The 111,999-nt window shown below is 70.0% G+C and carries 110 protein-coding genes and 2 pseudogenes (1 of these 112 only partly in view); 37 read left to right on the top strand and 75 right to left on the bottom strand.

Translation table 11 applies throughout. The features are described 5' to 3' along the window. Both AC6CCG_RS31915 and AC6CCG_RS31910 read right to left on the bottom strand, forming a co-directional pair. Positions 1-273, bottom strand: partial view of an ABC transporter permease gene (locus AC6CCG_RS31915; protein WP_496658888.1) — the beginning only. 528 nt of this gene lie to the left of the window's left edge; the window shows 273 of its 801 coding nt (coding positions 1-273); its start codon is at positions 271-273; its stop codon lies beyond the left edge, outside the window. After that, on the bottom strand, positions 270-3,017 hold the full coding sequence (locus AC6CCG_RS31910) for an ATP-binding cassette domain-containing protein (protein ID WP_496658887.1): 2,748 nt from the start codon (positions 3,015-3,017) through the stop codon (positions 270-272). The genes AC6CCG_RS31915 and AC6CCG_RS31910 overlap by 4 nt, the downstream gene beginning before the upstream one ends. Before the next feature lie 595 nt (positions 3,018-3,612). On the opposite strand from AC6CCG_RS31910, the gene AC6CCG_RS31905 reads away from it, so the two are divergent. Together AC6CCG_RS31905 and AC6CCG_RS31900 are read left to right on the top strand one after the other, a co-directional pair. Beyond that, a complete protein-coding gene (locus AC6CCG_RS31905) occupies positions 3,613-3,807 on the top strand; it encodes a PspC domain-containing protein (protein WP_496658886.1) in 195 nt (64 codons plus the stop codon). A 115-nt stretch (positions 3,808-3,922) separates the two neighbouring features. Then, complete coding sequence (locus AC6CCG_RS31900) at positions 3,923-4,165, top strand: helix-turn-helix transcriptional regulator (protein WP_496658885.1); 243 nt, start codon at positions 3,923-3,925, stop codon at positions 4,163-4,165. A gap of 7 nt (positions 4,166-4,172) precedes the next feature. Here AC6CCG_RS31900 and AC6CCG_RS31895 read toward each other — a convergent pair whose 3' ends face one another. From AC6CCG_RS31895 to purD, 6 genes are all read right to left on the bottom strand, one after another. Further along, entirely contained in the window at positions 4,173-5,147 is a 975-nt protein-coding gene (locus AC6CCG_RS31895) for an ABC transporter ATP-binding protein (RefSeq protein ID WP_496658884.1), read from the bottom strand. A 4-nt stretch (positions 5,148-5,151) separates the two neighbouring features. After that, positions 5,152-5,961, bottom strand: a complete 810-nt coding sequence (locus tag AC6CCG_RS31890; protein WP_496658883.1) for an ABC transporter permease — start codon at positions 5,959-5,961, stop codon at positions 5,152-5,154. Next, on the bottom strand, positions 5,954-6,748 hold the full coding sequence (locus AC6CCG_RS31885) for an ABC transporter permease (RefSeq protein WP_496658882.1): 795 nt from the start codon (positions 6,746-6,748) through the stop codon (positions 5,954-5,956). Before AC6CCG_RS31885 ends, AC6CCG_RS31890 begins: the two co-directional genes overlap by 8 nt. 113 nt (positions 6,749-6,861) lie before the next feature. Continuing rightward, a complete protein-coding gene (locus AC6CCG_RS31880; protein ID WP_496658881.1) occupies positions 6,862-7,410 on the bottom strand; it encodes an SRPBCC domain-containing protein in 549 nt (182 codons plus the stop codon). 306 nt (positions 7,411-7,716) lie between these two features. After that, positions 7,717-9,150 carry an adenylosuccinate lyase gene (purB, locus tag AC6CCG_RS31875; RefSeq protein ID WP_496658958.1) on the bottom strand — a complete coding sequence of 478 codons (1,434 nt, stop codon included), beginning with the start codon at positions 9,148-9,150 and terminating at the stop codon, positions 7,717-7,719. Between the two features lie 2 nt (positions 9,151-9,152). Continuing rightward, a complete protein-coding gene (purD, locus tag AC6CCG_RS31870) occupies positions 9,153-10,403 on the bottom strand; it encodes a phosphoribosylamine--glycine ligase (protein WP_496658880.1) in 1,251 nt (416 codons plus the stop codon). A gap of 134 nt (positions 10,404-10,537) precedes the next feature. Between purD and AC6CCG_RS31865 the strand changes: the two genes are divergently transcribed. Next, positions 10,538-10,963: a PPOX class F420-dependent oxidoreductase gene (locus AC6CCG_RS31865; protein WP_496658879.1), complete on the top strand. Its 426-nt coding sequence runs from the start codon at positions 10,538-10,540 to the stop codon at positions 10,961-10,963. On the opposite strand, the gene AC6CCG_RS31860 is transcribed toward AC6CCG_RS31865, so the two are convergent. The 7 genes from AC6CCG_RS31860 to AC6CCG_RS31830 are packed head-to-tail and all read right to left on the bottom strand — an operon-like array spanning position 10,964 to position 18,846. Beyond that, the gene (locus AC6CCG_RS31860; RefSeq protein WP_496658878.1) at positions 10,964-12,061 is read right to left on the bottom strand and encodes an Lrp/AsnC family transcriptional regulator; all 1,098 of its coding nucleotides are present in this window, start codon (positions 12,059-12,061) and stop codon (positions 10,964-10,966) included. It lies immediately after the preceding gene. After that, positions 11,992-12,903, bottom strand: a complete 912-nt coding sequence (locus AC6CCG_RS31855) for an alpha/beta fold hydrolase (protein ID WP_496658877.1) — start codon at positions 12,901-12,903, stop codon at positions 11,992-11,994. Before AC6CCG_RS31855 ends, AC6CCG_RS31860 begins: the two co-directional genes overlap by 70 nt. A 16-nt stretch (positions 12,904-12,919) precedes the next feature. After that, positions 12,920-14,164, bottom strand: coding sequence for a M24 family metallopeptidase (locus tag AC6CCG_RS31850; RefSeq protein ID WP_496658876.1), 1,245 nt, complete (start codon positions 14,162-14,164; stop codon positions 12,920-12,922). A 9-nt stretch (positions 14,165-14,173) separates the two neighbouring features. After that, complete coding sequence (locus AC6CCG_RS31845; protein ID WP_496658875.1) at positions 14,174-15,037, bottom strand: ABC transporter permease; 864 nt, start codon at positions 15,035-15,037, stop codon at positions 14,174-14,176. After that, a complete protein-coding gene (locus AC6CCG_RS31840) occupies positions 15,034-15,987 on the bottom strand; it encodes an ABC transporter permease (protein ID WP_496658874.1) in 954 nt (317 codons plus the stop codon). Before AC6CCG_RS31840 ends, AC6CCG_RS31845 begins: the two co-directional genes overlap by 4 nt. 4 nt (positions 15,988-15,991) lie before the next feature. Beyond that, positions 15,992-17,638 (bottom strand): ABC transporter substrate-binding protein, encoded by a 1,647-nt coding sequence (locus tag AC6CCG_RS31835; protein ID WP_496658873.1) that lies wholly within the window; start codon positions 17,636-17,638, stop codon positions 15,992-15,994. Then, entirely contained in the window at positions 17,638-18,846 is a 1,209-nt protein-coding gene (locus AC6CCG_RS31830) for a dipeptidase (RefSeq protein ID WP_496658871.1), read from the bottom strand. Before AC6CCG_RS31830 ends, AC6CCG_RS31835 begins: the two co-directional genes overlap by 1 nt. Before the next feature lie 138 nt (positions 18,847-18,984). Between AC6CCG_RS31830 and AC6CCG_RS31825 the strand changes: the two genes are divergently transcribed. Continuing rightward, positions 18,985-20,022, top strand: coding sequence for an ABC transporter ATP-binding protein (locus AC6CCG_RS31825; RefSeq protein WP_496658957.1), 1,038 nt, complete (start codon positions 18,985-18,987; stop codon positions 20,020-20,022). Continuing rightward, positions 20,009-21,013: an ABC transporter ATP-binding protein gene (locus tag AC6CCG_RS31820; RefSeq protein WP_496658870.1), complete on the top strand. Its 1,005-nt coding sequence runs from the start codon at positions 20,009-20,011 to the stop codon at positions 21,011-21,013. Before AC6CCG_RS31825 ends, AC6CCG_RS31820 begins: the two co-directional genes overlap by 14 nt. Here the strand turns inward: AC6CCG_RS31820 and AC6CCG_RS31815 are convergent, their stop codons facing one another. The 5 genes from AC6CCG_RS31815 to AC6CCG_RS31795 form a co-directional block, all read right to left on the bottom strand. After that, the gene (locus AC6CCG_RS31815; RefSeq protein WP_496658868.1) at positions 21,014-21,928 is read right to left on the bottom strand and encodes a phosphotransferase family protein; all 915 of its coding nucleotides are present in this window, start codon (positions 21,926-21,928) and stop codon (positions 21,014-21,016) included. It abuts the gene before it with no gap. Between the two features lie 153 nt (positions 21,929-22,081). Next, a complete protein-coding gene (locus tag AC6CCG_RS31810) occupies positions 22,082-23,407 on the bottom strand; it encodes an ABC transporter substrate-binding protein (protein WP_496658866.1) in 1,326 nt (441 codons plus the stop codon). Between the two features lie 29 nt (positions 23,408-23,436). Then, entirely contained in the window at positions 23,437-24,261 is an 825-nt protein-coding gene (locus tag AC6CCG_RS31805) for a carbohydrate ABC transporter permease (protein WP_496658864.1), read from the bottom strand. Between the two features lie 10 nt (positions 24,262-24,271). Next, positions 24,272-25,240 carry a carbohydrate ABC transporter permease gene (locus AC6CCG_RS31800; RefSeq protein ID WP_496658863.1) on the bottom strand — a complete coding sequence of 323 codons (969 nt, stop codon included), beginning with the start codon at positions 25,238-25,240 and terminating at the stop codon, positions 24,272-24,274. Next, positions 25,227-26,564 carry a glycoside hydrolase family 36 protein gene (locus AC6CCG_RS31795; RefSeq protein ID WP_496658862.1) on the bottom strand — a complete coding sequence of 446 codons (1,338 nt, stop codon included), beginning with the start codon at positions 26,562-26,564 and terminating at the stop codon, positions 25,227-25,229. Before AC6CCG_RS31795 ends, AC6CCG_RS31800 begins: the two co-directional genes overlap by 14 nt. A gap of 65 nt (positions 26,565-26,629) precedes the next feature. On the opposite strand from AC6CCG_RS31795, the gene AC6CCG_RS31790 reads away from it, so the two are divergent. The 6 genes from AC6CCG_RS31790 (at position 26,630) to AC6CCG_RS31765 (ending at position 31,315) form a co-directional block, all read left to right on the top strand. Continuing rightward, on the top strand, positions 26,630-27,529 hold the full coding sequence (locus tag AC6CCG_RS31790; RefSeq protein WP_496658861.1) for a helix-turn-helix domain-containing protein: 900 nt from the start codon (positions 26,630-26,632) through the stop codon (positions 27,527-27,529). Positions 27,530-27,610: 81 nt separating this feature from the next. Then, positions 27,611-27,754: a hypothetical protein gene (locus AC6CCG_RS31785; protein WP_496658860.1), complete on the top strand. Its 144-nt coding sequence runs from the start codon at positions 27,611-27,613 to the stop codon at positions 27,752-27,754. Between the two features lie 233 nt (positions 27,755-27,987). Further along, a complete protein-coding gene (locus tag AC6CCG_RS31780; RefSeq protein ID WP_496658858.1) occupies positions 27,988-28,581 on the top strand; it encodes a PadR family transcriptional regulator in 594 nt (197 codons plus the stop codon). Positions 28,582-28,682: 101 nt separating this feature from the next. Then, entirely contained in the window at positions 28,683-29,648 is a 966-nt protein-coding gene (locus AC6CCG_RS31775; protein WP_496658856.1) for an ATP-binding cassette domain-containing protein, read from the top strand. Then, the gene (locus AC6CCG_RS31770) at positions 29,645-30,490 is read left to right on the top strand and encodes an ABC transporter permease (protein ID WP_496658854.1); all 846 of its coding nucleotides are present in this window, start codon (positions 29,645-29,647) and stop codon (positions 30,488-30,490) included. Before AC6CCG_RS31775 ends, AC6CCG_RS31770 begins: the two co-directional genes overlap by 4 nt. Positions 30,491-30,550: 60 nt before the next feature. Next, positions 30,551-31,315, top strand: a complete 765-nt coding sequence (locus AC6CCG_RS31765) for a VOC family protein (protein WP_496658853.1) — start codon at positions 30,551-30,553, stop codon at positions 31,313-31,315. A gap of 117 nt (positions 31,316-31,432) precedes the next feature. Here the strand turns inward: AC6CCG_RS31765 and AC6CCG_RS31760 are convergent, their stop codons facing one another. The 4 genes and pseudogenes from AC6CCG_RS31760 to AC6CCG_RS31745 all read right to left on the bottom strand — a co-directional run bounded on the left by AC6CCG_RS31760 (position 31,433) and on the right by AC6CCG_RS31745 (position 38,022). Continuing rightward, a complete protein-coding gene (locus tag AC6CCG_RS31760) occupies positions 31,433-31,747 on the bottom strand; it encodes a VOC family protein (RefSeq protein WP_496658956.1) in 315 nt (104 codons plus the stop codon). Positions 31,748-31,846: 99 nt separating this feature from the next. After that, positions 31,847-32,056, bottom strand: a pseudogene (locus tag AC6CCG_RS31755) (hypothetical protein); the annotation flags it as partial. Positions 32,057-32,317: 261 nt separating this feature from the next. After that, on the bottom strand, positions 32,318-34,528 hold the full coding sequence (locus tag AC6CCG_RS31750; RefSeq protein ID WP_496658852.1) for a discoidin domain-containing protein: 2,211 nt from the start codon (positions 34,526-34,528) through the stop codon (positions 32,318-32,320). 95 nt (positions 34,529-34,623) lie between these two features. Then, a complete protein-coding gene (locus AC6CCG_RS31745; protein WP_496658851.1) occupies positions 34,624-38,022 on the bottom strand; it encodes a glycoside hydrolase domain-containing protein in 3,399 nt (1,132 codons plus the stop codon). A gap of 119 nt (positions 38,023-38,141) precedes the next feature. Between AC6CCG_RS31745 and AC6CCG_RS31740 the strand changes: the two genes are divergently transcribed. Further along, positions 38,142-39,302 (top strand): MFS transporter, encoded by a 1,161-nt coding sequence (locus AC6CCG_RS31740; RefSeq protein ID WP_496658955.1) that lies wholly within the window; start codon positions 38,142-38,144, stop codon positions 39,300-39,302. 73 nt (positions 39,303-39,375) lie between these two features. Continuing rightward, entirely contained in the window at positions 39,376-40,632 is a 1,257-nt protein-coding gene (locus tag AC6CCG_RS31735) for a glycoside hydrolase family 32 protein (protein ID WP_496658850.1), read from the top strand. Here the strand turns inward: AC6CCG_RS31735 and AC6CCG_RS31730 are convergent. Next, positions 40,595-41,296 (bottom strand): alpha/beta fold hydrolase, encoded by a 702-nt coding sequence (locus AC6CCG_RS31730; protein ID WP_496658849.1) that lies wholly within the window; start codon positions 41,294-41,296, stop codon positions 40,595-40,597. The genes AC6CCG_RS31735 and AC6CCG_RS31730 overlap by 38 nt on opposite strands. Next, complete coding sequence (locus AC6CCG_RS31725) at positions 41,293-42,579, bottom strand: adenylosuccinate synthase (RefSeq protein WP_496658848.1); 1,287 nt, start codon at positions 42,577-42,579, stop codon at positions 41,293-41,295. The genes AC6CCG_RS31730 and AC6CCG_RS31725 overlap by 4 nt, the downstream gene beginning before the upstream one ends. A gap of 135 nt (positions 42,580-42,714) precedes the next feature. On the opposite strand from AC6CCG_RS31725, the gene AC6CCG_RS31720 reads away from it, so the two are divergent. The 5 genes from AC6CCG_RS31720 (at position 42,715) to AC6CCG_RS31700 (ending at position 46,616) form a co-directional block, all read left to right on the top strand. After that, positions 42,715-43,320 (top strand): hypothetical protein, encoded by a 606-nt coding sequence (locus AC6CCG_RS31720; protein ID WP_496658847.1) that lies wholly within the window; start codon positions 42,715-42,717, stop codon positions 43,318-43,320. Continuing rightward, on the top strand, positions 43,320-44,039 hold the full coding sequence (locus AC6CCG_RS31715) for a class I SAM-dependent methyltransferase (RefSeq protein ID WP_496658846.1): 720 nt from the start codon (positions 43,320-43,322) through the stop codon (positions 44,037-44,039). Before AC6CCG_RS31720 ends, AC6CCG_RS31715 begins: the two co-directional genes overlap by 1 nt. Positions 44,040-44,075: 36 nt before the next feature. Beyond that, positions 44,076-44,435 (top strand): HNH endonuclease, encoded by a 360-nt coding sequence (locus AC6CCG_RS31710; RefSeq protein ID WP_496658845.1) that lies wholly within the window; start codon positions 44,076-44,078, stop codon positions 44,433-44,435. 3 nt (positions 44,436-44,438) lie between these two features. Continuing rightward, complete coding sequence (locus AC6CCG_RS31705; protein WP_496658844.1) at positions 44,439-45,341, top strand: NUDIX hydrolase; 903 nt, start codon at positions 44,439-44,441, stop codon at positions 45,339-45,341. A gap of 69 nt (positions 45,342-45,410) precedes the next feature. Further along, positions 45,411-46,616: a Fic family protein gene (locus tag AC6CCG_RS31700; RefSeq protein ID WP_496658843.1), complete on the top strand. Its 1,206-nt coding sequence runs from the start codon at positions 45,411-45,413 to the stop codon at positions 46,614-46,616. Positions 46,617-46,629: 13 nt separating this feature from the next. On the opposite strand, the gene AC6CCG_RS31695 is transcribed toward AC6CCG_RS31700, so the two are convergent. Further along, a complete protein-coding gene (locus AC6CCG_RS31695) occupies positions 46,630-46,761 on the bottom strand; it encodes a hypothetical protein (protein WP_496658842.1) in 132 nt (43 codons plus the stop codon). 156 nt (positions 46,762-46,917) lie between these two features. Here AC6CCG_RS31695 and AC6CCG_RS31690 point away from each other — a divergent pair, with 156 nt between their 5' ends. The 3 genes and pseudogenes from AC6CCG_RS31690 to AC6CCG_RS31680 all read left to right on the top strand — a co-directional run. After that, positions 46,918-47,280 carry an MmcQ/YjbR family DNA-binding protein gene (locus AC6CCG_RS31690; RefSeq protein ID WP_496658841.1) on the top strand — a complete coding sequence of 121 codons (363 nt, stop codon included), beginning with the start codon at positions 46,918-46,920 and terminating at the stop codon, positions 47,278-47,280. A gap of 46 nt (positions 47,281-47,326) precedes the next feature. Next, positions 47,327-48,235 carry an MmyB family transcriptional regulator gene (locus tag AC6CCG_RS31685; protein ID WP_496658840.1) on the top strand — a complete coding sequence of 303 codons (909 nt, stop codon included), beginning with the start codon at positions 47,327-47,329 and terminating at the stop codon, positions 48,233-48,235. 33 nt (positions 48,236-48,268) lie between these two features. Next, positions 48,269-49,486: pseudogene (locus AC6CCG_RS31680) on the top strand (MFS transporter); the annotation flags it as partial. A gap of 17 nt (positions 49,487-49,503) precedes the next feature. Here the strand turns inward: AC6CCG_RS31680 and AC6CCG_RS31675 are convergent. The 8 genes from AC6CCG_RS31675 to AC6CCG_RS31640 all read right to left on the bottom strand — a co-directional run bounded on the left by AC6CCG_RS31675 (position 49,504) and on the right by AC6CCG_RS31640 (position 58,359). Then, positions 49,504-50,106, bottom strand: a complete 603-nt coding sequence (locus AC6CCG_RS31675; RefSeq protein ID WP_496658839.1) for a DUF3151 domain-containing protein — start codon at positions 50,104-50,106, stop codon at positions 49,504-49,506. A 42-nt stretch (positions 50,107-50,148) separates the two neighbouring features. Beyond that, complete coding sequence (locus AC6CCG_RS31670; protein WP_496658838.1) at positions 50,149-51,159, bottom strand: magnesium transporter CorA family protein; 1,011 nt, start codon at positions 51,157-51,159, stop codon at positions 50,149-50,151. Between the two features lie 31 nt (positions 51,160-51,190). Beyond that, complete coding sequence (locus AC6CCG_RS31665; protein ID WP_496658954.1) at positions 51,191-52,003, bottom strand: galactose-binding domain-containing protein; 813 nt, start codon at positions 52,001-52,003, stop codon at positions 51,191-51,193. A 126-nt stretch (positions 52,004-52,129) separates the two neighbouring features. Further along, entirely contained in the window at positions 52,130-53,746 is a 1,617-nt protein-coding gene (locus AC6CCG_RS31660) for an alkaline phosphatase D family protein (protein WP_496658837.1), read from the bottom strand. Between the two features lie 31 nt (positions 53,747-53,777). Next, positions 53,778-55,445: an extracellular solute-binding protein gene (locus tag AC6CCG_RS31655; protein WP_496658836.1), complete on the bottom strand. Its 1,668-nt coding sequence runs from the start codon at positions 55,443-55,445 to the stop codon at positions 53,778-53,780. Positions 55,446-55,456: 11 nt separating this feature from the next. After that, positions 55,457-56,395, bottom strand: coding sequence for a carbohydrate ABC transporter permease (locus AC6CCG_RS31650; RefSeq protein ID WP_496658835.1), 939 nt, complete (start codon positions 56,393-56,395; stop codon positions 55,457-55,459). Next, on the bottom strand, positions 56,395-57,381 hold the full coding sequence (locus AC6CCG_RS31645) for an ABC transporter permease (protein WP_496658834.1): 987 nt from the start codon (positions 57,379-57,381) through the stop codon (positions 56,395-56,397). Before AC6CCG_RS31645 ends, AC6CCG_RS31650 begins: the two co-directional genes overlap by 1 nt. A gap of 180 nt (positions 57,382-57,561) precedes the next feature. Further along, the gene (locus AC6CCG_RS31640) at positions 57,562-58,359 is read right to left on the bottom strand and encodes a DeoR/GlpR family DNA-binding transcription regulator (RefSeq protein ID WP_496658833.1); all 798 of its coding nucleotides are present in this window, start codon (positions 58,357-58,359) and stop codon (positions 57,562-57,564) included. 165 nt (positions 58,360-58,524) lie between these two features. Here AC6CCG_RS31640 and AC6CCG_RS31635 point away from each other — a divergent pair, with 165 nt between their 5' ends. After that, complete coding sequence (locus tag AC6CCG_RS31635; RefSeq protein WP_496658832.1) at positions 58,525-59,226, top strand: glycerophosphodiester phosphodiesterase; 702 nt, start codon at positions 58,525-58,527, stop codon at positions 59,224-59,226. 7 nt (positions 59,227-59,233) lie between these two features. Here AC6CCG_RS31635 and AC6CCG_RS31630 read toward each other — a convergent pair whose 3' ends face one another. The 3 genes from AC6CCG_RS31630 to AC6CCG_RS31620 are packed head-to-tail and all read right to left on the bottom strand — an operon-like array spanning position 59,234 to position 61,103. Then, positions 59,234-60,031 (bottom strand): ABC transporter permease, encoded by a 798-nt coding sequence (locus tag AC6CCG_RS31630; RefSeq protein ID WP_496658831.1) that lies wholly within the window; start codon positions 60,029-60,031, stop codon positions 59,234-59,236. Continuing rightward, entirely contained in the window at positions 60,028-60,747 is a 720-nt protein-coding gene (locus tag AC6CCG_RS31625; protein WP_496658830.1) for an ABC transporter ATP-binding protein, read from the bottom strand. The genes AC6CCG_RS31630 and AC6CCG_RS31625 overlap by 4 nt, the downstream gene beginning before the upstream one ends. Continuing rightward, positions 60,744-61,103, bottom strand: coding sequence for a hypothetical protein (locus tag AC6CCG_RS31620; RefSeq protein ID WP_496658829.1), 360 nt, complete (start codon positions 61,101-61,103; stop codon positions 60,744-60,746). Before AC6CCG_RS31620 ends, AC6CCG_RS31625 begins: the two co-directional genes overlap by 4 nt. A gap of 76 nt (positions 61,104-61,179) precedes the next feature. Between AC6CCG_RS31620 and AC6CCG_RS31615 the strand changes: the two genes are divergently transcribed. Continuing rightward, positions 61,180-61,710 carry a helix-turn-helix domain-containing protein gene (locus AC6CCG_RS31615; protein ID WP_496658828.1) on the top strand — a complete coding sequence of 177 codons (531 nt, stop codon included), beginning with the start codon at positions 61,180-61,182 and terminating at the stop codon, positions 61,708-61,710. Between the two features lie 45 nt (positions 61,711-61,755). On the opposite strand, the gene AC6CCG_RS31610 is transcribed toward AC6CCG_RS31615, so the two are convergent. From AC6CCG_RS31610 to fbaA, 3 genes are all read right to left on the bottom strand, one after another. Beyond that, positions 61,756-62,649 (bottom strand): phosphotransferase, encoded by an 894-nt coding sequence (locus AC6CCG_RS31610; protein ID WP_496658827.1) that lies wholly within the window; start codon positions 62,647-62,649, stop codon positions 61,756-61,758. A gap of 193 nt (positions 62,650-62,842) precedes the next feature. Continuing rightward, positions 62,843-63,379 (bottom strand): hypothetical protein, encoded by a 537-nt coding sequence (locus AC6CCG_RS31605; protein WP_496658826.1) that lies wholly within the window; start codon positions 63,377-63,379, stop codon positions 62,843-62,845. A 111-nt stretch (positions 63,380-63,490) separates the two neighbouring features. Next, positions 63,491-64,516, bottom strand: a complete 1,026-nt coding sequence (gene fbaA / locus AC6CCG_RS31600; RefSeq protein WP_496658825.1) for a class II fructose-bisphosphate aldolase — start codon at positions 64,514-64,516, stop codon at positions 63,491-63,493. Positions 64,517-64,664: 148 nt separating this feature from the next. On the opposite strand from fbaA, the gene AC6CCG_RS31595 reads away from it, so the two are divergent. Continuing rightward, entirely contained in the window at positions 64,665-65,063 is a 399-nt protein-coding gene (locus tag AC6CCG_RS31595) for a VOC family protein (RefSeq protein WP_496658824.1), read from the top strand. Here the strand turns inward: AC6CCG_RS31595 and AC6CCG_RS31590 are convergent, their stop codons facing one another. The 7 genes from AC6CCG_RS31590 to AC6CCG_RS31560 all read right to left on the bottom strand — a co-directional run bounded on the left by AC6CCG_RS31590 (position 65,064) and on the right by AC6CCG_RS31560 (position 71,407). Next, the gene (locus AC6CCG_RS31590; RefSeq protein ID WP_496658823.1) at positions 65,064-65,597 is read right to left on the bottom strand and encodes a hypothetical protein; all 534 of its coding nucleotides are present in this window, start codon (positions 65,595-65,597) and stop codon (positions 65,064-65,066) included. Positions 65,598-65,631: 34 nt separating this feature from the next. Then, positions 65,632-66,792 (bottom strand): sialidase family protein, encoded by a 1,161-nt coding sequence (locus AC6CCG_RS31585; protein ID WP_496658822.1) that lies wholly within the window; start codon positions 66,790-66,792, stop codon positions 65,632-65,634. A 135-nt stretch (positions 66,793-66,927) separates the two neighbouring features. Continuing rightward, entirely contained in the window at positions 66,928-67,749 is an 822-nt protein-coding gene (locus AC6CCG_RS31580; RefSeq protein ID WP_496658821.1) for a GntR family transcriptional regulator, read from the bottom strand. Between the two features lie 168 nt (positions 67,750-67,917). Continuing rightward, positions 67,918-69,147, bottom strand: coding sequence for an RNA polymerase sigma factor (locus tag AC6CCG_RS31575; RefSeq protein ID WP_496658820.1), 1,230 nt, complete (start codon positions 69,145-69,147; stop codon positions 67,918-67,920). Continuing rightward, entirely contained in the window at positions 69,144-69,509 is a 366-nt protein-coding gene (locus AC6CCG_RS31570; RefSeq protein WP_496658819.1) for a YciI family protein, read from the bottom strand. Before AC6CCG_RS31570 ends, AC6CCG_RS31575 begins: the two co-directional genes overlap by 4 nt. Positions 69,510-69,593: 84 nt before the next feature. Continuing rightward, positions 69,594-70,220, bottom strand: coding sequence for a TrmH family RNA methyltransferase (locus tag AC6CCG_RS31565; protein ID WP_496658818.1), 627 nt, complete (start codon positions 70,218-70,220; stop codon positions 69,594-69,596). 14 nt (positions 70,221-70,234) lie between these two features. Continuing rightward, positions 70,235-71,407, bottom strand: coding sequence for a hypothetical protein (locus AC6CCG_RS31560; RefSeq protein WP_496658817.1), 1,173 nt, complete (start codon positions 71,405-71,407; stop codon positions 70,235-70,237). A 244-nt stretch (positions 71,408-71,651) separates the two neighbouring features. Here AC6CCG_RS31560 and AC6CCG_RS31555 point away from each other — a divergent pair, with 244 nt between their 5' ends. Continuing rightward, positions 71,652-72,749 (top strand): family 43 glycosylhydrolase, encoded by a 1,098-nt coding sequence (locus tag AC6CCG_RS31555; protein WP_496658816.1) that lies wholly within the window; start codon positions 71,652-71,654, stop codon positions 72,747-72,749. Positions 72,750-72,812: 63 nt separating this feature from the next. Here AC6CCG_RS31555 and AC6CCG_RS31550 read toward each other — a convergent pair whose 3' ends face one another. From AC6CCG_RS31550 to AC6CCG_RS31525, 6 genes are all read right to left on the bottom strand, one after another. Further along, a complete protein-coding gene (locus AC6CCG_RS31550; protein ID WP_496658814.1) occupies positions 72,813-73,304 on the bottom strand; it encodes a hypothetical protein in 492 nt (163 codons plus the stop codon). A 125-nt stretch (positions 73,305-73,429) separates the two neighbouring features. Continuing rightward, entirely contained in the window at positions 73,430-74,308 is an 879-nt protein-coding gene (locus AC6CCG_RS31545) for a DUF2510 domain-containing protein (protein WP_496658813.1), read from the bottom strand. Between the two features lie 52 nt (positions 74,309-74,360). Beyond that, positions 74,361-75,296 carry an aldo/keto reductase gene (locus tag AC6CCG_RS31540; RefSeq protein WP_496658953.1) on the bottom strand — a complete coding sequence of 312 codons (936 nt, stop codon included), beginning with the start codon at positions 75,294-75,296 and terminating at the stop codon, positions 74,361-74,363. A 40-nt stretch (positions 75,297-75,336) separates the two neighbouring features. Further along, positions 75,337-76,158 (bottom strand): LemA family protein, encoded by an 822-nt coding sequence (locus AC6CCG_RS31535; RefSeq protein ID WP_496658812.1) that lies wholly within the window; start codon positions 76,156-76,158, stop codon positions 75,337-75,339. A 72-nt stretch (positions 76,159-76,230) separates the two neighbouring features. After that, the gene (gene pyrE / locus AC6CCG_RS31530) at positions 76,231-76,773 is read right to left on the bottom strand and encodes an orotate phosphoribosyltransferase (RefSeq protein WP_496658811.1); all 543 of its coding nucleotides are present in this window, start codon (positions 76,771-76,773) and stop codon (positions 76,231-76,233) included. Positions 76,774-76,808: 35 nt separating this feature from the next. Beyond that, a complete protein-coding gene (locus AC6CCG_RS31525; protein WP_496658810.1) occupies positions 76,809-77,582 on the bottom strand; it encodes a class E sortase in 774 nt (257 codons plus the stop codon). Positions 77,583-77,659: 77 nt separating this feature from the next. On the opposite strand from AC6CCG_RS31525, the gene AC6CCG_RS31520 reads away from it, so the two are divergent. After that, the gene (locus AC6CCG_RS31520; protein ID WP_496658809.1) at positions 77,660-78,826 is read left to right on the top strand and encodes a pyridoxal phosphate-dependent aminotransferase; all 1,167 of its coding nucleotides are present in this window, start codon (positions 77,660-77,662) and stop codon (positions 78,824-78,826) included. Here the strand turns inward: AC6CCG_RS31520 and lgt are convergent. Together lgt and AC6CCG_RS31510 are read right to left on the bottom strand one after the other, a co-directional pair. Next, the gene (lgt, locus tag AC6CCG_RS31515; RefSeq protein WP_496658808.1) at positions 78,808-79,704 is read right to left on the bottom strand and encodes a prolipoprotein diacylglyceryl transferase; all 897 of its coding nucleotides are present in this window, start codon (positions 79,702-79,704) and stop codon (positions 78,808-78,810) included. The two genes, AC6CCG_RS31520 and lgt, sit on opposite strands and share 19 nt — an antisense overlap. 84 nt (positions 79,705-79,788) lie before the next feature. Beyond that, the gene (locus AC6CCG_RS31510; protein WP_496658807.1) at positions 79,789-80,421 is read right to left on the bottom strand and encodes a hypothetical protein; all 633 of its coding nucleotides are present in this window, start codon (positions 80,419-80,421) and stop codon (positions 79,789-79,791) included. A 100-nt stretch (positions 80,422-80,521) separates the two neighbouring features. On the opposite strand from AC6CCG_RS31510, the gene AC6CCG_RS31505 reads away from it, so the two are divergent. Beyond that, positions 80,522-81,520, top strand: coding sequence for an ATP-binding cassette domain-containing protein (locus tag AC6CCG_RS31505; RefSeq protein ID WP_496658806.1), 999 nt, complete (start codon positions 80,522-80,524; stop codon positions 81,518-81,520). Beyond that, positions 81,517-82,332 carry an ABC transporter permease gene (locus AC6CCG_RS31500; protein ID WP_496658805.1) on the top strand — a complete coding sequence of 272 codons (816 nt, stop codon included), beginning with the start codon at positions 81,517-81,519 and terminating at the stop codon, positions 82,330-82,332. Before AC6CCG_RS31505 ends, AC6CCG_RS31500 begins: the two co-directional genes overlap by 4 nt. Positions 82,333-82,348: 16 nt before the next feature. Here AC6CCG_RS31500 and AC6CCG_RS31495 read toward each other — a convergent pair whose 3' ends face one another. Further along, positions 82,349-83,221: an NmrA family NAD(P)-binding protein gene (locus AC6CCG_RS31495; RefSeq protein ID WP_496658803.1), complete on the bottom strand. Its 873-nt coding sequence runs from the start codon at positions 83,219-83,221 to the stop codon at positions 82,349-82,351. 82 nt (positions 83,222-83,303) lie between these two features. Here AC6CCG_RS31495 and AC6CCG_RS31490 point away from each other — a divergent pair, with 82 nt between their 5' ends. Continuing rightward, positions 83,304-83,753 (top strand): MarR family winged helix-turn-helix transcriptional regulator, encoded by a 450-nt coding sequence (locus tag AC6CCG_RS31490; RefSeq protein ID WP_496658802.1) that lies wholly within the window; start codon positions 83,304-83,306, stop codon positions 83,751-83,753. A gap of 22 nt (positions 83,754-83,775) precedes the next feature. Here the strand turns inward: AC6CCG_RS31490 and AC6CCG_RS31485 are convergent, their stop codons facing one another. Together AC6CCG_RS31485 and AC6CCG_RS31480 are read right to left on the bottom strand one after the other, a co-directional pair. After that, positions 83,776-85,077 (bottom strand): glycosyl hydrolase family 28-related protein, encoded by a 1,302-nt coding sequence (locus AC6CCG_RS31485; protein WP_496658801.1) that lies wholly within the window; start codon positions 85,075-85,077, stop codon positions 83,776-83,778. A 111-nt stretch (positions 85,078-85,188) separates the two neighbouring features. Then, a complete protein-coding gene (locus tag AC6CCG_RS31480; protein WP_496658800.1) occupies positions 85,189-88,314 on the bottom strand; it encodes an AfsR/SARP family transcriptional regulator in 3,126 nt (1,041 codons plus the stop codon). A 205-nt stretch (positions 88,315-88,519) separates the two neighbouring features. On the opposite strand from AC6CCG_RS31480, the gene AC6CCG_RS31475 reads away from it, so the two are divergent. After that, positions 88,520-88,882 (top strand): hypothetical protein, encoded by a 363-nt coding sequence (locus AC6CCG_RS31475; protein ID WP_496658799.1) that lies wholly within the window; start codon positions 88,520-88,522, stop codon positions 88,880-88,882. 6 nt (positions 88,883-88,888) lie between these two features. On the opposite strand, the gene AC6CCG_RS31470 is transcribed toward AC6CCG_RS31475, so the two are convergent. Both AC6CCG_RS31470 and AC6CCG_RS31465 read right to left on the bottom strand, forming a co-directional pair. Then, the gene (locus AC6CCG_RS31470) at positions 88,889-89,641 is read right to left on the bottom strand and encodes a spermidine synthase (protein WP_496658952.1); all 753 of its coding nucleotides are present in this window, start codon (positions 89,639-89,641) and stop codon (positions 88,889-88,891) included. 80 nt (positions 89,642-89,721) lie between these two features. Then, the gene (locus AC6CCG_RS31465; RefSeq protein ID WP_496658798.1) at positions 89,722-90,714 is read right to left on the bottom strand and encodes a sugar-binding transcriptional regulator; all 993 of its coding nucleotides are present in this window, start codon (positions 90,712-90,714) and stop codon (positions 89,722-89,724) included. A gap of 64 nt (positions 90,715-90,778) precedes the next feature. Here AC6CCG_RS31465 and AC6CCG_RS31460 point away from each other — a divergent pair, with 64 nt between their 5' ends. Beyond that, positions 90,779-91,027, top strand: a complete 249-nt coding sequence (locus AC6CCG_RS31460) for a DUF2630 family protein (RefSeq protein WP_496658797.1) — start codon at positions 90,779-90,781, stop codon at positions 91,025-91,027. On the opposite strand, the gene AC6CCG_RS31455 is transcribed toward AC6CCG_RS31460, so the two are convergent. From AC6CCG_RS31455 to AC6CCG_RS31440, 4 genes are all read right to left on the bottom strand, one after another. Beyond that, a complete protein-coding gene (locus AC6CCG_RS31455; protein ID WP_496658795.1) occupies positions 91,015-91,581 on the bottom strand; it encodes an anthrone oxygenase family protein in 567 nt (188 codons plus the stop codon). The two genes, AC6CCG_RS31460 and AC6CCG_RS31455, sit on opposite strands and share 13 nt — an antisense overlap. A 397-nt stretch (positions 91,582-91,978) precedes the next feature. After that, on the bottom strand, positions 91,979-92,779 hold the full coding sequence (locus AC6CCG_RS31450; RefSeq protein WP_496658794.1) for an SDR family NAD(P)-dependent oxidoreductase: 801 nt from the start codon (positions 92,777-92,779) through the stop codon (positions 91,979-91,981). Beyond that, a complete protein-coding gene (locus AC6CCG_RS31445) occupies positions 92,772-93,725 on the bottom strand; it encodes a transketolase family protein (RefSeq protein WP_496658792.1) in 954 nt (317 codons plus the stop codon). Before AC6CCG_RS31445 ends, AC6CCG_RS31450 begins: the two co-directional genes overlap by 8 nt. Then, positions 93,722-94,642, bottom strand: a complete 921-nt coding sequence (locus AC6CCG_RS31440) for a transketolase (protein ID WP_496658790.1) — start codon at positions 94,640-94,642, stop codon at positions 93,722-93,724. The genes AC6CCG_RS31445 and AC6CCG_RS31440 overlap by 4 nt, the downstream gene beginning before the upstream one ends. 181 nt (positions 94,643-94,823) lie before the next feature. On the opposite strand from AC6CCG_RS31440, the gene AC6CCG_RS31435 reads away from it, so the two are divergent. Genes AC6CCG_RS31435 through AC6CCG_RS31425 form a run of 3 tightly spaced genes read left to right on the top strand, consistent with a single transcriptional unit; the run spans position 94,824 to position 98,948 of the window. After that, entirely contained in the window at positions 94,824-96,458 is a 1,635-nt protein-coding gene (locus AC6CCG_RS31435; RefSeq protein ID WP_496658788.1) for an extracellular solute-binding protein, read from the top strand. Positions 96,459-96,468: 10 nt separating this feature from the next. Next, positions 96,469-97,731, top strand: coding sequence for a sulfatase family protein (locus AC6CCG_RS31430; protein ID WP_496658787.1), 1,263 nt, complete (start codon positions 96,469-96,471; stop codon positions 97,729-97,731). Between the two features lie 20 nt (positions 97,732-97,751). Beyond that, positions 97,752-98,948 (top strand): ROK family protein, encoded by a 1,197-nt coding sequence (locus tag AC6CCG_RS31425; RefSeq protein WP_496658786.1) that lies wholly within the window; start codon positions 97,752-97,754, stop codon positions 98,946-98,948. Positions 98,949-99,005: 57 nt separating this feature from the next. Here AC6CCG_RS31425 and clpB read toward each other — a convergent pair whose 3' ends face one another. Then, positions 99,006-101,609 carry an ATP-dependent chaperone ClpB gene (gene clpB / locus AC6CCG_RS31420; RefSeq protein WP_496658785.1) on the bottom strand — a complete coding sequence of 868 codons (2,604 nt, stop codon included), beginning with the start codon at positions 101,607-101,609 and terminating at the stop codon, positions 99,006-99,008. 109 nt (positions 101,610-101,718) lie between these two features. Further along, entirely contained in the window at positions 101,719-101,877 is a 159-nt protein-coding gene (locus tag AC6CCG_RS31415; RefSeq protein ID WP_496658784.1) for a hypothetical protein, read from the bottom strand. Between the two features lie 92 nt (positions 101,878-101,969). On the opposite strand from AC6CCG_RS31415, the gene AC6CCG_RS31410 reads away from it, so the two are divergent. Next, positions 101,970-102,602: an SGNH/GDSL hydrolase family protein gene (locus tag AC6CCG_RS31410; RefSeq protein ID WP_496658783.1), complete on the top strand. Its 633-nt coding sequence runs from the start codon at positions 101,970-101,972 to the stop codon at positions 102,600-102,602. 149 nt (positions 102,603-102,751) lie between these two features. Further along, positions 102,752-103,327: a phage tail tip lysozyme gene (locus AC6CCG_RS31405; protein ID WP_496658782.1), complete on the top strand. Its 576-nt coding sequence runs from the start codon at positions 102,752-102,754 to the stop codon at positions 103,325-103,327. Between the two features lie 10 nt (positions 103,328-103,337). Here AC6CCG_RS31405 and AC6CCG_RS31400 read toward each other — a convergent pair whose 3' ends face one another. Further along, the gene (locus AC6CCG_RS31400) at positions 103,338-104,330 is read right to left on the bottom strand and encodes a helix-turn-helix domain-containing protein (RefSeq protein ID WP_496658781.1); all 993 of its coding nucleotides are present in this window, start codon (positions 104,328-104,330) and stop codon (positions 103,338-103,340) included. 70 nt (positions 104,331-104,400) lie between these two features. On the opposite strand from AC6CCG_RS31400, the gene AC6CCG_RS31395 reads away from it, so the two are divergent. Beyond that, positions 104,401-105,222 (top strand): isocitrate lyase/PEP mutase family protein, encoded by an 822-nt coding sequence (locus AC6CCG_RS31395; RefSeq protein ID WP_496658780.1) that lies wholly within the window; start codon positions 104,401-104,403, stop codon positions 105,220-105,222. A gap of 4 nt (positions 105,223-105,226) precedes the next feature. Here AC6CCG_RS31395 and AC6CCG_RS31390 read toward each other — a convergent pair whose 3' ends face one another. The 7 genes from AC6CCG_RS31390 to dnaK are packed head-to-tail and all read right to left on the bottom strand — an operon-like array spanning position 105,227 to position 111,714. Further along, the gene (locus AC6CCG_RS31390; protein ID WP_496658779.1) at positions 105,227-105,886 is read right to left on the bottom strand and encodes a Fic/DOC family protein; all 660 of its coding nucleotides are present in this window, start codon (positions 105,884-105,886) and stop codon (positions 105,227-105,229) included. After that, entirely contained in the window at positions 105,858-106,043 is a 186-nt protein-coding gene (locus tag AC6CCG_RS31385; protein WP_496658778.1) for an antitoxin VbhA family protein, read from the bottom strand. The genes AC6CCG_RS31390 and AC6CCG_RS31385 overlap by 29 nt, the downstream gene beginning before the upstream one ends. 46 nt (positions 106,044-106,089) lie before the next feature. Beyond that, entirely contained in the window at positions 106,090-107,466 is a 1,377-nt protein-coding gene (locus AC6CCG_RS31380; protein WP_496658777.1) for an FAD-binding oxidoreductase, read from the bottom strand. A gap of 37 nt (positions 107,467-107,503) precedes the next feature. Then, complete coding sequence (locus AC6CCG_RS31375) at positions 107,504-107,923, bottom strand: heat shock protein transcriptional repressor HspR (protein ID WP_377493295.1); 420 nt, start codon at positions 107,921-107,923, stop codon at positions 107,504-107,506. Between the two features lie 6 nt (positions 107,924-107,929). After that, the gene (gene dnaJ, locus AC6CCG_RS31370) at positions 107,930-109,096 is read right to left on the bottom strand and encodes a molecular chaperone DnaJ (protein ID WP_496658776.1); all 1,167 of its coding nucleotides are present in this window, start codon (positions 109,094-109,096) and stop codon (positions 107,930-107,932) included. A gap of 57 nt (positions 109,097-109,153) precedes the next feature. Continuing rightward, positions 109,154-109,834, bottom strand: coding sequence for a nucleotide exchange factor GrpE (grpE, locus tag AC6CCG_RS31365; protein ID WP_496658775.1), 681 nt, complete (start codon positions 109,832-109,834; stop codon positions 109,154-109,156). After that, positions 109,831-111,714 carry a molecular chaperone DnaK gene (dnaK, locus tag AC6CCG_RS31360; protein WP_496658773.1) on the bottom strand — a complete coding sequence of 628 codons (1,884 nt, stop codon included), beginning with the start codon at positions 111,712-111,714 and terminating at the stop codon, positions 109,831-109,833. The genes grpE and dnaK overlap by 4 nt, the downstream gene beginning before the upstream one ends. Positions 111,715-111,999 lie beyond the last annotated feature (285 nt).

Genomic DNA, 111,999 nt, shown 5'->3' with positions numbered 1-111,999 from the left:
CTTGTGGCTGTACTCCCGGCACATCGCCATCACGCCGGAGACGACGGCAAGGATCCGGGTCATCGGGACGGCCCCGTTGAGGATCGCGATCACCGCTCCGGGATCCCGGCTGAGCACCGCCACGGGCTGGCCGGCCGCCAGTTCGGGCCGGATCACCAGCAGCCCGGTCAGGACCGCCGATCCCAGGCCGAGCAGCAGTCCGAGCAGCACCAGCACCCGGCTCGGCCGGTCGGCCCGGACCTTGAGGAGTTCGGCTCGGAGGACACCGATCATGCAGCGCCCTCGAGCGCGCTGAAGAACAGCTGCTCCAGGTCCAGTTCCTCGCGGACGAGTTCGTACACGATGAGGTCGGAGCGGTAGAGCCGGAACCCGATCTCGTTCACGTCCTGGCTTCGTACGCGGAGGAAGCGGCCCTCCTCGTCACCGCAGACGATCGTCTCGGCCAGGTCGGCCAGCGCGGACCGGGCCGCGCTCAGGTCGTCCACCCGGACCCGGGTGGTGCCGCCGGCCGCGGCCAGTCCGGCCATGTCGATCGTGTCGAGCAGCCGGCCGTCCCGGATCACCACCACGTCGTCGACGATCTGCTGGGCGTCCTTGAGCAGGTGGGACGAGATCAGCACCACCCGACCGGTCGCCGCGAACGAGCGCAGGAACCCGCGCAGCCAGCGGATCCCCTCCGGGTCGAGGCCGATCGCCGGCTCGTCCAGGATCAGGTAGTCCGGCTCGCCGAGCAGGGCGCCGGCGATCGCCAGCCGTTGCTGCATCCCGAGCGAGTACGTCTCCGCGGGCCGGGCCGCCGCGTCGGCCAGGCCGACCAGGTAGAGCAGATCGTCCACCTGCTCGTCGCTGACCCCCGCGGTCGCGGCCGCCACCCGGAGGTGATCCCGGCCGCTGTGCCGCGGATGGAAGTTCCGGCCGAGCACCGTACCGACCCGGCGCTGCGGGTGCCGGAGGCTGGCGTACGCGTAGTCGCCGAAGGTTGCCGTACCGGAGGCCGGCCGGGTCAGCCCGACCAGCATCCGCAGCGTCGTCGTCTTGCCGGCGCCGGTCGGCCCGAGCAGGCCGGTGACCCGGCCCGGCTGGGCCGTGAAGGACAGGTCGCGGACCGCCCAGCGCTCGTCGAACTGCTTGCTCAGCCCGTCGATCAGGATCGGCTCGACGTCGACCGCCGGCATCAGGTTCGCGTCGACCTGCAGCGCGCCGCTGCGGGCGCCGGAGCGCCGGCCCCGGCCGCGGGCCTCCGGTTCCGGGCGGGGGCGGGGTTGCGGCCTCGGCTCCGGGCGGGCGGCCGGTTCGGGCCGCTCCCGTCGTTCCGGACGGTCGGTACGGGTCCGTGGGTCGGGCTTGCCGCGCGTCTCGGGGGCGAGCCAGGAGCTGGGATCGATCCGGCGTTCCGCACCGGGCGGCGGCTCCGACCGGTCCCGCCGCTCCGGTCGCGGCGGCGCGTCGGCGGCGAAGCGGGAGATCCGCGGCTCGGCCTCCGTCGGGCTCGGGACCGGGGATTCCACCCGGCGGCTGGGCCGCGAGGTCGTGGCCGGGGCGGCACCGGAGATCAGGGCCTCGAAGGAGCGCTCGCTCAGGTACGCGTTCTCGGACTGCTCGCGTACGGACTCCGAGCTCGACTCGCGGCGCGACGCCTCGCGGCGCGAAGGCTCGGGGCGCGACGGCTCGGGCTCAGGGCGGGGCGGCTCGGGCGCCCGCGGCGGGGTCGGTTCGGACCGGGCCGCGGCGGCGGTGGACTCCCGCGCCGACACCTCGCGAGCGGCCGGGGACACCTCGACCGGACGGGACGCGGCCCGCGAGGGTGCCCGCTCGGTCTCGGCCGCCCGGCTCCGCGGCTCCGCCGTGCGGTTCGATGGCGGCGACCGGAACAGGTCGGCGGGCGACGACGCCTCCGACCAGTACGAACTGTCGACCGTCAGCGGCGACGGCAGCGACTGCGACGCCGACCCGGCGGAGCGCGCCGGCGCCGGATCGGCCGACCGCGGCGTCGGGATCGGGGCAGCGGACCGCGGCGACGGGACCGGATCGACCGAGCGAGACGGGGGCGTCGGCTCGGCCCTACGAGACGACGGGACCGGATCGACGGCACGAGACGACGGACCCGGATCGGCCGCGCGAGAGGACAGGGCCGGATCGGCGGAACGCGTCGGTTGGACCGGCTCGGAGGAGCGAGCGGGCCCGGCGGCCCGCGACGCCGGCGGCAACGGGTCCGCGGACCGAGATGACGGAGTCTCGGGCCGGCCGGGGTGATCGGAGCGAGTCGGCCGGTCGTACCGCTCCCGAATCGACGCCTCCGCACGCGACGGGCGAACGGGTTCGGGGGCGGGCAACCGCTCCCGCGCGGCCGGCCGGTCCGCGACCTGGTGGCGCTCCGGCGTCGCCTGCCGCTCGGCTGCCCCTGGCCGCTCGGCCACCGATGGCCGCTCGGGCACGATCGAGCGTTCCGGTGCGATCGAGCGTTCCGGTGCGATCGAGCGTTCCGGCACAGCCGAACGCTCGGGTGCCGCCGAACGCTCCGGGTCTGCCGGGCGCTGCGAGGACCGATAGGGCTCTGGGGCCACCGACCGCGCGGGACGCCAGGACTCCGGCGACGGCCGGCCTGGTTCGGGTGCGGCGCTGCGGCCTGGCTCCGGGTAGGCCCGCGACGGTCGTTCCCCGCGGCTGCCGGCCGGGGCCGGGTCGGCCGCCCGGCGGCTGGCCGACGCGGGAGCGGACGGCTCGACGGTTCGGGACCGGGCACCTGCGACGGGCTCGGGCGGAGCGGCCCGCCGGCTCGGGATCCCCTCGGCATGCTCGTGCCGCGACGGCGTGGCCGCCGACCGGGCCGGGGCGGATCGGGCCGACCGCGGCGGCTCGCCGTAGCGGCCGGGCTCCGCGGCCCGGCCGGGCTGGACCGGACGAGAGGGATCGGCGCCGACCGACCGCCCCGGGGCCGCCGGTCGCCCCGGCTCGGCCGTCCGGCTCGGCGAGGCGGACCGTCCCGCCTGCTCGCCGTACCCACGGTTGGTCGGCATCGCGGCACGACTCGGGTCGGGACGACGGTTCCCGGCACCCGGGTCGGCGGGGCCGGACCGTCGCGGAGCGGGCACCGGGTCGGCCGGAACCGCCGGATGCTCATCGGTGTCGTCGGCCTGCCGCGGCGGCCGTGCCCGTTGCTGGGGGGATGGTGTCCGGGGTACCGCCGCCCGTCCCGCCGACGCTCCGCGCGCCGGCTCGGTCACCGGGGCCGATTCCCGTACCGGAAGCGTTGTCGGCGCAGCGTCAGCCGCGTCGTCAACAACCGCTCGGCGCGGATGAACCACGTTCGCCTACCTCGTCCGGAGAAAGGTACATCGCAGCAACCCCCGAAGCCGCCCAGGTTCAGGCCACGGGTTAGCGGAGAAGGTGAGTAACCACGGCCTTGAGGGCTAACCTACAGCGCTCAGCAGCGAGGGGCGGACAGGGTTGCCGAACGTGTCCACATCCGGGGACACCCGACGTCTCGGGGTGTCACCCATCGGGTCCCTGAGCGACTCCCGGAGGATGCCTGCACAACGGCCTTCAGGCGGGTACGGATACGGCAGAGTGGGGAACATCGAACGCAACACCGATCCAGTCCGGGAGGACACCATGGCTACCCTCGCCCGACCGCGCAACGACCGGATGATCGCGGGGGTGTGCTCGGCCATCGGTCGCCGGTTCGGCATCTCCGCCAACGTGGTCCGCGTCATCTTCGTCCTGTCGATGCTGCTCCCCGGCCCGCAGATCCTCATCTACATCGGCGGCTGGCTGTTGATCCCGGAAGAGGGTTCGTCCCGGCTGTGAACCGGGTCACCCTGCGGAACCCGGCCCGGTCGTCGAGACGTTGCTCCGGTACCGGCCGGCACTGTCAGACGTCAGGTGTTCAGTAGCGGCCAGAGTCGTGAAGGAGACATGAATCATGAAGGAGATCACTCTTCCCAAACCCACCGCGGCCGATTACCTGGCCGAGGAAATTCAGGCTCGCGGCTGGGGGGTCGCCGGGTTTGCCGCCCGATCGGGGATCGCGCTCGAACTGTTGAAGGACATTCTGGCCGGCGCCAGTTCGATCAATCTGCAGACTGCACGTCGGCTCGCCATCGCGACCGGCACCACCATCTGGACCTGGCTCCGGGTCGGCGACGAGGACTTCGCCTTCGCCTGATCGACCGTCAGGACGCGACCTGACCGTGGTAGAGAGTCCGGACGATCTCCTCGATCGCCGGCTCCTCCAGGGTCAGGTCGACCACCTCGGCCTGGGCCGAGACCTCCGCCAGCACCCGCGCCGCCGTGGTCTGTTCCGGTGAGAACGCGAGCCGCTGCCGCTGACCATCCAGTTCGGTGCCGATGTTCTCGGCGCCGGCGACCTGCAGCGGCGCGTGCGCCTCGGTCAGGTCGACCACCAGGACCCGCTGCAGCGCGACCCGTTCGGCCAGCCCGTTCAGGGTTCCGTCGTACGCGAGCCGTCCGTGGTCGACCACCAGCACCCGTTCGCACAGCCGCTCGATGTCGCCCATGTCGTGGGTGGTCAGCAGCAGCGTGGTGCCCTGCTGGGCCCGCTCGGCCTGAAGGAAGTTGCGCAGCCGCTCCTTGCTGATCATGTCCAGGCCGATCGTCGGCTCGTCCAGCACCAGCAGCCGCGGCCGGTGCACCAGCGCGGCCGCCACCTCGCCCCGCATCCGTTCGCCGAGCGACAGCTGGCGTACGGGGGTGTCGAGGAGGTCCCCGAGCGCCAGGTCGGCGATCAGCTGGTCGATCCGCGGCCGGGCGTCCTCGGCCCGGATCCGGTGGATCGCGGCCAGGATCCGGAACGACTCCCGCAGCGGCAGGTCCCACCAGAGCTGGCTGCGCTGGCCGAACACGACACCGATCTCGCGGGCCAGCCGGCGCCGATTGGCCACCGGCTCCATGCCACAGGTCCGCACCGTTCCGGCCGACGGGACCAGGATCCCGGTGATCATCTTGATCGTGGTGGACTTGCCGGCCCCGTTGGCACCGATGTAGCCGCACGCCTCGCCCGGCTGGATCGTCACGCTGATCCCGTCGACGGCGTGCACCTCACGCTTGGCCCGGCGCAGCAGGCCGGCCTTGGACCGGACCACGAAGGTCCGGCGCAGGTCGGTGAACTGGATGATGGGTTCGGACATCGGCTTACCCTCCGGCTCCGGTGAACTTGCGGACTCCCGACCGCCAGGCGAATCCCGCCAGCAGCCAGGCCCAGATCGCGAACAGCGGGGCGAACCAGCCGAGCCAGCTCGGCAGCAGCGCCGGCCCGGGCTCCCCCATGATCAACAACGCCGGCAGGTACGCGGTCACGGTGGCCGGGATGACGAACGTGAACAGCACCCGGACCGGCAGCAGCAACACGCTGCCCGGCAGCTGGCCGGCGTAGCCGCCGCCGTACACGAACGCGTTGGTGAACTCGGCGCCGTCGATCACGTGGAACTGGATCCCGCCGGCCAGGGTGAACATGGCACCGTAGATCGCGGCGCCGGTGATCGGCGTGATGATCAGCAGGTAGAGCGTGCCCGGTGTCATCGGCAGGCCGAGCGCGGCCCAGGCGACGATCAGGATGATCAAGCCGACCAGGGCCCGGCCGAGCCGGCGCAGCTGGATGTCGGCGGTGATCATCTGGGTCATCAGCGGCATCGGCCGGACCAGGAAGGACTCCAGCTTGCCCATCCGCAGGTACTGCGGGATCGAGTCCAGCTGGCCGAAGATCATGTCGGCGATCGAGAAGCCGAGGTTGGCCAGCGCGAACACCAGCGCCGCCTGGGCCAGGGTGAGCCCGCCCAGCTGCGGCACATTGGCCAGCAGCACGTAGATCTCGGCGAACTCGACGATCCCGACCAAGATCGAATTGAAGGTCTCGACGGTGAAGCTCAGCCGGTACGAGGCCTGCGCCCGGATCCGTGAGCCGAGCACAGTCCGGTACGACTCGAGCACGGACAGTTCAGCCACCCTGCACCACCAATCGTCGGGACGCGCGGTGCTGCACCAGCCGGGCCAGGGCGAACGTCCCGGCCAGCCAGGCAGCCTGGATGCCGATCACCTGCAGCGCCGCCAGGCCGGAGGCCCGGCCGGAGAACACATCGATCGGGAACTGCAGGATGGACGGGAACGGCGTCGCGTACGCGATCGTCCGGAGCCAGTCCGGGAACAGGTGTACCGGGACGAACAGGCCGCAGAAGAAGCTGCTGACCACCACCGAGACGCCGACCAGGCCGCGGATGTCGATCACCCAGAACGCGGCCAGGTTGATCAAGAACTTCAGCGTGAAGCTGATCGACACGGCCAGCACCATGCTGACCACCCCGATCAGGTACGACAGCGGAGTCGGCGGCAGCGCGACGCCCATGACGAGCGCACCGATCAGGAACGGCGGCAGCCCGCGTGCCGGCAGCGTGAACGCGGCCCGGCCGAGATCCCTGGCCCACCAGGAGAAGTAGAGGTCCACCGGACGCGCCAGGTCCACGGCGATGTCGCCGTTCTTGACCCGGTCGGCGATCTCCGACCAGCCCCAGATGGCCACCGAGGCCAGCAGCGCCTGACCCAGCCAGACATAGCTGGACGCCTGCTCCCTGGTGTAGCCACCAAGATCACCGCCGGCACTGTCCACCGCACCCAACAGCACACTGGCCCGGATGAATCCGAAGACCGAGTTGGTGAACACACCGGCGACGACCGCCATCCGGTAGCTGCTGAACCTCCGGAACTCCGCTCGGGCGAGTTCTGCGAAGGTATGCACAATCGCGGGACTCTAGGAACCCCGGGCTTGCGGGTCAACGCAGAAAGGTGTGTCGCGAATCGACTGCGGCGTGTCGGGCGGGTCGCCAGTCGGGAGTCCCGGCCGGTCCATGATCACGACGGAGCCGGCCGGGCGCGCTCGGCGTCGGCCTTGAGCGCGGCGGCGAAGGCGCGGCCGGGGGCCGGGTCGACGCCGAAGGCGGCGGCGTACCGCTCGTGGGTCTCCGCCCAGTCCTGGTGGGCGACCTCCTCCGAGATCGGGCGGCCGGCCAGCAGCGGTTCCAGCCGGGACAGGTAGGCGTGCCAGCCGGCGGCGGTCTGGGCGACCGGCTGGCCGTCGCCGACCACGTGGATGAAGACGAGCCGGCAGCCGTCGTCGCCCTCCGGACTCAGGTCGAAGCTGTGCCGCTGGTCGCCGTAGGTCCAGGCCAGCCGGCGCGGCGGATCGACCTCGGTCACTTCGCCGGTCGCTCCGCCCGCCTCGAAGGTCTCGCCGACCGCCGGGGTCCAGTCGGCGGCGGCCGGGAACCAGCGTTCCAGCCGTTCCGGCACGCTGACCGCCTGCCAGACCTCGTCCACCGAGTACGGCAGCACACGCTCGAAGCGCAGTGCCCGCCGCCCGTCGATCATCTCCAGGGTCCCGTCAGGTGACTTGCTGGCCATGGGCCCATAGTGTCAGGACCGGAACCGGCGCGGCTGCTGCCGTACCTCGAAGGTCCGGCCGAGTCGGTCGGCGCCTTCGCCGCCCGAGCGGAAGGCAAGTGGCACGATCTTGCACTCTGCGGCATCGGGGTACCGATTTCTCGAGCGTTGAGCGGCAGCAAACCGCAATCCTGTGCCACAACCTCACGAGAACAGGACCTGGCTCGCCTCGATGGCTCACCACTGTGGCGATCCGGGCGGCGACGGCGCGCCGCCGTTCCAGTCTGTGGGGGTGACTTCCGACCGGGTCCGCCTCACTTCCTGCTGTCAGAGGGTCGGACCAGGCTGGTAGGCGGCGGCTTCGGGGTGGGTGTCGGTGAGGTCGGCGATGCGGGCGGCCAGGGCCTGGACCTGCTGCGGGGCGACGCCGGCCAAGTCGAGCGGGTCGGCGACCAGGGCGTCCAGGTCGGCCCGGGTCAGGCCGAGGCGGCCGTCGGCGGCGAGCCGGTCGTAGAGGTCGTTGTCGGGCCGGCCGGACTGGCGTTGATCAAGTGCGACGGCCACCGCGTGTTCCTTGATCGCCTCGTGCGCGGCCTCCCGGCCGACGCCGCGCCGGACCGCGGCCATCAAGATCTTGGTCGTCGTCAGGTACGGCAGGTAGCGGCGCAGCTCGGCGTCGATCACGGCCGGGTAGGCGCCGAAGTCGTCCAGCACCGTGAGGAACGTCTCGAACAGCCCGTCCAGGGCGTAGAAGGCGTCGGGCAGCGCGACCCGGCGGACCACCGAGCAGGACACGTCGCCCTCGTTCCACTGGTCGCCGGCCAGCTCGCCGATCATGGAGACGTAGCCGCGGATGATCACCGACAGACCGTTGACCCGTTCGCAGGACCGGGTGTTCATCTTGTGCGGCATGGCGCTGGAGCCGACCTGGCCGGGCCGGAAGCCTTCGGTGACCAGTTCGTGCCCGGCCATCAGCCGGATGCTGGTGGCCACGTTGGACGGCGCGGCGGCGGCCTGGGCCAGCGCGGTGACCACCTCGTAGTCCAGTGAGCGCGGGTAGACCTGGCCGGTGCTGGTCAGCACGGCGTCGAAGCCGAGGTGTTCGGCGACCCGCTGCTCCAGCCGGGCCAGCTTGCCGGCGTCGCCGCCGAGCAGGTCGAGCATGTCCTGGCCGGTGCCGACCGGACCCTTGATCCCGCGCAGCGGATAGCGGTTGATCAACTCCTCGATCCGCCGGTACGCGATGATCAACTCATCGGCAGCGGTGGCGAAGCGCTTGCCCAGCGTGGTGATCTGAGCCGCGACGTTGTGCGACCGGCCGGCCATCGCCAGCTCCCCGTACTCGACGGCGAGACGGCCCAGCCGGGCCAGCACGGCGACGATCCGGTCCCGGACCAGCCGCAGCGAATCCAGCTGCTGCAGCTGTTCCACGTTCTCGGTGAGGTCCCGGCTGGTCATGCCCTTGTGGACGTGCTCGAAGCCGGCCAGGTCGCTGAACTCCTCGATCCGGGCCTTGACGTCGTGCCGGGTGACCCGTTCCCGCTCCGCGATCGAGGCGAGATCGACCTGCTCGACGACCTTCGTGTACGCGTCGATGACGGTCGCCGGGTCGTCGCCGCCGAAGTCGACGCCAAGATCACGCTGGGCCGCCAGCACGGCCAGCCAGAGTCGCCGTTCGGCGATGATCTTCTGCTCCGGCGACCAGATCGCCCGCATCGCCTCCGAGGCATACCGCGAGGCCAGCACGTTCGGCACGACCATGATCAACTCCCAACCGTGGCGGCGGCAGCCGCTGCACCGATGTCACGTCGATAGAAGGACCCGTCCAGCCCGATCCGCTCGATCCCCCGGTACGCCAGCTCCCGTGCGGCACCGAGATCGACACCGGTGCCGACCACCGCGAGCACCCGGCCGCCGGAGCTGACCAGTCGACCTTGATCATCGAGCGCGGTCCCGGCGTGGACGGCGTGCACGCCGTCCGGCAGCTCGGGAATCGACAACGGATCGAGGCTGCGCGGCGCCTCCGGGTAGCCCTGGCTGGCCAGCACCACCGTCACGGCGGCGCCGTCGGCCCACTCCAGCTCCGGTTGACCGGCCAGCTCGCCGGCGGCAGCGGCGGCCAGCAGGGTGGCCAGTGGTGTCCGCAGCAGGGGCAGCAGGGCCTGGGTCTCCGGGTCGCCGAACCGGGCGTTGAACTCGACCACCCGGGTGCCGCGAGCGGTCAGTGCCAGGCCGGCGTAGAGCAGCCCCACGAACGGGGTGCCGCGCCGGCGCAGTTCGTCCACGGTCGGTTGCAGCACGGTCGCCAGCACCTCGGCGACAAGATCATCGGGCGCCCACGGCAGTGGCGTGTAGGCGCCCATCCCGCCGGTGTTGGGACCCGCGTCGTCGTCGTACGCCCGCTTGAAGTCCTGCGCCGGCCGCAGCGGCCTCACCTCGGTGCCGTCGCAGATCGCGAACAGGCTCACCTCGGGCCCGTCCAGGAACTCCTCGATCACCACCGGCGCGCAGCGCAGCGCGTGCTCGAGCGCGAGCCCGCGATCATCGGTGACGACGACGCCCTTGCCCGCGGCCAGCCCGTCGTCCTTGACCACATAGGTCGGCCCGAACTCGTCCAGCGCGGCCTCGATCTCGGCCTGGGTGGTGCAGTTGCGCGACTGCGCGGTCGGCACGCCGGCCGCGGCCATGATCTCCTTCGCGAAGGCCTTGCTGCCCTCGATCCGGGCGGCCGCACCGGACGGCCCGAAGACGGCGATGCCGGCCTCCCGTACCGCGTCGGCGACACCGGCCACCAGTGGCGCCTCGGGCCCCACCACGACCAGGTCGGCCGCCAGCCGGCCGGCCAGTGCGGCGACCGCGGCGCCGTCCAGCTGATCGACCGGATGCAGGGTCGCGATCTCGGCGATCCCCGGGTTGCCGGGGGCGACGTGGACCTCGTCCACCGCCGGGTCTGCTGCGATCGCGAGGGCGAGCGCGTGCTCGCGCCCGCCGGAACCGATGATCAGGACGCGCATGCCGGCCAGCCTAACCAACCGGGGCCCCCGCGACGTTGTTCGGGGGAGCGCAGCGGAGGAGAAGAACGTCGTGGGGTGGTCCAGCCGGGTGCGGCGCGGGAATAACCGGCGGCGGAGCGGGCTTGCAGCCTGACGTGACCGATTTCGAGCCTCGCGACCTGCTCGCGGCGAGCAGCCTCGGTGTCCTGGCGACGATCAAGGCCAACGGCCTGCCGCAGCTGTCGCCGGTGACGCCCTTCTACGACAGGGAGAACGAGACGATCCTGGTCTCGATCACCGAGGGCCGGGCCAAGACGGCGAACCTGCGCCGGGATCCGCGGGCCGCTCTGGAGGTGACCAGCGCCGATGGCGGCTCCTGGGCCACCGCCGAGGGCCGGGCGACGCTGATCGGCCCGGGCACCGACCCGGCCGGCCCCGAGGTCGAGGCGCTGGTCGACTACTACCGCAAGGCGGGTGGCGAGCATCCGGACTGGGACGAGTACCGCTCCGTGATGGTCTCCGACCGCCGGGTGCTGCTGGTCCTCGACGTGCAGCATGTGTACGGAGCCAAGATCCGCTGATCAACCCGGCAGGTCGCGGGCCCGGACCTGGGTCCGCCACCACGGCGTCTCGACGAAGCCGCGTTTCGGGTTGAGCAGTTCCATGCTGGCCTCCCAGCCGTCGACTCCCTCGAGGTGGGACAACGTCTCGGTGATGAACCGGTAGAGCTCCTCGTTACTGTCCGCGATCACCTCGCAGAACAAGGAGTTCTGGTCCAGCGTCGCGGCCAGGTAGCGCACCGACGAATGCGGTACGAGTCCGTCCACGACACCGTCCAGGTAGCCCGGCCGCACCTTGACGATGATCAAGGTCTCCGCGCCCATCCCCAGGGCAGCCGCGGGCACCAGCGTGATCACGTCCACGCAGCGGTTCTGCCGCATCCGCTCGAACCGGCGGCGGACGCTGCTCTCGTTCATCCCCAGCTCGGCGCCGATCGCCTTGAAGGTGGTCCGGCCGTCCTGCTTCAACGCGGCCAGGATCTGCCAGTCCACGTCGTCGAAATGGTCCGGCGCGCACTCGGCCGGCGTACTGGCCGGTGCCTCGTCGGGCTCCGAGGCCAGCCGCTCCGTGAGCAGCTGCCGGCTCCAGTCGTGGCCGACCTTGTAGACGTGCAGCAGCAGATCACTGCGCCACCGCTCGATGCCGTCGATCGACTGCAGCGGCGAGATCAGGTCCGGGTAGTGCGAGGCGCCGCCGCGGACCATGATCTCGGCGACGATGTCGTACTTGCCGGTGACCAGGGACAGGAATCGGACGTCCGGCCGGGAGACCAGCGCGCGGGCGACCTCGAGCTGGGTGCCGGGCGTGCAGTTGATCCGCACCACGAACATGTCGACCTGGCCGAAGCTGCTCGGCGTCGGCAGCACGGTGATCTTGACGACACCGTCGGCGATCAACTGCTGGCCGCGCCGGGTCACGGTGGCCACCGAGGAGCCGATGATCTCCGCGATCGAGGTCCAGCTGGCCCGCCCGTTCTGCTGCAGGGCAACGATGATCCGCCGGTCGAGCTCGGTGAGATCGTCGATGACACGAAGATCCACGGGTGCGGTCAGCGCGTCGTAGACGTGGAGATCCCCGGATAGACCTCGGCCAGGAAGTCCCGCACCGTCGTCGTCCATGCTGAAGCCTCCTCGATCTGTGGCGAGTGCCCCGACCGTTCGAAGATCACCAGCCGCGAGTCGGGGATCAGGCCGGCGATGGTCTCGCTGCAGGATACGGGGGTGATCCAGTCGGTGCGGCCGACCGTGATCAACGTCGGCGCGGTCACGCCGGGCAACTGCGGCTTCAGATCGTAGTTCGGGAGGTTGGTCGAGAAGGCGTAGTTGTGCGCCTGGTAGCGATACGGCGTCGCGGCGACCTTGCGCTCCACCGACGCCGGGTCGTAGTTGAAGTCGTACAGCGGAAGGATCTCCCGCCAGCAGTCCCGAAGATCATCGTCGTCGGCGACCTGGCCCGCGTCGATCCGGTCGAACTTGGCCATGTCCACGGTGACCCGGTCGGAGGCGAGGGCGTTGCGCCGGGCCAGTTCCGAGTGTGAGTTGTCGGCGGCGGTGTCGCGGAGCACCAGCGCGGCCACCCGGTCCGGGTAGCGGATCGCGTATTCCATGGCCATGAACCCGCCGTACGAGCCGCCGGCCATGCAGATCCGCTCGGCTCCGATCCACTCCCGCAGCGCGTCGAGGTCCGCGGCCCACTGCTCGTGGCTGAACGTGCCGTGGCCCTCGCTCTGGCCGGAGCCGCGGGCGTCGAAGACGACCACCCGGTACGAGTCCGCGAGCCGGCCGAAGCTGGCCTTCGGTTCCGCCCGGGAGCCGAGCCCGGGCGCGCCGTGATGGGTGATGATCACCGGCGCGTCCTCGGGACCGAGCACCTCGACGGCGAGCCGGTTGCCGTTGATCATGATCAGCTCGGCGTCGCCCTCGGCGCGGGCAAACTCGGCGGTGGTGTCGGTTCCGGACACGGGCAACTCCTTGCGGTCAGACGGGAACGGTGCAGGACTCGAGGTCCCTGGGGAAGGCGGTCAGCGGGCGGGACCCGTCGGCCGTGACCAGCATGCTGTCGCTGATCCGGTAGCCGGCGTGCCCGGGCAGGTAGATCCCCGGTTCGTTGGAGACGATCATGCCCGGTGCGAGCACGGTCGGGTCGCCGTCCTCGAGCCACGGCGGTTCGTGCATGCCGAGGCCGATCCCGTGACCCTGCCGATGCCGGAGGAACTCGCCCAGGCCGGCGTCACGGATCGCGTCGAGGCAGATCCGGTTGGTCTGCCGGCATTCGGCGCCGGGCCGGATCGCCTCGCCGCCGATCCGTTGCGCCCGTTCGATCGTGCCGTGGTAACGGCGTTGATCATCGGTGGGTACGCCGAGCACGAAGGTCCGCTCGCCCTCGACGTAACGGCCGCCGACCGCGCATCCGAGCGAGAGCATGAACGTGTCACCGGGCCGGAGCCGATAGCCGCTGGGCAAACCGTGCGGGTACGCGCTGTTGGCACCCGCGTAGACCAGGCCGCCGGCCAGCATCGGCACCACGACGACATCGCTGTGTTCGGCGTACATGGTGGCGGTGCCGATCTTGGTGATGTGCGCGGCCAGCTCCGCCTCGCTCGGCAACTCGGCACCGGAGCCGATCGCCTCCGTGATCAGGGCGACGCCGCCGGTGATCATCAGGTCGGTGATCCGGGCCGCCTCGGCGTGCAGCGCGATCTCCTCGTCGAACTTGCGGTACCGGGCCTCCGTGATCAGCGAACTGGGCTGCCAGTCGGCCACGCCGAGGGCCTGCTGGGCCGCGGCCAGCCGGGCGTGACTGATCGCCGTACCGAAGCCGATCCTGGTCGCCGCCGGCAGCGGACCGACCAGGTCGGCCAGCGCGGCGAACGGCGGGCGGATGCCGGGGAACTCGTCGAAGACCGCGAACTCGGCCCGCGCCCGCTGAGCCTCGGCATGCTCGCGTTCCAGCTCCGGCAGCAGCAGCGCGCACCGGCCGTCGGCCTGCAACCAGACCGCGACCGGCCGCTCGCACGGATGATGGAAGAAGCCGGTCAGGTAGGCGACATCCTCCGGGTCGTCGGTGAGGATCGCCGCCAGGCCGTCCGCGGTCAGCCGATCGATCACCCGTCCCTGTACGCGGTCGAAGAACTCCGGGGCCAGTCGCTGGGCGAAGCCGGCCCGCCCTTCGACAGGCTCAGGGATCGTCGGTCGGGTCGGCTCGGTGGTCGTCGCGTTCATGATCACTCCTCACCGCTTCCGGGAGCGCGGGTTGCGGGCGTCGTTGTACGCGATCGAGAGGCAGGTGGCCGAGAGCACCAGCAGCAGGATCGCCGCCGACGGGAACAGGGTGAGCCACCAGGAGCTGGACATCGCGCCGGACTGCTGGGCCTCGTAGAGGATCCGGCCCCAGGACCAGGTGTTCGGGTCGCCGAGGCCGAGGAAGGCCAGGCCCGCCGCGGACAGCACGGCCCGGGAGGCGGTCACGACGACCGACACGACGATCACCGGCGTCACCGCGGGCAGCACGTGCCGCCCGATGATCCAGACCGGCGACGTGGTCATCAGCCGCGCCGCGTCCACGTACGGCAGCCCGACCACGGTCAGCGCCTGGGACCGGACGATCCGGGTCACCTCCGGCCAGGAGAACGCGGCCACCACGGCGATGATCGTGCCGGTGCTCGGCCCGACCAGGGCCGCGGTCAAGATCATCAACGGCAGCACCGGCAGCGACAGCACCAGGTCGACCAGCACGCTGATGATCTTGTCCAGCCAGCGGAAGTAGGCGCCCACCACGGCCAGCAGGGTGCCGATGACGATCGCGATCGCCGAGGCCGCGAAGGCGACCAGCAGGCTCTGCCGGCTGCCCCAGACGACCGATGCATAGACGTCCCGGCCCAGCGCGTCGGTGCCGAACCAGTAGCCGGCCCCGGGCGGCCGCAACACGTCGATACCGTAGCTCGCCGGGTACGGAGCGAGCAGCGGAGCAGCGGCGGCGACCAGGATCAGCAAGATCAGGACGGCGCCGGCGAAGACCCCGAGCGGTTCCCGCCGGAACGCCCGCCAGGTGGCTGACCGCGGGCTCTCCACGGCGGTCGTGACGGCGGCACTCATACCTTCACCCTCGGGTCCAGGAAGCCGTAGACGAGATCGGTGATCATGTTGGCCGCGACGACCGTCAGGGCCAGCAGCAGGAACGCGCCCTGCAGCACGGCGTAGTCGAGCTGGGTCACCGCCTCGTAGATCGCGCGTCCGATCCCCGGGTAGGCGAACACGGTCTCGGTCAGCACCGCGCCGCCGACCAGGAAGCCGAGCTGCAGGCCGATCAGCGTGGTCGCCGGCAGCAGGGCGTTGCGCAGCGCGTGCTTCCAGAGCACCCGGGCCGGCGACAGCCCGTTGGCCCGGGCCAGCGTGACGTAGTCCTCACCGAGGGCGTCGATCAGCGTCGACCGCATCGTGAGCACGTACGAGCCGAGCTGGATCAACATCAGCGACACGGCCGGCAGGATCAGGTGGCGCAGCACGTTGCCGTACCACTCGGCGCCGTAGACGCCGGTGTCGTAGGCGCCGCCGATCGGCAGCCAGCCGAGCCGGAGCCCGAACAGGAACAGCAGCAGCACGGCCAGGCTCGGCACGAAGATCGACTGGCCGGTGACGCCGAAGATCTGCACCGCACGGTCCAGCAGCCCGCCGCGCCGGGACGCGGCGAGCACCCCGAGCGGGATGCCGATCAGCACCGTCAGCACCAGTGCGGTGCCGGCCAGCAGCAACGTCCACGGCAGCCGGGCCAGCAAGACGTCGGCGACCGGGATCTGTTGGGTGAAAGAGATCCCGAGATTGCCCTGGAGCAACTGGCCGAGGTAGAGGCCGTACTGGATCGGCAGCGGCTGGTCCAGCCCGTAGGAGGCCAGGATCGCCGCCCGGGTCTCCGGCGTCATGTTCGTGCTGGCCAGGGCCAGGGCCGGGTCGCCGGGCAGCAACCGCAACATCAGGAACGTCACGGTCACGGCGAACCAGACCGTGAGCACGCCCCGCCCGAGCCGGGCCAGCACGAACCTCAGCACCGGGTCACTTCACCTTGGCGGCGCCGGCCACCGACTCGGGGTTGACGATCGACAACAGCTCGGACGGCTTGGCCTGGAACCCGTCCCACTCGTCGGAGTAGGCGAAGTAGAGGTTCTGCGTGTACATGATGTTGTCGTACATCTGGTCCCGGACAATCTTGGCCGCCTGACGCATCAGGGCGATCTTCTGCTGCTTGTCCTGGGTCACCGCCGCGTCGTTGATCAACTTGCTCAGGGCCGGGTCGTCGACGTAGCTGTAGTTGATCACACCGCCGGGCAAGTAGGTCAGCGTCATGTTGGTGACCGGGTCGTCCATGATCGCGAAGTTGCCGGCGTAGATGTCGAAGTCACCCTTGTCGGTCTTGGCCAGGTAGGTGTTCCGCTCCATCCCCTGCAGTTCGATCTTGATCCCGGCCTTCGCCGCGGAGTCCTTGATCATCGTCACCCACTGCGAGGTGACGCTGTCCTGCAGCGAGTAGATCAGCCGGAAGCTCGGCTCGAACATGCCGTCCGCGCCCGGCTGGTAGCCGGCCTGCTCCATCAGCTGGCGGGCCTTCGCGGTGTCGAACGCGTACTCGGTGATCGACGGGTCGTGATAGTCCGCCAGCACCGGCATCAGCGGGCTGTTCCCGGTCGAGACGGCCTGCCCCTGCAGCACCACGGTGCGGATCGCGTTGTAGTCGACCGCGTGCGCCAGCGCCTGCCGTACCTCGACCTTGGCCAGATCCGGCTTCGTCATGTTGTACGTCAGGTGGGCATAGCCGAGGCCCTTGGACTCGGCGATCTTGATCCCGGCCGTGCTGCGCAGCTTCTCCACCTGGGCCGGCGGCAGCGCGTTCGCGATCACGTCCACCTCGCCGCTCTGCAGGGCGAGGATCTCGGTGTTCACGTCCGGGTAGACCCGGTAGACGACCTGCTTCGGCCCGGGCTTACCGCCCTCGACCAGCGGATAGTCGTCCACACGGTCCAGGGTGTAGCTCTGGCCGACCTGAACGCTCTTCAGCTGGTACGGGCCGGCGCTGACCCAGCCGCCGTCGGACCCGTCGTTGGCGAACGAGGCGACCGACTTCGCCTTGCCGAACACGTGTTTCGGCACGATGTTGCCCCAGAAGCCGATCTCTTCGATGATCGACGTGTCCGGCTTGGCCAGCTTCAGTTCGACCCTGGTCGCCGACACCGCCTCGGCCGAGGTGAAGTTGGCCAGCTGGCCGTAGAAGGTGCCGGAAGGCTTATCCTTCTTCACCGTGTTCAGGGTCCAGGCGACGTCCTCGGCGGTCAGCTTGGTGCCGTCGCTCCAGGTGAAGTCGTCCCTGATCTCGTAGAACCCGGTGGTCGGGTCGACGTAGCCCCACTCGGTGGCCAGATGGGCCGTCTTACTGCCGTTGTCGGCGATGCCGAGCAGGTGCGGGTACATCAGGTTGGTGATCCAGTAGTCACTGCGGCTGTTGCCGATCAACGGGTTGTAGTTGACCACGTCGGTGGTCGTCGCGATCGTCAGCGTCGGATCGGCGACGGCACCGCTGCTCGATGCCGCCGGATCTCCGGCGGGGCCGGTCGGGGCGGTCGGCGCGCAGGCGGCGGCCATGATCATGATCACCACCCCGGCCAGCAGGCCCAGGGCGTTGGCGCGTGCGCGCGGACGCGGGTTCATCAGATCCATACCTCCTCAAGAACCCGCAGCGTGTTGCCACCGACGACGGCCCGGATCTCGTCGTCCGAGTAGTCGTGCTTGACCAGCCAGCCGATGATGTTGAAGAACTCCTCGGCCGGGTTCTCCAGACCGTCGACGTACTCGACCTCGTCGAACTCCACGCCGGCGTGCGCCTGACCGATCGACAGGTTGCCGGCGAACGCGTGGTGCAGGCCGACATGATCACCGAACAGGGTGTCCGGACCGAAGCTCACGTGCTCCAGGCCGACCAGGTCGACGCAGTAGACGAAGTGGTCCATCACCGATTCGATCGAGTGCCGCGGGTGCTGCGGCGACAGGGTCGTGTGCGGGGCCGCCTCGAGCCCGATCACGCCGCCGCGCTTGGCGCACTCGACGATCGTCTCGTCGGTCTTCATCCGGTTGGTCGGCCAGACGGACCGGGCCCCGGCGTGCGTGATGAAGACCGGCTTCTTGGACGCCTTGATCACGTCGACACAGGTCTGGTCGCCGGAGTGCGAGATGTCGATCGCGATGCCGAGCTTGTTCATCCGCTCGACCGCACGTTCGCCGAAGTACGTCAGCCCGCCGTCGCGGCGTTCCTTGAGGCCGCTGCCCAGCGTGTTGGCCTCCGAGTAGGCGATGCCCATCTGCCGGACGCCGAACCCGTACAGGACGTCGAGCCGGTCGACCTCGTTCTCGATCATGGTCGAGGCCTCGAGCGCGAAGACGTGCGCGATCCGGCCGGTCTGGTGCGCGTACTCGATGTCGGCCAGCGTCTCGCCCTTGATCACGAAGTCCTGGTGGGCCAGGTCGGCCATCCGGACGCCGAGGTCGAACAGGACGTCGGTGTACTTCCAGCCGGCGTCGCTGCTGATGCAGCAGGTGCCGTCCATGCCGTTGTCGAAGACGGCGGTCAGGCCGGAGCGGGACAGGCCCTCGTAGCCGGTGGGTTCGCGGCCCTGGCGGATGTGATCACGCAGCTGCCCCATGTCCTCGGGGAACACCTGGACGTGATCATGGAGCGAGATCACCTTCTCGTCCGCCAGCAGCCGGCGGGTCCGCTCGCGCTGGGCGTCGTTGAGGTCGAGTCCCGTGTATTCGGGCACTCGGTTGATCTGCTTGGCGTAGCGGAACTCCCGGAAGTCCTTGCCGGCCTCCAGGTAGTCGTACGCCGTGTAGCCGGTGTAGCGCTTCGCGGGCTCCAGCACAGTCTGCTCTCCTTCATCGAGCGTCGGCACAACAATCGCTAGGTTGACCGATCGTCGGCACGAATGTCAATCGTGATGATGAATCTCGGCACAGATCGGGCAAAGCTGATACATATCGGTAACAATGGACGTGTCATGATGAATCCCGTGGACAGTTCTCCGCCCGAACCCGTGCTGCGCGTGCGCAACCTCGGCGTACGGTTCGCGACGCGCACCGGCGACCTGCCGGTGGTGCGCGAGGTCGACCTCGACGTGGGCCGCGGCGAGGTGGTCGCCCTGCTCGGCGAGTCCGGCTCCGGCAAGTCGGTCACCGCCCGCGCGATCATGGGCCTGCTCGAGGACACCGCGACCGCGACCGCCGACGAGCTGTGGCTGGCCGGGCGCGACCTGACCGCGCTCGACGAACGGGGCCGCCGGGAGCTGCGCGGCACCGAGATCAGCCTGGTCATGCAGGACGCCCTGTCGGCACTCAACCCGGTGCTCAGCATCGGTGATCAACTCGGTGAGCTGTTCCGGGTCCGGCGCGGACTGAACCGGTCGGCGGCGCGCGCCAAGGCCGTCGAGTTGCTCGGGCTGGTCGGCATCCCGGCACCGCGGCAGCGGGTTTCCGATCACCCGCACCAGTTCTCCGGCGGCATGCGGCAGCGGATCCTGATCGCGATGGCCATCGCGCTGGAGCCGAAGGTGCTGATCGCCGACGAGCCGACCACGGCGCTCGACGTGACCGTCCAGGCACAGATCCTCGACCTGCTGGACCGGCTCCGCGAGCAGCTCGGGATGGGCATCCTGTTGATCACCCACGATCTCGGTGTCGTGCTGGAGGTCGCCGACCGGCTGGCCGTCATGTATGCGGGGCGGGTGGTCGAGGCGGGTGCGGCCGACCCGGTGCTGGACCGGCCGGCGCATCCGTACACGCAGGCTCTGCTGCGGTCCATGCCCCAGGCCGCCGGCCGCGGTTCACCACTGATCGCGATCCCCGGATCGCCTCCGAACCCGGCCCGGACGCCGGACGGCTGCGCGTTCCATCCCCGTTGCCCGGCCCGGTTGCCGGTGTGCGTGGAGGTCCGCCCGGAGCCGACCGAGCCGAGCCCGGGCCGAGTCGCCGCGTGTCACCGGAGCCGGGAGTTGATCACCGGCACCATGATCAGTGAGGAGCCGGTCCGTGGCGGAGTCTGAGGTGATCCTGGCGGCGGCCGACCTGGTCCGCAGCTTTTCCACCGGATCGGCGCTGAGCCGGTCCCGGGTGTCGGCCGTGGACGGGGTCAGCCTCGAGCTGCACGCCGGTCAGACGCTCGGCGTGGTCGGCGAGTCGGGCTGCGGCAAGTCCACCCTGGCCCGACTGCTGGTCGGCCTGGAACGCCCGGATTCCGGAACGTTGCGCTACCGGGGCACCGACGTCACGGCCGGCCGGGCTCGGGACCGGAAGCTGCTCCGGCAGGGCGTCCAGTTGATCTTCCAGGACCCGTACACGTCACTGGATCCGCGGATGACCGTGCTCGACCTGGTCGCCGAGCCGCTCGCCGCCAGCCGGACCGGCCGTCCGGCCCAGCGCCGGGACCGGGTCGCCGAACTGCTCGATCTGGTCGGGCTGGACGCGGACATGATGGCCCGGTTCCCGCACCAGTTCTCCGGCGGCCAGCGGCAGCGGATCGGGATCGCCCGGGCCCTCGCGCTCGATCCCGATGTGCTGGTCTGCGACGAGCCGGTGTCCGCGCTGGACGTCTCGGTGCAGGCCCAGGTGATCAACCTGCTCGGCGATCTGCAGCGCCGGCTGGGCGTGGCGATCTTGTTCATCGCTCATGATCTTGCTGTCGTGCGGCACATCGCGGACCGGGTGGCGGTGATGTATCTCGGCCGGGTGGCGGAGCTCGGGCCGACCGAGGAGATCTACGCGCGGCCCCGGCATCCGTACACCCAGGCCTTGCTGTCCGCGACCCCGCCGGCGACGAGGGCCGAACGCGGCAAGCTCTCCCGGCGGCGTGCGCTGGCCGGCGAGCCGCCGTCGCCGGTCGACCCGCCGGCCGGGTGTCGCTTCCATCCGCGTTGCTGGCTGGCCACCGACGAGTGCCGTACGGTGGTGCCGGCGCTGCGGGTGCCGGAGGGCGACCATGATCATCGCCGCAGCGCCTGCCACCACGCGGAGCAGCTGGACCCGCTGCCGGCTTGATCAGAGTCGCCGACCGGCGGCACCGACGAACGCGTCGAGTGCCGGATCCGGTTCGTCGTCGCTGCCGGTCCAGGAGATCACGTCCGTCAGATCCCAGTACGGGTGGTAGTCGGCCGTCCCGGAAGCCGACTGCCAGAGCGCCAGGAAACGATCGGCCACCTCGATGCCGAACTGGCGACCGAGATTGGCCCGGCAGTGTGCGACGTCCGCCTCGGCGGCGCCGATGCAGGCACTCGGCCAGTCCACGATGCCGCTGACGTGATCTTGTGACCACAACACGTTGCCGGGATGGTAGTCGCGGTGCAGGAAGACCTGCGGCACCTCCGGCTGCGGCCCCTCGAACAACTCGACCGCGCGAGCCCACGCCTCCGGATGCCTGGACCAGGACGGGGGAAGGGGCTGCTCCGGCGGGTAGGGAGCGAAGCTGCGCAGCCGGCCGTCGACCGGCGTGGCATGGATGGCCGGGAGCGCCTCGGCCAGCCGCCGGAGCCAGCCCTCGAGGTCGCGCGGGCGCCAGTCGACCCGCCCGGGCAGCCAGGACATCACGATGGTCGGCGTCCCGGTGGCGGCGCCGTCCAGATCGGCGGCGAGCAGGCGCGGGGCCGCGACCGGGCTGCCGGCCAGCAGGCCGAGGACGTGGGCCTCGTTGCCCGGGGTCCACGGCTCCTCGGCGAGCCAGTCCAGGACGTACCGGCGCAGGATGACGGTGAGGGTGCTGCCGTTGCGGCTACTGAGCAGCACCTTGTGCACGGCCGAGGACGTACCGCCGGGGAGTGCTTCGACGTCGAGGACCCGGGCGGCTCCGACCTGGTCACAGAGCCAGGTCAGGGTTCCGGCAGGCGGTCGGCTGCGCAGGGCTTGGTGCAGTTCGGGTTCGAGCTCGTAGCCGTGCGGGGTCGGCTGTTCGATGGACACGTTCTGACTCCTGAACTTGATCGAGGACAAGGGAAACGGACGCGCGGACTCCGGTGGTCCGCGCGCCGCGCCCTGCCCTCGACCGAGCTGGTCAGCCCGGGATGATCAAAAGATCGACATCATGTGCCCATTCTGGCAGACGGCCCTGGACGACTAACTCTCGTTGGCGATCTCGTCCATCTTCGCGGCGATCTCGGCGACCGGGGTCTTGTTCAGGAACAGGTCGGAGGCGGCCTTGTTGATCTCCGGATCCTTGGCGACCCAGTCCTCGCCGACCGGCATGTTGAAGGTGGTGCCGGCGGCCGATTCCAGGTACGGGGTGACGTCGATCCCCTTACCCTTCCAGTACGCAACGTAGCCGTCGCTCGCGCCGTTCAGGGCCGGGATGACGTAGCCGGCGTCGCCCATGAGCTTCTGGGCCTTCTCGGAGCCGAGGAACATGATCAGCTTCATGGTCTGCTCCGGGTGCTTCGAGGCCGCGTAGGCGACCTCGCCGAGGCCGTTGATCATGACCGTGCGGCCGGCCGGGCCGCGGGGGATCGCGGCGACGCCGATCTCGAACTTCACCTCCGGCAGGGCGAACGGCAGCAGCGCGTTGTTGGCGTCGAACATGGCCACCTCGCCGCGGTAGAACATCTCGGTGGCCTGGCCGGTCGGCGGGTTGGTCCGGGTGCCGTCCGGGGACAGGTGCCACGTGAAGATCAGGTCCCGGGCCCATTGCAGCGCCTCGACGGACTTCGGCGACGCGTACCCGAACGCGCCGGTCGCCGGATCCTTCACCTGCCCGCCGTTGGAGGCGATCCAGTTCAGCCAGGTGGTCTGGCCGTGGTTCCAGGACAGGAAGCCCCATTGCTTGATCGCGGACGGGTCGAAGCCCGACTCCCCCGCCGTCCTGCCCGCCTTGTCGACGGTCAGCTTGCGGGCCAGCTCCTCGAACGAACCCGAGCCGTCCGGCTTCCATTCCAGGTCACCAGGCTCGTCCACGCCGGCCTTCTCGAACAGGTCCTTGTTGTAGAGCATGCCGACGACACCGAGGTCCTTCGGCATTCCGTACTGCTGATCTTCGTACTTGTACGAGTTCGCGACGTTCGGGTGGTAGTCGGCCAGGTCGATCCCGGCCTGGGCCAGTTGATCCTGGATCGGGGCCAGGACACCCTTCGAGGCCAGGTCCGGGAACCGGTCGACGGTCAGCCAGAACACGTCCGGGCCGTTGCCGGAGGCCAGCTCGGCGGTGAGCTTGGTCCAGTACTGGTCCCAGGGCAGCAGTTCCATCCGGACCGTGATGTCCGGGTTCTCGGCGGTGAAGGCCTGGAACACCTTCTTGTAACCGACCTCCTGCTGTTCGTCCCAGAGCCGGTAGACCAGCTCGACCTTCTCCCCTGGCGCGCTGGGCGTGGGCTCCTGGTTGCCGCAGGCCGACAGGGCCACCGTCCCGGCGGCGCTGATCAACAACGTGCGACGTGGAAAGGTGCGTGACATGGTGGTTGTGCCTCCTGATTGTTGCCGGCCTACTTGAGGCCGGTGACCGCGACGGAGCGGACGATGAATCGTTGGAAGAAGACGAACAGGATGAGCAGCGGCGCCAGCGCGATCAGGCTGCCCGCCATCACCGCGTTGTAGTCGACGCCGACTTCGCCCTTGAACAAGGCGATTCCGACCGAGAGCAGCCGCTTCTCCCGGCTGCTGGTGATGATCAACGGCCAGAGGAAGCTGTTCCAGCTGCCGACCACGGCGAGCGTGGTCACGGTGACCAGGATCGGCTTGGACAGCGGCAGGATGATCGACACCAGGGTCCGGACCGTGCCGGCGCCGTCGATCCGGGCGGCGTCCTCGAGGTCGGCCGGGATGGTCCGGAAGAACTGGCGGAGCAGGAAGATCGCGTACGGCGTGCCGAACATCGTCGGCAGCACCAGCCCGGCCCAGCTGTCGATCAGTCCGAGCCGCTGCATCATCAGATAGAGCGGGATCATGGTGACAACGGCCGGCACCATCATGGTCGACAGGTAGACCCAGAACAGGACGTCCCGGCCGGGGAAGGTCATCCGGGCGAAGGCGTACGCCGCCAAGGTGCCGAAGATCAACTGGCCGACGACGATGATCACCGTGACGACGACCGTGTTGACCAGGTAGCCGCCGAAGCCGGAGTCGAACAGGCGCCCGAAGGCGGCCAGGCTCGGTGGCCAGGACGGCTGCCAGGGCAGGGTGGCGAACAGCTCGCCCGGTCCCTTGAACGCGGTCAGCACCGTGATCAGGTACGGGAACACGGCGAACACGGCGCCGATCACCAGGATCGCGTACGCGGCGATGCTGGCCGGAATCGATGAGCGTGACATGCCGGACTCCTCAGGAGACGTCGTACGTCGTGCGACGCTCGAAGTAGGCGAACTGGGCCAGGCTGACCACGAGGATGATCACGAACAGCGCGACCGAGATCGTCGAGCTGTAGCCGAAGTCGAACTTCTCGAAGGCCTGGTGGTAGATGTGGTACGTGATCACCTCGGTGCTGTCGCCGGGCCCGCCCTCGGTCATCACGTAGATCGTGTCGAACGCCTGGAACGAGCCGATCACGTTGGTGATCAACACGAACAGCAGCGTGGGCCGGAGCAGCGGCAGCGTGATCGTGAAGAAGTGTCGCACCGGAGACGCGCCATCCAGCGCGGATGCCTCGCGCAGGCTCTCCGGGATGTTCTGCAGCCCGGCCAGGAAGAACAGCATGTTGTAGCCGGCGAACTGCCAGACGTGCACCGCCGCCACCGACGGCAGCGCCAGCTCCGGCGTCGACAGCCAGGCCGGGCCGGCGATGCCGAACAGGGCGAGGAACGAGTTGATCGCGCCCCGGGCCGGGTCGAAGATCCAGCCCCAGACCAGGCCGAGCGCGACCGGTGCGGCCATCCACGGGATCACCAGTAGCGCCCGGAAGTACTTCATCCCTTTGAGTTTCCGGTTGACCAGGGTGGCCAGCAGCAGCGAGAGGATCGTGGTGCCGGGCACGCAGATGAGCACGTACCCGATCGTGACCAGCAGGGAGTGGCCGACGCCCTCGTCGCCGAACAGCTTGACGTAGTTCTTCAGCCCGACGAACCGCGGGGTGCCGAGCAGCTTCCAGTCGAACAGGCTGACGATGATCACGATCAGCACCGGCGCGAGCAGGAAGCCGAGGATGCCGATCATGCTCGGCGCGAGCATCGCGTAGCCGGTCACGGCGCGCCGGGCGACCTGACCGCGCGGTCGCCGGATGGCCCCGCGCGCTCCAGGACTGCCCTTCGACGGGCTCAGGGAGCGTTCCGGCGGACGCGTGTCAGTGATCGACATCGACGGGTTCCGATGAGCTGGCGATCAGCAGGTCCCGGGTCCGGGCCAGGCCCCAGTCGTCGAGCGCGGCGATCGGGTCGCTGGCCAGGCGCAGGCCCGGCGAGCGATCGATGTGGTCGGCCCACGCCTCACGGGCCTGCACCTCCGGTCGAACGATCAGGCAGTCCGGGTCATTGGCCCAGAACCGGCCGTGCAGGAAGTCGCGGGCCTGGGAGGTGACCCGGGCGCCGTGCTGGCCGGGTTGGCTGATGTCGCCGCTCGGCGGCTCGACCAGCGGATCGGTGTCCGGCGACACCCGCATCAGGTCGACCAGGCCGACGCTGGGCAGGATCGGTGCGCCGCAGCCGTGCAGGATCCGGTTCTCGCCGACCGCGTTCCTGATCAAGGTCATCCCGGCCCGATAGGCCTCGATGCCGTCGACCTGTTCGTGGCGACGGCCCTCGATCGCCCCGGCATAGATGAAGTCGAGCTTGAAGTGGTCGTAGCCCTGCCGGCACAACTCGGTGAACACGTCGGTGAGGTGCTGTGCGGCGCCCGGGTGGGTCACGTCCAAGATCAACTGTTGCTGCTCCCAGTTGTGACCGGCGTCCGCCGCACCGACCAGCCACTCGGGATGGTTGCGCGCCACCTCGCTCTTCGCGCCGACCAGGAACGGCGCCACCCAGATGCCGGCCCGCCGCCCGGAGGACCGGATGTCGCTGGCCAGCCGTACCGTCGAACCGAAGTCGTCCCGGGTGGTCAGCCAGTCGCCGATCTCGGACTGGTAGCCCTCGTCGAGCAGGATCAGGTCGACGCTCAGTTCATGATCGTCGATGGCCCGGACGTCGGTCATCACGTCCCGCTCGGTGACCTTGCCCCAGTAGGCGTACCAACTGCACCAGCCCGGACCGTAGACCTGGGTCTCGACGGCGCCGTGCCGGACCCCGAAGTCGGCGGCCCAGTCGGCCAGCGCCCGATTGCGGTCCCGGTACGCGCCGGTCCGCCGCTCCACGTCGCCGTCCGCCGTGATCACCACCGAGCCCGAACGCACCTCGCACCGCAGCGTCGGCACCCGGTCCGGCGTCGGGGCGGCGAAGACCGTCACCTGGCCGCCATCGGCCACGGCGAGCAGACCCTCGCCCTGGAAGGTGCCCGGCGGCAGCGGCTCGACCGGGCGGTTCGCCTCCGGCCGGTACGCCATCACGAGATGGTTCGGCGCGGTCGGCCGGGGCGGCTGGTCGCCCGGCCGGTACCAGCCGCTCGGGCTCCAGGACTGCCAGCCGTGCTCGAAGATCTGCACCGTACGGGGATCGCAACTGAGCTCGGCGACTGGCTCGAAGGGCATGGACGAAAAGGCCTTCCACTAGCAGGATGTTGCTCGACACTAGGGTGCGAACCAGGGGGATGACCATGAACGAGGCTGCTGAGATCGAGCACGATCTTGCTACGCAGCTCCTGATCGAGCTCTACAGTGAGACGCCGCCGCCGAGCCGGCTGGTGACCGGCCACTTCCACAGCGGGCCGGACTACCGGGTGGTCCGCCCGGACGGTGTCGGCAGCTGGTACCTCGTCTACACCGTGGCCGGCGCCGGGCGGTTCCGGATCGGCGACAACACCGTCGCGCTGCGGCACGGCGACCTGGCCCTGGTCCGGCCAGGCACCGAGCACGACTACGCGACGGTCGGGGCCCACTGGGACAACTGGTGGGCCCACTTCCAGCCGCGCCGCGACTGGCATTCCTGGTTCGCGCTGCCGGAGGCGCTGCCCGGCGTGCATCACGTACGGCTGCAGCGGCCGTCCGAGACCGACCGGGTGCTCTCCGCCTTCGCCCGGCTGCACCTCGACGCGCAGCGGGCGGGCCTGTCACCGACCGGCGACACCTACCTGCATCTGCTTGATCAAACTCTGGCCACCCAGCTCGCGCTGAACGGCATCGAGGAGGTGCTGCTGGTCGCGATCAGCAGCCTGCGCCAGGGCACCCGGCAGCTCGACTCGCGGGTCCAGCTGGTGCTGGACGCGATCACCACCGATCCCGCCAAGGCGCACACGCTGACCCAGCTGGCCGGGCTGGCTCAGGTCTCGGTGTCCCGGCTGGCCCACCTGTTCAAGGAGCAGGTCGGCGATTCGATCATGAACGTCGTCCTCGGCCTCCGCCTGCAGCGCGCCGCCGAACTGCTCGCCGCCACCGACCTCTCGATCGCCCAGATCTCCCGCACGGTCGGCTTCGACGCGCCGCACTACTTCAGCCGCCAGTTCGCCCGCCGCCACGGCCAGTCCCCCTCCGCCTTCCGCACCTCCCAAACCCGCTGACCGGTCACCAGAGCAGGCATTCTGACGGCGTGTCGCTGCAGTTGTGACCGGTCGATCGAGCAACCCAAGCGGCGGGTACGGGTGCCAGAGGCAGAACGGGTGGTCGGCCGGATCGGCGATGAGTTCCGCGAGCCCGCGGAGCCTGAACCGTCGGCCGGCGTAACCTCGCCACCGGTGTCCGGGGTCAGCGGACTGCCGCTCACCCTCGACGACTTCCTGCGCTGACCGCGGGATCGGGGAGTTCGGCGTACACCAGTTCGCTCGATGTCGCCGTCCCCCGGCACGGTCAGCCACGCTTCGGGTTCGGCGTGCTCACCGTGGTCAGTACCGGGATCCTCATATGCTCGAGCCGACAAGTGAGTGAACTGAGCGCAGGCAGCGCTTGCGCTGGCGCCGAGGCGATTGAACTTGTCGAGCTGCGCGGAGCGAGTCCGAGCAGATTGAGCGGAGGTGGGCGCATGTCGGCGACGAAGATCCTGGTACTCGGTGTCGTGATCATCTCCGGCGGCGCGCATGGCTACCAGGTGCGGTCCGAACTGCAGAGCTGGCGTGCGGAGACTTGGGCCAAGATCAAGCCGGGCTCGGTCTATCACGCGCTGAAGAAGGCGGCGGCTGACGGCCTCCTCACCGAACACGCCGAGCCGGGAAACTCCGGGCCGGAGCGCGTTCTGTACCGCGCGACAGCTCGGGGACGTGACGAGATCGTCGAACTGGTCCGCGACGGTCTGCGGCGCACCCATGACCCGGACATGCTCAACGCGTCCATCGCCATGTTGCCCATGCTGACCAGGACAGATGCCATCGCGAACGTCAACGAGCGGATCGCGCGCCTGGAAGCGGAGCTCGTCGTGCAGGCCGAGTGGCGGAAGCACCCCGATCGGGACACCCCCGAGCACGTCCGCGACCAGGCCGAACTGTGGGCGGGACACGCACGCACCGAACTGGAGTGGGCGAAGAGCCTGAGCAAACGACTGTCTGAGGGCGCGTACACCATGGCCGATGATCCAGGTTCGTGGCGAACGGTCTCCGATCAGCTCGAGATGCGCCCCTAATCAAACTTGACTAGACGCCCTCCCTCGTGCACTCTGGTCAAGTAGTCAAACTTGACTAGCCCAACCAATCCGTTCGCATCACCGAGAGAAGGAGTCGACCCATGGGAACGCTCGCGATTGAGACGAGAGGGTTGAGGAAGAGCTTCGGCAAGACCCACGCGGTCGCCGGTGTGGACCTGGCCGTGAGCGCTGGGGGCGTGTACGGCGTGCTCGGTCCGAACGGGGCGGGCAAGACCACGACGATCCGCATGCTGGCCACGCTCCTGCACCCCGACGCCGGAGAGGCGCAAGTACTCGGCTACGACGTCGTGCATGATGCCCGGGCGGTGCGGAGCAGGGTCGGCCTCACCGGGCAGTTCGCGTCGGTCGACGAGGACCTCACCGGGATGGAGAACCTGTTGCTGCTCGCCAGGCTGCTCGGCTACTCACGCCGCCGAGGCAGGGAGCGGGCGGCCGACCTGCTCGACGCGTTCGGTCTTGCCGAGGCGGCCGACCGGCAGGTGAAGAAGTACTCCGGCGGGATGCGCCGGCGCATCGACCTCGCAGCGAGCCTGGTCGTCACCCCCGAACTGATCTTCCTCGACGAGCCCACGACCGGGCTCGACCCGCGCAGCAGGAACCAGGTCTGGGAGATCGTCAGGGGCATGGTCGCCGAGGGCACCACCGTGTTGCTGACCACGCAGTACCTCGACGAGGCCGACCAACTGGCCGATCGGATAGCGGTGATCGACCACGGGAAGGTGATCGCCGAGGGCTCGAGCGGCGAGCTCAAGGCATCGGTCGGCGCCGGCTCGCTGCACGTACGGCTACGTGCGCCCGAGCAGCGGGCCGACGCCGAACGGGTCCTCGCCGGCATCCTCGAGGTGCCGGTCGAGCCGACCGCTGACCCGGCCGCGCTGTCCGCGCGGATCTCCGACCCCGAACGCGTCGCCCGTTCCCTGGCCGACCTGTCCCGCAGCGGCATCGACGTCACGGAGTTCGCGCTCGGTCAACCGAGCCTGGACGAGGTGTTCCTCACCCTGACCGGACACGCCGCCGAGGAGACACCCGAGGAGGATGCAGCATGAACGCCACGTCCGCGGAGCAGGCGTCGGCGCCGGTCACGGAGGACGCGCTGCGCAGTGTGCTGTTGGCCGGCGAGCGGTTGTCTCGCCCCGGTCCGGTGCTCACCTCGTTGACATTCGGCTGGCGCGCCTTGCTGAAGATCAAACACGTCCCGGAGCAGCTCGTCGACGTGACCATGTTCCCGATCATGTTCACGCTGATGTTCACCTATCTGTTCGGCGGGGCGCTCGCCGGGTCGACTCAGGAGTACCTGCAGTTCCTGCTGCCGGGCATCCTGGTGCAGTCGAACGTCATCATCACCATGAACACCGGCATTGCGCTGAACACGGACATCCAGAAGGGGGTGTTCGACAGGTTCAGGTCACTTCCGGTGTGGCGACCATCGCCGCTGGTCGGCGCCCTGCTCGGCGATGTGATGCGCTACTCGATCGGGTCGGTGGTCGTGATCACGCTCGGCCTGGTCCTAGGGTTCCGGCCTGAGGGTGGCGCCGCCGGGGTGGTGCTCTCGGTCGTGCTGCTGCTGGTGTTCTCGTTCTGCCTGTCGTGGTTGTGGACGATGCTCAGCCTGATCCTGCGCACGCCGAACTCCGTGGCGGGGGTCAGCATGATGGTGATGTTCCCGCTGACGTTCGTGAGCAACATCTTCGTGGACCCGAAGACGATGCCCGGGTGGTTGCAGGCGGTCGTCGAAATCAACCCGATCACCCACCTGGCGACCGTGGTGCGTGGCCTGATGCACGGTTCGGTCCCGCCCGGTGAGATCGGCTGGGTGCTCGTCTCGTCAGCGCTGCTCGTCGCGATCTTCGGTCCCATCACGATGGTCCTCTACCGCAACAAGAAGTAGCTGCCGCCTACCGCGAGCACTGGTCGACCATGGGGACACGGGACACGACAGGGAGAGACAATGAGCGATCTGACCACCGCGCAGCCGGCCGGCACACCGACCTGGATCGACCTGGGCATCCCGGATCTCGACCGCGCGATGACCTTCTACGGCGCGTTGTTCGGTTGGGAGTTCGATGTGGGACCGGCGGAGTTCGGCCACTACACCCAGTGCTTGCTACGGGGCAGACCCGTCGCGGCCATCAGGCCGAACCCCGATCCCGACGCCACGGAATTCTGGTGGAACGTCTACTTCGCCACGGATGACTGTGACGCCGCGGCCGCCCGAGTGCGGGACGCGGGCGGCTTGATCATCACCGGTCCGATGGACGTGTTGGACCTGGGCCGGGCGGCGATCATCAAGGACACCACCGGTGCGCAGTGTGGACTGTGGCAGGCCGGTGCCCACATCGGCTGCGAGATCGTCAACGAGCCGAACGCCCTGCTCCGCAACGACCTGGTCACCGCGGAACCCGGGCCCGCGCGCGACTTCTACGTCGCGGTCTTCGGCTACACGTTGGACGCCGACCCGGACAGGCCCGAGCTCGACTTCACGTTCCTGCGCAGGCCGGATGGCCACGAGATCGGCGGCATCGCCGGTGACCCAAGGGCCACGAAGTCCCGTTGGGGGACCTTGTTCCAGGTGGACGACGCCGATGCCGCGGCGCGGCGAGCGGTCGACGCGGGTGGGACCGCGGCCGAGCCCTACGACATGATCTATGGGCGGGTCGCGAACATCACGGACCCGTTCGGTACGGAGTTCGATGTCGGTGCGCCGATGAGCTGAACCGGCTGGCCGGCCCGGACTCCCTGCCGCTGACCGGTCACAAAAGCAGGCATTCTGACGGCGTGTCGCTGCAGTTGTGACCGGTCGATCGAGCAACCCGAGCGGCGGGTACGGGGGTCAGAGGCAGAACGGGTGACCGGCCGGATCGGCATAGGTCGGGCCGTGGAGCGGGATCGCGCCGAGCTCGCCGGCCCGCTCCCGGGCAGCCCCGGACCCGTCCGGGAAGCGCCAGTCGACGTGCAGTTGCGCCGGGTAGGCCGGGTCCGGCCGACGTGTCGCCGTGAACTCGGCCTGCTGGAACGCCAGGTTCGGCAGCTCCTCATCGGCAAGATCAAGTTCCACCCGCTCGACGGTGTCGACCCGACGCTCCGATACGCCGAGCAGGCCGGCGTAGAAGGTCGCCAACGAACGCGGGCCCAGGCAGTCGATCACCAGGCGCCCGACCCGAACGGCGGCGACCGCCGCGGGATAGAGGCAGAACGGATGCCCGGCCGGGTCGGCGAAGACCCGGAATCGGTCTTGGTCGGCCAACGGAGTGGCGCCGAGTTCACGGCCCCGTTGGCCGGCGGCGTCAAGATCGGGTACGAACAGGTCGAGGTGCAGTTGCTGCGGGTGCTCGGGATCGGGCCAGCGCGGCGGCCGGGCGTCGGACCACCATCGCCGTCCAGGGCGAACTGCAGTGGGCTGTTCGGCGGCTCCCGGGTCAGCTTCAGCCAGCCGTACGGCTCGAACTCGCGCCATCCCAGCAGCTCGCCGTAGAAGGCGGCGAGCACTCGCCGTCCTTCGCGCCCGTTGATCAACTCCGGGCTGCCGATCGTGATCGTCATCGCGTCCGTGTCACGCAGCAGATGTGCCATCCTCGGCTCCTCTCCGGAGCCAGCGTTGCAGCCCGTACCGGACATCCTTGGTCCGGTACGGACTCTCGTCCCGACCTGCCGACCGGTCACCTCTGCAGCGACACGCCGTCAGAACGCCTGCTTTGGTGACCGGTCGGCGGAAGGATCAGGGGAGGGCGATGTTGAGTTCGGTGGCGGCGGCGTAGTCGGCGCCGCCCGCCACGCCGACCAGGCGGAGGTAGCGCGCCTGGGTGCCGGACGGGAATCTGGCGATCTTGGCGTCGATGGTGCCGTCCCAGGTGCCGGTGGTGATCGTGGTGAAGGTCTGGCCGTCGGCGCTGCCCTCGATCCGGTACTCCGAGATCCGGCCGTTCGGGACGGCGGCGTCCTGGCGCGGCGTGTAGACCAGGGCCGCGACGGCCCGTTCCTGACCAAGATCAAGCGTGATCGACTGCGGCAGCGGGGCGTGCGGGGCCCAGGCGGAGTGCCACATGGTCGAGCACTTGCCGTCGATCGCCGAGGCCGGGCCGTGGGCGGCGTTGCCCTGGCTGGTCGCGGTGGCCTTGATCTCCTGCTGGGGCAGGAACGTCAGCGGCCCGAACGGGCCGTCGACCGGCGGTGGCGTGCCTGGCACCTTGGTCACCCGGCCCAGCCCGGGATCGGCAACCTGGGCGTGGGTCCGGAGGTAGTTCAGGAACACGTCCTGGCCCATCCGCGGCGCGCGCACCATGTCCTCGTACTGTTCCTCGAGCGTCGGGTAGCCGTACTGCCTCCCGTGCAGCAACAGGACCGAGGTGGTCGCCACCCGGTACGTCCGCAGTTCGCGCAACGGCTGCCCGTTGATCAACACCTTCGCCGGATCGACCCGCTGGCCGGGCGGCTTCCCCTCGTCATAGCTGTACGAGACGTTGCCGGACACCGCCAGGGCCGTCGACCGGCTGCAGCCGTACGCGGGCGGCAGCCACTGCTCCTCCAGGACTTGATCAAGTTCGGCGCCGGTCAGGCTGACCGTGGTGATCGGGGAGATGCCGACCACCGGCCAGGCCTCGCCGTAGAGCACCCGCCCGGGCGCGTCCGCCGATGAACTGCCCGGGGCGTAGGTGAGGCCCTGCGGCACCACGTCGACGCCGATGTCCGGCGGCACCAGGGCCAGGTCGGCATTGCCGTGCCGCCGGTGCTTGGCCTCGGCCAGGTAGAGATCCGCGGCCAGGTTCATGATCCGGCTCTCCTGGGTGGTGGAGAACTCAAGATCACGGGTGATGCCGCTCAGCGGCTCGTCCTGCCGGGTCCGCCACTTGCTCAGCCAGTAGTCGACGATCTTGGTGATCTTGGCGTCGGGCGCGACATCCTTGGTCACCGGATGGTTGGTCGCCTTCGTGGCATCGCGGATCACGTCGCCGGTCGCCGGGTCGATCGACAGCTGCACCTCGCCGATCAGCTTGGCGTTGTCGCCGGCCTCGATCACCGGCCGCGGTTCGCCGTTGGGGTCGGGGATCATGCAGTTGAACTGGGTGTGCCAGTGGCCACCGAAGATCGCGTCGATGGCGGGCGACATCTTCCGGGCCGCGTCGAACAACGAGCCGGTCGGGTTCTTGCACTCGTTGTAGAGCCCGCTGTGCTGACCGCCGTCGTGGGCGGAGACGATGATCGTCTCGACACCCTTAGCCTGCAACTGTTCCGCGGCCCGGTCGGCGCCGGTGACCAGATCCTGGAACTCGAAGCCGCTACCACCGATGGACAACGACTCCTCCGGGGTGCCGGGCAGGGTCAGGCCGATGAAGCCGATCGGGATGATCCTGCCGCCGGGCCCGCGGACCTCGCTGATCCAGTACGGCGGCAGGGCGCTCCGGTTCGTCTTCGGGTCGATGATGTTGGCCGAGTGATAGCCGTAGTCCGCGCCGGAGAAGCGTCGCCCGGTGGAGTCGTCGAAGCAGCTGTCGAAGCCCGGCACGCCGTAGCACTCGCCTGACATCATCCGTTTCAGGAACGGGAACTCGCGGTCGAACTCGTGGTTGCCGGCGACGTCGAAGTCCATCCCGAGCGCGTTCAGCACCTCGATCGTCGGTTCGTTGGCGAAGGCCTGGGTGTAGTCGGGCCAGCCGCTGAACTGATCACCGGAGCCGATCAGGAACGAGTTCGGCTGATCGGCCCGAAGTCGATCAAGGTGCGCCTTCAGGTACGCAGCGCCGCCGACGTCGATCGCTCCGTTCGGGCCGGTCACCTTCTGGTTGTGCGCGGGATCCAGGTAGCCGTGCAGGTCGGTGATGCCGAGCACCTGGACGGTGACCGGCTCGTCCTCGGCCTGGGCCGGGAGCGGGATCAGCAGCAGCGCGGCGGCGGCCAGCACCGCGATCAAGGTCTTCGTCGATGCCTTCACGAGCGGCACGCTAGCCCGCGCCGCCCGCGCGCCGGAACGCAGAATCGTGCTGAGCTCGTACACGATCCTCTTGGTCCCGGTTCCCGGGTGAACGGTCAGTGACCGAAGACCTGCAGTTCGTCGACGAAGATGTACTCGGCGAAGTAGCCGGGCTTCTTGGTCGCCGCGAACCGGACGTGGCGGGCCTCGACCGGGGCGAACCCGAGGTCGAACCAGCGCTCCGCCGCCGTCGTGGTCGCGGCCCGCTCGGTCCACGCCTTGCCGTCGTCGCTGGTCAGCAGCACGACCTTGTCGGGCGCGTACTTGTGCTCGCCGTCGAAGTACTGCCGGAACCGGGCCATGCTGATGGTCCGCGGCTGACCAAGATCGAAATCGATCGTGATCGTCCGCTCCGGGCCGCTGTCGGTGAAGTAGTAGGCGTAGGACTTGCCGTCGCTGTAGTGCCCGGCGTACACGCCGTCGGTCGACTCGCCGCCCCCGTCCGGATAGCCGGGGTCGGCGAACTCCGTGCTCGCCGTGTAATCGGCACCTGCGGCCAGGTTGGTCGGCGACTTGGCCCGATCGCCGAGCACCGCGATCTCGTCCAGCACGAGATAGTCGGCGTACGGTCCGTCGGCCTTGGTCGCCTCGATCCGGACCGCGGTCGCCTCCACCGGGTCGAACGAGGCCCGGTACCAGGTCCCGGTCGGCCAGGCCGCCTCGCCGACGGTGCGGAACTCGCCGCCGGTGGTCTTGATCGACATCGTGACCCGGTCCGGCGCATAGTCGTGGAAGCCGTCGGCGAAGGCCTGCAGTTGCACCTCGGAGATCAACTTCGGACCGTCCAGGTCGACCGTGACCGTCACGGTGCGCGGATTCTGCTCGCCGCCCAGATAGTAGCCGTAGCCGATCCCGTCCCGGCCGTCGCCGGCGATCACCCCGTCGGTGGCCTCTCGGTTCCGGGCATCGGTGTAGAACGGGTCGTCCGGTTCGGCCGACTTGGTGTAGCGGGCACCGGCGGCCACGTTGCTCAGGGCCGAGGACGGACCGTAGGACTCGATCTCGTCGAGGAAGATCATGTCCGCGTTCGCCCGGTGTTCCTTGGTGTACGTGATCTTGACGAATCGAGCCTGGTGCACCGGGAAGCGCACGTCGTACCAGAGGCCGCCCGGCTCGGTGCCCGCCGGAACGCCTTGCTGTCGGTAGGTCTTGCCGTCGGCGCTGGTCTCGACCTTGATCGCATCCGGTGCGTAGCGCGCGCTGTCGTACTCCTCGTAGCGGTGCACCCGGACCTGGTCGAGGGCCCGTTGATCACCGAGGTCGACGACGACGGCGTAGTCCTCGGTGGTGTCCGCGGGCACGTCGTAGGCGAAGGAGCGGCCGTCGCCGTAGTGTCCGGCCAGCAGACCGTCGGTGGCCTCGCCGTCGCCGCTGTCGGGATAGTCGCCGCTCACGCCGTCGGGCTTGGTGTAGGACGCGCCGGCGGCCAGGTTGGGCCGGGCCAGCTCAGCTCCGGCGACCGCGAACCCGGTCAGCCGATCGGCGCTGACCCGGACGTAGCGGGCCTTCGCGTTCAGCCCGAGGAACTCGACGGCGCGGTTCGTCGCCCGCGCCGTCGTCCAGCGCTTGCCGTCGGCGGAGAGGTCGACCGTCGCACCGGCCTTGGCCCCGCGCAGTCGGATGCCGTCGACCTGGAACTGCGCGCCGAGGTCGATCACCCCGACCCCGGAGCGTCCGGTGCCCTTCGTCGACCGGACCGGTTCCTCGCCCGAAGCGGCCCGCATCAGCAGGGCCCGGATCCGTTGCATGTAAGCGATGTCGCGGCTGTACCGGTTCGCCTTGTCGATCAGGCTCGCGGCCAGATCCTTGGCCAGGGTCGGGTTCTTCCTGCCGGCCAGCTCGAGCAGTTCGCGATCTTCCAGGCCGTCCCGCAGCGACTCCAGCCGGATGGTGCCCTTGAGCTTGTTGTTCTTCTTGTCCGGCTTGGTGATCCAGCCGTCGCCGCGGACTTCCTGATCTTCCATCGTGTACTGCCAGTTGTTGTACGCCCAGTGCAGATAGCCGGACAGGTCGCGGCTGTAGGCATACCACATCGTCGCGCGCTGGTGCCAGACCGGATTGTCGATGAAGCGGTTGAGGTAGCTGTAGGTCGGGACGTTGCAGTTGTAGAGCCAGACGTCCTTGCCGGCCGCGATCTGCTGGGCGTAGTAGTCCTCGTGCTCGTTCAGCGTCAGTTCGTTCGGGATCAGGAACGACTGGTGCTCCGCGACCGCCTCGACCGAGCCCCAGTCGACCACCGCGTCGGACAGCCGCACCTCCGGCCAGTGGCTCCGGTACTTCGCGGCCAGGCCCTTCTGCATCTTCAGGGTCTCCGCTCCGCTCGGCTCGTCGCCGACGTGCATCCACCAGAGGTCCTGCCAGCCCTTGGCCTCGACATGATCGCGGAGTGCCGGGACGAGTTGATCAACGAAGTTCTGCGCCTCGGCACCGTCCCAGTGCGCGTAGTCCCGCTTGCCCTCGGCGTTGATCAACTCGACCTGCGGGTACGGGTCGCCGTGCACGTTCGCCCCGGCCATCCAGAACCCTTCCAGCCGCTTCACCACCCCGCGTTCGACGAAGAAGTCGACGAACTGGTCGAGCACCGTCCAGTCGAACGTGTAGCGCCCGTCGGCAGCGGGCTTGCTGCCACCGCCGATCAACAGCTGGATCAGGTTGACCTGGAGCGTGTTGTGCCGGTTCTCCTTCATCGACCGGGCGAACTCCTCCATCAGCTGCCACCACTCGGGGCTGAGGCGATCATGACCGTAGAAGAGTTCGATGGTGTCGCCGTCGCCCTCGTCCCAGGACAGCGAGCCGTACTGCAGCATCCACAGATCCGCCGTGAAACTGCTCTTCGCCGCGTCCGGGATCGTCGCCGCGGCGACGGTGAGCTCGAGGTCGACCGTGCTGGTGCCCTGATCGGTGATCACCGAGACCGTGCCGGTGTAGTCGCCCGGCTCGGTGCCCTTCGGCACGTACGCCCGAACCCAGATCGGCTGGGTCGTGTTCGCCGGGACGGCCGCCGTCGGGTCGTTGCCCAAGGCATCGGGGAAGTCGCCGGGCGCGGTCCGGATCGGGCTGGTGATCGGCTGCCGGCCGGCGAACGTCGAGTTGGCCGGCAGGTGCTCGAACTCGACGAAGCGGTAGTCCAGGTTCTTCGCGGCCAGGGTGTTGGTCCCTGAGCCCGTCGAAGGACCGGTGAGATCGCTGAACCGGACCTCGTTGATCGTGAAGGCCGAGGACTTGCGGATCAGCACCTGGCCGGACTCGTACTCGTTCCGGGCCGCGAGCAGACCGAGCGAGTCCGGCGCCTCCGGCGGTGGGGTGTCGGTGGCGAACACGTTGTCGTACGACGTCGCCGTCCAGACGCTGGTCAGCACCGACTCCTCCTCGGCCCCTGCTCGCGTCGACGGGCTCAGCACCAGCCCCGCCGCAAGCCCCAAGATCAACACCAGGACACCCCACGTGCGCCTCATCACGCCTCCTCGTCGTCGGCACCTTGCTATCCGGTGCGCGCGGCCGGAGTCCAGGTAATCGGCTAGACCACTGCCCCGGTGGCGGGTACGGTCGGAGCATGGCTCCGCCCGGCTGACCCCTGAACCTTCGGATCTACGCGCTGTCCGCCCTGCGCGAAGCGATCCCGCTGTATCCGGTCTATGCGCTGCTGTTCGCCGGCAGCGGGTTGTCAGCCGCCCAGATCTCGTCGCTGTTGATCATCTGGTCGGCCGTCACGTTCGCGCTGGAGATCCCGTCCGGCGCGCTGGCCGACCGGGTCTCCCGGCGCCGGTTGTTGATCATCGCCGCATTGCTGCGCGGCACCGGGTTCGCCCTCTGGGTGACGGTCCCGTCCTATCCGGTGTTCGCCCTGGGTTTCGTGCTCTGGGGCACCTCGAGCGCGCTCCGGTCCGGCACCTTCGAAGCCCTCGTGTACGACGAGCTGGCCGCGAGGGGCGCCGCACCCGCGTACGGGCCGATCATCGGGACGTCCGGCACGGTGAAACTGCTCGCGAACGTCGGCGCGACTCTGGCGGCCGCGCCGTTGTTGATCATCGGCGGCTTTCCCCTGGTCGGTTGGGTCAGCGCGGCCGTCTGTGCCGGCGAGGCCGTCCTGTCCTGGACGCTGCCGGAGCGGCCGCGGACCGGCCGGGTCGGCGAGGGCGTCCGCGGCTACCTGGGAACGCTGCGCACCGGGCTGGTCGAGGCGCGCCGCAACCGGACCGTGTTCGCCCTGCTGATCGTCCTGATCTGCCTCGGCCTCGGCGCCTTCGACGAATTCGTACCGCTGCTGCTGGACGGGCAGGGCGTGCCGACCTCGCTGATTCCGATCTTGCTGGCCGGGCAGGGAGTCCTGGCCGCCGCAGCGAGCTGGGCGGCCGGTCGGCTGGACCGCTCAGGGCGCGGGACGCGACTGGTCCCGACCACGGTGTTGATCATCGGCGCGGTCGCCCTCGCCGCCGGCGCCCTGACCGATCATCCGGCGGGTTTCGCCGGCCTGGCCCTGGCCCTGACCGCGACGACCTTCGTCACCGTGCACACCCAGATCCGGCTGCAGCACGCGATCACCGGCGAGGCCCGGGCCACCGTGACCTCGGTGGCCGGGTTCGGCGGCGAGTGCACGGCCTTGATCACCTACGGGGCGATCGCCGGGCTGTCGGTCGGGCCGCCGATCACCGTGGCCGTGGCCGCGATGGCGGTCCCGCTGCTGCTGCTCGCCCTCGCCCTACCCCGCCTGCTCCGCCGCCGCAACGCTCCCTGAGCCTGTCGAAGGGCAAGGCACGTTCTGGCTCGGCTCTTCGACAGGCTCAGGGTGCGGTTGGGAGAATCGCCGGATGAACCAGTCCGACCCGTCCTTCCCGAGCTTGCACATCCGGCCCGCGCAGGGCTGGCTGAACGACCCGAACGGGGTGTGCCGGATCGACGGCCGCTACCACGTGTTCTTCCAGTACAACCCCGAAGCACCGGTGCACGCCGACGTGGTCTGGGGGCACGCCAGCTCGACCGACCTGCTGCACTGGACGGATCATCCGGTCGCGCTGGAACGGCGTCCGGGCACGATCACCGAGGTCGGCTGCTGGACCGGGTGCGTCGTCGACGACGGCGGCGTACCGACCGCGGTCTACACGGCGGTCCATGACCGGGCCAGCAACGCCCAGGTCGCGCTGGCCCGCAGCGACCGTACGTTGATCAACTGGAGCCAGGACGATCATGGGGTGATGGGGATGCCGGACCCGGCGTTCACCGACGTCCGGGATCCGTTCGTGTTCACCGTCGACGGCCGCCGGTACGCCATCCAGGGGGCCGGGAAGCCCGGCGCGGAGCCGGCCATCCTGCTCTACGGCTGCGACCGGCTGGACGACTGGACCGAGCTGGGCCGGCTCGTTGATCATTCGGACCCGCTCGCGGCCGAGCACGCGCCCGGCGACGTCTGGGAGTGCCCGAACCTGGCACTGGTCGACGGCCGCTGGGTGTTGATCATCTCGTTGATCCAGACCGCCGGCAGCGCGACCCCGTCGGACGTGGCCTACCTGGTCGGTGATCTTGTCCCGGACGGCGACGGGCTGCGCTTCGTGGCGACCTCGGGCGGCGGGCTGGACACCGGCACCACGTTCTACGCCCCGCAGCTGGTCGCGCTGCCCGACCGGACCCTGCTCTGGGGCTGGGCCCGGGAGTCCGGCCGATCGGCCGAGGACATCGCGGCGGCCGGGTGGGCCGGCGTGCTGACGTACCCGCGTGAGCTGAGCGTCGTCGACGGTGTCCTGATCAGCAGCCCGGCCGCCGAGCTCACCGTGCTGCGCCGCACCGAGCTCGATCCGCGGACCAAGATCACCGACCGGGCGTTCGAGCTCGACGGCCGGTTCACCGGCCGGTTCGCCCTCTCCCTCGACGGCGAACCGGTGATCGAGGTGACCGCCGAGTCCGGTGCAGCGGTGCGGATCCTGGTCGACGGCAGCCTGGTCGAGGCGTTCGCCGAAGGGCGGCAGCCGATCACCGTACGTGCCTATCCGGCGACGGGCTCCAGCTGGCAGGTCGAGGCGGCGGAGGCCGACCTCACGGCGTGGCGGCTGGGCCTGCCGGAGTCCAGTTGATCAAGGCGTCGGCCAGCTCGGCCGGGCGGCTCAGCGCATTCAGGTGGCCGCCCGGGATCACCGTGAGTTGATCAAGGCCGAGCCGGTCCCGGGCCACCCGGCGCTGGAACTCGAGCGGGAAGAACCGGTCGTCGGCACCCTGGATCACCTGCGTCGGCACCGCCGGCCACGGCTCCAGCGGCCACGGCTGGGCGAAGACGCCGTCCAGTTCGGCCACCGCGGCGTCGGCGAACGCCTGCTCGGTGATCTCCGCGGGTACGTCGTGGAAGAAGTCCCGGGCCAGGTCGAACTCGGCCGGGCGTTGATCACGAACGGCCGCCTCCGCACTGGCCGGTCCCTGCCCGGTGTTCTCCCACCAGTCGCCGGCGGTCTCGCCCGGGCGCGGGATCATCGGGTTCACCAGGACCAGCCGCGCGACCGGAAGCCGGGTGCAGAGCAGCGGAGCCGTGAACGCGCCGAGCGACTGGGCGACCACGGTCCAGGGTCCGTCGCCCTCGGCCACCGCGGCCGCCGCGTCGGCGTAATCGTCCAAGGTGGAATCGGCCGACTTCGGCAGGTCGGCCGCCACCGCCCGATGCCCACGACGGTCCAGCTCGGCGACCAGCCGATGCCAGAACCAGGGCCGGCCGTCCGCGCCCGGAATCAGCAGGAAGGGCCCGGTCATCCCAGCAGGTCGTTGATCACGATGACCTGTTCCCGGCTCGGCCCGACGCCGATGCCGGAGATCCGGGTCCCGCACAGTTCCTCGAGCCGCCGCACGTAGGCCTGGGTGGCCTTCGGCAGGTCGCCGAAGAACCGGCAGCCCGAGATGTCCTCGGACCAGCCGTCCAGGAACTCGTAGACCGGCTTCGCGTGGTGGAAGTCGGACTGCGAGACCGGCATGGTGTCGTGCTTCTCGCCGTCGACCTCGTACCCGACACAGACCGGCACCTTGTCCCAGCCGGTCAGGATGTCGAGCTTGGTCAGGAAGATGTCGGTGAAGGCGTTCGCGTTCGTCGCCGACTCCACCACCAGCGCGTCGAACCAGCCGCAGCGCCGCTTCCGGCCGGTCGTGGTGCCGAACTCGGCGCCCACCTCACGCAGCCGGTCGCCGTCGGCGTCGAACAGCTCGGTCGGCATCGGGCCCTCGCCGACCCGCGTCGTGTACGCCTTCGCGATGCCGACCACCCGGTCGATCCGGGTCGGCCCGACACCGGCTCCGACACAGGCACCGGCCGCGATCGGGTTCGAGGACGTGACGTACGGATAGGTGCCGTGGTCGACATCGAGGTGATGCGCCTGGGCGCCCTCGAAGAGGACCACCCGGCCCTGGTCCAGCGCGCTGTTGAGCACCCGGCTGACGTCGGCGACGTGCGGCCGGATCCGTTCGGCATGCGAGAGCAGGTGCTCGGTGACCTGGACCGGGTCGAGCGCGCGGCGGTTGTAGACCTTCACCAGCAGGTGGTTCTTCTGCTCCAGCGACGCCTCGACCTTCTGGCGCAGGATGGAGGCGTCGAAGAGGTCCTGGATCCGCAGGCCGATCCGGTTCACCTTGTCCGCGTAGGCCGGGCCGACGCCGCGGCCGGTGGTGCCGATCTTGGCCTTGCCGAGGAAGCGCTCGGTGACCTTGTCGATCGTCTGGTGGTACGAGGCGATGATGTGCGCGTTGGCCGAGACCATCAGCTTGGACGCGTCCACGCCGCGGGCGGCCAGTCCGTCCATCTCCTGGAACAGGACGTCCAGGTCGACCACGACGCCGTTGCCGATCACCGGGGTGCAGTTCTCGTTGAGAATGCCGGACGGCAGCAGGTGCAGCGCGTACCGTTCCCCGTTGACGACGATCGTGTGTCCGGCGTTGTTGCCACCCGAGTACCGGACGCAGTAGTCGACGCGGTCGCCGAGCTGGTCCGTCGCCTTGCCCTTGCCCTCGTCGCCCCACTGGGCTCCGACGACAACGATGCCAGGCATCTGATCACCGCCTTCACAACCGAAGAAAGCCCCTTCATGGCCTGGCCACAAACGGGGCTCGTGCGCCGTCACTCTACCGAATCCGGCCGCTCGGTACTGTTGAGCCACATCGTCGGGCGACCCAGTGGGGGGTACGTGAGCGAACTCGAGCACCGCCACGCCGACGCCGCCGGCGAGCAGGTCCGGGCCGACGGGCCGGTGATCGTGGTCACCGCGATGAGCCTGACCGCAGAGGCGCGGGACGCCCTGGCCGCCCAGCTCGGCCCCGGGCACGTGGTCCGGGACATCCGGGACGCGGGCAACACGGCCGATCTGGTTCTGGTGCCGCCGGTCAGCCGGCGGCTCGTCGGCAGCCTGAAGGCCCTGTTCCCGGGCGCCCGGGTGCTGGTGGCCGAGTTCTCCGATCCCCGCTTCGGTGCCGACTACGCCGGTCCGGTGGCCCGTAGCGTGACCGCCGGCGCCGACGGCTACTTCGTCGCCCCGTCCCTGGACGAGCTGGCCGCGATCACGTACGAGGCGGCGCAGGGACGGCCGATCGCCGGGGTGCTGACCGGCGGACCGGACCATGATCGGGTTCTGCAGGCCGGGCCGCCGGACGATCCGCCGGAGCGGACCGTGATCATGATCGACCTGACCGGCTGGCCGGACGACGAGGTCTTCCGCCGGTTCGCCGGATCGATCGCCGAGCAGCTCCGTGATCAAGGAATCGACGTCGCGGTGCGGGCCGGGCAGGACGGCTGATGATCATGGCCGACGACGATGTCCAGCAGGCGATCACCTCGTTCTGGAACGTGGTCGCGCCCGGGTACGACGGACCCGACAACGTCGCGGCCCCCGGCTCGGCCGACTATCTGGCGTGGCAGGAGGAGATCCGGGCCCTGCTGCCGGAGCCGCCCGGCGACGTGCTGGACGTCGGCACCGGCACGGGCTTCGCGGCCCGGATCGCCGCCGGGGCGGGCCATCGGGTGACCGGCGTCGACCTGTCCGAAGGGATGCTGGACCGGGCCCGCGCCGCGGCCGGCGGTGCGGTGACGTACCGGATCGGGGACGCGGTGGCGCCGCCGTTCCCGCCGGGCAGTTTCGACGCCGTCATGTCGCGATGCGTGCTGTGGACCCTGCGCGAGCCCGGCCGGGCCTTCCGGAACTGGCACACGGTGCTCCGGCCCGCGGGTCGCGTCGTCGTGATCTACGGACTCGCCGACCGGCCGGAGCCGGAGCGGGCGGAGCAGCGGACCGGCCTGTACTACCGGACCTACACCGACGAGGTCCGGGCCGCGCTGTCCGCGATCCAGCTCGATGATCATGGTCCGCTGATCGGGCTCGCCGAGGCCGCCGGCTTCAGCGACGTGACCGTGCGGCCGCTGCCCGGCTTGCGGGGCTGGGAGACCTCGCCGCGCTCCGAGCTGCCGTACGCGCTGGTCGGGCACCGGCCCGACGCGTCGGGTCCGGCCGCCGATTGACGGGCCGGCGCGGGAACCCGGCCCTACACTGCCGCCATGGCCGCCGGCACTCGCAGGATCCGGGCCGCCAGGCGCCGGCAGCGGCGACTGGCGAAGGGCACGCACGACCTCACCGAGGTGCAGTGGAGCGCGCTGCTGGCCGCCTGGGGCGGCTGCGCGTACTGCGGTGCCGAGGACGCCGCGCTGCAGCGTGACTGTGTCCTCCCGATCTCCCGGGGTGGCACCTACACGGTGGACAACGTGGTGCCGGCCTGCCGCTCCTGCAACGCCAGCAAGTGCAACTTCGAGGTGACCGGCTGGCTGCGGCGCAAGCAGTTCGACGAGCAGGACTTCCTGCTCCGCTACGCCGAGATCCGGGCCACCCTCGTCCGGGGCGCCGGCGACGTGCAGGGTTGACCTGTGCGACTGACCGGAACCCCTGAGGCCCTGGCCGACCTGGCCTCCGCCGAGGTCGATCCGCGGCTCCGCCGGCTGGTCGAGGTGCTGCTTCGTGATCATGTACTGAACGTGCGCCGGGTCCGGACCGGGCATCCACTGGGACCGGTGACGCCGGGCGGGCGGGACAATGATCACTACTTCTACCGGGCCGTCGATCTGGCCGCGGTGGACGGTCATCCGTTCGTCGCCCGGCCGATCGCGGAGCCCGTCGTCGCCCTCGGCCGGACCCTGCTGACCCTCCCCGCCGCGCTCCGGCCGACCAGTGTGCTCGGACCGGGCGAATGGCACGCCGCACTCGGCGGCGGCCGGCGGACCGGGTTCCGCGACGAGCCGGTGGCGAACGCCCGGCACCATGATCATCTTCACCTCGGCTTCGCGGCACCGTACGTGCGGAGGTCGGCGCGGGTCGTGCTGGTCGCCCCCGACTGGACCGTCCTGCTGGTCCGGTCCCGGTTCCGGTCCGACCTTCCCGGCCTGGAGCTGGCCTGGTTCGTACCCGGCGGCGGCCTCGAACCGGGCGAGACGCCGGAACAGGCTGCCGTCCGGGAGATCGCCGAGGAGACCGGCGTCGACCTGACCGGGACCCGCCTGGTGCGGCTCGCGTACGCCGAGGGGAACGGGACCCTGGGCGAGCTGTCCGGGCCGATGCGGGACGACTTCTTCCTGGCCGAGGTGCCCGGGACCGAGATCAGCACCGCCGGCCTGGAGGCGTACGAACGCGACGCGCTGGACCGCTACCGCTGGTGGCCGCTGCCCGAACTCCGCCGGACCACCGAACCCGTGATCCCGTCAGCCCTGGCCGACCTGCTGCACGACTACCGGGAGTCGGACTCCTGGCCGGAGCCCCGCCGCCTCGCCTGGTGAGGCCCCGAAACTTGGAGTATGCCCGCTTCTTAATCCAAGTTTCGCCGAAACTTGGATTAGCGTGGGTTCATGCTCCAGGTTCCCGCGTTCCAGGACGAGGACGAGTACTGGGTGGCCGAGTCCGATGGGATGACCAGTCGCGCCAGGCTGGCTGCGGCGTCCGGCCCTTATCGATCGGCGGTCCCATCGCGCATCGCGGACTGGACGCCCGAGGTTCCCGCTGATCTCGCAGCCGACACCGAAGAGGCAGCCGCCGCCCTGAGCCGCTTCGACGACCACGCCCGTGCGGTACTCGGAGAATCGAGCCCATCCCTCGGGCCGATGAGTTCCATCCTGCTCCGGACCGAGTCCACGTCGTCCTCTCAGATCGAGAACTTGACGGTCGGCGCCAGACAATTGGCGCTCGCGGAACTCGACCGATCCGCGTCGAGCAACGCTCGGACGGTCGTAGCGAACGTCCACGCGATGGAAGCCGCGCTCGCACTGGCCGACAACCTCGATACCGCAGCGGTCCTCGAGATGCACCGGGCTCTGTGGGCCGGCCAGCAAGGCTGGGAGGGGCACGCCGGTCGGTGGCGCGACCAACCGGTCTGGATCGGGACGAGTTCCGTGAGCCCTCGCGGCGCGTCCCCTGTCGCGCCCCAGCCCGAGCATGTGCCCGACGCCATGCAGGATTTGATGTCCTTCGTCCGTCGGGACGATCTTCCCGTGGTCGTCCAGGCCGCCGTCGCGCACGCGCAGTTCGAGAACATCCACCCCTTCTCCGACGGGAACGGAAGGACCGGACGGGCACTCGTCCACGCGATGCTTCGGGGCAAGGGCCTCGTGACCAGCACGACCGCGCCGGTGTCCTCGGGACTGCTGAAAGACACCGACGGCTACTTCCAGACACTCTCGGCCTATCGGGACGGTAACGCACGCCCGATCGTCGAGCAGTTCTCGGCTGCGTCACGGTTCGCGGCGACAGCGGGGACCCGTTTGATCGACGATCTTGCGGCGCAGCTCGAAAGCTCCCGGGACCGGATGTCCGGACTCCGACCGCAGGCGTCGGCCTGGAAGGTGCTTCCGCTTCTGTTGTCCCACCCGGTGATCAACGCGAACTTCCTGTCCTCCCAACTCGGAATGGGAGCGCAGAGCGCGCAGAACGCTCTCGGCCAGTTGGTCGAGGCAGGGGTGTTGGAGGAACGGACTGGACTGCGTCGCAACCGTGTGTGGCAACACCCAGGGATCCTTGGCGTGCTGGATCATTTCGCGCAGAGTCTGATCCGCTCCTGACCCCGAAGAGGGCTCAGTCGCGGTGGGCGCGGAGGCCGAGGCAGAACGGGACGTCGTCGCCGCGGTCCGGTTCGATCACCCGGTCGACGGTCAGGCCGCTGGCGATCAGGGCGTTCCAGAAGTCGGCCAGGGTGAGGTGGCGCATCCCGAACCGGGACCGGATGCCGCCCTCGCTCCACCACGGTGAGGAGTGGTGCCAACCCGTCTCGCGGTAGGTCGGATGGACGATCCGGTGTTGTTCGACTCGTACCAGTCCGCCTGCCCGTCGTAGCGCGCCATGAGCCGACGCTAGCGTGGCCCCATGACCCGGGACGAGGTGCTGGAGCTGTGCTTGTCGCTGCCGGGGGCGGTGGAGGACTACCCGTTCGGCGACGACCTGGCGGTGATCAAGGTCGGCGGCAAGATCTTCGCGCTGCTGCCGCTGGGCGGCGAGCCGGGCACGGTGAGCCTGAAGTGCGATCCGGCACTCGCCCTCGAACTGCGGAACCGGCATGCCGCGATCGGGCCGGGCTATCACCTGAACAAGCGGCACTGGAACACCGTCGTCCTGGACGGGACGGTGCCCGACGACGAGCTGGCCGAACTGGTCGAGCACTCCCATCGACTCGTGGTGGCCGGCCTGACCCGCGCGGTCCGGGCGACGCTGCCCGGCGGAGGCAGGTAACGCCAGGGTCTCCCGGTCCGGCGGAAGCTCTCGTACCGTCGAGGACATGGGCCACAGCGACGACGTACGGGAGTTCCTGGTGTCTCGGCGGGCCAAGGTCACGCCGGACCGGGTCGGGCTGCACGGCACAGCGGGGCGACGGCGGGTGCCGGGGCTGCGTCGCGAGGAGGTCGCCTCGCTGGCCGGGGTGAGCGTCGACTACTACATCCGGCTCGAGCGCGGGAACCTCGGCGGGGTCTCGGAGAGCGTCCTGGACGCGTTGGCCAACGCGCTGCTGCTGGACCAGGCCGAGCGGGAACACCTGTACGACCTCGCCCGCGCCGCCAACCGGAGCACCCGGAGCCGGGCCGGCAGCCCGGCCCGGCAGATCCGGCCGAGCATTCAGCAGCTGCTCGACGCGATCACCGGCGCGCCCGCGTACGTCCGGAACCGGCGCCGCGACGTGCTGGCCACCAACCGGCTCGGCCGGGCCCTGTTCTCCGAGCTCTACCGAGATCCGCAGCAGCCGCCGAACATCGCCCGGTTCGTCTTCTTCAGCGAACGCAGCCGCACCTTCTACCGGGACTGGAGCCGGGCCGCCGACGACACGGTGGCCGCGCTGCGGACGGAGGCGGGCCGGAACCCGTACGACCGCAGCCTGTCCGACCTGATCGGCGAACTGGCCACCCGGAGCGAGGAGTTCGCCGGCCGCTGGGCCACCCACAACGTCAAGCTGCACCAGTCCGGGATCAAGGAACTCCGGCACCCTGTGGTCGGCGACCTGCGGCTCGACTTCGAGGCCCTGGAACTGCCGGCCGACCCGGGGCTGGCCCTGATCGTCTACAGCGCCGCGGACGGCTCGGGCACGGCGGACGCGCTCGCCCTGCTGGCCAGCTGGGCCGCCACGGCGGACGAGTCAGGACCCGCTGATGATCACGGACAGGAAAGGGTTACGCCGGCAGCAGACACCCATTGACCCGGCTCCGGCGGTACGGGTTCGCTGGGGACGGTGATCTCCCAGTGGCAGGTCCTGGCCGCGCACGCCGACTTCCGCCGCCTGTTCACGGGCGGCTCGGTCTCGCAGTTGGGGTCGACCGTCACCTCGGTCGCGCTGCCGCTCACGGCGGTGCTGTTGCTGGAGGCGACGCCGCTGCAGATGGGGCTGCTCGGCGCGGCCGGGTTCCTGCCGCATCTGGTGCTCGGGCTGCCGGCGGGCGTGTGGGTGGATCGCTGGCCGTACCGGCGGGTGCTGGTGCTGACCGATCTGGCCCGCGCGCTCGCCCTCGCCGCCGTGCCCGTCCTGGCCGCGCTCGGGTTGCTGCAGATCTGGCAACTCGCCGTGATCGCGGTGGTCACGGGCACCTGTTCGGTCTTCTCGGCGATCGCCGAGGGATCGTTCCTGCCGGAACTGGTACCGCGTGGTGAGTTGCTCACCGCGAACAGCGCGATCGCGATCCGGAACTCGGTGACCAGCACCAGCGGCGCCGCGCTCGGCGGTCTGCTGGTGCAGTTGCTGACCGCACCGGTGGCGATCGTCGTCGACGCGGTGTCGTACCTGTTCTCGGCCGTCTGCGTGGGCCGGATCCGGATCCCGGGTCGCCGGTCCGCGGCCGCCCGGGAGCGCCGATTCCTGCGGGACATCGGCGAGGGGATCCGGGTCGTCTTCGGCCGGCCGGAGCTGCGGGCGCTGACCCTGGCCGCCACGATCGGCGCGCTGGCCGGCCAGCTCCAGGCGGTCGTCGTGATGCTGTTCCTGGTCCGGGACCTGGCGTTGGCGCCCGGCCTGATCGGCCTGCTGCTCGCGGTGGCCGGCATCGCCGGGATCGTCGGCGGTGCGGTCGGGGTGCCGATCACCCGTCGGCTCGGCCACGGTCCGGCGTTCATCGCCGGCACCCTGGTGTCCAGCCTGGCCGGAGTGGTGCTGGCGCTCGCCGGCGGCCCGCTGCCGCTGCTGCTGGCGATCGTGGTGGCCGCACGGCTGCTGCAGGGCTGGGGCCCGACGCTGTACGGGATCAACCAGCAGACGCTCCGGCAGACCCTGATCGCGCCCGATCTGCTGCCCCGGGCCCAGGCGACCTGGCGGTTCCTGGTCTTCGGGATGCAGCCGGTCGGTGCGCTGCTCGGCGGCGTGCTCGGCTCCGTCGTCGGGCTGCGCGGCACTCTGGTCGTCGGCAGCGTGATCATGCTGGCCGGCACAGTGGTGGCCTGGCTCAGCCCGCTGCGTTCGCTCCGGGAACTGCCCGATCAGCCGGCGTCGGCGGCCGGAGCCTCGGACCGCGCCACGAGCGGGGCGGACTCCGGCGCCACCGACTCGGGCGTCGCGGATTCGGGAGTCGCGGGCGCGGGAGCCACGGGCTCGGAAGTCACCGGCTCCGGGGTCACCGGCTTGGGCGCCGGCGGCAGGGCCAGTTCGGTGTAGGCGGTCTCGGACGAGTCGCGGAGGAACTGGGAGCACCGCTCGTACTCCTCGGACTCACCGATCCGCTGCGCCGCCTGGGCCAGCGCCCACAGGGCCCGCAGGAAGCCACGATTGGGTACGTGCTCCCAGGGAATCGGACCGGCGCCCTTCCAACCGGCCCGGCGCAGCGCGTCCAGCCCGCGGTGATAGCCGGTCCGGGCGTACGCGTAGGCAGCGACGTCACCCTCGCGGGACCCGATCCGCAGCGAGCCTTCGGCGAGCAGGGCCCAGCACAGGCTCGACGCCGGGTGCGCGGCGACGATCTCCATGAACCGTTCCCGGCCGCGCTCGGCGATCAGAGCGACGGCCGGATCGGCCGGAAGCTCGGTCGGCGCCGGACCTGCGCCGGGTGCGGCAAGCAGGTTCTGGTGCGTGTGATCCTGACTCATCCGGACAAATGTATCCCAACCGTTGTGAAGGTCCGCACGACACTAGATCCAGTCGTGCCGCCGGAACAGGATGAACAGGATCACGGCCGCCGCGACCATGATCACCAGGTAGACCCAGAACCCGGCCTGGGAGCCGGTGCCCGGGAACTCGACGTTCATCCCGACGAAGCCGGTGACCAGGGTCGGCACCGCGATGATCGCGGCCCAGCCGGTGAGCCGCTTCACGTCGGTGTTCATCCGCTGGTTGGCCAGCGCCAGGCTGGTGTCGAACAGCGAGGCGAGCGAGTCCCGGACCGCGTCGGTGGCCCGGACCACCCGATCCTGCCGCTCGGCCAGCAGGGACCAGTGCCGGGCCTGGAGTTGATCTTGACCTTCGCTGTCCTGGCTGAGGTCGGTCAGTACGTCGAGGGTCGGCTGCGCGACCCGGCGCAATTCGGTCAACGCGCGGCGCAGCCGGAACGCGCGCAGTTGTTCGTCCCGGGTGAGCGGGCGGTCCTGGAACAGCGCGCCGGCCAGTTCGTCGCTGGCCGACTCCAGCCACTCCACCGCGTCGGCCTGGCTCTGCACGGCGCCCTTCACCAGCACCTGCAGGGCATCCGGGACACCGCCGTCGGCCAGCCGGTCCCCGTCGTCGACCAGAGCCTTCGCCGGCCGTACGGTCGCCGGGCCTGGTCCGGCCAGGCAGATCAACACCCGGTCGGTGATCACCATCGCCAGCGGGTCGGCGGTCAGCTCGACGGTGTCCCGGTCGATCGTGATCACACTGGTGATCAACAACCGGGTGCCGCCGAACGTCTCGTACTTCACCCGGCGGTCGGTGGCCAGCAGGTCCCGGATCGCCCCGGCGTCAAGATCGAGTTCCTGGGCCAGCGGGCGCAGCCGCAGCTCGAGGCCGGGCTCGCGCGGCACCACCCACCAAGCCACCGAGCCCCGGTGCAGCTCGAGAACGTCGCCGAGGTCGTCGCCGTCCAGGTCCTCGGCGATCACCGCCTGCCCGGTCCAGACCCGGCTCATCGGTGTGACTCGCCCGCCGGTCGTAGGTGGGGTGTTCACCCGGGTGAGCCTAGTGCCGACGCGGCGCTGGTCACCCCGTCGCGTAGATCTCGGTCTCGACGATCCGCGAGTAGTCGCCGTTGTTGTTGCCCCAGCAGAGGATGCGGACCGCGGTGGTGGTCTCGGCCGGGAAGGTCGTCGTCACCACGCCCAGCTTGTTGCCGCGCACCTGCGCCACCGTGGCCCAGTCGCCGTCCCGCCAGAGCTGGACGTCCCAGTCGGACAGGCCGTACCGGCTGGCCGGCTCGGCTGCGGAGTCCAGCGTGTAGAGGACCACCCGGTCGATCTCGGCCGGCTCCACGAGCTGGTACGCGACCCAGTCCGGCCAGGCTCGCGAGGTGGCGTCGTTCCAGCCGGTGAAGGTGGCCCAGTGACTGCTGTCGGTGTCGCCGTCGTTGGTGCCACAGACCGAGAACCGGCCGTGCCGCGACGACATCGACGGGGCCGCCGCCAGGGCGACGTTGCCGTTGTCCGGCGGCGGTACGACCTCGACGGACACCTCGGCCGACGAGCTGGTGCCCGCGGTCAGCCTGATCGGGTAGGACGCCGGATCGGTCCCGTACGGGACGGTGACCGTGATCGGCGCCTCCAGGGTGAACCCGGCCGGCAGATAGCTCGACACCAGCTTCCGGGACAGCTGCAGCGGACCGTCCTCGGCCAGCCAGGCATCGCCGTAGACCGCCTGCCGGGTCGGGTTGTGCAGCCGCAGGGTGAACCGCGCCGTGGCACAGTCCAGCGCGGCCAGGTCGACCGACTCCAGGTCGGCGCTCACCTGCAGCCGGTCCACCGGTGCCGCAGCAGCCGGTGGTGCAGTGATCACCAGACCGCAGAATGCCAGATCCATGATCAACAGCACCACCCAACCGCCGCGCCCTGAGCCTGTCGAAGGGCCGAGCCGGATGGGCTTCGACAAGCTCAGCCCGCGTCGGATTACATCCATGATCGAGTTCCCCCTCAAGATCAACGAAGGTCAGGCGGAGTCGAGGATCAGCTCCGGCTTTCCGGATTCGACGACGATCCGTTGCCGGACCGAGATCGGGGCGTCCCGCCGGGTGACGTACGGGACGATCTTGACGTCGGTGCTGAGCAGCTCCGGTGTGACCGTGCAGAGCAGGTAGCCGCGCTGCTGGTTGGCGAACTTCAGATGCGGGTTCTCCACCAACCGGGTCTGCAGCGCCGGCGTGATGTCGGCGCCGTCCCGGTCGCTGCAGATCGACGTGCCGACCAGTTCGACGCCGACCGGGTTCGACTCGAGGTTGTCGAAGTCCGCCAGCAGCTCCAGCGCGTAGTTGGTGTGCGCGTCGCCGGTGAGGACCACGAAGTTGTCCGTGCCCGATTCCCGTACCGCATCGAGGATCCGTTGCCGGGCAGGGACATAGCCGTCCCAGGCGTCCATGTTGAGCGACAGCCCGGAGCCGCCGGCGCTGTCCAGCTGAGCGAACGGGATCTGCTGCGGGACGAGCTTCCAGCGGGCCGGCGAGTTGGTCAGCCCGTTCAGCAGCCACTGCTCCTGTTGATCACCGAGCACGGTCCGGGAGGGGTCCCGGCGGACCGCCGAGTCGCCCGAGCCCGGTGCTTGATCATCGCGGTACTGCCGGGTGTCGATCACATCCAGCTGGGCCAGCTTGCCGTACCGGAATCGGCGATAGAGCTTGAGATCCGGTCCGTCCGGCTCCGGCAGCCGCAGCGGCAGGTGCTCCCAGTAGGCCCGGTAGGCGTTGGCTCGTTGCACCGCGAAGTCGATCGGCTGGTTCCAGCTGTCGGAGTCCAGGCTGACGTAGTTCGAGGTGACTTCATGATCGTCCCAGGTGGCGATCCAGGGCGCGCTCTGGTGCGCGGCGATCAGGTCCGGCTCGGACTTGTAGAGCGAGTACTGCAGCCGGTAGCGCTCCAGCGTGATCGCGTCGGAGGCGAACTCCGGCGGCAGCGGCTCCGGCACCTCGTGCAGCCCGCCCTCGGAGTTGATGCCCGACTCGTAGATGTAGTCGCCGAGGAACAGCACCGCGTCCAGGTCCTCGGCGGCGATGTGCCGCAGGGCCGTGTAGTAGCCGTCCGGGAAGGACTGGCAGGACGCGACGGCGAACTTCAGCCGGTCCGGGTTGGCGTCCTCGGCCGGCGCCGTCTTGGTCCGGCCGGTCTCGCTGACCTGACCGCCCGCCTTGAACCGGTAGAAGTACTCCCGGCCCGGCCGCAGCCCGCGGACGTCGACGTGCACCGAGTGGTAGTACTCCGGATGGGCGAGGGTCCGCCCGCGCAGCACCCGCCGGCTGAAGTCCGGGTCCTCGGCCACCTCCCATTCGACCCGCCAACTGGCCTGCGGCATGCCGCCGTACGGCTCCAGCGGCTTCGGCGCGAGCCGGGTCCAGATCACCACCGCGTCCGGCAGCGGGTCGCCGGACGCGACGCCCATCGTGTACGGATACGGCAGCGCGTCCTCGACGATCTTGGCCTCGCTGCGCTGTGGCACTCCGACGCTGAAGGCCAGCGCCGCGGCGGCCGTGGCGGCGGTCAGGAACCGCCGCCGGTTCCAGCCGGCGGCGACCGCCTCCGGAAACTGTGCGTCATCGATGATCTTGCGACATGTCACTGCGTCCCCCCGAGTTGATCATCGACCTGGGTCAGGCCGGTTGCTCCTTCAATGCCGTTTCCAGCTCCGTCCGGATCTGGTCGCCGCCCTGGCTCCGCCACTGATCGAGGAACTCCTTCAGATCGGTCATCGGCCGCTCACCGACGACGATCCGGTTGACGAAGTCCTCCTGCAGCAGCTTCAGCTGAGGTGCCCGGCGTTCGTTGGTCTCCGAGGTCAGGCCCTGAGCCGGGTCCGGCTCGGCGGTCGCGGCCATCTGCTCGTTGATCTTGATGCACTCGTCGACCCCCTTGAAGATCCACGCCTGCGGGCCGAGGCCGTAGTTCAGGGCCCCGCGGTCGGTCTCGATCGTGCTGCCCTCGATCATGGTCGGCTCGCCGCTGGCGCCTTCCTTGCGAGGCTCGTAGTAGTCGCCCGGCGCGCCGTACTTGAGGTAGTACCACTCCTCGCTGCCGAACGGCGCCCGCCGGTAGTTGAACACCCGCAGGATCTCGGCCAGCCGGTCCTTGTCCTCGGCGACCTTGGCCGAGATCGCGTTGATCCCGTACGAACCCGAGGACCGGACGAACAGCGGTTCCACCGAACCATCGTGGCCGGGCGGGATGAACGGAGAAAGACCTCCACCACTCGCCTTGACGGCCTCGGAGTAAGCGTTCGGGAAATACCAATTCTGCGCCGAGATCGAGCACAGGCCGACCTGCCCGGTGGTGATCAACTCCAGATCCTTGGCGGAGTTGGCGCCCAGGGCCAGCGTGTCCGGGTGCAGGCCGCCGGCCTTGAACAGGTTCGCCGCCCAGGCGACGGCCTGCTCGTACTCCGGGGTCTCGTAGGCATGGATCAGCTTTCCGCCCTCCAGCCGCCAGTTGTTCGGCACCCGGAACATCGCGTTGGCGACCGCGCCGATCGTGCTGGTGAAGCTGTAGCCACCGCCGCCGAACACCTTCCGGCCGGGCTCCGGATTGCCCTTCGAGATGGCGGCCAGCACCTCGGCCAGTTCCTCGGCGTTCTTCGGATCGTCCGGGAAGCCGAGCTTCTCGGCCCAGTCCCGGCGCAGCCGGTATTGCGTCTGCACGGCCGGGATGTCGATCGGCACGCCGTAGATCCGGCCGTCGATCGCGCTCGCCTTCCACTGGTCCGGCCGGATGTTGGAGAGGTTCTTGTACTCCAGGATCCCGTCGCCGCCCAGCACGTCGCTCAGGTCGGCGAACGCGCCCTGCCGGCAGGCCTTGGCGCAGGCCGCGAGGTTCATCAGCTGGACCACCTCGGGCAGGTCACCGCCGGCCAGCAGGGTGGCGAACTTCGCCTCGTACTCCGCGTACGGGATGGTGGTCATCTGGAAGTCGACGTTGAGCCGCTCGTTCAGGCCGCGCCACCACGGATTCTGGTCCAGCGGGGGCACCGGAGCACCCCAGGTGACATGGACGTGGGTCATCGGGCCGCCGGTGCCGGGCGGGGAGTCGACGGTCTTGATCAACTCCGCCGGCAGCGTCTCGTAGCCGATCGGCACGCCGGCCTCCTTCGAGACGACCGCGCCGTCCAGCCGCGGCGTCTCGGTGTAGGCGGGTGGGGTGAACGGGGTCTTCTTCTCCGGCCCGGCACCGCCGCCGTTGTTGGTGCCGCAGCCCGCGACCGCGACCGCCGCGGCGCCGAGCCCGAGTCCCAGGAACCCTCGGCGACGGAGGACGCTGGCTTCGATCATGATCAAACTCCTCAACCCTTGATGGCGCCGGTCAGGACGCCCTTGGTGAAGTACTTCTGCAGGAACGGATAGACGACGAGGATCGGCAGCGTCGCCACCACGACGATGGCCATCTGGATCGACCGCGGGGCGACCGCTCCGATGTCCGGGTTCTCCATCTGGCTCATCGGCGAGCCCTGGAGGACGTACTGGTTGAGCACCAGCTGGATCGGCCACTTCCCCGGATCGTTGAGATAGATCAGGGGATTGAAGTACGCGTTCCAGTAGCCGACCGCGTAGAACAGGCCGATCACGGCCAGCACCGCCTTGGACAGCGGCAGCACCAGCGAGGTGAAGATCCGCCACTCCCCCGCCCCGTCCACCCGGGCGGCGTCGAACAGTTCGCTTGGCAACTGCATGAAGAAGTTGCGCATCACGATCATGTTGAAGGCCGAGATCAGCACCGGGAAGATCAACGCCGCGTACGTGTCGATCAGGCCGAGCGACTTGACCAGCAGGTAGTTCGGGATGATGCCGGCGCTGAACAGCATGGTCAGCAGGATCATGATCAACGCCGCCCGGGCGAACGGAACTTGCCGGGTCCGGGTCAGCCCGTACGCCAGCATCGCGGTGAAGCCGACCGACAGGACGGTGCCGATCAGCGTGACACCGGCCGAGACCAGCAGCGATCGGGTGACGATCCCGCCGCTGAAGATCGTCCGGTACGCACTCGTGGTCCACTCCGACGGGAACAGCCCGAACTGCAGGTGGGACGTGGGCGAGCCGAACGACGAGAGGATCACGTACCCGAAGGGGTAGAGCATGATCAGCACGATCGCCGCGATCACGATGCCCTTGATCACCCGGATCGCGAGCGGTGGCTTGCCGAGCCAGACGGGGCGGTTCGAGCCGGGCGGCGGCGTGACGCGGATCGAGTCGAGCGCTCCCGGAGCCTGTCGAAGGGTGGCCATCAGATCAGCCCTTCGTTGCCGGTGCGCTTGGCGACCAGGTTGGCGACGATGATCAACGCGGTGCCGACCACGCCCTTGATCAGGCCGGCCGCGGCGCCGATGCCCCAGTCGCCGCCCTGGACGCCGCGGAAGTAGACGAACGTGTCGAGCACCTGGGCCGCCGCGACGCCGACCGACGGCTGCTGCAGCAGGATCTGCTCGAAGCCGACGCTCAGAACGTCACCCAGCCGCAAGATCAACAGCAGCACGACCACGGGCAGGATCCCGGGCAGCGTGATGTGCCAGATCCGACGCAGCGAGCCGGCCCCGTCGGCGGCCGCGGATTCGTACAGCTCGGTGGGAATCGCGCTGATCGCGGCGAAGAAGATGATCGTGCCCCAGCCGATGTCCTTCCAGATCACCTGCGAGGTGAGCAGGATCTTGAACGTCTCGGCGTTGGCCATGATGTTCACCGACCCGCCGCCCAGCTGCGCGATCAGGTCGGCCACCGGCCCGGCGCCGCCGAGCACCTGCTGCCAGATCGAGATGACGATCACCCAGGAGATGAAGTGCGGCAGGTAGACGATCGACTGGACCATCCGCTTCACCCGCTCCGACAGCAGCGAGTTGAGCAGCAGCGCGAGCAGGATCGGTGCCGGGAACGCGAACAGGATCTGCAGGCCGGCGATCACCAGCGTGTTGCTCACCGTGGTCCAGAACTCGGTGTCGCCGACCAACCGGGTGAAGTTCTCCGTCCCGACCCAGGTCGAGCCGGCGAAGCCGAGGAACGGCGAGTAGTCCTGGAAGGCGATCACGATGCCGCCGAGCGGCAGGTAGTGGAAGATCACGAAGAACAGCACACCGGGCGCGATGAACGTGTACATCCAGCGTTCCCGCCACATCCGCTGCCGCAGCGACAGCCGGCGGACCGGTGGCACGGCAGGCGGACCGGCATCCTCCGCCCGCACCCTGGTGACGGTCGAGACACTCCCCACGTCATCGGCCACGCGCTTAAGTTAACACGCCCCTTTGCGAAGTTAACATACGTTGCGGTAACCGTGATCCGAACGTTCCCGGAACCCTGTTTCCGGTGGCTGCCAGTTTTTCACGTTAACGTGAAAAACTGTCGCTTTACCAGGGAAGCTTCCGTGGCAAAGCGACAGGAAAGTGGGTAGAGCGGGGGCAGCTCAGGACGGGGCGACCGAGACGGTTTCGACCCGGCCTCCCGAGTCCCGGACCGCGGACAGGAACTCCGGGTCGGAGCTGTCGTCGACCACGATCAGGTCGAAGTCCTTGGTCGGTGCGATCGAGTGCAGGGCGGTGCGGCCCAGCTTGCTGTGGTCCATCAGCAGCACCCGCTTCGTGGCCGACCGCATCATGGCCCGCTTGATCAGCACGATGTCCGGCTCCTGGTGGAACACCTCGCCGGCCGTCATCGCCGACGTCGAGGCGATCAGGATGTCGGCCCGCAGGGTGTCGATCATCTCGTTGCACATCATGCCCAGATACGAATCGTGGGTCTCGGAGTATTCGCCGCCGAGCACGATCAGCCGGTGGTCGCCGTCCTGCCGGACGATCTCGGCGACCGGCCGGGAGTTCGTGATGACGGTCAGCGGGCTGACGTCGTCCAGCTGCCGGGCCAGCTCGAGCGTGGTGGTGGAATCGTCCAGCAGGACGGCCATGCCGGGCTCGATCAGGGTCCGGGCGTACGTGGCGAGGGCGACCTTGATCTCCCGGTTCACCTGCATCCGGTAGCGGATGTTGGCCTCGAAGACGTTCGACGGCTGGGCGCTGACGCCGCCGCGGAACTTGCGCACCACGCCCTGCCGGGCCAGCTCGTCGAGGTCGCGGTGCACCGTCATCAGGCTGACCTCGAACCGCTCGGCCAGCTGGTTGGCGGAGATCGAGCCCTCCGCCACCACCAGGTCCGCGATCCGGTGCAGCCGGGACGCCCGGCGCGCGGCCGGTTCCACGCTGCCGGTCACCGGGTGCTCGTGAGATCTGGGAGTGATTCAGGTCGAGTTATCACGAAATCATGTTATCTTCACTTTCGCGGGGGCCATAGCGTCCCAGGCCGACCGGATCAGATCCGTGTCTCTGCGGGGCCTGGGACGTTTGGCACGGACCTTCGCTTCGCGCAGAGGAGAACCATGCGGCTCGTGCTGACCGCCCACCGAGGATCCCCGGACCGGGCACCGGAGAACACGCTGCCGGCCTTCGCCGCCGCGATCGCCGACGGGGCGGACGAGCTGGAGCTCGATCTCCAGGTGACCACCGACGACCAGCTGGTCGTCTTCCATGATCAGACCGTGGACCGGATCACCGACGGCGTCGGGCCGGTGGCCGACTACTCGCTGGCCGGGTTGCGCGAGCTGTCGGTGTCGGGCGAACGGATCGCCACCTTCGAGGAGGTGCTGGAGGCGGTCGCCGGGCATCCGTTGCAGGTCGAGCTGAAGGCGCCGAAGGCGGCCGCCCGGCTGGCCGTGCTGTTGCGGGAACGGCCCGAGCTCGAGGACCAGTTCCGGGTCAACACGGGCGAGACCACCTGGCTGGCCGACCTGCACCGGTTGCGGCCGTCGGCCCGGCTGGCGTACAGCGCCGAGGGCGCGTCGACCGCGCTGGTCGACCGGGCGGTCGGGCTGGGGGCCGAGGCGGTCTACCTCAGCCTGCCCGATCTGACCCACGAGATCGTCGAGTACGCCCACCGCCGCGGACTGCGGATCACCGGCTGGCTGGCCAACACCGAGGCCGACATCGAGCGCGCCCTCGATCTCGGCCTGGACGGCGTCACCACCGACCATGTCAGCGTGGTCCGCCCGGTGATCGACCGGCTGGTGCCGAGCCGGTCCTGAGCCTCGCTCAGGTGAGGTCGCGACGCAGCGGGACCAGCACCGCGACGGCGGCCGACACCGCCGCGTAGCCGAGCAGGATCGCGGCCCCGCCGACCGGCGACAGCAGCGCCGGCAGGCCGAGGCCGGCCTCGTCGGTGATCACGTCGGTGAGGAAGGTGAAGTTGATCAAGGCCGAGGTCGCACCGCCGGGCAGGAACGGGTAGAGCGCGTTCAGGCCCGGGATGATCATGAGGACGTACTCGAGGAAGTAGAAGTAGCCGAGCACGATCGCGATCGCCACGATCTGGTTCCTCGCCAGGGCACCGATCGCCACGCCGAGCACCATGTAGACGGCGGCCGCGACCGCCAGCTGGGCGAGCATGATCAACAACGTCGCCGGGCCGAGGCCCAGCGCGACCCCGCGGGCCGCGGCCGCGAGCAGCACGGCCAGGCCCGAGGTCGCGGCGGCGATGCAGCCGTAGCCGAGCCCGAAGAGCGCGTACACGACGAGCTTCGCGCCGAGCACCCGGCCGCGCCGCGGTGCGGCGAGGAAGGTGCCGCCGATCGTGCGGTGCCGGTATTCACCGGTGATCGCGATGGTGCCGATCAAGGCCGGGACGAAGAGCACCAGGCCGCTCAGCCCGACCGCCGTGCCGACCCCCTCGGCGGTGTCCAGTCCGGGCAGCGGCGGGGTCGCGTTCTCGGGCCCGATCAGGCCGAGCACCGCGGTCAGGCCTCCGCCGCAGACGACGGCCACCAGGGCTGCCACCCAGGGCAGCCGCGTGGAGAACAGTCTGGTCAGCTCGCCCTTGATCGTGGTGATCATCGCAGGGCTCCTTCCTGGGTGATCGCGAGGAAGGTCTCCTCGAGGGTGCCGCCGGCAGCCGTGACCTCGGCCAGCGGGCCGGTCCGGGCGATCCGGCCGTTGTTGATCAACACCACGTCGTCGACGCTGTGCTGCACCTCGGTCAGCAGGTGGCTGGAGATCAACACCGTCCGGCCGCCGTCGGCGAAGGCCCGCAGGAACGTGCGCAGCCAGACGATGCCGGCCGGGTCCAGTCCGTTCGACGGTTCGTCCAGCACCAGCACCTGCGGGTCGCCGAGCAACGCGGTGGCCAGCGCGAGCCGCTGCTTCATCCCGGTCGAATAGCCGCCGACCCGGCGGTCGGCGAAGCCCTCGATCCCGGTCGCGGTGATCACCTCCGGGACCCGGCTCGCCGGGTGCCCACCGAGAGCGGCGTACGTCCTCAGGTGGCCGCGGGCCGTCGTCGCCGGATGCGCGGCGGCGAGGTCGACGACCGCACCGACCGTCGCCGTGGCGTTGGGCAGGTCGCGGTAGGCCAGGCCCTCGAACCGGGCCGTGCCGGCGTCGGGTCTGACCAGGCCGAGCAGCATCCGCAGGGTGGTGGACTTGCCGGCGCCGTTCGGGCCGAGGAAGCCGGTGATCCGGCCCGGCTCGGCCGCGAACGTCACGTCGTCGACCGCGCGGACGGCGCCGTACACCTTGGTCAGACCCTCGACCCGGATCGCGATCCCCGTCATCGGGCGACCTTGGCCCGGAGCGCATCCGCGATCGCCTCGGCATCCGGGGTGCTGACCAGCAGTTCGTCGAAGCCGGTCGTGTCGCGCCGGACCCGGACCCGCAGCAGCGGCAGGCCACGCTTCATGGACACCAGTCGTCGGGTGCCGTCCGGGTGGGTGAACGTGCCGAGCTTGCGGAAGCCGGAGATCACCAGGCCGGACCGCGCGCCGAGCAGTTCGTACGACCAGCCCGCCGCGGCCTGTGCGTCGAGGACCGAGGCGGCGGGCACGGTGAGCGTGGCCCGGCCGGCCATCATCGCCTCCCAGCCCGGGAAGTCGATCCGGAGTTCGTCGTGGTGGTGGCGTACCTGAGTCATCGGAGATCCCTCGTTCCTGCGCGATAGCATCGTTCTAATAGCAAGAATATTATCACAGTGAGAATGGTGAAGCAGAATGGGCTCTTCCGCGATGTCGACCGCCGAGATCGTGATGCATCCGGTGCGGCTGCGGATCATCCAGCAACTGGGCGGCCGGGAGCTGACCACGGGTCAGCTGCGGGAGGCGCTGCCGGACGTGTCCCAACCGACCCTGTATCGCCACGTCGCGATCCTGGTCGACGCCGGGATCCTCGCCGTCGTCGACGAACGGCGGGTCCGCGGAGCGATCGAGCGCACGCTCGCACTGGGGGAACGGATGGCCCACATCGATCACGCCGGTCTGCAGGCCATGACCGACGCCCAGCTCCGGAACGCGTTCCTGGCCTTCCTCGCCGACACCGGCGGCCGGTTCGACCGGTTCCTGGACGCCGGTGACCCGGGCCTGCGCGGCTTCCTCGGCTTCGGCACCGGCGCGCTCTACGTGTCAGCGGATGATCTTGAAACCATCCAGAACGGGATGATGGAACTGCTGGCCCCGTACCAGACCGATCAGGGCGACGGGCGCCGCCGGGTCGACCTCACCACGATCCTGATCCCCGAACCCTGACCTGAGGATCCCGCCGGACCGCCGTCGAGTTGGCGATCATGGCCGCTACCAGGTGACCTCGTCGAGCGCCGGCCACGGTGGTCCGTCCCGCAGCGCGCCGAGGAAGGCTCTCCCCGATTCCCTGCCGCTCGGGTGCTGGTCGTCGCGACGCCACCGGTAGGTTGCGACCATCGCCAGGACGAGGCCGCGGCACCGGTCCAGCAGGTCCTGGTCGGCCCCCGGATAGCGATCGCCGACGACTCTGGGCACCCAACCGAGGTCATACTCGACGGGTCCGCGGGCGGTGTTCTCGAAGTCGATCAAGAGCGGTCCGGTCCTGGTGATGATCACGTTCGCCGGATGTGGCTCGCCGTGGAGCAGTTGTTCAGGAGCGTGTCGGTCGGTGATGGACCGCCTCAGTTCGCGCAGCGTGTCGGCGAGGAACGCCCGGTCGGAATCAGCGAGGTCCGGCGTCAGGTCACGACTGGCAACGTCGCGTTGTACGGCGGCGACGCGAGCCATGACCGGCGGCATGGCGAGATCGATCCGACCCAGACCGGCGTGAAGACGCCGAAGGACCTGCGCGTAGTCGGCCGGGCCCAGTGGGGACTGCAGGGGTTCGTAGTGGGTCCAGAAAGTGATCGCGAAACCGTCACGCACGTGGATCCGTGGTTCGACCCGCGCGTCGAGCGACGCCACAGGGCTGTCCGTCTGCGCCAGCAGGTGCACGACGTCGACTTCGCGCTCCGGGCTCGCTTGATGGCCTGCGTGATGGGTCAAGGGCGTGACGCGCGCGACCGTGTCGCAGGGCGTCAGGCGGAGGACCAGGCGGTTGGAATCGTTGAGGACGACGGCGTCGTCGACCTCCAGGCCGAGCGCCGAAACGGCCGCGATCGCTGCGGCGACAGCCTTCCGGGCGACGGCACGGTGATCATCATCATCGGATTCTGCACGGGACATGGTGAAGCGGTCTCCCAACGCGAGGAACAAAGGGGGCGCGGATGATCGCGCTGACCGCTTCGGCTGGCGACCGGCAGGAAAGAAGCAGGTGGCAGGCACGCCTACTGGCACAGGGTCAGCGCGTGCCCGGGACACCGGGAGAGAACTTCACCTCGCCGACTCTAGCAAGCAGCCGCGGGGGAAGGCGTCGGGACTACTCGGGCCAGCACCAGACTTCGGCGTCGGCGATCGCGGCGGAGGAGTAGAGCGGTTCGTCGGTGATCTTGAGTTCGCCCTCGACGGGCTCGCCGTTGATCGTGATCGTGCCGACTCGGCAGGGCATCCAGACGGTCGACAGGATGTTGGTCACGTCGCCCAACTGGTACGCATCGTTGCGGCCGAGCTTCCGGTCGATCGGGTCGGCGATCTCGACCTCAAGATCATCGGCGGTCGCCCGGAAGCCGGTGGCCAGGTCCAGCTGCCAGTCCACCGGGGCCTTGATCAACTCCGGCTCGTGCCACGGCAGGCCGGCGCAGACGTCTTCGAAATAGCGGTTGTACGACTCCGCGAGCCAGCGCCCGAGCTCCGGGTCCGGGCCGATCACCCGGACCCGCTCGGCGTCTCCGTACACCAGCGCATGGCCGGCGCCCCGCTCGGACCAGTCGACCCGCCAGACGGAGGCGTAGGCGACCGGCGCGCCGTCCCGATACAAGGTCAGGAACGGATTCGCGCCGATCAGCCGTACCCGCATCGAAACCTCAGCCGTTGAGAGTCGCGACAGGATCGGAAACGCCAACTCGGGAGCACGCGGCACCAACACCGCTCCGCTCCGGGCTGCCGCTCCGCATCTCGTTCGTAGCGATCATGCGTTGAGTGATGTCCCGGTGCTGCGCAGGTGCTCGCAGGCCTCGACGACACGCTTGGCCATGCCGGCCTCGGCCAGCTTGCCCCAGGCGCGCGGATCGTACGCCTTCTTGTTGCCGACCTCGCCGTCCACCTTGAGGACGCCGTCGTAGCTGGTGAACATGTGCGCGGCAGCCGGGCGGGTGAACGCGTACTGGGTGTCGGTGTCGATGTTCATCTTCACGACGCCGTAGTCGACCGCGGCCCGGATCTCCTCCAGGGTCGAGCCGGAGCCGCCGTGGAAGACCAAGTCGAACGGGCGCTCCTTGCCGATCTTGGCGCCGACCTCGTCCTGGATCTCCTTCAGCACCTCGGGCCGCAGCTTCACCGCGCCGGGCTTGTAGACGCCGTGCACGTTGCCGAAGGTGAGGGCGGTGATGTACTGCCCCTTCTCACCGGCGCCGAGCACCTCGACGGTGCGGAGGCCGTCCTCGACCGTCGTGTAGAGCTTCTCGTTGATCTCGTGGCTGACGCCGTCCTCCTCGCCGCCGACCACACCGACCTCGATCTCCAGGATGATCTTGGCCTTGCTGGTCCGCTCGAGCAGCTCGGCGGCGATCGAGAGGTTCTCCTCGACCGGCACCGCGGAGCCGTCCCACATGTGCGACTGGAACAGCGGGTTCTCGCCGCGCGCGACGCGCTCCTCGGAGATCGCCAGCAGCGGCCGGACGAAGCCGTCCAGCTTGTCCTTCGGGCAGTGGTCGGTGTGCACCGCCACGTTGATCGGGTAGTTCTTCGCCACCTCGTGGGCGTACGCCGCGAGGGCGACGGCACCGGTCACCATGTTCTTGATCGTCGGGCCGGAGGCGTACTCGCCGCCGCCGGTGGAGACCTGGATGATGCCGTCCGAGCCCGCCTCGGCGAATCCCTGCAACGCGGCGTTCAGGGTCTGGGATGAGCTGATGTTGATCGCCGGGTAGGCGAAGGCGTTCTGCTTCGCCTTCTGCAGCATCTCGGCGTACACCTCGGGGGATGCGATGGGCATCGGTCACCACTTTCTTGCCGTACGTGTGCTAACAACCCGCAGTCTGTCAGAGCCGCAGCGGCGGATTGTAGACCGGGTTCCCCGGTGGTTTCGGCCGACCACCCTGAACCGGAAGGGGTTCGTCCGGAACCTCTCGTACGGTGCGGTCATGACGACGAAACCCGTACTGGATCTCATCATCCTGGACTGCCCGGACGCCCTGGAACTCGGCCGGTTCTACGCCGACCTGCTCGGCTGGACGATGGAGGAGGACGCCAGCAAGGACTGGGTCACCCTGGTTCCGCCCGGCGGCGGCATCACGCCGGACAATCCGGACGGCCGGCCGTCGCTGGCGTTCCAGCGGATCGACGACTGGGTGGTCCCGACCTGGCCGGGCGGCGCGCACCCGCAACAGTTCCACCTCGACTTCAGCGTCGGCGACATCGACGCGGCCGAGCCCGGCGTGCTCGCCCTCGGCGCACGCCGGCACGAGCACCAGCCGTCGCAGAACGGCAGCTTCCGGGTGTACGTCGACCCGGCGGGTCACCCGTTCTGTCTGATCAGGTGATCAGCTGTCCAGCTCGGACAGGTCGACCCCGTGCCGGCCCGCCGAATAGGCCCGCGCGGTCTGGTCGATCGTCGCCGGCTTGACCGCCATCGCCTCCAGCGCCACCGACACCGGCTCGCCGTCGGTCCGCCGGAGCTGCAGCCGCTCGGCGCGCAGGAAACCGCCCTTGACCACGGCCAGCCCGGCCAGCTGCGGCCAACCGACGAAGGTGCCGGCCAGCTCGACCCCGGTCCGGTCGATCCGGAGCGCGAGCCCCTGGCCGACCTCGGCGCGCTCCTGCCGGGCCAGCCGGAGGCCGAGCCAGCAGACCACGATCCAGGCCAGCGCGATCAAGATCACCGCCGTGTAGATCGCGATCACCCACGGCCCGGTCAGGACGTCGCGGCGCCAGACATAGAACACGGTCATGACCACCAACGTGATGCCGAGGCTGATCAGCCGAGCCCGGAGCTGCTGCTTGCGCCGCACCACCCGGTTGTCCGCGGCCGTCGGGTCGTACGGGACGGCCAGCGCCTCGACACTGCGATCGGTCATGCCGGACAGTGTCGCAAACCGCCCGTCGCGGGCGTCAGCGGACCTTCGCCGTGCCGAAGAAGGCTCGGCACTGGGTGTCGACGAAGTCGGTGGCGATCTCCAGGATCTCGCCGCGGCCGACCGGGAGCAGGGTCGAGGAGTAGTTCGGGCAGGGATGGGTGTACGGGTTCGGCACCGCGACCGGGGCGGTCACCTCGCGCCAGGGCTTGGCCGGGTTGCCGTCGGAGACGAACAGGGTGCTGCCGTTACCCGCGGCCGGGGTGCCGTCCGGGTTCTTCAGCTGCTGCCCGACCACGATCAGCCGGCCGTCCCGGGTGCCGTCCGGGGCCCAGGTGAAGGTCGGCGCGGCGACGAAGTAGTTGCCGCTCTCCGCGACCACCCGACGGTGCCCGTCCAGCGGATCGCCCCAGTGGATGCCGTCCCGGGAGGACCGGGTGTAGACGGCGCAGTCGTACTGGCTGCCGGGGACGCCGCAGATCTCGTACACCATCAGGTACGAGCCGTTCGGCAGCCGGCGCACGTTGGGCATGCCGGGCCGGCCGGCGCCGGGCTCGCTGTCGACGACGTAACGCTTGTCGGTCCAGGTGACGCCGTCGTTCGTGGTCATCCGGGCCAGCCGCTGGTCCCGCGGCGCGGTCGCAGTCTCCTCGGCGAAGTAGACCGCCAGCTTTCCCTTCCCGTCGACCGAGAACTCCGGTTCCCAGGTGCCGCCGTCGTGCGGCGAGGTCATGATCGTGCCGAGCCGGCGCCAGGTGTCGCCGGCGTCGTCGCTGCGCCACACATCGAGGCCGGTCCGCATCGGCCGCGCCTCCTGCCCCATCGTCCCGGCCCAGAGCACGGTGCCGGCCGGCATCCCGGCGGCGGGCTGCGGCAGTTCGTAGATCGAGCCGCAGCACAGGCCGGGCTTGCCGAAGCCCTGCGCGGCCGGGATCAGCGTGACGTGCTGGAAGCTCTCGCCGTCGTCCGAGCTGCGAAAGATCGCCACCTCGCCGCCGCGCTCGGTGAAGGTGGTCGCGCTGGCCAGGATCTGGCCCTTCGCGTCGCCGTGCTGCAGCCGGATGGCGCGCGGATACATGCTGGTCGAGTCGTACAGCGGTTCACCGGTGGTCGGTACGGCAGCGGCGGGAACGACCGGCGCCAGGCCGATCCCCAGCACCACCGACAGCAGAATGATCAAGGTCAAGCGGGGTGTCATCGTCGGCATCCTCTCCTGGCACGTCATCGGGCGCGAGAAGGTTACAACGTTAAGACCCCGCGTGGGCAGAGGTTGTCCAGCGACAAGAGGGCGAACGGGACCTGCCCTTCGACAGGCTCAGGGGACGTAGGCGGGTCAGTTCTCCCGGGCGCCGCGCGGCGTGATCGCCATGTGGATCCGGTACCGGTCGGCCCGGTACCAGGAGGTGGAGAGTTCGATCACCCGGTCGCCGGCGTGGGTCACCCGCTCCTGCACCAGCAACGGTGCGCGCCGCGCGATGCCGAGGATCCGGGCCTGGTGCGCGTCGGCGGACTCGGCGCGGACGGTCTGCTCGCCGCTGGTGACGACGACGCCGTACTCACTGGCGAAGATGTCGTAGAGGGTGCCGAGCTCGCGCTGCAGCAGGCCCGGGAACAGGGCGGCCGGGTAGTAGCCGACCTCGTACGCCATCGGGGTGCCGTCGGCCGTCCGCAGGCGTTCCACCCGGATCACCGGCTGACCGGGCCGGATCCGCAGTGCGTACGCGACGTCGTCGCCGGCCGGTTCGTCGGCGGCCGAGAGCACGACGGTCGCCGGGATCAGGCCGCGGTCGCGCATCTCGCGGGAGAACGAGGTCAGGTGCAGCCGCGAGTCCACCTGCGGCCCGGTGACGTACGTGCCCTTGCCGTGCACCCGCTCCAGCACCCCGGCCTCGACCAGATCCGCGATCGCCTGCCGTACGGTGACCCGGCTGACCCCGAGCCGGACCACCAGGGCCCGCTCGGACGGGATCGCGTCGCCCGGATGCAACTCGGCGTCGATCAGCCGCTCCAGGATGTCGCGGACCTGGGCCCGCTTCGTGGTCGCGGCACCGATCGGCCGGTCGATCCGGTAACGGCCGACATCCATGGCCGCGGTCAACGCCGCAGCGTCGAGCTGAGGGATGGAACCGGGTGGCGTCTGGCTCATCACGTCCATGCTCGGGTCGTTCGCACTCGGGCTCCTCTGGTAGACCAGTCAATACCAGTAATTTACGGACATGTTTCGGCCACGACAAGCAGGACCTGCTCAGGGCCGTCCAAGGTTCACGTCAGCGTCACTCCGCCGCCCCGCTCAGGTGACGGTCCGGACCCCGATCCGACCGGCTCAGCCGGGTTCGGCCAGGCGGGCGCGGAGGAGTTCCTGCTCGACCGGATTGGCGGCCAGTTCCAGGGCCCGCCGGTCGGCGGCCCGGCCGTCGTCATGGCGGCCGACCCGGTGCAGCAGCCGGGCCCGGACGGCGTGCAGCAGGTAGTAGCCGGCCAGCCGATCGGTCAGCGGCTCCACCTCGGCCAGGGCCGCCGCCGGGCCGGACAGCTCGGCGACCGCGACCGCGCGGTTGAGCCTGATCACGGGCGACGGGTCGTGGCGCAGCAGGAGGTCGTAGAGGGTGACGATCTGCAGCCAGTCGGTGTCCGACCAGGACGGCGCCACGCTGTGGCAGGCCGCGATCGCCGCCTGCAGTTGGAACCGGCCGGGTGCCCGGGCGTGTGCGGCCAGGTCGAGGAAGCGGTCGGCCCGGTCGATCATGGCCCGGTCCCAGCGTTGGCGGTCCTGGTCGGCCAGCAGCACCAGCCGGCCGTCCTGGTCGAGCCGGGCGCCGGCCCGCGCCTGCTGCAGGGTGAGCAGGGCCAGCAGGCCCCATGCCTCCGGCTGGTCGGGCAGCTGGCGGGCGACCAGCTCGGCCAGCCAGAGCATGTCGTCGGCGAGGTGTTGATCACCGACATCGAGATAGCCGGTGTTGTACGCGACCGTGATCACCGACAGCACGTCGTCCAGCCGGCCCGGAAGTTGATCTTCGTCGGGCAGGGCGAAGGAGATCCCGGCCGCGGTGATCTTGCGCTTGGCCCGGACCAGCCGCTGCGCCATGGTCGCGGTCGGGGTGAGGAACGCGCGGGCGATCTGCTCGGTGGTCAGCCCGACCACGGCGCGCAGCGTCAGCGGCAGCCGGGTCTCGGCCGCCAGCGCCGGATGGCAGCAGGCGAAGAGCATCGGCAGCCGTTCGTCCAGCTGCCGCCCGGCGGCGGCCGGCGTCGACTCCCGTACCGCCGGCGCCTCGGCACCAAGATCATCGAGCCGCCGGAGCTCCCGGGACTGGCGGCGGAGCAGGTCGATCGCGCGGCGGCGGGCCGTGGTGGACAGCCAGCCGCCCGGGTTCGGCGGCGGACCGTCCCGTCGCCAGACCCGGAGCGCATCGGTGATCGCCAGCTGCACCGCCTCCTCGGCGACATCGAAGTCACCGAGTCGGCGATGCAACTGCGCGACGATCAGCCCTGCTTCGGCCCGGACGATCCGTGCCAACTCGGCGTCGGCATGGTCGACCGGAGGTGCGGTCACATCGACGAGTGGTCGACGATCGGCCGGATCTCGACGGCCACCCCGGGCAGCGACAGCGACGGCCAGCTCTTGGCCAGGGCGATCGCCGCGTCGAGGTCCGGCACGTCGATGATGCTGAACCCGCCGATCGACTCCTTGCCCTCGATGAACGGCCCGTCGACCACTACCGGGTCGCCGCCGCCGTCGCCGGACTTCACCGTGGTCGCGGTCTCCTGGCCCTGCAGTTCGGCGCCCTGGTTGGTGATCGCGGCACCGTTCTTCTCGAACCAGCCGAAGATGGCCCCGTAGACCTCCTGCTGCCGCTCTGCGGGTACGGCCGCGTCGAGGTCGGGCCGGCTGGTGAACATCAAGACGTACTTCATCGGATTGTCCTTCCGTCAATCGATTCTGACACCGGATCCACGACGGCCGCCGACGGAAATCGACAGTTCACCGGAAGAACTTTTCTAGGAGGCCCAGCGCTGTGCCCAGTGGTACATCGCGATCGCCGCCGCCGCGCCCGCGTTGATCGACCGGGTGGAGCCGTACTGGGTGATCGCGACCAGGTCCCGGCAGGCGGCGACCAGTTCGTCGGTCAGTCCCGGGCCCTCCGAGCCGAAGACCAGGCAGCAGCGCTGCGGCAGCTCGGTGCGTTCCAGCGGCAGGCTGCCGGGCAGGTTGTCGACGCCGATCATGATCGTGTCCAGCCCGGCCATCCGGTCCGCGAGGTCGGCGACGGACGGATGGTGCTCCACCTGCAGGTAGCGATCGGTGACCATCGCCCCGCGCCGGTTCCAGCGTCGCCGGCCGACGATGTGCACCCCGGCCACGTTGAACGCGTTCGCCGTCCGCACGATCGAGCCGATGTTGAAGTCGTGCTCCCAGTTCTGGATCGCCACCCGGAGCGGATGCCGTTGTCGATCAAGGTCCGCGACGATCGCGTCCAGCCGCCAGTACCGGTAGCGGTCGATCACGTTGCGCCGGTCGCCGGCTGCCAGCAGCTCCGGATCCAGCCGGGGGTCGTCCGGCCACGGCTCGGGGTACGGGCCGACGCCGGGTTGCTCGAAGGGCTCGCTGCCGTCGGGGTCGGTCACCGGAGCATTCTGTCTCAGCGGACGGATCCGGCCGACCACCCGCGTCCGGCCGGGACCAGCAGCGCGCCCGAGTCGAACGTCACCGGCCCGGCGTCGATCAGCGACCCGAAACCGGTCGAGCCGGCCCCGCCGCCGATCGCCGAACCGGTGACCGAGGAGGCCATCACGTCCGCGTCGGCGCCGACGATCACGGCACCGCCGGCGGCCAGGTCCCCGCCACCGATCCCGGCGCCGCGCTGGCCGATGGCACGGACCGCACCACCGTCGATGGTGATCGTCCCGGCCGTACCGCCGGCGCCACTGCCACCGCCGATCCCGGCCGCGAAGTCGGCACCGTCCGCGGTGACGGCACCGCCGGTGATCATGGTCGTGCCGCCGGCCGCGTCGGCGCCGCCGCCGATCCCCGCTCCGGTCCGGCCACCCTTCGCCGTGATGGTGCCACCGCCGATGATCACGTCGCCGCCGGCGCCGCTCCAGCCGCCGCCGATCCCGGCGGACTGGGCACCTCCGGTGGCCGTGACCGTACCGTCCTTGATCGAGATCCGGCCACCCGGCGTCTCCACTCCGCCGCCGATGCCCGCGCCGGCCGGCCCGCCGGTCGCGGCCACCGTGCCGCCGTTGATCATGATCTCGCCGGCCGGTGTTCCGGCGCTGCCGCCGATCCCCGGGGCACGATTGCCGCCCCGGGCCGCGACCGTACCGCCGTTGATCGTGATCATGCCGCTGGCACCGCCCTGGCCACCGCCGAGGCCGGCGCCGAAGTCGCCGCCGACCGCGGCCACCGAGCCGCCGTTGATCATGATCGTGCCACCGCTGCGGAGATGGCCGCCGCCGATCCCGGCTCCGCCGGCTGCGCCCCGCGCGGTCAGGGTTCCACCGCCGGCCGAGTCGCGGATGATCAAGGCTGCCCGCTCCGGTACGCCGAGCCCGGCCCCGCGGTCCCGGCCGGTGATCGTCAGGGCGTGGCCGGTCAGGTCGAGGACGACCTCCTCGTCGGCCGGCACCGTGATCGCCTCGTCGGTCGTCGCCACCGTGATGTCCGCGGTCAGCCGTACCACGCCGTCGCCCTTCGCCTTGCCGAACGCCGCCGCCAGTTCGGCGGGCGTGCCGACCTCGATGGTCGCCGCGATCACCGGTGAGGCGGGCAGGATGATCCAGGCTGCGGTGAGCACGGCAGCGGCCAGCACCGGCCAGAGTTTCCGAACGGTCAGCGGCCTCCCGCGCCACCCCCGCAATCCCTGCATCCCGCACCACTCCGCTCGCCCTCGACAAACCCGGGCAAGCAAGCAGGCCCGAGATTCCCCGAGAACCGCTCTTGATCTTTCCGCATCTGAACGGTTTTGACCAGATGGACGGGTCGATCTTGTCGACGCGAACACCCGTCAGAACAATTCGATCTGTCGGCTGTCCCCGCATCAGAGGGAGTACGCAATGACCAGACTCGGACAATCCACCCTGCTCAGATCAGCCCTGGCCTTGGCGCTGATCATCATCGGATCGCTGGCCTCCGGGCCGATCGCGGCGAACGCCGCCACCCCGTCGTCGACGTTCCCACTCGCCGATCCCAACACGGTGCTGGCCAAGGACGGCACCTACGTCACCTACGGAACAAACGTCGGCACCGGAGCGGGCCCACGCTGCGGCGCCCCGACGGGCGTAAAGCTGTACGTACCCTTCCTCAATCACGGATCAGGCGACACGGTGGGCATGTCCAACTGCGCGGCCGGCGATGCACTGCCCTCAGGCCCTGGCCCCTGGGCGGATGAGCTCGACGAGAACAAGCTCAAAGAGGTCTGGGCGCCGGGAGTGGTCGAATTCAACGGCACCTACTTCATGTACTACACGGCAACGAAGAAGGGCACCAGTCAGAAGTGCATCGGGCTGGCCACGTCCGGCGGTGCCAAGTCGCCGTTCACCGATCGGGGCGAGTGGGCGTGCCCAGACGGCGGCCGGTGGGCCATCGACGCTGACCCCTTCGTCGCTGATGGCAAGCTCTACGTCGTCTACCGGGACGACGCGATCAACGAGTTCCCGGAGACCGGCATCTCCGTCGTGCAGGTCGGCTCGAACGGGTTCGCGCTCTGGGACACCCGTCGGGACCTGATGAAGAGCACGGACCTCGCCTGGGAGTCCGTGAACAAGTCCGGCGAGACGAACGTGATCGAGAACCCGTCGATCTTCGTCGGCGGGGAGGGCCATTACTACCTGACGTTCTCCGGCAACAACTGGCGCAGCGCGCGCTATTCGACCGGTATCGCCGACTGCGGCACCAGCCCGCTCCCGTCCAGCCGCTGCCGCCTGTTGCAGGACGGCGTGAACCAGCCGTACTTCGGCTACACCGGCACCGGCGGGCTCGGCCCCTACCGCGGGCTGCCGGGCAACCACGCCGGCCCCGGCGGGATGGACGTCTTCTACACCGCCGGAAACCGCCGCTGTGTCGTCTGGCACTGGTACGACACCGCCGCCGACCGCCGCCACCCGATCATCGGTGAGCTCAAGCTGAACTCCGGCGGCTTCTACGTGGAGTGAGGTTGCCGGACCATGATCAAGAGCCGGGCTGGGTCCGTCCCAGCCCGGCTCTCGCGGACAAGATCAGCAGTGGTCGATCCACTTGTGCGAACGCACATTGTCATTGATGTTCTGCCAGAAGCCGGCTCCGTTGCCGCCGGCCACCCGGTTGAACACGTGCGTCTCGTCACGCAGGTTCCACTTGGCGCCGCGCGGGATGCAGGTCCAGGCGCCCGTATGGTTCGGTCCCCAGTAGAGCGCGACGGCGTCGTACTTCGCCGGAGCGCCGTTGTTGTGGATCGACGTCACCTTGTTGCCGCAGTTGTACGCGTTCCAGTCGTTGAAGTTGCCCGACCAGTTGCAGTGCGGCCCGTTCCAGACGTCCCACCAGACGCAGAGGTTGCCCCACTTGCAGTAGGCGGAGGCGGTCACGGCCGGATCGGCTGCCGGAGCCGCGGCCACAGCACGCTCCGGTTGAGCGGCCGGCTCCGCACTCGCGGAGGTCAGCCCCGCCGTCCCGAGCCCGGCGGCCAGCAACAGGCCGGCGACGGCCAGGATCAAGGTCTTGAGTTTCATGGTGGTCCTTCCGTTGAGCCCGGGGCCCGCGCCCGAGCGTGATGCGATCAGGGTCGCGGCGGCGACTGACCCCGCGCTCACGCGACGCTGACGCGGCCGGCGCTCGGGCCGGCAGGGAACGGAGGCTAGGAGCCGACCCGGAGGTCGGCCAGGGCCTTCCGGGCCGGTGCGACCAACTCCGGAGTGGTGTTCGGGATCGACGCGTAGAACAGGCCACCCTCGCCGTCGCCCACGTCGACGACGACCACGATCAGCAGTTCGCCCTTGGTCTTGATGCCGGGCACGTCGAAGGACAGGTTGGACTCGATCAGCCAGGCGGCGTGGCCGTCGACCTTCGTCGCTTGGTTCTTCACGTCGTCCCGGTCGACCACCGCGTTGCCGTAGAAGACGCCGAGGATGCACTTGACCACGAGGTCGGCGCCCTGCTCCGGACCGTAGAACCCGTCGCCGGCCAGCAGCCGCGCGATCAGCACGCCGGCCAGCCAGGACGTCCTGCCGTCGGCGCTCACCTCGACCGGGGCGTCCTGGCTCTGCACGTCCCGGCCGAACGGCACCCGGCTGTCGTACCGCGGGGCCTCGAACGGCGGCCCGAGCCGCGGTACGGACAGCTTGCCGCTGGTCACCCGGTCGCCGGACTGCGGGACCGCCGACTCCTCCGCCGCGCTCGCGGTCTGGCACAGGTCGCCCGACGGCTGACCGCCCGGATCCCCGCCCGGGCCCGCGATCCCGGTGCCCCGGACCACCAGGACCACCACGACGACGAGCACCACGACGCCGACCGCGATCAGCCCGAGCAGCCAGCCGGCGGACGACCGCCGAGACGACCCGTTGCCCTGCGGCGAAGCTGCCGGCTGCGGCCGGCTCGACGGTGACGGGACCGGCTGTGTCGGCGGCGGCGTGGCCGGCTGTGTCGTGGTCGCAGCCGACCAGGCGCGGCCGTCCCAGTAACGGAAATGGCCGGCGCGGCCACCCGGATCGGGATACCAGCCCGGCGCGGAACTCATACCCGCAGCGTAGGCGGTGCCGAGGACCTGACCGCCGGTCGACCGAGCCGGGTCAGTCGGTGATCTTGATCAGTTCGGCCAGGTCCTCGTCGGTCGGCTGCCACAGGCCGGCGGCGACGTTGGCGGCGATCTGGTCGACCGTGGTCGCGCCGGCGATCACCGAGGCGACGGTCGGCATCGCGGCGAGGCCGCCGATGGCGACGTCGAGCAGGGTGACGCCGCGCTGGTCGGCGAAGGCCTGCAGGGCTTCGATCGTGTCGAAGTCGGCGGTCTCGAGGCGGTCGGCGCGCTGGGCCAGCCGGGTGCCCTCGGGCGCGGCCTCGCCGCGCCGGTACTTCCCGGTGAGCAGACCGGAGGCGAGCGGGAAGTACGGCAGCAGGCCCTGCCCGGTGTGGTCAAGGGCGGGCACCAGTTCGGCCTCGATGCCGCGCTCCAGCCAGGAGTAGTGGTTCTGCGCCGAGACGAACGGCTCGTAGCCGCCGGACCGGGCCGTCCAGTCGGCGTCGATCACCTGCCAGCCGGCGAAGTTTGAGCTGCCGAGGTAGCGCACCTTGCCCTCGGCGACCAGATCGGACAGCACCGCGAGGGTCTCCTCGATCGGCGTGTGCGGGTCCGGACGATGGATCTGGTAGAGGTCGATCCAGTCGGTGTTGAGCCGGCGCAGGCTGTTCTCGACGGCGATCCTGACGTAGCGCCGGGAGCCACGGACACCCCAGTCCGGCCCGTTCGCCCCGCCCATGTCCGAGCCGAACTTGGTGGCGATGATCACCTGGTCCCGCCGAGCCCCGAGAGCCTGGCCGAGCAGGGTTTCCGAGCCGCCGTGGTTCCCGTACGTGTCGGCGGTGTCGAACAGCGTGATCCCGTGATCGATCGCCGCCGCGACCACCTCGGGGACCTGGTCGTCGGGCATCCGGCCGCCGAAGTTGTTGCAGCCGAGGCCGACGGTGGAGACGGTCAGGCCGGAGCCGCCGAGCTGTCGGTACGTCATCTGGGTCACACCGGCATTCTTTCAAGGCCGGTGCGACCATTCACTGCTGGGGCGGCTGCTGCGGCGGGTACGGCTGCTGCTGTTGCGGCGGGTACGGCTGCTGCGGCGGCTGCTGGTACTGCTGCGGCTGCTGGTCGTACTGCGGCTGCTGGTACTGCTGCGGCTGGGCCTGCGGATTCGGCAGCTGGTTCGGGTCCTGGAACGGCTGGCCGGACTGCTGCTGCGGCAGCTGGCCCTGCTGCGGCTGCTGTTGTTGATCACCGCGGTACGCGATCTCGCCGAAGCTGACGTCCGGCGCCTGCCGTACCGCCGGGTCGTTGACCTCGAAGTAGGTGGCCTTCTCGAACTTGAACATGCCCGCGATGATGTTGCTCGGCACCGAGTCGACCTTGGTGTTGTAGGCCCGCACGTTGGCGTTGTAGAAGCGGCGGCCGGCGGCGATCCGGTCCTCGGTCTCGGCCAGCTGGCGCTGCAGCTCGAGGAAGTTCTGGTTGCTCTTCAGGTCCGGGTACGCCTCGACGCTGACCATCAGGTTGTGCACGGCGCCGGACAGCGCCTCCTCGACCTGGGCCCGCTGCTGGCTCGGCAGTGCACCCTCGGACTGGGACAGCTGCTGGGCCTGGCCGCGCAGCCGGGTGATGTCCTCGAGCGTGTTCCGCTCGTGCGCCGCGTAGGCCCGGACCGTCTCGACCAGGTTGGGGACGAGTTCGTACCGCCGGTTGAGTTCGACGTCGACCTGGCGCCAGGACTCCTGGATCAGGTTCCGCGCCTTGACGAAGCCGTTGTAGGACCCGATCCCGACCAGCGCCACGATGGCGACGATGACCAGGATGATGACGATCACGGCGATGGCTGTTCCCATCGGGAATCTCCCTTGCGGTTGGACCGGGCTCGCTTCACCCGAAACACTAGTGGGTGCCCGGGCCCCCGTCCGTCAGACCTGCAGGTCGGTCACCGGGATCGCGAAGCGGTACGGCAGCCCGGCCCCCTCGATCCGCTCCCGGGCGCCGGTGTCCCGGTCGACGATCACGGCCACGCCGACCACGTCGGCACCGGCCTCGCGCAGCGCGTCGACCGCGGTCATCACGGAGCCGCCGGTGGTCGAGGTGTCCTCCACCGCGAGCACGCGCCGGCCCTTCACCTCCGTACCCTCGATCCGCCGCTGCAGCCCGTGCGCCTTCTCGGCCTTGCGGACCACGAACGCGTCCAGCCGATCGCCCTGCGCGGCCGCGGAGTGCAGCATCGCCGTCGCCACCGGGTCGGCGCCGAGGGTCAGCCCGCCGACCGCCTCGAACTCCCAGTCGGCGACCAGATCGCGCAGCACCCGGCCGACCAGCGGCGCCGCCGCGCCGTCCAGGGTGACCCGGCGCAGGTCGATGTAGTAGTCGGCGGTCTTCCCGGACGACAGGGTGACCTCGCCGCGCACCACGGCGAGCCGGTTGATGGCCTCGATCAGGGCCTTGCGATCCTCGGACACGGCGGTAAGCCTAGTGCGACAGGACGTTGCGGGGATCAGCCGGACTTGCGCTCGGTGTCGACCAGGTGGCCGAAGCCGATCGAGCGGTCCGGCGAGTGGAACAGGTCCTCGCAGGTGATCAGGGTCAGTGCGGCCTTGGTCGCCTTCTGGCCCTTGGTGCCCGGCACCGGGTCGGTCACCCAGGTCTCGTTGGCCTTCACCGTCAGATCGCTCGGCGGGGTGTCGAGGGAGTACGTATAGATGGCGTCCCGGGTCTCGATGACGATCTGGTCACCCGTCTTCAACTCGAGCAGCCGGGCGAACGGCTGGCCGTGGGTGACCCGGTGGCCGGCGATGACGAAGTTGCCGATCTGGCCCGGGTCGGCCGTCTTGTCGTAGTGGCCGATGCCGCGGGACAGCGTGCCCTCGTCGGTGCCGGCCAGGATCGGCACCTCGTAGTCCTTGCCCAGCGCCGGGATCCGGAGCAGCGCGATCGCCTTGCCCGGGATCACCGACCCCTTCGACTCCTTCTTGTCGTCCTTGGCGCTCTTGTCGTCGGGCTTCTTGTCCCACTCCTCGCGGAGCTGGCTCTTCTCGTCCTTGAACGCCTGCTCGGCGGCGGCGTTGGTGCCGAAGTACTGGTACGCGACCCAGCCGAGACTGGCCAGGCCGGCGATCAGCAGCAGCAGTCCGACCGCGGTGAACGGCGACATGCCGCGCTTGCGTTGCCGCGACGACGGGCCGGCAGCCCGGCGCGGTCTCGTGTCCCCTTGTCGCCCGCGGTCGTTCGGGTCATCATCATGACCGAACTCATCCATCAAGGTGCTCACTTCGGCCATTCTGCCTCGTTGCGGGTGCTCGATGCCAGGCGCGTGTCGGCCGGTGCGCGGCGGCGTAGGCTCAGGCCGTGTCCTCAGCCTGGAAAGCCGCCCGGGTCGCGTCCTCGGCGCCGACGATCTTCGCCGAGATGTCGGCGCTCGCCGTACGCACCGGATCGATCAACCTCGGCCAGGGCTTCCCGGACACCGACGGACCCGACTTCATGCTGGCCGAGGCGCGGCAGGCGATCGCGGACGGGCTGAACCAGTATCCGCCGGGCCGCGGCATCGAGCCGCTGCGCCGGGCGGTCGCCGATCACGCCCGGCGGCACTACGGGCTCGACTACGACCCCGAGACCGAGGTGCTGATCACCACCGGCGCGACCGAGGCGCTGGCGGCGGCCATCCTGGCCTTCGTCGACCCGGGCGACGAGGTGATCGCGCTGGAGCCGTTCTACGACTCCTACGCCGCGGCGATCGAGCTGGCCGGCGGCGTCCGGGTCGGCGTCGGCGTGTTCGGCCCGGACTTCCGACTGGACACCGCGGCACTGCGAGCGGCGGTCGGGCCGCGGACCAAGGCATTGTTGATCAACTCCCCGCACAACCCGACCGGGGTCGTGCTGACCCGCGACGAGCTGGAGTTGATCACCCGGCTGGCGATCGAGCACGACCTGATCGTGATCACCGACGAGGTGTACGAGCATCTGATCTTCGACGACGCCGAGCACCTGCCGCTGGCCGGCTGGCCGGGGATGCGGGAGCGGACGGTACGGATCTCGTCGTCCGGCAAGACCTTCTCGGCGACCGGGTGGAAGATCGGCTGGGCGATGGCGCCGGCCGAGTTGATCACCGAGGTGACGGCGGTGAAGCAGTTCCTCACCTACGTGTCCGGCTCCCCGTTCCAGCCCGCCATCGCGCGCGCCCTGAACGAGGGCGACGACTGGGTGGCCGGGCTGCGCAAGGAACTGCAGGGCAAGCGGGACCGGCTGGCCGAGGGGCTGCGGGCGATCGGCCTGGACCCGGTGATCCCGCGCGGCACGTACTTCATGACCACCGATGTCCGGCCGCTCGGCTACGGCGACGGGATCGAGTTCTGCCGGGACCTGCCCGGCCGCTGCGGCGTGGTGGCGATCCCGCACCAGGTGTTCTACGACGACGTCGAGGCCGGTCGGCCGTACGTCCGGTGGGCCTTCTGCAAGGCCGATGCGGTGATCGACGAGGCCGTGGCGCGGCTGCGTCAGCGCTCCGCCGACTGACCCGCTGTCGCCCGCTCCTCGGGGTTCGGACCGGCCGGTTCGGGCGGGTCGCCCTCGACGATCTCCTCCCGGCCGGGCCGGAACCTGAACAGCAGGATCACCGCGATCACCGCCGCCATGAAGACGATCAGGGACGTGTAGTTGTTCAGCCGGAACCCACCGACCTCGTTCACCGGGTCGATCCGCAGCGCCTCGATCCAGAACCTGCCCGCGGTGTAGAGGACGACGTACAGGGCGAAGACCTTGCCGCGGCCGAGCTTCAGGCGCCGGTCCAGCAAGATCAACACCGCCGCCGCGCCGAGGCACCAGAGCAGCTCGTACAGGAACGTCGGGTGGAACGTCTCGAACTGCTCGTAGCCGGCCGGCCGGTGCTGCGGATCGATCGCCAGACCCCAGGGCAGCGTCGTCGGCGTACCGAAGAGTTCCTGGTTGAACCAGTTGCCGAGCCGCCCGATCGCCTGCGCCACCAGGATGCCGGGCGCGGCCGCGTCGGCCAGCGCGGCGAACTTGATCTTGCGCTTCCGGGCCACCAGCCAGGCCCCCAGCGCACCGAGGGCGACGCCGCCCCAGATGCCGAGGCCGCCCTGCCAGATCTTCAACGCGTCCAGCGGATCGCGGCCGGGGCCGAAGTAGAGCTGGTAGTCGGTGATCACGTGGTAGATCCGGGTGCCGACGATCCCGAACGGCACCGCCACGGCACAGACCAGCTCCATCGAGTCCGCCCGGCCGCCGCGCGCCTGCCAGCGCCGGTTCGCGATCAGGAACCCGACCAGGATGCCGGCGATGATGCAGAGCGCGTACGCCCTGAGCTCGAACCCGCCGAGATTCCACGACGACACCGGCGGGCTGGGGATGCTGAGCACGGGAATCGCGGTCACGCCGTCGAGCATCCCACCAGATCCGGATCGGCGGTGAAGTTCCGCCGGTCAGTCCCGGCAGAAATCCACCACGGAGCGTGCCGCTCAGGGTGCCGAGCGGTACCAGCGGCCGACGCCGGGGAGCCAGAGGATCAGGCAGGCGATGCCGATGTAGAGGGCCGGGGCGATCCACCAGAGCAGGGAGACGGGGTAGAGCCACCAGGCGGACCAGCCGAGCGCGGCGACGCCGACCAGGGTGTGCACGATCCGGGCCCAGGACCGGCGCACCAGGATGATGAAGCCGGTGATGAAGGACGCGGTCGGGAACAGGTAGAGCGGCCAGGCCAGGCCGTCGATCAGGCCGTAGCTGAACCGCTGCAGGGCGTGATAGACGCCGCCGTCCAGCCCGTCGGTGCCGAGGCCCTGCGCGCCCACCGCCGCCATCAGCCAGGCGAAGGTGAGGCAGCAGATCCACTGCAGCGAGGCGGTCACGGCCATCGTCGCGGCCATCGCGATCACGGCCGGCCGCTGGACCGGCAGCCGACCGGGCAGCGGGCCGGACGGATAGGCCAGCGGACCGGCCGTCATCGGCGGCGGGCCGGAGGGGACGGGCGGCGGCAGCGGCGGCCCGACGTAGGGGTCGATCCGGGCCGGCGGGGCCTGCGGATCCGACGGTGACTGGCCGTACTGCTGCAGGGAGCCGCCGTACCCTCCGTACGGTCCCCCGGACTGCGTCATGCCCACCACTGTATTTCAGCCGAGGGGAACGGATCCCGGTGACGGCGCCGTGATACCGCGCTGATGCCGCCGTGAAACCGGACCGGCCGAGCATCGTGGCATGAACACTTCTGCTCCGTCACTCGCCGTGAACGCCGAGGGTCTGGTCAAGGTCTTCGGCAGCCATCGCGCCGTGGACGGGATCGACCTGGCGGTCCATCCCGGGGAGATCTTCGGCGTCCTCGGACCGAACGGCGCCGGCAAGACCACCGTGCTGCGGATGCTCGCCACGCTGCTCAAGATCGACGCCGGCCAGGCCGAGATCTTCGGGTACGACGTCCGCCGGCAACCCCATCAGGTACGCCAACTGCTCGGCGTCACCGGCCAGTACGCCTCCGTCGACGAGAAGCTGACCGGCCGGGAGAACCTCTGGATGTTCGCCCGGCTGCAGCGGATCGGCTCCGCCGAGGCCCGCAAGATCGCCGACCGGCTGCTCGAGCAGTTCGGCCTGACCGAGGCCGCGAACCGGCCGCTGGACCAGTTCTCCGGCGGTATGCGGCGCCGGCTCGACCTGGCCGCCAGCCTGATCACCCGACCGCCGTTGATCTTCCTCGACGAGCCGACCACCGGCCTCGACCCGCGGACCCGCGGCCAGATGTGGGACACCATCCGGGAGTTGGTGGCGAGCGGCTGCACGCTGCTGCTGACCACCCAGTACCTGGACGAGGCCGACCAGCTGGCCGACCGGATCGCGGTGATCGACCGCGGCGTGAAGGTCGCCCAGGGCACGCCGGACGAGCTCAAGTCCTCGGTCGGCAACTCGACTCTGCAGCTGCGCCTGACCGACCCGGCCGATCTCGGCACGGCCGTTCCGCTGATCAGCCGGACCACCGGCGCCGAGCCCGTCCTCACCCCGGAGGTCGGCGCGATCAACGTCGCGCTGCTGGACGCCGACCGGGCCGCGACGATCTTGATCGCGCTGCGCGATGCGGGCGTCTCGATCGCGTCGGTCTCCGTACAGAAACCCACCCTGGACGAGGTCTTCCTCGCCATCACCGGGCACGAGGCGACCACCGCCGAGCCCGACGACACCGACGAACTCCTGGAGTTGGCACGATGACCACCCTTGACCTCCCCGCGGCGACGATCACTCCGCCCCGGGCCCACCTCGACCCGGCCGACACGATCAGCCAGACGCTGACCATGGCCTGGCGCGCGTTGAAGCGGATGCGCCGCAACCCGGAGCAGTTCTTCGACGTGACCATCCAGCCGCTGCTGTTCACCGCGATGTTCGCGTTCATCTTCGGCGGCGCGATCTCCGGCGACGTGCAGTCCTACCTGCCGCTGCTGATCCCGGGCATCCTGGCCCAGACCGCGCTGACCGCCTGTATGGCGACCGGCGTCCAGCTCCGGGAGGACATGGAGAAGGGCGTCTTCGACCGGTTCAAGTCGTTGCCGATCGCCCGGATCGCACCGCTGGCCGGCCCGATGGTGGCCGACCTGGTCCGCTACGCCATCGCCTCGACGCTCACCTTCGCCGTCGGCATCGCCATGGGCTACCGGCCCGGCGGCGGCGTCGGCGGGGTGATCGCCGCCATCCTGCTGGTGATCATCGGCAGCTGGTCGCTGGCCTGGGCCTTCACCTTCGTCGGCACCGTCGCCCGGTCCGCCCAGGCGGTGCAGGGGATCTCGATGATGATCATGTTCCCGCTGACGTTCCTGTCCAACGCCTTCGTCCCGGTGGAGACGCTGCCGGTCTGGCTGCAGTGGTTCGTCAACCTGAACCCGGTCTCGCACATCGTGTCGGCCGCTCGTGATCTTGCCAACTCGGGCGCGGTGACGGTCGAGGTGCTGTTCGCCGTGATCGGCTTCGCCGTGGTGATCGCGATCTTCGCCCCGCTGTCGGTCTGGTCCTACAAGCGGAAGCTCTGATCATGGTCGGTCCGGCTCAGCCGACCAGGTCCAGGTCGTGGCTCGCGATCCAGGCGTCCAGGTCGTGCCAGCCGACCTCCGGGTAGTCCCGGCGGAGCGCTGCGAGGTCGACGGTGTAGCCGCCGGTGCGGAAGAACCTGATCATCCGCAGCCCATCCTCACCCAGCTGACCCTCGACCGCCTCCTCCGGGATCTCCTGGTACGTGATCGGCCGGCCCAGCCCGGCCGAGAGCCGCTCGGCCACCTGGGCACCGGTGGCCTCGACCGAGGCGAGCTCGATCCGGCGGCCGGCGAACCGCTCCGGGTCCCCGATCACCAGCGCCGCGAACGCGGCCAGATCGGCCAGCACGATCTGCTGCAGCGGGACGCCGGCCGGCAGTGCGAAGGCGTACGTCCCGGTGCGGAGGCTGTCCTGATACCAGGGCGTCGTGAGATCACCGAGGAACGCGGCCGGCGCGATCACCGTGTGCCGGCTTCGTCCGGCCGTGAGGTGCCGCTCGACCTCGGCCTTGCTCTCGAAGTGCGGGATGCCGGTGCCGTCCAGGGCGCTGGCGACGGAGGCGTACACCAGATGGGGCACACCGGCCGCACCGATCGCGTCCGCCGCGGCGATCGACTGCCGCGTCTCCGTCGCCGGATCGGCCTCGAACGGCGTACCCATCAGGTAGGCCGTGTCGGCGCCCCGGGCGGCCGCGACCAGCGACTCCCGGTCGTCGAAATCGCCCGGCCGGAGCTCGGCACCGAGACCCGCCAGCGCTGCGGCGGCGGCCGAATCGGGCCGTCGGGTCAGGGCCCGGACGGTGTGCCCGCGACGCAGCAGTTCGCGGGCGACGGCGCCGCCCTGGTTTCCGGTGGCCCCGGTGACCAGCACGGTACGAAGATCGCTCATGATCAGTTCTCCTTGTCTCAGCAATACTTGTCTAGGCAAACATTGACTGAGCAAGTGTTATTCCAGGTCTACGATGCCGATCATGAGCGCGCAGCCGGACCGGGAGCTGGCCTGGCTCGAACTGCAGCAGGCGACGTCACGCCTGCGGTCCGCCCTGAGCCGTCGGGTCGCCGAGCATGCGGGGATGTCGGCGACCGAGCACGACGTGCTGTGGCAGCTGGCCAACGACGTCGACCGCCGGATGACCATGTCCGACCTGGCCGAGCGGGCCATGATCACGCCGAGCGGCGCGACCCGGCTGGTGGCCCGGCTGGAGCGGGAGGGCTGGGTCCGGCGGGAGACCGATCCGGACAACCGGCGGATCGTCTACGCGGTGCTGACCCCGGCCGGCGCACGGGCCACCCGGACCGGCCTGAAGCCGATCCACCAGGCCCGGCAGGAACTCTTCGACGACCGGCTGACCGACACCGACGTCGCCGACCTCCGCCGGGTGCTCGGCAAGCTGCTCCGGCGACTGCCCACCGTCGAATAGACGACTGGAACACGCGCTCCGCTCAGGCCAGTCCGCCGACGTAGGCGTGGTTGTCGGCGACGTGGTTGTTCGCACCGAGATTCTGGACCGGAGGCGGAGCGGTCCCGGAGTCGACCTGGCTGAGGTTCGAATGCGCCACGCAGCCGCGCGTGGTCGCGGCGAGATGCACGACGCCGCCGCTGGACGCGCCCGTGTTCCGCCCGATGTTGTGGGAGACCATGCAGGCGACCGAGTTGTGGATCTCGAAACCGTTCTTGCACGAGTTCGCCTGGTTGTGCAGCAGGGTGATCAGGTTGCTGTCGCGGACCTCGATCGGCACCTCGCGGTCCGCCAGGCCAGACGTGTCGAACAGCTGGTTGCCGGTGATCCTGCTGTTGTTGCAGTCGATCACCCGGACCCCGGCCCAGTCCTCGCTGCTGCCGGCCAGCTTGTAGATCAGGTTGTCGCAGACCCACGAGTCACTGGTCCCGCGGAGCTCGACGCCGGCCACCGCGGTGTTGAAGTGACTGTCCCGGACGGTGGTCCAGGGCCCCTTCCGGCCGTTGTCGCCGACCAGCGTCTGGACGCCGATCTTGCCGCCGACGACCACGGCGTTGTAGATCACGATGCCCTCGTTCAGGGGCCCGATCCGGATGCCGACGCCGACGTTCGACAGGTGCGGGTTGGTGATCAGGCTGTCCACGCAGCGGCCCCGCAACTCGATCCCGACGCCCTGGCCGTCGCTCCGGTAGTTGATCGTGTCGATCATCGTCTTCCACGCGTCCTGCAGGTCGATGCCGATGGCCCAGTTCCCGGTGGTGCCGGCCAGATCATGATCGAATTCGACGTTCCTGATGTTGCAGTGCGGGTATTGCCCGGTCGGGCTGCTCCAGACGCCGCGGATCGCGCTCCGGCCGTCCGGGCTCCGAGTCAGGACCGAGAGGTCGCGTACGTTCAGGTAGTCGAAGTCACGGGTCGCCTCATCACTGTCGAGGGCGAGGTCGAAGCCATGGCCGGCCGCGGTGAAGATCACCCGCGCTACCCCGATGCCCGCACCGATGATCGAGATCGAACGCGCCGAGCTGGTGATCGTCCGGTCGCAGCGGTAGGTGCCGGGCGGGAAGAAGATCGCACTCAGCTTGCCGGCCTGATCGATCGCCTGCTGGATCGCCGGAGCGTCGTCGGTCTGGCCGTCGCCGGTCGCTCCGAAGTCCTTCACGTTCTGCCAGTCGCCGGCCTCCTCGGCGTGCGCCGGTCCGGCCGCGGCAACGATGGCCGCGGTCCCGAGCGCAGCGCCGACCGCACCCAGACCGAGAAAGTGCTTGCGGCTGATCGAATCGGACATCCTCGTCCTTCCAGTTGGGTCGTGCCAGCATCATGAACCGATTCATTGAATCGATTTATTGGGAACGTAGTGCCGCAGATTCCAGCCAGTCAAGAATCCGGTCCGGACCGGTCAGAGGAGTTCCTTGATCACGTGTCGGACCTCGTCCCGGAGGTCCCGCGGCAGACGGCCGGCCAGTGCTGCCCCGAGGCGATCGAGTTCGCCCGGACAGGCCTGCTCGATGGCGGCCAGGACGAGCTCGGCCCCGGTCGACGGAAGCGTACGGACGACCGTGAAGGCCTTCGCGTACGCCAGCAGGCGAACCGCCTGGTCCGGTCGCTGCGAGGAGAGCCAGGCTCCGAGGGCGAAGACGACGGTGCCGACGATCGGGAAGTCGGTGAACGCGGCGTCGGGGCCGAGATAGCTGTCCAGCTTGCCCAGCAGGACCCGGTACAGATGCTCGGCGTCGTCGGGCGCGCCGAACCGGTGGAAGGCGCACAGCGCGGCCGACTCGGTGAACAGCAACCACGGTGCGTGTTCGGAGATCATCGAGTCGGGCAGCCGGAACTCGCGCATCCGCGGCAGCGCCTCGCGGTACTCCTCGAGGCCGGCGGCGATGTCGCCGCGGGCGAAGGCGAGCTCGGCGTCCAGGGTCGCCAGCACGGTGTCGCCGCCGTTCAGGTAGGACCGGACCTGACGGGCCCGCAGCTGCTCGATCTGCTCCTCGGCCCGGTCCAGCCGCCCGGCCCAGATCGCGGTCAGCGCCAACAGGCCCTGCATGTGCGCGGCGTCGTCGGCCGCGTGCAGCCGTTCCATGATCGGGAACGCCTCGGCGGCGTACCGTTCGCCGGCCCGCCAGTCGCCGAGCTGCAGGTGCAGTTCGGACAGGCCGTTCAGCAGCACCGCTCGGATCCAGGGGCCGTCGGAGTCCCGGCAGAGCCGCAGCCCGCGTTCGCCGGCCTCGATCGCCGCGTGCGGCGCGCCCTCGTTCTCGGCCAGGTGCATCAGCCACTGGCTGGACTGCAGCGCCAGTTCGCGGTCGCCGGACCGGGAGACCTCGGCCAACCGGTCGATCCGGGCCTGCAGCGTCTCGTCGTCGCCGAGCATGAGCATGGTCCGGGTCAGGGCGGCGATCCGCGGGTCGGCCGTGCCCGGGCCGAGGCGCTGCAGCAGTTCGATGCCGGTGTCGACGGAGTTCTCGCCGTAGTAGATCACCGTGTTCACCAGGACGGTGACGATCGCAGCACGGGTCGCGTCGGCAAGATCATCGGGCGGGTCGTAGCCGTCGAGCGCGCGCTCGACACCGGACACCAGGCCGACGATCCGCTGATGATCACCGACGATCCACCAGAACCCGCCCATCGTGGCCAGGATCGCCACGACCGCGTCGGTGTCGAGATCGGCGACGGCCTGCCGCAAGGCCTCGTTGAGGTTGCCCTCCTCGATCACCAGGCGATCGACGGTGGCGTACTGGTCGGGGCCGTGCAGCGACCCGTACTGCTGCCGGCAGAGGTCGACGGCCCAGCGCCGGACGGCACGGTCGACGTCGGCGGTCTCCCCGAGCCGGCGTTGCTGCAGCAGCCCGTACTCGCGAACGGTCTCCAGCATCCGGTAGCGGACCGTGGCCCCCTCCTCGACGGTGATCAAGGACTGATCGGCCAGTTCCTCCAGCAGCCGTACCGGATCGCCGCCGACCACCGCCGCCGCGCCGGCCAGCCCGAAGCCGTCCCGGAACGCGGCCAGCCGGCGCAGCGCGTCCCGGCCCTCCTGATCGAGCAGGTTCGCCGACCAGTCGATCACCGCCTCCAGCGTGCGGTGCCGGTCCGGTGCCAGCGGATCCCGGCTGCGCAGCAGACCGAACCGATCGGTCAGCCGTTCGGTGATCTCCGCGACCGACATCACCCGGATCCGGGCGGCGGCGAGTTCGACGGCGAGCGGCAGCCCGTCCAGCCGGTCGACCAACGCACCGATCTGATCATCGTCGAGCACCGCGTCCGGCCGGGCCGCGGTGGCCCGGCGCCGGAACAGGGCGACCGCATCGGAGCGGCTGAGCTGCGGCAACGGGTAGGTCCGCTCGGCCGCGATCCCCAGTGGCGCCCGCGAGGTGGTCAGCACGGTCAGTTCGGGCAGGTTCGCCACCAGCGGTGCGACCAGCCGGGCCACCCCGTCGATCACGTGCTCGCAGTTGTCGATGATCAACAACGTCGGCGCGCCGGCCAGTTTCTGGGCCAGCCGGGACCGCAGGTCGGCCCGCTGCTCCGGGGTCAGCGCCCGCCGCGACGCCACCGAGTCGCGGACCCCGAGCGCCGACGCGACCTCGATGATCACCTCGTCGTCGCCGGTGATGCCGACCAACTCGACCAGGTGCACGATCGGCTGCGGTGCCGCCCGGCCGACGGCGTGGGCCAACCGGGTCTTGCCCAGCCCGCCCGGCCCGATGATCGACACCACCCGAGCGGTCGTGATCAGGCCGACCACGGCCCTGGTGTCGGCGGCCCGGCCGATCAACTGATCCGGCTCGAACTGGACGCCGGCCCGGACCGGCCGGTCCAGCGCCAGCAGGTGGGCCTGGACCCGCTGCAGTTCCGGGCCCGGGTCGGTGCCGGTCCGCGCCGCCAGGTCCCGCCGATGCTTCTCGTACCGGTCCAGGGCGGCGGCCGGTCCCCGTACCGCGGCCTCGCTGCGCAGCAGCGCCGCCAGCGCGGTCTCGTCCACCGGGCCGCCCTCGACCACGGGCGTCAGCGTGGCCAGCGCCGCCGGATGATCACCGCTGCGGCTCTGGGCGAGGCCGAGCAGAGTGATCAGCGCGGCCCGGTGCCGATGCCCGGCGGTACGGAGCTCGGCGACCGGATCGGGCAGGCTCGGGTCCGGCGCGGCCACCGGGATCGCGAGCGCCTGCTCGGCCAGCCGGCGCGCCTCCGCCGTCGAGCCCGACTCCAGCGCCGTCCGGGTCAGGGCCACCGCCTCGGCCAGGGCGCGGGCGTCCACCGCGGTGCCCGGGGCCAACCGGTAGCCGGTCTGGGTGCGGGTGATCAACTCCGCCGAGCAGGCCGCCCGGGTCCGCGAGACCAGCACCTGCAGGGCCTTCGTCGGATCGGCCGGCGGATCGTCGCCCCAGACCTCCTCGATCAGCCGGGCATCGCCGACCGGAGCGCCGTCCGCCCTGGCCAGCGCGGCCAACAGGGTCTGCGGCCGGGTTCCGGGTACGGGTGCGCCCTGCCAGCGGACACCGTCGAGGACGGTCAGGGCGTACTGCACGGGTGCCAGCATAGGAGGGTGCTGAGCCCTGGGGCTCGTAGCGAGCGGTGTCCAGGTGGGTGCCGGGCAAGGCGGAGGAGGAGAGCGTAGCGGTGTTCTACGCGCGACGACGACAACGCAGCCCGGCGCGTGCCTGGGCGCCGCTCGCTGCGGGCACCGGGGCTCAGTGCCCTCCTAGGGAGGGTGACACCGGTACGGTTGGGCGATGGCGTACGAGAGCGTCGAAGTCGACACGACTCTGACCGTGGATCAGATCGCGAAGGTCTTCCGGCGCGCGATCAAGACGGCCGATCCGGATGCCGGGTTCGGGCCGATCGAGATCGCCGAAGGACAGCCCGACGTTTACGGCGCGTACGCCTCGGGCAAGAACCTGATCATCCGCTGGTGCATCCAGATCTTCGTCCGGGAGGACGGCGACAGCCGGCGGGTGCAGTTGATCATCCTCGGCTCGACGATGCTCGGCGCGGCCTGGAAGGGCACCCGGAACTCGTACTCGGCGTCGATGGGCCGGGGCCGGGCCGAACTGGTCGTGGAGGCGCTGCGCGAGGTGGAGCGCCAGCTCGGCTGAGCCGCTTCAACTGAAGTGGCTCAGTCCGTCCGGCGGCGCAGGCGACTCCTCCGCATCGGCGTCGGTGTAGGGCTCGGCCGTCCCGGCCAGCTGATCCAGCCGTTCGCCGTGCACGACCCGGTACGGGAACGTGGCACTGCCGGCCCGTTCGGCCAGCCGGGTCACCGGCAGCGGCACCGCGGAGCCCATGATCAGGATGTTGCCGAACCGGCGGCCCTTGAGCGTCGCGGACTCGGCGACGAAGACGGTGTCGGCGAAGGTGGCCCGCAGCCCGGCCAGCACCCGGCGGGCGTACCCCAGCGGAGCCCGGTCGGTGATGTTGATCATGACCGTACCGTCGTCGGTCAGCACGCGGGCGGCGTCGGCGAAGAACTCGGCGGTACCGAGGGCGGCCGGCACCCGGGCCCCGACGAACGCGTCGACGATGATCAGATCGGCGTAGTCGTCACGCAGCCCGGCCAGCCCGGCGCGGCCGTCCTCCGGCCGCACCTTGATCCCGCTCCGCTTGTCCAGCGGCAGATGCTGCCGGACGAACGCGGTCAGTTCGGCGTCCGGCTCGAAGACCAGCTGGGCCGACGTGGGCCGGGTCGCCGCGACGTAGCGGGGCAGGGTCATCGCGGCGCCGCCGACGTGCACCACCCGGAGCCGTCGGCCGGGCACGGCGTGCGCGTCCACCGCATCCGCGATCCGTTGCACGTAATCGAATTCGAGCCGGTGCGGGTCGTCCAGGTCGACGTAGGACTGGTCGGTGAAGCCCATCCTCAGGGTGTACGCCCGCGGGTAGGCGAGGTCGCGGATCAGCCGCACGCCGCCGGGACCGGGGCGCAGTTCGAGATCGGTCACTCGGCGTCTCGCTCGATGATCTTGCGGGCGGTGCCCAGATCGGTGATCAACACGTCGATCCAGCCACCGGCCGCGGCGGCCCGGATCGCGTCCACCTTGCGGTCGCCGCCGGCGATGCCGATCACCCGCGGCACGTTGCGAAGTTGATCACTGCCGATGCCGACCACCCGCTCGTTCAGCGGCGTCGTGATCAAGGTGCCCTGGGCGTCGAAGAAGCGCAGGCAGATGTCGCCGACCGCGCCGGCGGTGCGCAGCGCGTCCAGCTCGGCGTCCGGCACCGCGTTGCCGGACTCGCGGAGCAGCGGCGACGGGCTGAGGCTGCCGATGCCGGCCAGCAGCACGGTCAGCGCGTCCCACTCCCGGGTCAGCTCGGCGATGAACGGATCCTGCATCAGCGCGTCCCGGACCGTCGGGGACTGCACGATGCCGGGCGCCGCGAGGAACTTCGGCGCGGCACCGGTGACCCGGGCGAACTGGTCGGTGAGCCGGGTCGCGTTGACCTGGACCCGCGGGTCGCCGACGCCGCCGAGCACCTGGACGACGTCGGTCGCCGTGGAGATCGTGCTCGGGCGCATCGCCTCGGCGGTGGCCAGCAGGGTGGCCGACCAGGAGCTGATCCCGATCCGGTCGGAGCCGGTGAGCGTGGTCTCCAGGTACGCCGCGCCGGCCGCGCCGAGCGCCAGCAGCAGCGTCGATTCGGCGTCGCCGTCGTAGTCGGCGATCACCACGTCGGTGAGCCCGTACCGCTCGCGCAGCCGGTCCTCGAGGTCCGTGTGCACACCGGACGGCGCGACGACGACGGTACGGACGATGCCGAGCTGGGCGGCCTCCTTGAGGAACCGGGACACCCGGGACTGCGACATGCTGAGCCGGTTCGCGATCTCCGGCTGGCGCACCCCCTGCTCGTGGTACATCCGCGCGATCTTGGTCAGCAACGCGAGCCGGTCGGTGCTCAACCGGGTGCGCGGGGTCGCGGGACGATCGAGCATGCTGCTCAGCGTAACGTGACGTCGTAAGCTGACCGCGAGGATGTGATCCGGCCGGAGGTGCCTGATGCCGAACGAGAAGTCGATCATCGAACACATCGACGCGCTGGTCGCCGAGGAGCGTGAGCTCCGGGACCGCCGGGTCCACGAGCGGACCGAGGTCGACGGCGAACGCCAACGACTGCAGGCGATCGAGGTCGAGCTGGACCAGTGCTGGGACCTGCTCCGTCAGCGCCGTGCCCTGCGCGAGTTCGGCCAGGACCCGAACGCCGCCGAGGTGCGTCCGGCGCGAGTGGTCGAGGACTACCGGGGCTGAGCCGTCGCCGTACTGCGGCCGAACAGGACCAAGGCCCAGCCCAGGCAGATCGTGGCCACCACCGTGCCGACGGCGCGGATGTGGTTGAGCACGGTCCAGGTCTGTTCCTGGAACGCGGCCCGGACCGCGCCCGGATCGGCCAGCTGCTGTGGATCACCGGCGTACCGGATCACCTGATTGAGCGGCTCGTTGGCCGCCATCGTGATCATGATCCCGATCACGTCCAGCACCAACGCCGCGATCAGCCAGGGCCACAGGTTCCGGCGCCGGGTGCCGGCCAGCGCGGCCCAGGCGATCCCGGTCAACAGCAGCGATCCGAGGATGCCGAAGCCCATGAAGAAGGGCCCGAAGATCGCCCCGTCCAGCCGCTGCTCGACGATGACGAACGTCCGGTCGTCGGTCGCCGCGAGGGCCGGCATGATCGTCTCGGACCAGTGCAGGTAGACCGCCGCGACCAGCCCCATGGCCAGCGTCGCCGCCAGCAGCAGGGCCGCACGGAACCGGTCCGCGACCGACATTCGCGGGACCGGGTAGCCGGGGTTCGGGTACGTCATGCCAACCAGTCAACCGGCGACGGCGTGGTCCGGCCATGTCCGAGCGGCTCACCTCCATGTCCGTCCGTCCGCCCCACCCCGCCGGCACCGCCCCGGTCTCGGTCGGGGTTGAGGGGAGCCCGGCGCCGGGGCCGGCTTCGGGAGTCGCGTCCCGCAACGGCTCGGATCGGGCGCCTGTCGCAGAATCACTGCTGACGGCGCGCTACGGCCGATTTCAACGTTCACCCCTCCGAGTTGAAGGGAGATCGCGACATCGACGGCCGGGACCCGGACCGCCCAGGTTCGATCGGCCACGCACACGACGCGTTCCGCGGCTCCGCCCAGCTCCCCGACCGACCGGTCACACCTGCAGCGACACGCCGCCGAAACGCCTGCTTGTGTGACCGGTCGGCGGGGATCAGTTCATGAACATGCCGCCGTCGATGTTGATCGCCTGGCCGGTGATGTACACCGCGGCGTCGGAGGCGAGGAAGAGCAGGAGGTTGGCTACGTCGGCGACCTCGGCGGGGCGGCCTAGGGGGATGTCGTCGATCCACTCCTCGATCAGTTCGCCGGGCCGGTAGTCGCCCAGCCGGCGGCCCCATTCGCGGTCGTTGTAGGCCCACATCTCGGTGCGGACGATGCCCGGGCAGTAGCAGTTGACCCGGATGTTGGCCGGGGCCAACTCCTTGGCCAGCGACTGGCTCATCCCGACGATGCCGAACTTGCTGGCCGCGTAGGCCGGCGTGTAGATGAAGCCCTGCCGGGCCTGGCCGGAGGCGGCGTTCAAGACCACGCCGCCGTCGCCCTCGCGGAGCAGCGGCAGCGCGGCGCGGGCCGTCAGGAAGGCCGCCGTGGTGTTCACCGCGAGCACGCGGTTGAAGTCGTCCAGACTGGTGTGCTCGAGCTCGTTGATCGTGATCACGCCGGCGTTGTTGATCAGGACGTCGACCCGGCCGGTCAGTTCGGCCACCCGGTCGAAGACGGCGGCCACGTCGGACTCGCAGGTGACGTCGGCCGGCACCGCGGTGAGCCGGAGTCCGGCGGCCCGGCCCTCCTCGGCTGCCCGGCGTACCTGATCGTCGCGGTCGACCATGATCACGTGGGCGCCGGCCTCGGCGAACGCCGTCGCGATGCCGAGCCCGATGCCGCGGGCGGCACCGGTGACGACGACGGTCCGCCCGGCGAAGTGATCATGGAACAGAGCGGCGTCAGCCATGGTCGAGCACCTCCCGTGCCGCGGCGGCGACGCCGTCGGCGGTGAGTCCGAAATGGTCGAGCAGGAAGGTCGTGCTGCCGGTCGGCGCGAACGCGCGCAGCCCCAGCATCCGGACCGGCACCCGGCGGGCCCGGTCCAGCCGGACCACCTCGGCGGCGACCGCGGCGCCGAGCCCGCCGGCCAGGTTCGCCTCCTCCGCGGTGACGATCCCGCGGGTCTCCCCCGCCGCCGCCTCGATCGCCGCGACGTCCAGCGGCGCCAGGTAGGCGGCGTTCAGCACCCGGGCCGAGGTCCCTTCCAGGGCGAGGATCTCGGCCGCAGCGACGGCCCGGGAGACCAGCGTGCCGGTGCCGATCAAGGTCACGTCACCACCGTCCCGCAACTGCTGGAACCGGCCCCGTTCCAGCGCGACGCCGTCCGGGGTCACATCGGGCACCGCGTACCGGCCGACCCGGATGAACGTCGGTCGCGGGTGCGCGGCGGCCTGCCGGATCGTCTCGGCGGTCTGCCGCCGATCGGCCGGCACCACCAGGTCCAGGCCGGGCAGCGCCCGGAGCCAGGACAGGTCCTCCGGGGAGTGGTGGGTCGGGCCCAACTCCCCGTAGGCGAGGCCGGGACTCATCCCGCACAGGATCACGTTCTGCGCGCTGTAGGCGACGTCGGCCTTGATCTGCTCCAGGGATCGGCCGGTGAGGAACGGCGAGGCCGCGCAGACGAACGGGATCAGCCCGGCGTTGGCCAGCCCGGCGCCGACCCCGACCAGGTTCTGTTCGGCGATACCGACGTTGATCAGCCGGTCCGGGAAGCGGTCCCGGAAGCCGGTCAGGCTGCTCGAGCCGACCGAGTCGTTGCAGACCGCGACGATCCGGTCGTCCTGCTCGGCGAGTTCGATCAAGGTCTCGGCGAACGCGGTCCGATTGTCGTACGTCGGAGCGGCGGTGATCATGAGGCCACCCCCGCCGGCTCCTCGATGATCAACTCGGCCAGAGCCTGCTCGACCTGCTCGGCGCTCGGCACCTTGTGGTGCCACTCGACCCGGTCCTCGATGAACGAGACGCCCTTGCCCTTCACGGTGTTGGCGATCACCGCGACCGGACGGTCGCTGCCGACCGGCGTCAGTGCGTCGAGCAGCGCGAGATGATCATGTCCGTCGACGGTCCGTACCTCACAGCCGAAGGCGGCCAGCCGCTGGTCCAGCGGATCGAGCCGGTTGGTGTCCTCGGTCCGGGCGCCCTGTTGCAGCCGGTTCCGGTCGACGATGATCATGAGGTTGGTCAGCCGGTGGTGGCTCGCCGACATCAACGCCTCCCAGTTGCTGCCCTCCTGCAGCTCGCCGTCACCGAGGACGACGACCACCCGGGAGTCCCGGCCGGCCAGCCGGGCCCCGAGCGCGGTGCCGAGCCCGACCGGCAGCCCGTGCCCGAGCGGACCGGTGTTGGTGTCGACGCCAGGCACCTTGGTCCGGTTCGGGTGTCCGTTCAACGGGCTGAGCGGCGCCATGAACGTGGTCAGCGCGGCCGGCGGGAAGTAGCCGGTGGCGGCCAGCGTCGCGTACAGGGCGGCGGCGCAGTGGCCCTTGCTCAGAATGAGGTGGTCGCGGTCCGGCCGGTCCGGTCGCGCGGGATCGACGCTCAGCACGCCGTGGAACAGCACCGTGAGGATGTCGGTCACCGAGAAGTCGCCGCCGATGTGCCCGGCCCGGGCCGCCGAGATCATCTCGACGATCCGGCGCCTGGTCAGGGTCGACGCCCGCTCGAGCACGGCGCGGCGCTCCTCCGTCCCGCCCTCGCCGACCCGGCGACACCGCTCAGCCCAGTCCCGTCCGGCCTCGGCATCGTACCGGAGTTCAGCATATCCATTCACTACTGACAAGTGGCCCACAGATCAATCATCACCCCGAACGGCCGACCCGGTCAACCGCAGCAGCGGGCGATCAGCCGCGCTGTCGGTAATTAACCGCATGCCCTTGACAAATTAAGTCCCTGGTTGCGACTCTCGAAGGGACGAGCCTCACGGACGAGGCCGTGACACCCGCGAGAGGTAGATGATCATGACGCTGCTCGATTCCAGGTCCCTGTCGCGACGGGCGCTGCTCGGCGCCGGGGTGGCGGTCGGGCTGGCCGGTGCGGCGGCCGGTTGCTCCAACGAGGGCCGCGGCGGCACGTCCGGGGCCAACGACGCCCAGTCCAGGTCGAAGGTCCGGCCGGCCTACGTCCGCTACCAGGGCGTCGAGCCCGACCTGGCCGGCGAACCGTACGAGATCCCGGACGCCTTCCTGCGCTATCCGGCCGACCCGGTCCAGGCGATCACCGAGCCGCCGGGCGACGGCAAGCCGATCAAGGTGATGACGTTCACCAACACCCCGATCCCACCGAAGCTGTCGCTGAACAGGTTCTGGCAGGAGTTCAACGAGCGAACGGGTTCCCCGCTGGAGCTCGATCTCACGCCGTCGGTCGACTACAGCAAACGGTTCGCGACGGCCGTCGCCGGCGACCGGCTCGGCGAGCTGTTCATGATCGGCAACGTGCCGCAGAAACCGCAGATGCTGGCGGCCAAGGCGGTCGACCTGACCCCGTACCTGGCCGGTGACAAGATCAAGAAGTACCCGTTCCTGGCCAACCTCCCGGAGACCAGCTGGAACTCGGCGATCTTCGACGGCAAGGTCTACGGCATCCCGGTCCCGCGCGGCGCGATCAGCACCCAGGTGATGTATGCCCGCCAGGACCTCCTGGACGAGCGGGGACTCTCCACCGAGGTGAAGAGCGCGGCCGAGTTCGTCGAGCTCTGCAAGGGGATCACCGACCCGACGAAGAACCGGTTCGCGCTGGCCAACGTGCCGACTCTGTTCGTCCGCACCATGTTCGCCATCCCGAACGGCTGGAGCGAGGAGGGCGGCAGGCTGGTCAGCCACCTCGAGCATCCGGCCCAGGAGGAGGCGCTGGCGCTGCTGGCCGAGCTGTGGAAGTCGCGCTACGTCCATCCGGACGCCTTCACCGGGCAGAACCAGGACCTGAAGACCAGGTTCGGCAGCGGCACCGGCGCTCTGGTGTACGGCACCTTCAGCGGCTGGCCGGGCTTCCTGCAGGCGATGGACGACTCGGCGGAGCTCGCGGTCGTCGCGACCCCGTCCCACGACGGATCCGGGCCCGGCCGCCCCTGGCTCGGGGCTCCGACGTTCTCGGTCACGGCGATCAGCAAGAAGGCCGAGGACCGGGTCGAGACCCTGCTGGCGTACCTGAACTCGCTGGCGACGCCGTTCGGGACCAGCGAATACCTGTTCCGCCGGTTCGGGCTGGAGGGCGTCCACCACAAGACCGTCGACGGCAACCCGGTGCTCACCGACAAGGGGTTCAGCGAGACGCAGCTGTCGCTGGGCTACCAGGCCGACGCGCCCTGGGCGATCTTCCTGCCCGACCGCGCCGGCAGTTCCGAGGCCTGCTTCGAGGCGATGAAGAAGATCTGCCCCGACGCGGTACGCAATCCCGTCGACGGGCTCTACTCCGAGACCGAGAACCGCAAGGGCCCGCAGCTCGGCGAGGCCATCGGCAACGTCACCGACGACATCATCCAGGGCCGTAAGCCGGTGTCGGCCTGGCCGGAGGCGGTCAAGAAGTGGAAGTCGGACGGCGGCGACCAGATCGCCGAAGAGCTGTACGCCGCCTACCAGGCGTCCCGCTGAGGTGCCGTCCGTGAGCCGACCGAACCTGGTCTACTTCCACACCCACGACACCGGGCGCCACATCGAGCCCTACGGCGCGCCGATCCGGACGCCGCGGCTGCAGCAGTTCGCCGAGGAGTCGGTCGTCTTCCGGAACGCCCACTCGGTCGCGCCGACCTGCTCGCCGAGCCGGGCCGGGCTGCTGACCGGGCAGTGGGCCCACTCGGCGGGGATGCTCGGCCTGGCCCATCGCGGCCACGGCCTCGCCTCCTACGACCGGCACCTGGTCCACACCCTGCACCGGCACGGCTACACCTCGGCGCTGGCCGGCGTGCAGCACGAGGCCCACGGCCCGGGTGCCGCGACGGACACGATCGGGTATCACGAGGAGCTGCCGGTCGACGGGAAGCTGGCGCCGGGCCGACGCGACGCGGCGGTGGACTACCTCCGGCGCGAGCACGACCGGCCGTTCTTCCTCTCGGTCGGGCTGGTCGAGACGCACACGATGACCGACACGGAGTGGCTCTTCGGCCATCCGCCCGGCGACGACCGGTGGACGGCGCCGGCGCCGACGATGCCGGACGCGGCCGTGACCCGGCGGGACATGGCGTCCTTCCAGTCGGCCGCGGCACAGGTCGATCAGACGCTCGGGGCGGTGCTGGACACCCTGGCCGAGCAGGGCCTGGCCGACAACACGATCGTCCTGGTCACCACCGATCACGGCCTGGCGATGCCCGAGATGAAGTGCACCCTGGGCGCGACCGGGACCGGGGTGATGCTGATGCTGCGCGGGCCCGGGCTGCCGGCCGGGTTGGCCGTCGACTCCCTGGTCAGCCACGTCGACGTCTTCCCCACCCTGTGCGATCTGCTCGAGCTCGAGCCGCCGGACTGGCTGCAGGGGCGGTCGCTGCTGCCGACGTTCGACGGCCGCGCCGTCCGCGAGGAGACGTTCGCCGAGGTCACGTACCACGTGGCCTATCAGCCGCAGCGGGCGATCCGGACCGACCGCTGGCTCTACATCCGGGACTTCGAGCCGCGCAACGGGCCGACCCTGCCCAACGTCGACGACTCGCCGAGCAAGCAGCTCTGGGTCGACTCCGGTTGGGCCGACCAGCCCGTGCCGTCGGTACGGCTGCACGACCTGCGGTTCGATCCGCACGAGGTACGCAATCTGGCCGGCTGCCCGACGGCGGCGGCGACCCGGGCCGACCTGGAGCGGCGGCTGCACCGCTGGATGGTCGAGACCGACGATCCGCTGCTGCGCGGGCCGGTGCCACCGCCCGCCGGGCGGTGAATCGGCCCTACGATGCCTCGGTGGGTTCCCGCACGGCGCGCACCGACCTGATGGTGCGTCAGCGCAACGTGACGGCCTCGGCGATCATGCGGTCGATCGTCCGCGAGGGACCGTCCGGGCGGAAGGAGCTGGCCGCCTCCACCGGCGCCACCTTCACGACGATCACCAAGACCGTGGCCGAACTGATCGAGCTCGGCGCGCTGGCGGAGTCGGCGCCGGCTCCGCCGCGCGGGGCGGGGCGGCCGGTGGTGCCGCTCGACGTACCCGCCACGCGGCTGGTGGTCGGCGCCCATCTGCATCCGGAACGCACCTCGTACGGCGCGTTCACGCTGCGCGGCGAACAGGTTGCCTGGGGCTCGACTCCGGCCACCGCCCAGACCAGGCAGGAACGGATCGAGGAGGCGGCCCGGCTGGTGTCCGGCCTGGTGACCGAGGTCGGCTCCGACGCCGTGCTCGGGATCGGGATGGCGGCGCCCTGGGCCGAGGTCCACCACGGCGAACCGCCGCCGCTGCTGGCCGACGTCGACCACGACGAACTCCGCGGTGCCCTGCTGGCACGCCTCCCGCACCCGGTGCACGTCGAGCCCAACGTCCGTGCCCTGGCCGTCGAGCACTACTGGTGGGGCGGCGGTGGCGACGACGTGCTGACGGTGCTCGTCGGCCGGTCCGTCCGGGTGGCCCAGATCCGCGGCGGCGACCTCATCTGGGACGGGCCCGGTGCCGGCGGCCTGGTCTCACACCTGGTGGTGCCCGGCTCCGACCGGCCCTGCACCTGCGGGCAACGGGGCTGCATCAAGGCGACCTGCACCGACGACGCTCTCGTACGGCGAGCCGTCGAGGCCGGCCTGCTGCCACCGGGGTCTTCGCAGCACGATCTCTATCCGGCCGACGACATCCCCGGGCTGAGCGAGCTCCGGCGGGCTCGGGCCGAGGAACTGGGCCGGGTGATCCCGTTGATCATGAGCCTGGTCGCACCCGGCGAGACCATCGTCCGCGGCCGGCTCGGCACACCGGACGAGATCGCCGCCTGCGTCGAGGCGATCCAGCTGCGCTATCGCGCCTTGGTCGGACGGGCGGCGAAGGTCCGCTACGACGACAGCAGCCGCCCGGGCTACTGGGCCCGCGCATCGGCCGCACTCGCCCTCGATCGCTATCTCGACACGCCCCTGGAGCAGGAGGAGGACAGGGCGGCCCGAGTCACTCCACCCGCCTCCTGAGCCTGCCGACGGAGGCCGATCGGGCCCGGCCCCTTCGACAGGCTCAGGAACGTCGGCTCAGGGGGCGATGGGGGCCGCGACCTCGTCCACCACGGTCAGGCCGTCGCTGGCGTCGTCCACGTCGAACGTGATCGTGTCACCGTCGCCGAGCTGACCGCTGAGCACCCGCCGGGCGAGTTGATCTTCGATCGTGGTCTGGATCAGCCGGCGCAGCGGCCGGGCACCGTAGACCGGGTCGAAGCCGGTCAGGGCCAGCCAGTCCTTCGCCCCCGCGGTCACCTCGACGGTGATCCGGCGGTCGGCCAGCCGCTGATTCAGCCGGTGCAGGTTGATCTCGACGATCTTGGCCAGGTCCTCGGTGCCGAGGGCGTCGAACAGGACGACCTCGTCGAGCCGGTTCAGGAACTCGGGCTTGAACGAGCCGCGGACGATGCCCATCACGGCGTTCCGCTTGGACTCCGCGTCCAGGGTCTGATCGGCCAGGAACTGCGACCCCAGGTTCGAGGTCAAGATCATGATCACGTTCCGGAAGTCGACGGTACGGCCTTGGCCGTCGGTCAGCCGGCCGTCGTCGAGCACCTGCAACAGGATGTCGAAGACCTCGGCGTGCGCCTTCTCGACCTCGTCGAGCAAGATCACCGAGTACGGCCGGCGGCGGACTGCCTCGGTCAGCTGACCGCCCTCCTCGTACCCGACGTAGCCAGGGGGCGCACCGACCAGGCGAGCCACCGAGTGCTTCTCGGAGTACTCGCTCATGTCGATCCTGATCATGGCCTGCTCGTCGTCGAAGAGGAACTCCGCGAGCGACTTGGCCAGCTCGGTCTTGCCGACACCGGTCGGGCCCAGGAACAGGAACGAGCCGGTCGGCCGGTTCGGATCGGAGATGCCGGCCCGCGAGCGCCGTACCGCATCGGAGACGGCGCGCACCGCGGCCCGCTGGCCGATCAGCCGTTCGCCCAGCCGCTCCTCCATGCTGAGCAGCTTCTCGCTCTCGCCCTCCAGCAGCCGGCCGACCGGGATCCCGGTCCAGCTGGACACGACCTCGGCGATGTCGGACGCACCGACCTCCTCCGAGACCATCGGCTTGGTCTGCTTCTCGTCCTCGCTGGCGGACTCCAGTTCCTTCTCCAGGGCAGGGATCTCGCCGTAGTTGATCTCGCTCGCGCGGACCAGATCACCGTCCCGGAGCGCCCGGTCGGCGGCGCCGCGCAGCTCGTCGATCTTCTCCTTCAGCTCGCCGACCCGGTTCAGGCCCTGCTTCTCGGCCTGCCAGCGCGTTTCCAGGCCGCGCAGGTTCTCCTCGGCGTCGGCCAGCTCCTCGCGCAGCCGGGCCAGCCGCTCGGCGCTGCCGGGGTCGGTCTCCTTCTCCAGCGCGAACTGCTGCATCTTCATCCGCTCCACGCTGCGCCGAAGTTGATCGATCTCCTCCGGCGAGGAGTCGATCTCCATCCGCAGCCGCGAGGCGGCCTCGTCGATCAAATCGATCGCCTTGTCCGGCAGCTGCCGCGAGGTGATGTAGCGGTGCGACAGGGAGGCTGCGGCGACCAGCGCGGAGTCGGTGATCGCGACCTTGTGGTGCGCCTCGTACCGTTCCCGCAGGCCGCGCAGGATCGCGATGGTGTCCTCGACGCTGGGCTCGCCGACGAACACCTGCTGGAACCGGCGCTCCAGCGCGGGGTCCTTCTCGATCCGCTCCCGGAACTCGTCCAGCGTGGTGGCGCCGATCATCCGCAGCTCGCCGCGGGCCAGCATCGGCTTGAGCATGTTGCCGGCGTCCATCGAGGAGTCGCCGCTGGCACCGGCGCCGACCACCGTGTGCAGCTCGTCGATGAACGTGATGATCTGGCCCTCGGCGTCGCGGATCTCGTTGAGGACGGCCTTCAGCCGCTCCTCGAACTCGCCGCGGTACTTCGCACCGGCGACCATCGACGACAGGTCGAGCGAGACCAGCCGGCGACCCTTCAGAGAGTCCGGTACGTCACCGGCGACCAGCCGCTGCGCCAGGCCCTCGACGACGGCGGTCTTGCCGACGCCGGGCTCGCCGATCAGCACCGGGTTGTTCTTGGTCCGGCGAGCCAGCACCTGGACGACGCGCCGGATCTCGGCGTCGCGGCCGATCACCGGGTCGAGCCGGCCCTCGCGGGCCCGGTCGGTGAGGTCGACGCCGTACTGGTCCAGGGCGGACGAGGTGCCCTCGGCCTCGGGACTGGTGACCCGCTTGCTGCCGCGGCTCTCGTTGAACGCGGCGGTCAGCTTCTCGGCGGTCGCGCCGAGATCGGTCAGGATCTTCTTCGCAGCGGAGTCGACCGCCGCGAGCGCGATCAGCAGGTGCTCGGTGGCGACGAAGGAGTCACCGAGCTGCTCGGCCCGGTTCTCCGCGTCGGCCAGCACCCGGGCCAGGGAACCGGACAGCTGCGGCTGGCTCACCGAGGAACCGCTGGCCGACGGCAGCTTCGCGATCGCCCCGCGAGCCGCCGCGTCGACCACCTGCGGATCGGCATCGACCGAGGCGAGCAGCGGCCCGACCGTGTTGTCGGGCACCAGCAGCAGCCCGTGCAGCAGGTGCTGCGGCTCGGCGTTGGGGTTGCCCGAGGTCAGCGCGTTGCGCAACGCAGCCGAGACCGCGTCGCGACTCTTGGTGGTGAGCTTGTTGGTGTCCATTCGTGGGTTGTACTCCTGTGCAGCGACCTAGTTGAGTCTTCCGGGCTCAACTTTACGACGATCACCAAGCGGGATCAACAAGGTTGAGCGTGATCCGCTCAACTTTCTGTCACCCCTGGCCAGAGGCTCGATCGCCCGGTCCCGGCGGAGCCGCCGGCCCCCGACGGCGGGCGAGCAGGACGATCAGGACCACGATGGCGATGGTCGGCAGCAGGGTGACGGTGATGATGACCAGTTCGGCCGGCCCGGGAAACGACAGGGGAACCACGACAGACTCCTCAGTTCGGGGACGAGGTCCATTGTCGTCGACCGGTAGCCCACGGGCCCGGGCCTCGATCGGGCCGTGACATGATCACCGCCATGACGACGGGTTACCTCGCGCCACTGCGCGAGCTCCTGGAGCGACCCTGGCCGGAGAACCGCACGGTCAATCTCGTGTTCCACGGGCACAGCGTCCCGTCCGGCTACTTCGACACCCCGGCCGTGCGCACCCTGCAGAGCTACCCGCACCTCGTGCTGGCGGAGTTGACCGAGCGCTTCCCTTACGCGGTGATCAACACGATCGTCACCGCGATCGGCGGCGAGCACTCCGCCTCCGGCGCCGCCAGGTTCGACGCGGTTCTTGATCATCGGCCGGACGTGATCTTCATCGACTACGCCCTGAACGACCGGGGCATCGGGCTCGACCAAGCCCGCGAGGCCTGGACGTCCATGATCATCCGCGGCCGGCAGGCCGGCGCCAGGATCGTGCTGCTGACCCCGACCGCCGACCAGCGGTCGGAGTTGCTGGACCCCGAAGATGATCTTGCTCGGCACGCCGAGCAGGTTCGCGGCCTGGCCGCCGAGCACGGGACCGGACTGATCGACAGCTACGCCGCCTTCCAGGCCGCGGTGCGCGACGGCGTACCGCTGGAGTCGTTGATGTCACACGTCAACCACCCGAACGAGGCCGGCCACCGGCTCATCGCCGAGGCAGCCCGGCGGATCTTCTGACCGGGAGGTGAAGAGCAGGTAAAAATCCTGCCCAATTCCTCCAGGTCTCGACAATTGGTGACCGGACTGGCAGGATCGGCAACGGATCACGGATCCGTAACGGGGGCTCGGGGGTCAGTTCATCGATCAACGAAGACCAGGAGGTCCCGATGTTCAACGAACGCCGTGTCAACTTCCGCTTCCGCTCAATCGCCGTCGCCGGCGCCTTCGTGCTGGCCCTGATCGGCACCGCCCTCGCGGCTCCAGCCGCCACCGCCCAACCGCGCGAGGTTCCGGCCGCGGCCGACGGCGTGATCCGGGCCAACGAGGAAGCCGCCTTCAACTACTTCGTCGGCAAGGGCCTGACCCCGGTCCAGGCCGCCGGCGTCGTCGGCAACCTCGACCAGGAGTCCTACATGGACCCGACCATCCATCAGATCGGCGGCGGCCCGGGCCGCGGCCTGGCCCAGTGGAGCACCGGCGGCCGTTGGGACACCTACCCGGGCGACAACCTGGTCGAGTTCGCCAACAACGCCGGCGTCGACCGCTACGGCCTGCAGGTGCAGCTCGACTTCATCTGGTACGAGCTGACCGAGTTCTCCTACTACGGGCTGGCCCAGCTGCGGGCGGCGACCACGATCGACGCTGCGGTGGTCGCGTTCCAGGACAAGTACGAGGGTTGCGGGACCTGCCACACCGATCGCCGGATCGCCTACGCCCAGGATGCGTACAACCTCTACACCTGAGCGCTCCCGGTCAGGGGTTGGCGGCGATCAGGGTGTCCGCTGCGGGCGTGCGGACATGCAGCGTGCGCCGGCCGGTCCGGTGGGTCCGGACCAGGCCGGCGGCGCGCAGCGCGGTGAGATGCTCCGAGGCCGTACTCACCGAGAGATCGACCCGGGCCGCCGCCTCAGTGGTGGAGAGCGGCGCCTGCAGGGCGGCGAGCAGCCGGGCCTTCGACCGGCCGATCACCTCCTCCAATGCGCCGGGCGCCGCCGCAGCGTGATCAGCCCACAGGGTGCCGACGCCGCGGCACGGGAACGCCAGCTGAGCGGTCCGCTCGTCGGCGACCACCAGCACCGTCGGCCAGACGAAGACGCTCGGCACCAGGCACAGCCCGCCACCTTCGAGGTCGCGGGCGCCGAGGCACCGGGTGCCGGAGACGGTGAGGTGCCGGCCGTCCCAGCCGACCCGGTCGTGCAGGTCGTTCAGCAGGGCCGAGGTCCCGTCGGCGGCCTGCTGCCGGGCCCGGTGGAACACCTCGGCCTCCGCGACCGCCGACACCCGTGACCAGTCCGGCCGGAGCGCGACCTCCCAATAGGCGGCGACGACCTCGGCCAGCCGGGCCAGCCAGGGGACCGGGTCATCGGCCATCGCCTGCAGCCGCGGGGTCCATCGATCCTCCAGGTACGCCAGCTGCGCCCGGACCACCTCCGGCGAGGTGCCGGCCAGCCGTTCGAGCTCCTGATCCAGCGACGGTTCCAACGAGACCGGCGGCGGGGTCAGCAGATCGGGCATGTAGTGACCCGGGCCGCCGACCAGGTCGCCGAGCAGGGCGAAGGCCGATTCGGGCCTCCGGGCCAGCAGCCGGTCGAGTTCCGGGCGGACCCGGCGGACCCAGGGCAGGTGGACGGCATGACCGGCCGGATTCCGCAGCACCCGGATGCTGGCGACCGTCTCCCACAGACAGGATCGGCCGAACCGCACCCGGGCCGCGTCCTGGGCGGTGAAACCGATCGTGCGGGACACGGGCGATCCTCGAGTTCGGGAATATCCGAATCATTATCGGCCGCCGCCGGTCGCGGCCATAGTGGTCGCCGTGACGAGCACCCAGCACCAGCAGGCCGAGGAGTTCCACCGGCTGCACGAAGACTTCCTGATCCTGCCCAACGCCTGGGATCCGCCCAGTGCGCGGATGGTCGCGGCGGCCGGCGCGGCGGCGGTGGCGACGACCAGCGCCGGCGTCGCCTGGAGCCGCGGCGTGGCCGACGGCGGCGGGCTGGACCGGGCGACCGCGCTGGACGCCGCGGCCCGGATGATCAACTCCGTCACGATCCCGGTCAGCGTCGATCTCGAGGGCGGCTATCCCGGTGAGTCCGGTGGCGTCGAGGCCGCCGTCGAGGGAGTCCTCGAGGCCGGCGCGGTCGGGATCAACCTCGAGGACTCGGCCGCCGGGGTGTTGCTGCCGACGGCGGACCACGTCGACACCCTTCGCCGGGTACGGAAGCTGGTCGACTCCGGCACCGTCCGGCTGTTCGTGAACGCGCGGATCGACACCTTCCTGCTGGCGGCCGCCGGCAGCAGCGGCCCGGAGTTGGCGGCGGCGACGATCGAGCGGGCCCGCGCCTTCGTCGAGGCCGGTGCCGACGGCGTCTTCGTACCCGGCGTGACCGATCCCGACCTGGTCCGGGACCTGGTCGCCGAGGTTCCCGCGCCGCTCAACCTCATGGTCGGCCGGGGCGCCCTGCCGCTGGCCCGCTACGCCGAGCTCGGCGTGCGCCGGATCAGCGCCGGCCCGACGCTCACCCTGAGCGCGTACCGACAGGTGCAGGACTGGGCGGCGGCCATGCTGGCCGGGTCCCTCGAGGACGTACCGGAGGGGACGGCGATGGGTCCGCTGCAGGCCGGCCCGGTCCGCTGAACCGTCAGCTCAGGGCGCTCAGCGCTGTGTTGATGATCGTCAGCAGATACATCCGGTCGCCCCGATTGCGGGCCACCTCGCAGGCGAAGTGCAGGTCGCTCGTCTCGATCCGGTCCCAGGCCAGGCCGTGGCCGGATTCGCCGAGCAGCTGGGCGAAGAACTCCCGCTGGGTGCGTCCGTTGCCCTCGCGGAACGGATGCGCGTAGTTCAGCAGGTCGTACAACTCGGCGATCTCCCGGCTCAGGTGCGGCGGCGGCACCTGCCGCAGCCGGTCGGTACGGGCGATCCGCTGGGCCACCCGGGCGACCAGGGCCGGGATCTCCCGCGGCGTCAGGAACGGATGGCCGACGCCCTTGGTCAGGCCGACGGTGCGCAGTTCGCCGGCCCAGGCGTACACGTCCTGGAAGAAGTGCCGGTGCAGCTTCCGGACATGGTCGAGGTCGTACGTCCGCGGCACCAGGCCCGGATCCTCGCGGAGTTCGGCGAACCGGTATTCCAGCAGGTCGTTCTCCGCGGCCCGGAGCTCCTCGTCGCTGGTCGCCCCGACCAGATTGCGCAGCACGGAGTGGTCAGGCGGGATCAGGTAGCCGTTCCAGCGTTCCTCGTCGTCACCGACGGTCCAGGGATCGGGCGGTTCAACCGAGGCCGTAGCGGGCCCGGACACGCTCGCCGAGCTCCTCGATGTCGATCTCCCCGCGGACGTACGCGTCCTGGTCGGCCCGGGTCTCGTCGGTGCTGCGCGACCCCTCCAGCTCGGAGGTACGGCGCGCGTCCGCGATCGCCCGCCGACGGCGGGTGGTGTCCAGCTTCGCCCTGAGCACGATTCTCCCTTCGCTCCTCCCAGATTACCGCCGGCGGGCCTCGCGGTCAGGGAGCAACGGGAGCCACGGTGGGCGCGATGTTGTGGTTCAGGTGGAACACGTTGTCGGGGTCCCAGGTGTCCTTGAGCGACTGCAACCGGGCCAGCTTCGCCTCGCCGTAGGCCTGCCGGACCCCGGCCGCGCCCTCGTCGGTCAGGGCGTTGACGTAGACGCCGCTCGCGAACGGGGCCATCGCGGCACCGTAGCGGCGGGCGGCGGCGATCCGGTCCTCGTCCTCGGCCGGGTCCGTCCACCGGGCCGCGCCGACGAACTCGACGAACGTGTCCCGCTGGCTGAACGCGGTCGCCTCGTCGGGCACGTCGGCGATCGCCCCGCCGTACACCTGGAAGCTGGCGTACGGCAGCCCGGCGCCGGTCCCGTCGGCCGTGCCGCGCAGCACGAACGCCTCGATCGCCGCGTCGGGCAGTTCGGTGCAGTACTGGCCCTTCCAGTAGCGGCGCTGCGACGGCGCCTCCAGGTCGTAGTCGTCCTGCTGCTGCAGTTCCAGGTACGACATCCGCCGGACCTGCTCGGCCAGCGGACGGCCGATCGACCGGAGGTCGGCGAGCAGCTCGTCGTACCCGGTCGGCGGGCCGACCCAGACGAAGCCGAGCACCACCTGCGGGACCCCGTCGACGTCGCCGACCCACGCGGTCGGGGTGGCCTGCCGCGGTGCGGTCAGGGACAGGTCGCGCCAGCCGCGGAATGCGTCGACGGCGCGGTCCAGCGGGAAGGTCAGCAGGGCCTGGACGGTCTGGTCCGGGACCGGGTGCAGCTGGAACTCGAAGGTGGTGACGACCCCGAAGTTGCCGCCGCCGCCGCGCAGGCCCCAGTAGAGATCGGGATGCTCGGTCTCGCTGGCCCGGACGATCCGGCCGTCGGCCGTGACCACCTCGAAGGACAGCACGTTGTCGCAGGTCAGCCCGTGTTGCCGGGCCAGCCAACCCATCCCGCCGCCGAGGGTGAGGCCGCCGACACCGGTGTGCGAGACGTTGCCGGCCGTGGTCGCCAGGCCGTGCGGTTCGCCGGCCCGGTCCAGGGCGCCGAGCAGCGCGCCGCCCTCGACCCAGGCCCGGCGGCGGGCCGGGTCGACGGTCACCTGGTTCATCGGCGTCAGGTCCACGACCAGCCCGCCTTCGGGGATCGCGTGGCCGACGATGCTGTGGCCGCCGCAGCGGATGCCGAGTTCGAGATCGTGGTCGCGGGCGTACCGGATCGCGGAGACGACGTCGTCCGGACCGGTGCAGCGCACGATCAGCTCCGGCCGCCGGTCCACCATCGCGTTCCAGACCCGCCGGGCCCGGTCGTAGTCCGCGTCGCCCTCGACGAGGACGACCCCGCCGAGCTGGTCCTGCAGGGTCGTCACCTCGGGCGATCGGGACATCCGCGATTTCCTTCCGGTCGGGGTACGACCTCGGAATCTACCGGCCGGGAAGCGCGCGCGGGGGCCGTCTGCCGGATCGGCCGAGATGGACCCCGCCGATGGGGTCGGCGGTGAACACCCGGCGCGCGGTGGAGCTGGTCCGGTCCGAGGCGAGCAGCGCGGCGAGCTCGTTCACCCGGGCCCGCAGCTCCTCGACCTCGTTCTCCAGCTCGAGGATCCGGCGGATGCCCTCGAGGTTGATCCCCTCGTCCTGGCTGAGCCGCTGGATCAGCCGCAGCTTGGCGATGTCGCGGGCCGAGTACCGGCGGCCCCGGCCCGCCGTGCGGCGCGGCGAGACGAGGCCCATCCGGTCATAGCTGCGCAGGGTCTGCGGATGCATCCCGGCCAGGCCGGCAGCCACCGAGATGACGAACACGGGTGCGTCGTTGTCGATCCGCTGGGGAAGGTTGGCGCCCATCGTCGATCACCCGCCGGTCCCGGCGGCCTCGGCGAGCAGCTTGGCCCTGGGGTTGGCCGGGCCGAGTGCGCTGGCGTACGACTCGAGGGCCTGGCGGGCCGCGTCGTCGAGCTGGTCCGGGACCACGACCTCGACGGTGACCAGCAGGTCGCCCTTGGTGCCGTCCCGCTTGCTCGACCCGCGGCCGCGGACCCGGAACGTGCGCCCGTTCGGCGTACCGGCCGGGATCTTCAGCCGGACCGGCGTCGACCCCAGGGTGGGCACCTCGATCTCCGCCCCCAGCGCCGCCTCCGGGAAGGTGACCGGGGCCGTCAGGGTGAGGTTGTCGCCGCTGCGCCCGAAGATCGGGTGCGGCCGGACGTGCACCACGACATAGAGATCGCCGGCGGCGCCGCCATTCTCGCCCGCCCCGCCCCGGCCCTTCAGCCGGATCCGCTGGCCGTCGGTGACGCCCGCGGGAATCCGTACCTGCATGGACTTGGTCGACTTGCCGCGACCGGACCCGTGGCAGACCGGGCACGGGTCGTCGACCACCATGCCCCGGCCCCGGCAGTCCCGGCACGGCTCGGTCACCGCGAAGACGCCGCCCGAGGTGGAGGTCTGCATGCCGCTGCCCTCACAGGTCGGGCAGACCCGCGGCACGGTGCCGGCCTTCGCGCCGGTGCCGTGGCAGGCCGCGCAGGCGGCGTCGGACACCATCTGCATGGCGACCGTCACCCCGTCCACCGACTCGGTGAAGTCGATCGTCACCTCGCCCTCGACGTCGCTGCCCCGGCGCGGGCCACGGGTGGTCGTGGTCCGGGTCCGGGTGGCGTTGCCGCCGAACAGCCCGCCGAACAGGTCACCGATGCCGCCGTCGCCGCCGGAGTTGCGGAACAGGTCGTCCACGGACGGCCCGCCCTGACCGCCGCCGCGCGGGAACCGGAAGCCGCCGTTGCCGAACAGCCGGCGCGCGTCGTCGTACTCCTTGCGCTTGGCCGTGTCGGACAGCACGTCGTTGGCCTCGGAGATCTCCTTGAACTTGCGTTCGGCCTCGGCGTTGCCGGGGTTGGCGTCGGGATGGTTCTCCCGGGCCAACTTCCGGTACGCCTTCTTGATCTCCTCCGGCTTCGCGTCGGAGGAGACGCCGAGGACCTTGTAGTAGTCCTTCTCGAGCCAGTCCTTCGTGCTCACCGACGACCCCCTCCTCCGCTCTGTTGTTCCATGATCATCCCGCGTGTGCCGGAACGATCAGGCATCCGGTTGCTGATCTTGGACCTGTTGATCTTGACCGGGGACCTCGGCCGCCGCGTCGCCGTCCGGCGGATCGGCCACCGCGACCCGGGCCGGCCGGAGCACCCGGTCGCCGATCTTGTAACCCGGCTGCAGGATCTCGACGCAGGTCGGGCCCGTCGCCGGCTCCGCCGTGACGCCCGGCTGCGCCGGTACGTGCATCAGGGCCTCGTGGATGTGCGGGTCGAACGGGTCGCCCTTGGCGCCGAACGCCTCGAGACCGTACTTGCCGGCAACTCGCTGCACCTCCTCGGCGACCGCCTTGAAGCCGCCGGTGAGTTCCTCGTGCTCGCGGGCCGAACGGATGTCGTCCAGCACCCCGAGCAGATCGCGGAACACGTTCTCGACCGCCAGCGCCCGGACCAGGTCACGATCCCGGTCCACCCGGCGCTTGTAGTTGATGTACTCGGCCTGGAGGCGTTGCAGGTCGGCGGTGCGCTCGGCCAGCGCGGTCTTCAGCTCGGTCACCTCACCATTCTGCTCGGTGGCCGCCGGCTGCTCCGCGGGGGCGGGCTCGGACCCGGCGGGAGCCGCAGTCTCCTGCGACTCCCGTACCTCGTAGGTCTCCGGGTCGATCCGACGCTTGTCCCGGATCACCGGGCCCTCGGGCTCACCTTCGCGGGGATCGACAGGGCTCACTTGGCATCACTCGCGTCGTTCGGCTTCTCCTCGTCGACGATCTCGGCGTCGACGACGTCATCCTCGGCGGAGTTCGAGGAACCGGACTGGCCGTCCGCGGCGGCACCGTCTGCCGGGGCGCCCTCGGACTGCTGCTGCGCCTGGGCGGCCTTGTACATGGCCTCACCGAGCGCCGCGCTGGTCTGGTTCAGCTTGTCGACGGCGGCCTTGACCCGGTCGTTGTCCTCGCCCTCGAGCGCGGACTTCGTCTCGGCCAGCGCCTCCTCGACCGGCTTCTTCACGTCGTCGTCGATCTTGTCGGCGTTCTCGCTGAGCAGCTTCTCGGTCCGGAAGACCAGGGCGTCGGCCTCGTTGCGCAGCTCGACGGCCTCGCGACGCTTGCGGTCCTCCTCCGCGTGCGCCTCGGCCTCCTTGACCATGTTGTTGATCTCGTCCTTGCCCAGCGCGGAACCGCCGGTCACGGTCATCGACTGTTCCTTGCCGGTGGCCAGGTCCTTGGCGTGGACGTGCACGATGCCGTTGGCGTCGATGTCGAAGGCGACCTCGATCTGCGGCACGCCGCGCGGGGCCGGCGGCAGGCCGGTCAGCTCGAAGTTGCCGAGCGACTTGTTGTCCCGGGCGAAGTCACGCTCGCCCTGGTAGACCTGGATCATCACCGACGGCTGGTTGTCGTCGGCCGTGGTGAACACCTCGGACCGCTTGGTCGGGATCGTCGTGTTGCGCTCGATGATCTTGGTCATCACGCCGCCCTTGGTCTCGATGCCGAGACTCAGCGGGGTGACGTCGAGCAGCAGGACGTCCTTGACCTCGCCCTTCAGCACGCCGGCCTGCAGGCTGGCGCCGAGCGCGACGACCTCGTCCGGGTTGACGCCCTTGTGCGGCTCCTTGCCGCCGGTCAGCTCCTTGACAAGATCAACAACGGCCGGCATCCGGGTGGAGCCGCCGACCAGGATCACGTGATCGATCTTGCCGATGGAGATCCCGGCGTCCTCGATCACCGCGTTGAACGGCGCGCGGCAGCGATCCAGCAGATCCTGGGTCAGCCGCTGGAACTCGGCCCGGGTCAGCTTCTCCTCCAGGTGCAGCGGACCGGACTCGCCCAGCGTGATGTAGGGCAGGTTGATCTGGGTCTCGCTGGCCGAGGACAACTCGATCTTGGCCTTCTCGGCGGCTTCCTGCAGCCGCTGCCGGGCGATCTTGTCCTGGGACAGGTCGGTCCCGTTCTTGTTCTTGAACTGCTTCACCAGCCAGTCGACGATCCGGCTGTCCCAGTCGTCGCCGCCGAGCCGGTTGTCACCCTTGGTGGCCTTCACCTCGAAGACGCCGTCACCGATCTCCAGCAGGGACACGTCGAACGTGCCGCCACCGAGGTCGAAGACCAGGATCGTCTGCTCGGTGTCGCCCTTGTCGAGCCCGTACGCCAGCGCGGCGGCGGTCGGCTCGTTGATGATCCGGTCGACGCTCAGGCCCGCGATCTCACCGGCCTCCTTGGTCGCCTGCCGCTCGGCGTCGGAGAAGTAGGCCGGGACGGTGATCACCGCGTTGGTGACCTGCTCGCCCAGGTAGGCCTCGGCGTCCCGCTTCAGCTTCTGCAGCACGAACGCGCTGATCTGCTGCGGCTTGTAGGTCTTGTCGTCGACCTTCACGGACCAGTCGGTGCCCATGTGGCGCTTCACGGAACGGATCGTCCGGTCGACGTTGGTGACGGCCTGGCGCTTGGCGACCTCGCCGACCAGCACCTCTCCGCCCTTGGCGAAGGCGACGACCGACGGCGTCGTACGAGAGCCCTCGGCGTTGGGGATGACGGTGGGTTCGCCACCTTCGAGAACCGCGACGACCGAGTTGGTCGTCCCGAGGTCGATACCGACTGCACGAGCCATGGTTGTTTCCTCCGTATGAACTGCTGCAACGCTTGAGTCTTCGGCACTCAACTTAGTTGTTGAGTCAGCCGCACTCAACTATGCAACCCAGTGGCGTGGAACACAAGTCGGTTGAGCCGAGACGACTCAACCCTGGGCACCCCTTCGTCGAGTGTGACGACAGGACCGCGTGAAATCGGGCAGATTCATACGGTCGTAGCAACATTGGTTTGTTGGGACGGGTTGTTGCGATGGTGAAGTTGTTTCCGGTGGGGACTCGGGATCGGTTCATTGAGCTGGTGTGTG

Source organism: Microlunatus sp. YIM B11417 (assembly GCF_059617205.1).
Note: the sequence above shows the minus strand (reverse complement) of the source record. Positions and strands in the feature narration are given on the sequence as shown.

Bases quoted from the DNA above. Each gene is read 5' to 3' on its own strand.
- AC6CCG_RS31910 (WP_496658887.1), bottom strand. From the start codon at position 3,017: ATGCCGACCAACCGTGGGTACGGCGAGCAGGCGGGACGGTCCGCCTCG.
- AC6CCG_RS31905 (WP_496658886.1), top strand. From the start codon at position 3,613: ATGGCTACCCTCGCCCGACCGCGCAACGACCGGATGATCGCGGGGGTG.
- AC6CCG_RS31900 (WP_496658885.1), top strand. From the start codon at position 3,923: ATGAAGGAGATCACTCTTCCCAAACCCACCGCGGCCGATTACCTGGCC.
- AC6CCG_RS31895 (WP_496658884.1), bottom strand. From the start codon at position 5,147: ATGTCCGAACCCATCATCCAGTTCACCGACCTGCGCCGGACCTTCGTG.
- AC6CCG_RS31880 (WP_496658881.1), bottom strand. From the start codon at position 7,410: ATGGCCAGCAAGTCACCTGACGGGACCCTGGAGATGATCGACGGGCGG.
- purB (WP_496658958.1), bottom strand. From the start codon at position 9,150: ATGGTCGTGCCGAACGTGCTGGCCTCGCGGTATGCCTCGGAGGCGATG.
- purD (WP_496658880.1), bottom strand. From the start codon at position 10,403: ATGCGCGTCCTGATCATCGGTTCCGGCGGGCGCGAGCACGCGCTCGCC.
- AC6CCG_RS31860 (WP_496658878.1), bottom strand. From the start codon at position 12,061: ATGGACGACGACGGTGCGGGACTTCCTGGCCGAGGTCTATCCGGGGAT.
- AC6CCG_RS31850 (WP_496658876.1), bottom strand. From the start codon at position 14,164: ATGAACGCGACGACCACCGAGCCGACCCGACCGACGATCCCTGAGCCT.
- AC6CCG_RS31845 (WP_496658875.1), bottom strand. From the start codon at position 15,037: ATGAGTGCCGCCGTCACGACCGCCGTGGAGAGCCCGCGGTCAGCCACC.
- AC6CCG_RS31835 (WP_496658873.1), bottom strand. From the start codon at position 17,638: ATGAACCCGCGTCCGCGCGCACGCGCCAACGCCCTGGGCCTGCTGGCC.
- AC6CCG_RS31825 (WP_496658957.1), top strand. From the start codon at position 18,985: ATGAATCCCGTGGACAGTTCTCCGCCCGAACCCGTGCTGCGCGTGCGC.
- AC6CCG_RS31810 (WP_496658866.1), bottom strand. From the start codon at position 23,407: ATGTCACGCACCTTTCCACGTCGCACGTTGTTGATCAGCGCCGCCGGG.
- AC6CCG_RS31805 (WP_496658864.1), bottom strand. From the start codon at position 24,261: ATGTCACGCTCATCGATTCCGGCCAGCATCGCCGCGTACGCGATCCTG.
- AC6CCG_RS31800 (WP_496658863.1), bottom strand. From the start codon at position 25,240: ATGTCGATCACTGACACGCGTCCGCCGGAACGCTCCCTGAGCCCGTCG.
- AC6CCG_RS31795 (WP_496658862.1), bottom strand. From the start codon at position 26,564: ATGCCCTTCGAGCCAGTCGCCGAGCTCAGTTGCGATCCCCGTACGGTG.
- AC6CCG_RS31790 (WP_496658861.1), top strand. From the start codon at position 26,630: ATGAACGAGGCTGCTGAGATCGAGCACGATCTTGCTACGCAGCTCCTG.
- AC6CCG_RS31780 (WP_496658858.1), top strand. From the start codon at position 27,988: ATGTCGGCGACGAAGATCCTGGTACTCGGTGTCGTGATCATCTCCGGC.
- AC6CCG_RS31775 (WP_496658856.1), top strand. From the start codon at position 28,683: ATGGGAACGCTCGCGATTGAGACGAGAGGGTTGAGGAAGAGCTTCGGC.
- AC6CCG_RS31770 (WP_496658854.1), top strand. From the start codon at position 29,645: ATGAACGCCACGTCCGCGGAGCAGGCGTCGGCGCCGGTCACGGAGGAC.
- AC6CCG_RS31765 (WP_496658853.1), top strand. From the start codon at position 30,551: ATGAGCGATCTGACCACCGCGCAGCCGGCCGGCACACCGACCTGGATC.
- AC6CCG_RS31745 (WP_496658851.1), bottom strand. From the start codon at position 38,022: ATGAGGCGCACGTGGGGTGTCCTGGTGTTGATCTTGGGGCTTGCGGCG.
- AC6CCG_RS31735 (WP_496658850.1), top strand. From the start codon at position 39,376: ATGAACCAGTCCGACCCGTCCTTCCCGAGCTTGCACATCCGGCCCGCG.
- AC6CCG_RS31730 (WP_496658849.1), bottom strand. From the start codon at position 41,296: ATGACCGGGCCCTTCCTGCTGATTCCGGGCGCGGACGGCCGGCCCTGG.
- AC6CCG_RS31725 (WP_496658848.1), bottom strand. From the start codon at position 42,579: ATGCCTGGCATCGTTGTCGTCGGAGCCCAGTGGGGCGACGAGGGCAAG.
- AC6CCG_RS31715 (WP_496658846.1), top strand. From the start codon at position 43,320: ATGATCATGGCCGACGACGATGTCCAGCAGGCGATCACCTCGTTCTGG.
- AC6CCG_RS31710 (WP_496658845.1), top strand. From the start codon at position 44,076: ATGGCCGCCGGCACTCGCAGGATCCGGGCCGCCAGGCGCCGGCAGCGG.
- AC6CCG_RS31700 (WP_496658843.1), top strand. From the start codon at position 45,411: ATGCTCCAGGTTCCCGCGTTCCAGGACGAGGACGAGTACTGGGTGGCC.
- AC6CCG_RS31695 (WP_496658842.1), bottom strand. From the start codon at position 46,761: ATGCGCCACCTCACCCTGGCCGACTTCTGGAACGCCCTGATCGCCAGC.
- AC6CCG_RS31690 (WP_496658841.1), top strand. From the start codon at position 46,918: ATGACCCGGGACGAGGTGCTGGAGCTGTGCTTGTCGCTGCCGGGGGCG.
- AC6CCG_RS31685 (WP_496658840.1), top strand. From the start codon at position 47,327: ATGGGCCACAGCGACGACGTACGGGAGTTCCTGGTGTCTCGGCGGGCC.
- AC6CCG_RS31675 (WP_496658839.1), bottom strand. From the start codon at position 50,106: ATGAGTCAGGATCACACGCACCAGAACCTGCTTGCCGCACCCGGCGCA.
- AC6CCG_RS31665 (WP_496658954.1), bottom strand. From the start codon at position 52,003: ATGGATCTGGCATTCTGCGGTCTGGTGATCACTGCACCACCGGCTGCT.
- AC6CCG_RS31655 (WP_496658836.1), bottom strand. From the start codon at position 55,445: ATGATCGAAGCCAGCGTCCTCCGTCGCCGAGGGTTCCTGGGACTCGGG.
- AC6CCG_RS31650 (WP_496658835.1), bottom strand. From the start codon at position 56,395: ATGGCCACCCTTCGACAGGCTCCGGGAGCGCTCGACTCGATCCGCGTC.
- AC6CCG_RS31635 (WP_496658832.1), top strand. From the start codon at position 58,525: ATGCGGCTCGTGCTGACCGCCCACCGAGGATCCCCGGACCGGGCACCG.
- AC6CCG_RS31630 (WP_496658831.1), bottom strand. From the start codon at position 60,031: ATGATCACCACGATCAAGGGCGAGCTGACCAGACTGTTCTCCACGCGG.
- AC6CCG_RS31625 (WP_496658830.1), bottom strand. From the start codon at position 60,747: ATGACGGGGATCGCGATCCGGGTCGAGGGTCTGACCAAGGTGTACGGC.
- AC6CCG_RS31620 (WP_496658829.1), bottom strand. From the start codon at position 61,103: ATGACTCAGGTACGCCACCACCACGACGAACTCCGGATCGACTTCCCG.
- AC6CCG_RS31615 (WP_496658828.1), top strand. From the start codon at position 61,180: ATGGGCTCTTCCGCGATGTCGACCGCCGAGATCGTGATGCATCCGGTG.
- AC6CCG_RS31610 (WP_496658827.1), bottom strand. From the start codon at position 62,649: ATGTCCCGTGCAGAATCCGATGATGATGATCACCGTGCCGTCGCCCGG.
- AC6CCG_RS31605 (WP_496658826.1), bottom strand. From the start codon at position 63,379: ATGCGGGTACGGCTGATCGGCGCGAATCCGTTCCTGACCTTGTATCGG.
- fbaA (WP_496658825.1), bottom strand. From the start codon at position 64,516: ATGCCCATCGCATCCCCCGAGGTGTACGCCGAGATGCTGCAGAAGGCG.
- AC6CCG_RS31595 (WP_496658824.1), top strand. From the start codon at position 64,665: ATGACGACGAAACCCGTACTGGATCTCATCATCCTGGACTGCCCGGAC.
- AC6CCG_RS31590 (WP_496658823.1), bottom strand. From the start codon at position 65,597: ATGACCGATCGCAGTGTCGAGGCGCTGGCCGTCCCGTACGACCCGACG.
- AC6CCG_RS31585 (WP_496658822.1), bottom strand. From the start codon at position 66,792: ATGACACCCCGCTTGACCTTGATCATTCTGCTGTCGGTGGTGCTGGGG.
- AC6CCG_RS31580 (WP_496658821.1), bottom strand. From the start codon at position 67,749: ATGGACGTGATGAGCCAGACGCCACCCGGTTCCATCCCTCAGCTCGAC.
- AC6CCG_RS31570 (WP_496658819.1), bottom strand. From the start codon at position 69,509: ATGAAGTACGTCTTGATGTTCACCAGCCGGCCCGACCTCGACGCGGCC.
- AC6CCG_RS31555 (WP_496658816.1), top strand. From the start codon at position 71,652: ATGACCAGACTCGGACAATCCACCCTGCTCAGATCAGCCCTGGCCTTG.
- AC6CCG_RS31550 (WP_496658814.1), bottom strand. From the start codon at position 73,304: ATGAAACTCAAGACCTTGATCCTGGCCGTCGCCGGCCTGTTGCTGGCC.
- AC6CCG_RS31545 (WP_496658813.1), bottom strand. From the start codon at position 74,308: ATGAGTTCCGCGCCGGGCTGGTATCCCGATCCGGGTGGCCGCGCCGGC.
- AC6CCG_RS31540 (WP_496658953.1), bottom strand. From the start codon at position 75,296: ATGACGTACCGACAGCTCGGCGGCTCCGGCCTGACCGTCTCCACCGTC.
- AC6CCG_RS31535 (WP_496658812.1), bottom strand. From the start codon at position 76,158: ATGGGAACAGCCATCGCCGTGATCGTCATCATCCTGGTCATCGTCGCC.
- AC6CCG_RS31510 (WP_496658807.1), bottom strand. From the start codon at position 80,421: ATGACGCAGTCCGGGGGACCGTACGGAGGGTACGGCGGCTCCCTGCAG.
- AC6CCG_RS31505 (WP_496658806.1), top strand. From the start codon at position 80,522: ATGAACACTTCTGCTCCGTCACTCGCCGTGAACGCCGAGGGTCTGGTC.
- AC6CCG_RS31500 (WP_496658805.1), top strand. From the start codon at position 81,517: ATGACCACCCTTGACCTCCCCGCGGCGACGATCACTCCGCCCCGGGCC.
- AC6CCG_RS31495 (WP_496658803.1), bottom strand. From the start codon at position 83,221: ATGAGCGATCTTCGTACCGTGCTGGTCACCGGGGCCACCGGAAACCAG.
- AC6CCG_RS31490 (WP_496658802.1), top strand. From the start codon at position 83,304: ATGAGCGCGCAGCCGGACCGGGAGCTGGCCTGGCTCGAACTGCAGCAG.
- AC6CCG_RS31485 (WP_496658801.1), bottom strand. From the start codon at position 85,077: ATGTCCGATTCGATCAGCCGCAAGCACTTTCTCGGTCTGGGTGCGGTC.
- AC6CCG_RS31475 (WP_496658799.1), top strand. From the start codon at position 88,520: ATGGCGTACGAGAGCGTCGAAGTCGACACGACTCTGACCGTGGATCAG.
- AC6CCG_RS31470 (WP_496658952.1), bottom strand. From the start codon at position 89,641: ATGGGCTTCACCGACCAGTCCTACGTCGACCTGGACGACCCGCACCGG.
- AC6CCG_RS31465 (WP_496658798.1), bottom strand. From the start codon at position 90,714: ATGCTCGATCGTCCCGCGACCCCGCGCACCCGGTTGAGCACCGACCGG.
- AC6CCG_RS31460 (WP_496658797.1), top strand. From the start codon at position 90,779: ATGCCGAACGAGAAGTCGATCATCGAACACATCGACGCGCTGGTCGCC.
- AC6CCG_RS31455 (WP_496658795.1), bottom strand. From the start codon at position 91,581: ATGACGTACCCGAACCCCGGCTACCCGGTCCCGCGAATGTCGGTCGCG.
- AC6CCG_RS31450 (WP_496658794.1), bottom strand. From the start codon at position 92,779: ATGGCTGACGCCGCTCTGTTCCATGATCACTTCGCCGGGCGGACCGTC.
- AC6CCG_RS31445 (WP_496658792.1), bottom strand. From the start codon at position 93,725: ATGATCACCGCCGCTCCGACGTACGACAATCGGACCGCGTTCGCCGAG.
- AC6CCG_RS31435 (WP_496658788.1), top strand. From the start codon at position 94,824: ATGATCATGACGCTGCTCGATTCCAGGTCCCTGTCGCGACGGGCGCTG.
- clpB (WP_496658785.1), bottom strand. From the start codon at position 101,609: ATGGACACCAACAAGCTCACCACCAAGAGTCGCGACGCGGTCTCGGCT.
- AC6CCG_RS31410 (WP_496658783.1), top strand. From the start codon at position 101,970: ATGACGACGGGTTACCTCGCGCCACTGCGCGAGCTCCTGGAGCGACCC.
- AC6CCG_RS31405 (WP_496658782.1), top strand. From the start codon at position 102,752: ATGTTCAACGAACGCCGTGTCAACTTCCGCTTCCGCTCAATCGCCGTC.
- AC6CCG_RS31380 (WP_496658777.1), bottom strand. From the start codon at position 107,466: ATGTCCCGATCGCCCGAGGTGACGACCCTGCAGGACCAGCTCGGCGGG.
- AC6CCG_RS31375 (WP_377493295.1), bottom strand. From the start codon at position 107,923: ATGGGCGCCAACCTTCCCCAGCGGATCGACAACGACGCACCCGTGTTC.
- dnaK (WP_496658773.1), bottom strand. From the start codon at position 111,714: ATGGCTCGTGCAGTCGGTATCGACCTCGGGACGACCAACTCGGTCGTC.